110 protein-coding genes and 1 riboswitch (2 of these 111 cut by a window edge) are annotated in these 115,343 nt (G+C 45.7%); of the genes, 48 read left to right on the plus strand and 62 right to left on the minus strand.

Going from position 1 to position 115,343, the window contains the following annotated elements:
- The 5 genes from O3A65_03100 to O3A65_03120 all read right to left on the minus strand — a co-directional run.
- Nucleotides 1–1,045: the 5' portion of a dicarboxylate/amino acid:cation symporter gene (locus O3A65_03100; GenBank protein ID MDA1331453.1), read on the minus strand. 251 nt of this gene lie to the left of the window's left edge; 1,045 of the gene's 1,296 nt are visible here — the first part of the coding sequence; it begins with the start codon at nt 1,043–1,045; its stop codon lies beyond the left edge, outside the window.
- Between the two features lie 161 nt (nt 1,046–1,206).
- Nucleotides 1,207–2,100 (minus strand): 3-methyl-2-oxobutanoate hydroxymethyltransferase, encoded by an 894-nt coding sequence (locus O3A65_03105; GenBank protein MDA1331454.1) that lies wholly within the window; start codon nt 2,098–2,100, stop codon nt 1,207–1,209.
- A 28-nt stretch (nt 2,101–2,128) separates the two neighbouring features.
- Complete coding sequence (locus tag O3A65_03110) at nt 2,129–2,554, minus strand: hypothetical protein (protein ID MDA1331455.1); 426 nt, start codon at nt 2,552–2,554, stop codon at nt 2,129–2,131.
- A gap of 38 nt (nt 2,555–2,592) precedes the next feature.
- Nucleotides 2,593–3,801, minus strand: coding sequence for a DUF1343 domain-containing protein (locus O3A65_03115; protein MDA1331456.1), 1,209 nt, complete (start codon nt 3,799–3,801; stop codon nt 2,593–2,595).
- A 31-nt stretch (nt 3,802–3,832) separates the two neighbouring features.
- The gene (locus O3A65_03120) at nt 3,833–4,393 is read right to left on the minus strand and encodes a hypothetical protein (GenBank protein ID MDA1331457.1); all 561 of its coding nucleotides are present in this window, start codon (nt 4,391–4,393) and stop codon (nt 3,833–3,835) included.
- A gap of 19 nt (nt 4,394–4,412) precedes the next feature.
- Between O3A65_03120 and O3A65_03125 the strand changes: the two genes are divergently transcribed.
- A complete protein-coding gene (locus O3A65_03125) occupies nt 4,413–5,135 on the plus strand; it encodes a gamma-glutamylcyclotransferase (protein MDA1331458.1) in 723 nt (240 codons plus the stop codon).
- Here the strand turns inward: O3A65_03125 and O3A65_03130 are convergent.
- Nucleotides 5,073–6,323 (minus strand): MFS transporter, encoded by a 1,251-nt coding sequence (locus tag O3A65_03130; protein ID MDA1331459.1) that lies wholly within the window; start codon nt 6,321–6,323, stop codon nt 5,073–5,075. The genes O3A65_03125 and O3A65_03130 overlap by 63 nt on opposite strands.
- Before the next feature lie 119 nt (nt 6,324–6,442).
- Here O3A65_03130 and O3A65_03135 point away from each other — a divergent pair, with 119 nt between their 5' ends.
- From O3A65_03135 to rng, 15 genes are all read left to right on the plus strand, one after another.
- Nucleotides 6,443–8,404 carry an AMP-binding protein gene (locus tag O3A65_03135; protein MDA1331460.1) on the plus strand — a complete coding sequence of 654 codons (1,962 nt, stop codon included), beginning with the start codon at nt 6,443–6,445 and terminating at the stop codon, nt 8,402–8,404.
- Nucleotides 8,405–8,419: 15 nt separating this feature from the next.
- Nucleotides 8,420–9,211 (plus strand): ABC transporter ATP-binding protein, encoded by a 792-nt coding sequence (locus tag O3A65_03140; GenBank protein MDA1331461.1) that lies wholly within the window; start codon nt 8,420–8,422, stop codon nt 9,209–9,211.
- A 57-nt stretch (nt 9,212–9,268) separates the two neighbouring features.
- Nucleotides 9,269–10,180, plus strand: coding sequence for a branched-chain amino acid ABC transporter permease (locus O3A65_03145; protein ID MDA1331462.1), 912 nt, complete (start codon nt 9,269–9,271; stop codon nt 10,178–10,180).
- Between the two features lie 41 nt (nt 10,181–10,221).
- Nucleotides 10,222–11,286 (plus strand): branched-chain amino acid ABC transporter permease, encoded by a 1,065-nt coding sequence (locus O3A65_03150; GenBank protein ID MDA1331463.1) that lies wholly within the window; start codon nt 10,222–10,224, stop codon nt 11,284–11,286.
- A 61-nt stretch (nt 11,287–11,347) separates the two neighbouring features.
- Entirely contained in the window at nt 11,348–12,718 is a 1,371-nt protein-coding gene (locus tag O3A65_03155) for an ABC transporter substrate-binding protein (protein MDA1331464.1), read from the plus strand.
- A 30-nt stretch (nt 12,719–12,748) separates the two neighbouring features.
- Entirely contained in the window at nt 12,749–13,570 is an 822-nt protein-coding gene (locus O3A65_03160; GenBank protein ID MDA1331465.1) for an ABC transporter ATP-binding protein, read from the plus strand.
- A gap of 69 nt (nt 13,571–13,639) precedes the next feature.
- Nucleotides 13,640–14,887: an AMP-binding protein gene (locus O3A65_03165; protein ID MDA1331466.1), complete on the plus strand. Its 1,248-nt coding sequence runs from the start codon at nt 13,640–13,642 to the stop codon at nt 14,885–14,887.
- Between the two features lie 26 nt (nt 14,888–14,913).
- Entirely contained in the window at nt 14,914–15,513 is a 600-nt protein-coding gene (locus O3A65_03170) for a peroxidase-related enzyme (GenBank protein MDA1331467.1), read from the plus strand.
- A gap of 139 nt (nt 15,514–15,652) precedes the next feature.
- Nucleotides 15,653–18,313 (plus strand): pyruvate dehydrogenase (acetyl-transferring), homodimeric type, encoded by a 2,661-nt coding sequence (gene aceE, locus O3A65_03175; protein MDA1331468.1) that lies wholly within the window; start codon nt 15,653–15,655, stop codon nt 18,311–18,313.
- Nucleotides 18,314–18,360: 47 nt separating this feature from the next.
- A complete protein-coding gene (aceF, locus tag O3A65_03180) occupies nt 18,361–19,644 on the plus strand; it encodes a dihydrolipoyllysine-residue acetyltransferase (GenBank protein MDA1331469.1) in 1,284 nt (427 codons plus the stop codon).
- Between the two features lie 50 nt (nt 19,645–19,694).
- A complete protein-coding gene (nadD, locus tag O3A65_03185; GenBank protein MDA1331470.1) occupies nt 19,695–20,381 on the plus strand; it encodes a nicotinate-nucleotide adenylyltransferase in 687 nt (228 codons plus the stop codon).
- On the plus strand, nt 20,374–20,718 hold the full coding sequence (rsfS, locus tag O3A65_03190) for a ribosome silencing factor (GenBank protein ID MDA1331471.1): 345 nt from the start codon (nt 20,374–20,376) through the stop codon (nt 20,716–20,718). Before nadD ends, rsfS begins: the two co-directional genes overlap by 8 nt.
- Before the next feature lie 77 nt (nt 20,719–20,795).
- The gene (gene rlmH, locus O3A65_03195) at nt 20,796–21,269 is read left to right on the plus strand and encodes a 23S rRNA (pseudouridine(1915)-N(3))-methyltransferase RlmH (GenBank protein ID MDA1331472.1); all 474 of its coding nucleotides are present in this window, start codon (nt 20,796–20,798) and stop codon (nt 21,267–21,269) included.
- Nucleotides 21,270–21,284: 15 nt separating this feature from the next.
- Nucleotides 21,285–21,896: a Maf family protein gene (locus tag O3A65_03200; GenBank protein ID MDA1331473.1), complete on the plus strand. Its 612-nt coding sequence runs from the start codon at nt 21,285–21,287 to the stop codon at nt 21,894–21,896.
- Complete coding sequence (gene rng, locus O3A65_03205; GenBank protein ID MDA1331474.1) at nt 21,893–23,347, plus strand: ribonuclease G; 1,455 nt, start codon at nt 21,893–21,895, stop codon at nt 23,345–23,347. The genes O3A65_03200 and rng overlap by 4 nt, the downstream gene beginning before the upstream one ends.
- Before the next feature lie 14 nt (nt 23,348–23,361).
- On the opposite strand, the gene O3A65_03210 is transcribed toward rng, so the two are convergent.
- The 6 genes from O3A65_03210 to O3A65_03235 all read right to left on the minus strand — a co-directional run bounded on the left by O3A65_03210 (nt 23,362) and on the right by O3A65_03235 (nt 26,890).
- Nucleotides 23,362–23,943, minus strand: coding sequence for a YggT family protein (locus tag O3A65_03210; protein ID MDA1331475.1), 582 nt, complete (start codon nt 23,941–23,943; stop codon nt 23,362–23,364).
- A complete protein-coding gene (gene proC / locus O3A65_03215) occupies nt 23,943–24,752 on the minus strand; it encodes a pyrroline-5-carboxylate reductase (protein MDA1331476.1) in 810 nt (269 codons plus the stop codon). Before proC ends, O3A65_03210 begins: the two co-directional genes overlap by 1 nt.
- 62 nt (nt 24,753–24,814) lie before the next feature.
- On the minus strand, nt 24,815–25,504 hold the full coding sequence (locus tag O3A65_03220; GenBank protein MDA1331477.1) for a YggS family pyridoxal phosphate-dependent enzyme: 690 nt from the start codon (nt 25,502–25,504) through the stop codon (nt 24,815–24,817).
- 16 nt (nt 25,505–25,520) lie between these two features.
- A complete protein-coding gene (locus O3A65_03225; GenBank protein ID MDA1331478.1) occupies nt 25,521–25,934 on the minus strand; it encodes a CopD family protein in 414 nt (137 codons plus the stop codon).
- Nucleotides 25,935–25,961: 27 nt separating this feature from the next.
- The gene (locus tag O3A65_03230; GenBank protein MDA1331479.1) at nt 25,962–26,585 is read right to left on the minus strand and encodes an alpha/beta hydrolase; all 624 of its coding nucleotides are present in this window, start codon (nt 26,583–26,585) and stop codon (nt 25,962–25,964) included.
- Nucleotides 26,582–26,890 (minus strand): (2Fe-2S) ferredoxin domain-containing protein, encoded by a 309-nt coding sequence (locus O3A65_03235; protein ID MDA1331480.1) that lies wholly within the window; start codon nt 26,888–26,890, stop codon nt 26,582–26,584. The genes O3A65_03230 and O3A65_03235 overlap by 4 nt, the downstream gene beginning before the upstream one ends.
- An 84-nt stretch (nt 26,891–26,974) precedes the next feature.
- Between O3A65_03235 and O3A65_03240 the strand changes: the two genes are divergently transcribed.
- Nucleotides 26,975–27,934, plus strand: coding sequence for a DHH family phosphoesterase (locus O3A65_03240; GenBank protein MDA1331481.1), 960 nt, complete (start codon nt 26,975–26,977; stop codon nt 27,932–27,934).
- A gap of 119 nt (nt 27,935–28,053) precedes the next feature.
- Here the strand turns inward: O3A65_03240 and O3A65_03245 are convergent, their stop codons facing one another.
- The 5 genes from O3A65_03245 to O3A65_03265 form a co-directional block, all read right to left on the minus strand.
- Nucleotides 28,054–29,364 (minus strand): porin, encoded by a 1,311-nt coding sequence (locus tag O3A65_03245; protein ID MDA1331482.1) that lies wholly within the window; start codon nt 29,362–29,364, stop codon nt 28,054–28,056.
- A gap of 172 nt (nt 29,365–29,536) precedes the next feature.
- Nucleotides 29,537–31,054, minus strand: coding sequence for a ubiquinone biosynthesis regulatory protein kinase UbiB (ubiB, locus tag O3A65_03250; protein MDA1331483.1), 1,518 nt, complete (start codon nt 31,052–31,054; stop codon nt 29,537–29,539).
- A complete protein-coding gene (locus O3A65_03255; GenBank protein MDA1331484.1) occupies nt 31,051–31,659 on the minus strand; it encodes a hypothetical protein in 609 nt (202 codons plus the stop codon). Before O3A65_03255 ends, ubiB begins: the two co-directional genes overlap by 4 nt.
- On the minus strand, nt 31,659–32,414 hold the full coding sequence (gene ubiE / locus O3A65_03260; protein MDA1331485.1) for a bifunctional demethylmenaquinone methyltransferase/2-methoxy-6-polyprenyl-1,4-benzoquinol methylase UbiE: 756 nt from the start codon (nt 32,412–32,414) through the stop codon (nt 31,659–31,661). The genes O3A65_03255 and ubiE overlap by 1 nt, the downstream gene beginning before the upstream one ends.
- A gap of 16 nt (nt 32,415–32,430) precedes the next feature.
- Nucleotides 32,431–32,805: a DUF971 domain-containing protein gene (locus tag O3A65_03265; GenBank protein MDA1331486.1), complete on the minus strand. Its 375-nt coding sequence runs from the start codon at nt 32,803–32,805 to the stop codon at nt 32,431–32,433.
- A gap of 82 nt (nt 32,806–32,887) precedes the next feature.
- Here O3A65_03265 and phoB point away from each other — a divergent pair, with 82 nt between their 5' ends.
- Nucleotides 32,888–33,574 carry a phosphate regulon transcriptional regulator PhoB gene (gene phoB / locus O3A65_03270; protein MDA1331487.1) on the plus strand — a complete coding sequence of 229 codons (687 nt, stop codon included), beginning with the start codon at nt 32,888–32,890 and terminating at the stop codon, nt 33,572–33,574.
- Nucleotides 33,575–33,637: 63 nt separating this feature from the next.
- Complete coding sequence (gene phoR / locus O3A65_03275; GenBank protein ID MDA1331488.1) at nt 33,638–34,948, plus strand: phosphate regulon sensor histidine kinase PhoR; 1,311 nt, start codon at nt 33,638–33,640, stop codon at nt 34,946–34,948.
- A gap of 14 nt (nt 34,949–34,962) precedes the next feature.
- Here phoR and O3A65_03280 read toward each other — a convergent pair whose 3' ends face one another.
- On the minus strand, nt 34,963–35,391 hold the full coding sequence (locus O3A65_03280; GenBank protein ID MDA1331489.1) for an HIT family protein: 429 nt from the start codon (nt 35,389–35,391) through the stop codon (nt 34,963–34,965).
- Between the two features lie 129 nt (nt 35,392–35,520).
- A complete protein-coding gene (locus tag O3A65_03285) occupies nt 35,521–35,919 on the minus strand; it encodes a DedA family protein (protein MDA1331490.1) in 399 nt (132 codons plus the stop codon).
- Between the two features lie 201 nt (nt 35,920–36,120).
- Between O3A65_03285 and O3A65_03290 the strand changes: the two genes are divergently transcribed.
- Both O3A65_03290 and O3A65_03295 read left to right on the plus strand, forming a co-directional pair.
- The gene (locus O3A65_03290) at nt 36,121–36,588 is read left to right on the plus strand and encodes a c-type cytochrome (protein MDA1331491.1); all 468 of its coding nucleotides are present in this window, start codon (nt 36,121–36,123) and stop codon (nt 36,586–36,588) included.
- A gap of 68 nt (nt 36,589–36,656) precedes the next feature.
- On the plus strand, nt 36,657–37,460 hold the full coding sequence (locus tag O3A65_03295) for a symmetrical bis(5'-nucleosyl)-tetraphosphatase (GenBank protein MDA1331492.1): 804 nt from the start codon (nt 36,657–36,659) through the stop codon (nt 37,458–37,460).
- A gap of 4 nt (nt 37,461–37,464) precedes the next feature.
- On the opposite strand, the gene O3A65_03300 is transcribed toward O3A65_03295, so the two are convergent.
- The 6 genes from O3A65_03300 to O3A65_03325 all read right to left on the minus strand — a co-directional run bounded on the left by O3A65_03300 (nt 37,465) and on the right by O3A65_03325 (nt 43,993).
- Nucleotides 37,465–38,403 (minus strand): carbohydrate kinase family protein, encoded by a 939-nt coding sequence (locus O3A65_03300; GenBank protein ID MDA1331493.1) that lies wholly within the window; start codon nt 38,401–38,403, stop codon nt 37,465–37,467.
- Between the two features lie 69 nt (nt 38,404–38,472).
- Nucleotides 38,473–39,606, minus strand: a complete 1,134-nt coding sequence (gene rodA, locus O3A65_03305) for a rod shape-determining protein RodA (GenBank protein ID MDA1331494.1) — start codon at nt 39,604–39,606, stop codon at nt 38,473–38,475.
- Nucleotides 39,603–41,453, minus strand: coding sequence for a penicillin-binding protein 2 (gene mrdA / locus O3A65_03310; GenBank protein MDA1331495.1), 1,851 nt, complete (start codon nt 41,451–41,453; stop codon nt 39,603–39,605). The genes rodA and mrdA overlap by 4 nt, the downstream gene beginning before the upstream one ends.
- Nucleotides 41,454–41,494: 41 nt before the next feature.
- Entirely contained in the window at nt 41,495–41,989 is a 495-nt protein-coding gene (mreD, locus tag O3A65_03315; protein ID MDA1331496.1) for a rod shape-determining protein MreD, read from the minus strand.
- A gap of 23 nt (nt 41,990–42,012) precedes the next feature.
- Nucleotides 42,013–42,879: a rod shape-determining protein MreC gene (gene mreC / locus O3A65_03320; protein MDA1331497.1), complete on the minus strand. Its 867-nt coding sequence runs from the start codon at nt 42,877–42,879 to the stop codon at nt 42,013–42,015.
- 67 nt (nt 42,880–42,946) lie between these two features.
- Nucleotides 42,947–43,993 (minus strand): rod shape-determining protein, encoded by a 1,047-nt coding sequence (locus O3A65_03325; GenBank protein ID MDA1331498.1) that lies wholly within the window; start codon nt 43,991–43,993, stop codon nt 42,947–42,949.
- 194 nt (nt 43,994–44,187) lie between these two features.
- Between O3A65_03325 and gatC the strand changes: the two genes are divergently transcribed.
- The 3 genes from gatC to gatB are packed head-to-tail and all read left to right on the plus strand — an operon-like array spanning nt 44,188 to nt 47,388.
- Nucleotides 44,188–44,475, plus strand: a complete 288-nt coding sequence (gene gatC / locus O3A65_03330; protein MDA1331499.1) for an Asp-tRNA(Asn)/Glu-tRNA(Gln) amidotransferase subunit GatC — start codon at nt 44,188–44,190, stop codon at nt 44,473–44,475.
- Between the two features lie 2 nt (nt 44,476–44,477).
- Nucleotides 44,478–45,938 (plus strand): Asp-tRNA(Asn)/Glu-tRNA(Gln) amidotransferase subunit GatA, encoded by a 1,461-nt coding sequence (gatA, locus tag O3A65_03335; GenBank protein MDA1331500.1) that lies wholly within the window; start codon nt 44,478–44,480, stop codon nt 45,936–45,938.
- A gap of 4 nt (nt 45,939–45,942) precedes the next feature.
- Nucleotides 45,943–47,388, plus strand: a complete 1,446-nt coding sequence (gene gatB / locus O3A65_03340) for an Asp-tRNA(Asn)/Glu-tRNA(Gln) amidotransferase subunit GatB (protein MDA1331501.1) — start codon at nt 45,943–45,945, stop codon at nt 47,386–47,388.
- Here the strand turns inward: gatB and pyrE are convergent.
- Nucleotides 47,375–48,040 (minus strand): orotate phosphoribosyltransferase, encoded by a 666-nt coding sequence (pyrE, locus tag O3A65_03345; protein ID MDA1331502.1) that lies wholly within the window; start codon nt 48,038–48,040, stop codon nt 47,375–47,377. The two genes, gatB and pyrE, sit on opposite strands and share 14 nt — an antisense overlap.
- On the opposite strand from pyrE, the gene O3A65_03350 reads away from it, so the two are divergent.
- Together O3A65_03350 and O3A65_03355 are read left to right on the plus strand one after the other, a co-directional pair.
- Complete coding sequence (locus tag O3A65_03350) at nt 48,039–48,815, plus strand: exodeoxyribonuclease III (protein ID MDA1331503.1); 777 nt, start codon at nt 48,039–48,041, stop codon at nt 48,813–48,815. The genes pyrE and O3A65_03350 overlap by 2 nt on opposite strands.
- A 35-nt stretch (nt 48,816–48,850) precedes the next feature.
- Nucleotides 48,851–50,179 carry an MFS transporter gene (locus O3A65_03355; GenBank protein ID MDA1331504.1) on the plus strand — a complete coding sequence of 443 codons (1,329 nt, stop codon included), beginning with the start codon at nt 48,851–48,853 and terminating at the stop codon, nt 50,177–50,179.
- A 22-nt stretch (nt 50,180–50,201) separates the two neighbouring features.
- Here the strand turns inward: O3A65_03355 and metW are convergent, their stop codons facing one another.
- The 4 genes from metW to leuS form a co-directional block, all read right to left on the minus strand.
- On the minus strand, nt 50,202–50,810 hold the full coding sequence (metW, locus tag O3A65_03360; protein ID MDA1331505.1) for a methionine biosynthesis protein MetW: 609 nt from the start codon (nt 50,808–50,810) through the stop codon (nt 50,202–50,204).
- The gene (locus O3A65_03365; protein ID MDA1331506.1) at nt 50,803–51,942 is read right to left on the minus strand and encodes a homoserine O-acetyltransferase; all 1,140 of its coding nucleotides are present in this window, start codon (nt 51,940–51,942) and stop codon (nt 50,803–50,805) included. Before O3A65_03365 ends, metW begins: the two co-directional genes overlap by 8 nt.
- A gap of 71 nt (nt 51,943–52,013) precedes the next feature.
- A complete protein-coding gene (gene lptE, locus O3A65_03370; GenBank protein MDA1331507.1) occupies nt 52,014–52,505 on the minus strand; it encodes an LPS assembly lipoprotein LptE in 492 nt (163 codons plus the stop codon).
- A 20-nt stretch (nt 52,506–52,525) separates the two neighbouring features.
- Entirely contained in the window at nt 52,526–55,132 is a 2,607-nt protein-coding gene (gene leuS / locus O3A65_03375; GenBank protein MDA1331508.1) for a leucine--tRNA ligase, read from the minus strand.
- A gap of 140 nt (nt 55,133–55,272) precedes the next feature.
- On the opposite strand from leuS, the gene O3A65_03380 reads away from it, so the two are divergent.
- Entirely contained in the window at nt 55,273–56,157 is an 885-nt protein-coding gene (locus tag O3A65_03380; GenBank protein MDA1331509.1) for a phosphoribulokinase, read from the plus strand.
- Between the two features lie 26 nt (nt 56,158–56,183).
- A complete protein-coding gene (locus O3A65_03385; protein ID MDA1331510.1) occupies nt 56,184–58,379 on the plus strand; it encodes a UvrD-helicase domain-containing protein in 2,196 nt (731 codons plus the stop codon).
- A gap of 15 nt (nt 58,380–58,394) precedes the next feature.
- Here O3A65_03385 and O3A65_03390 read toward each other — a convergent pair whose 3' ends face one another.
- Entirely contained in the window at nt 58,395–59,339 is a 945-nt protein-coding gene (locus O3A65_03390) for a homoserine kinase (GenBank protein ID MDA1331511.1), read from the minus strand.
- A gap of 125 nt (nt 59,340–59,464) precedes the next feature.
- Between O3A65_03390 and polA the strand changes: the two genes are divergently transcribed.
- The 3 genes from polA to O3A65_03405 all read left to right on the plus strand — a co-directional run bounded on the left by polA (nt 59,465) and on the right by O3A65_03405 (nt 63,908).
- Nucleotides 59,465–62,167 carry a DNA polymerase I gene (polA, locus tag O3A65_03395; GenBank protein MDA1331512.1) on the plus strand — a complete coding sequence of 901 codons (2,703 nt, stop codon included), beginning with the start codon at nt 59,465–59,467 and terminating at the stop codon, nt 62,165–62,167.
- A 72-nt stretch (nt 62,168–62,239) separates the two neighbouring features.
- Nucleotides 62,240–63,133 (plus strand): amidohydrolase family protein, encoded by an 894-nt coding sequence (locus tag O3A65_03400; GenBank protein ID MDA1331513.1) that lies wholly within the window; start codon nt 62,240–62,242, stop codon nt 63,131–63,133.
- Nucleotides 63,123–63,908 carry an MBL fold metallo-hydrolase gene (locus tag O3A65_03405; GenBank protein ID MDA1331514.1) on the plus strand — a complete coding sequence of 262 codons (786 nt, stop codon included), beginning with the start codon at nt 63,123–63,125 and terminating at the stop codon, nt 63,906–63,908. Before O3A65_03400 ends, O3A65_03405 begins: the two co-directional genes overlap by 11 nt.
- Here O3A65_03405 and O3A65_03410 read toward each other — a convergent pair.
- From O3A65_03410 to O3A65_03420, 3 genes are all read right to left on the minus strand, one after another.
- Nucleotides 63,905–64,834, minus strand: coding sequence for a TauD/TfdA family dioxygenase (locus O3A65_03410; protein MDA1331515.1), 930 nt, complete (start codon nt 64,832–64,834; stop codon nt 63,905–63,907). The genes O3A65_03405 and O3A65_03410 overlap by 4 nt on opposite strands.
- Before the next feature lie 108 nt (nt 64,835–64,942).
- Nucleotides 64,943–66,700: a lipid A export permease/ATP-binding protein MsbA gene (gene msbA, locus O3A65_03415; protein MDA1331516.1), complete on the minus strand. Its 1,758-nt coding sequence runs from the start codon at nt 66,698–66,700 to the stop codon at nt 64,943–64,945.
- 85 nt (nt 66,701–66,785) lie between these two features.
- Entirely contained in the window at nt 66,786–68,876 is a 2,091-nt protein-coding gene (locus O3A65_03420) for a TonB-dependent receptor (GenBank protein ID MDA1331517.1), read from the minus strand.
- Between the two features lie 63 nt (nt 68,877–68,939).
- A riboswitch (cobalamin riboswitch) is annotated at nt 68,940–69,186 on the minus strand.
- Nucleotides 69,187–69,258: 72 nt separating this feature from the next.
- On the opposite strand from O3A65_03420, the gene O3A65_03425 reads away from it, so the two are divergent.
- The 4 genes from O3A65_03425 (at nt 69,259) to O3A65_03440 (ending at nt 71,283) form a co-directional block, all read left to right on the plus strand.
- Nucleotides 69,259–69,462 carry a hypothetical protein gene (locus O3A65_03425; GenBank protein ID MDA1331518.1) on the plus strand — a complete coding sequence of 68 codons (204 nt, stop codon included), beginning with the start codon at nt 69,259–69,261 and terminating at the stop codon, nt 69,460–69,462.
- Nucleotides 69,459–69,764 (plus strand): cell division protein ZapA, encoded by a 306-nt coding sequence (locus O3A65_03430; GenBank protein ID MDA1331519.1) that lies wholly within the window; start codon nt 69,459–69,461, stop codon nt 69,762–69,764. Before O3A65_03425 ends, O3A65_03430 begins: the two co-directional genes overlap by 4 nt.
- Before the next feature lie 206 nt (nt 69,765–69,970).
- Nucleotides 69,971–70,444, plus strand: coding sequence for an EVE domain-containing protein (locus O3A65_03435; protein MDA1331520.1), 474 nt, complete (start codon nt 69,971–69,973; stop codon nt 70,442–70,444).
- Nucleotides 70,444–71,283, plus strand: coding sequence for a sulfite exporter TauE/SafE family protein (locus tag O3A65_03440; GenBank protein MDA1331521.1), 840 nt, complete (start codon nt 70,444–70,446; stop codon nt 71,281–71,283). Before O3A65_03435 ends, O3A65_03440 begins: the two co-directional genes overlap by 1 nt.
- Before the next feature lie 39 nt (nt 71,284–71,322).
- Here the strand turns inward: O3A65_03440 and O3A65_03445 are convergent, their stop codons facing one another.
- The 26 genes from O3A65_03445 to rpmH form a co-directional block, all read right to left on the minus strand.
- A complete protein-coding gene (locus O3A65_03445; protein ID MDA1331522.1) occupies nt 71,323–71,880 on the minus strand; it encodes a 2OG-Fe(II) oxygenase in 558 nt (185 codons plus the stop codon).
- A 32-nt stretch (nt 71,881–71,912) separates the two neighbouring features.
- The gene (locus O3A65_03450) at nt 71,913–73,415 is read right to left on the minus strand and encodes an AMP-binding protein (protein ID MDA1331523.1); all 1,503 of its coding nucleotides are present in this window, start codon (nt 73,413–73,415) and stop codon (nt 71,913–71,915) included.
- A 57-nt stretch (nt 73,416–73,472) separates the two neighbouring features.
- Complete coding sequence (locus tag O3A65_03455) at nt 73,473–74,594, minus strand: M20 family metallopeptidase (GenBank protein MDA1331524.1); 1,122 nt, start codon at nt 74,592–74,594, stop codon at nt 73,473–73,475.
- Nucleotides 74,595–74,610: 16 nt separating this feature from the next.
- On the minus strand, nt 74,611–75,324 hold the full coding sequence (locus tag O3A65_03460) for an ABC transporter ATP-binding protein (GenBank protein MDA1331525.1): 714 nt from the start codon (nt 75,322–75,324) through the stop codon (nt 74,611–74,613).
- 4 nt (nt 75,325–75,328) lie between these two features.
- Nucleotides 75,329–76,105: an ABC transporter ATP-binding protein gene (locus tag O3A65_03465; GenBank protein MDA1331526.1), complete on the minus strand. Its 777-nt coding sequence runs from the start codon at nt 76,103–76,105 to the stop codon at nt 75,329–75,331.
- Entirely contained in the window at nt 76,102–77,196 is a 1,095-nt protein-coding gene (locus O3A65_03470) for a branched-chain amino acid ABC transporter permease (protein MDA1331527.1), read from the minus strand. The genes O3A65_03465 and O3A65_03470 overlap by 4 nt, the downstream gene beginning before the upstream one ends.
- A 62-nt stretch (nt 77,197–77,258) precedes the next feature.
- On the minus strand, nt 77,259–78,173 hold the full coding sequence (locus tag O3A65_03475; GenBank protein ID MDA1331528.1) for a branched-chain amino acid ABC transporter permease: 915 nt from the start codon (nt 78,171–78,173) through the stop codon (nt 77,259–77,261).
- A gap of 19 nt (nt 78,174–78,192) precedes the next feature.
- Entirely contained in the window at nt 78,193–79,353 is a 1,161-nt protein-coding gene (locus tag O3A65_03480; protein ID MDA1331529.1) for a branched-chain amino acid ABC transporter substrate-binding protein, read from the minus strand.
- Between the two features lie 102 nt (nt 79,354–79,455).
- Nucleotides 79,456–79,875 carry a F0F1 ATP synthase subunit epsilon gene (locus O3A65_03485; protein MDA1331530.1) on the minus strand — a complete coding sequence of 140 codons (420 nt, stop codon included), beginning with the start codon at nt 79,873–79,875 and terminating at the stop codon, nt 79,456–79,458.
- 56 nt (nt 79,876–79,931) lie between these two features.
- Complete coding sequence (gene atpD / locus O3A65_03490; GenBank protein ID MDA1331531.1) at nt 79,932–81,341, minus strand: F0F1 ATP synthase subunit beta; 1,410 nt, start codon at nt 81,339–81,341, stop codon at nt 79,932–79,934.
- Nucleotides 81,342–81,378: 37 nt separating this feature from the next.
- Nucleotides 81,379–82,242 carry a F0F1 ATP synthase subunit gamma gene (gene atpG, locus O3A65_03495; GenBank protein MDA1331532.1) on the minus strand — a complete coding sequence of 288 codons (864 nt, stop codon included), beginning with the start codon at nt 82,240–82,242 and terminating at the stop codon, nt 81,379–81,381.
- A gap of 53 nt (nt 82,243–82,295) precedes the next feature.
- Complete coding sequence (atpA, locus tag O3A65_03500) at nt 82,296–83,843, minus strand: F0F1 ATP synthase subunit alpha (GenBank protein MDA1331533.1); 1,548 nt, start codon at nt 83,841–83,843, stop codon at nt 82,296–82,298.
- Nucleotides 83,844–83,862: 19 nt separating this feature from the next.
- Nucleotides 83,863–84,399, minus strand: a complete 537-nt coding sequence (locus O3A65_03505; protein MDA1331534.1) for a F0F1 ATP synthase subunit delta — start codon at nt 84,397–84,399, stop codon at nt 83,863–83,865.
- A gap of 6 nt (nt 84,400–84,405) precedes the next feature.
- The gene (locus O3A65_03510) at nt 84,406–84,879 is read right to left on the minus strand and encodes a F0F1 ATP synthase subunit B (protein ID MDA1331535.1); all 474 of its coding nucleotides are present in this window, start codon (nt 84,877–84,879) and stop codon (nt 84,406–84,408) included.
- A gap of 40 nt (nt 84,880–84,919) precedes the next feature.
- Nucleotides 84,920–85,183 (minus strand): F0F1 ATP synthase subunit C, encoded by a 264-nt coding sequence (gene atpE, locus O3A65_03515; GenBank protein ID MDA1331536.1) that lies wholly within the window; start codon nt 85,181–85,183, stop codon nt 84,920–84,922.
- A gap of 50 nt (nt 85,184–85,233) precedes the next feature.
- Nucleotides 85,234–86,022 (minus strand): F0F1 ATP synthase subunit A, encoded by a 789-nt coding sequence (gene atpB / locus O3A65_03520; GenBank protein ID MDA1331537.1) that lies wholly within the window; start codon nt 86,020–86,022, stop codon nt 85,234–85,236.
- Nucleotides 86,023–86,042: 20 nt separating this feature from the next.
- On the minus strand, nt 86,043–86,411 hold the full coding sequence (locus O3A65_03525) for an ATP synthase subunit I (GenBank protein ID MDA1331538.1): 369 nt from the start codon (nt 86,409–86,411) through the stop codon (nt 86,043–86,045).
- Between the two features lie 114 nt (nt 86,412–86,525).
- Nucleotides 86,526–87,389: a ParB/RepB/Spo0J family partition protein gene (locus O3A65_03530; protein ID MDA1331539.1), complete on the minus strand. Its 864-nt coding sequence runs from the start codon at nt 87,387–87,389 to the stop codon at nt 86,526–86,528.
- A gap of 23 nt (nt 87,390–87,412) precedes the next feature.
- Nucleotides 87,413–88,177, minus strand: a complete 765-nt coding sequence (locus O3A65_03535; protein ID MDA1331540.1) for a ParA family protein — start codon at nt 88,175–88,177, stop codon at nt 87,413–87,415.
- Between the two features lie 24 nt (nt 88,178–88,201).
- A complete protein-coding gene (gene rsmG / locus O3A65_03540; GenBank protein ID MDA1331541.1) occupies nt 88,202–88,861 on the minus strand; it encodes a 16S rRNA (guanine(527)-N(7))-methyltransferase RsmG in 660 nt (219 codons plus the stop codon).
- Nucleotides 88,831–90,741, minus strand: a complete 1,911-nt coding sequence (gene mnmG / locus O3A65_03545; GenBank protein ID MDA1331542.1) for a tRNA uridine-5-carboxymethylaminomethyl(34) synthesis enzyme MnmG — start codon at nt 90,739–90,741, stop codon at nt 88,831–88,833. Before mnmG ends, rsmG begins: the two co-directional genes overlap by 31 nt.
- A 92-nt stretch (nt 90,742–90,833) precedes the next feature.
- Nucleotides 90,834–92,165, minus strand: a complete 1,332-nt coding sequence (mnmE, locus tag O3A65_03550) for a tRNA uridine-5-carboxymethylaminomethyl(34) synthesis GTPase MnmE (protein ID MDA1331543.1) — start codon at nt 92,163–92,165, stop codon at nt 90,834–90,836.
- Nucleotides 92,152–93,801 carry a membrane protein insertase YidC gene (yidC, locus tag O3A65_03555; protein MDA1331544.1) on the minus strand — a complete coding sequence of 550 codons (1,650 nt, stop codon included), beginning with the start codon at nt 93,799–93,801 and terminating at the stop codon, nt 92,152–92,154. The genes mnmE and yidC overlap by 14 nt, the downstream gene beginning before the upstream one ends.
- Before the next feature lie 2 nt (nt 93,802–93,803).
- Nucleotides 93,804–94,019, minus strand: coding sequence for a membrane protein insertion efficiency factor YidD (gene yidD / locus O3A65_03560; GenBank protein ID MDA1331545.1), 216 nt, complete (start codon nt 94,017–94,019; stop codon nt 93,804–93,806).
- A 17-nt stretch (nt 94,020–94,036) separates the two neighbouring features.
- Entirely contained in the window at nt 94,037–94,375 is a 339-nt protein-coding gene (gene rnpA / locus O3A65_03565; protein ID MDA1331546.1) for a ribonuclease P protein component, read from the minus strand.
- Entirely contained in the window at nt 94,372–94,506 is a 135-nt protein-coding gene (rpmH, locus tag O3A65_03570; GenBank protein ID MDA1331547.1) for a 50S ribosomal protein L34, read from the minus strand. The genes rnpA and rpmH overlap by 4 nt, the downstream gene beginning before the upstream one ends.
- A gap of 215 nt (nt 94,507–94,721) precedes the next feature.
- Between rpmH and dnaA the strand changes: the two genes are divergently transcribed.
- From dnaA to gyrB, 3 genes are all read left to right on the plus strand, one after another.
- On the plus strand, nt 94,722–96,074 hold the full coding sequence (gene dnaA / locus O3A65_03575; GenBank protein ID MDA1331548.1) for a chromosomal replication initiator protein DnaA: 1,353 nt from the start codon (nt 94,722–94,724) through the stop codon (nt 96,072–96,074).
- A 210-nt stretch (nt 96,075–96,284) separates the two neighbouring features.
- Nucleotides 96,285–97,394 (plus strand): DNA polymerase III subunit beta, encoded by a 1,110-nt coding sequence (dnaN, locus tag O3A65_03580; GenBank protein ID MDA1331549.1) that lies wholly within the window; start codon nt 96,285–96,287, stop codon nt 97,392–97,394.
- Nucleotides 97,395–97,404: 10 nt separating this feature from the next.
- Nucleotides 97,405–99,807 carry a DNA topoisomerase (ATP-hydrolyzing) subunit B gene (gyrB, locus tag O3A65_03585; GenBank protein ID MDA1331550.1) on the plus strand — a complete coding sequence of 801 codons (2,403 nt, stop codon included), beginning with the start codon at nt 97,405–97,407 and terminating at the stop codon, nt 99,805–99,807.
- Here the strand turns inward: gyrB and topA are convergent.
- Nucleotides 99,804–102,383, minus strand: a complete 2,580-nt coding sequence (gene topA / locus O3A65_03590) for a type I DNA topoisomerase (GenBank protein ID MDA1331551.1) — start codon at nt 102,381–102,383, stop codon at nt 99,804–99,806. The two genes, gyrB and topA, sit on opposite strands and share 4 nt — an antisense overlap.
- A 65-nt stretch (nt 102,384–102,448) precedes the next feature.
- Nucleotides 102,449–102,907, minus strand: a complete 459-nt coding sequence (locus O3A65_03595) for a DUF494 domain-containing protein (GenBank protein MDA1331552.1) — start codon at nt 102,905–102,907, stop codon at nt 102,449–102,451.
- 262 nt (nt 102,908–103,169) lie between these two features.
- Between O3A65_03595 and def the strand changes: the two genes are divergently transcribed.
- The 10 genes from def to fba form a co-directional block, all read left to right on the plus strand.
- The gene (gene def / locus O3A65_03600) at nt 103,170–103,688 is read left to right on the plus strand and encodes a peptide deformylase (GenBank protein ID MDA1331553.1); all 519 of its coding nucleotides are present in this window, start codon (nt 103,170–103,172) and stop codon (nt 103,686–103,688) included.
- On the plus strand, nt 103,685–104,614 hold the full coding sequence (fmt, locus tag O3A65_03605) for a methionyl-tRNA formyltransferase (protein ID MDA1331554.1): 930 nt from the start codon (nt 103,685–103,687) through the stop codon (nt 104,612–104,614). Before def ends, fmt begins: the two co-directional genes overlap by 4 nt.
- 9 nt (nt 104,615–104,623) lie before the next feature.
- The gene (gene rsmB, locus O3A65_03610; protein ID MDA1331555.1) at nt 104,624–105,892 is read left to right on the plus strand and encodes a 16S rRNA (cytosine(967)-C(5))-methyltransferase RsmB; all 1,269 of its coding nucleotides are present in this window, start codon (nt 104,624–104,626) and stop codon (nt 105,890–105,892) included.
- Nucleotides 105,855–106,442: a DUF4390 domain-containing protein gene (locus O3A65_03615; GenBank protein MDA1331556.1), complete on the plus strand. Its 588-nt coding sequence runs from the start codon at nt 105,855–105,857 to the stop codon at nt 106,440–106,442. The genes rsmB and O3A65_03615 overlap by 38 nt, the downstream gene beginning before the upstream one ends.
- The gene (locus tag O3A65_03620; protein ID MDA1331557.1) at nt 106,439–108,616 is read left to right on the plus strand and encodes an ATP-binding protein; all 2,178 of its coding nucleotides are present in this window, start codon (nt 106,439–106,441) and stop codon (nt 108,614–108,616) included. The genes O3A65_03615 and O3A65_03620 overlap by 4 nt, the downstream gene beginning before the upstream one ends.
- Nucleotides 108,613–109,863 (plus strand): response regulator, encoded by a 1,251-nt coding sequence (locus tag O3A65_03625; protein MDA1331558.1) that lies wholly within the window; start codon nt 108,613–108,615, stop codon nt 109,861–109,863. The genes O3A65_03620 and O3A65_03625 overlap by 4 nt, the downstream gene beginning before the upstream one ends.
- Before the next feature lie 142 nt (nt 109,864–110,005).
- A complete protein-coding gene (gene tkt, locus O3A65_03630) occupies nt 110,006–112,003 on the plus strand; it encodes a transketolase (GenBank protein MDA1331559.1) in 1,998 nt (665 codons plus the stop codon).
- 67 nt (nt 112,004–112,070) lie between these two features.
- The gene (gene gap / locus O3A65_03635) at nt 112,071–113,084 is read left to right on the plus strand and encodes a type I glyceraldehyde-3-phosphate dehydrogenase (GenBank protein ID MDA1331560.1); all 1,014 of its coding nucleotides are present in this window, start codon (nt 112,071–112,073) and stop codon (nt 113,082–113,084) included.
- A 72-nt stretch (nt 113,085–113,156) separates the two neighbouring features.
- The gene (locus O3A65_03640; protein MDA1331561.1) at nt 113,157–114,344 is read left to right on the plus strand and encodes a phosphoglycerate kinase; all 1,188 of its coding nucleotides are present in this window, start codon (nt 113,157–113,159) and stop codon (nt 114,342–114,344) included.
- Between the two features lie 54 nt (nt 114,345–114,398).
- A protein-coding gene (gene fba, locus O3A65_03645; protein ID MDA1331562.1) for a fructose-bisphosphate aldolase class II crosses the window boundary here: on the plus strand, nt 114,399–115,343 show its 5' portion. Its footprint extends 99 nt past the window's final position; 945 of the gene's 1,044 nt are visible here — the first part of the coding sequence; it begins with the start codon at nt 114,399–114,401; its stop codon lies beyond the right edge, outside the window.

Below are 115,343 nucleotides of genomic sequence, written 5' to 3' on the forward strand. Positions count from 1 at the left end.
CGCCAAGTGTCAGATCCAATCCGTAAGCTTGAGCAATAAACATTGCGGCGGCACACTCATAAAGGGCCGTACCATTCATATTGACTGTCGCTCCCAACGGCAACACAAAACTAGACACATTATTCGAAACGCCAACATTCTTCTCCAAGCTCTTCATTGAAACTGGTAGCGTTGCAGATGAAGAAGCCGTTGAAAATGCCGTAAGAATTGCCGGGGACATTGCCCGAAGAGTCGCCCAAGGATTCACCCGAGCAAGGCTGCGTAACATTAAGGGTAATACGACAAGCGCATGAAGACATAGCCCCCCAAAAACCGTGAGTGAAAAAACTGCTAATGGTCGAGCTGCGTCAAAACCCGTCTTCGCAATAACACCTGCCACAAGTGCAAAAACTCCGATGGGTGCGAATTTCATTATCCACTCAGTCATTCCCATCATAACTCTGAACGTGGCATCCCAGAAACACTCAAAAGGATACCGCAACTCATCAGATAATTTCGTGATGAAAAACCCAAACAAGATCGAGAAAAAGATTACCCCGAGCATCTCCCCCTCTGCAGCGGCTTTAATAATGTTGGGCGGGACCATGCGCAGAAAAATTTCGGCGACGTCACTTGCGCCCTTATTTTCAATTTTCTCTTGGAGAACATATGGATCGGTACTCTGAAAAGCCAATAAATCACCCACTGGTCGCCCTTCATATTGACCAGGTGCGACCAGATTAATCAGCGCTAAACCAACAAGTATCGCGAACAGCGTTGTTACAGCAAAAAGCAATAATGTACGCATCCCGATTTTTGCTAACTTAGTCCCAGAACTGCCGATAGCACACATCCCAACGATAATAGACGATGCGATAAGTGGAACGATGATCATTTTGAGGGCATTCAAGAATAATTGACCAACGTATGCAAAGATCGCATTAAGGCCTATACCCAAGACCGCCACTGACTCGCCACCTTGCGAGTAATGCTTAACAATTGAGCCAGTAATCCCAGCAAGAACAATCGCGATAATAATTTGCCAATGTAATGCTAACCTGCGCACCTATTGCTCCCGTACTTTAGTACATTATGTGTCTGCGATCGACAGCGGTCTTCTGGCTCAATACAAACGAAGATCGAATTCTCCGGCTAGTTGTCTACAAAAGTTAAGAGGCTCGTTACCCCTTAATCTATTTGTTGAGCACCTAGCCGCACATTGATTACTCAATCTATTCGATCGAGAAACTCACCGATCAGTGTATCAGCAGCTTTGATCACATGCTCTCGCCCAGGGAATGTTCCGCCTCGAACATCTTGGATAAAATCTTTAAAGCCACCGACTCTTTCGTTATGAATTGCTTGTTGCAACTCATAAATCTTTCGATACTGCTTCGAGTGTCGAGGATAAGGTGGTGGGCTATTGCCCAAAATATCTTCAGCAAATAAAAATTGAATATCGCCGCCTTTGCCACCGCCGATTGAAGATGTAACCAATGTCGTGCGCTTACTGATCTCGATCAATAACTCCTCCGGAACGACCTCAACCTCCACGGCATATGCGCCAGCATCTTCTAAAGTTTTGATTTCTTGATAAACCCGAAGCGCCTCATCTACAGTTCTACCTACCGCCTTGAGCCCTCCCGTCCATGTGCTCTTGCGTGGCACAAGCCCGGCGTGACCTTGAATCGGAACACCCGCTTCAGCGGCTGCGCTTACAAAACGTGGGGACCATTGACACATAATCGCATCAGCGCCTAACTCCATGGCGGTATAAGCAACGCGCACGGCCTCATCTTCACTCGCCGCTGCAACTAAAGGTACCGAAAATGCCATAAAAGTTTTTGGTGCTGCATCTCGGACTGCCTTTGCCAAGTGGGGCTGTTTTGGATCGAACCGAATCTTCATGGTATCGATCCCAGCTTCTTCAGCCGCAGCAGCCTCCTCAGCAGAAAACGGTAAGGTCTCACAAAGAACTCTTTTCCCTTTTTGATCACGCAAACCCTTAACCGTGTAATTTCTTAACCCGTAAGATCCACCTAAGGTAAAAACACGAGTTAATCCGTCTTTTTCAACATTCCTCGGTGGAATGCCTCCTTCTCCAGTCGCATGACTTGCCATTTTTACTCCCTTCACAAAAATAAATTAATTACTCTTCAAATTTAAAAGGCGCCATCCCTTGCCCGCTCCGAAACTTATTAATAATTTCACGTAAATTAGTGACCCTCAAAACCCAAACAATTACTCGTCTTTTTCCCGCCACATCGACTAGAACAAATCCAATTAACGCCACCAATACCCCCGGACCAGGTAAAAATAACATCAAGAACCCGATACACACTAGTAAACTACCAGTCACATTCTTAACGACAAATATAAAAATTTTCGCCACAGAGCGATTACTTACTCTGGCATCACCCTCTGTCCTTAAAAAATAATCCTCGGGCAATCGCAAAATCACCCAAGGCATTACAAATAAACCCGACAAAAAAGTGATGATTGAAACTAGACCTAACCATAGGAGCTCAATCTGGTACTGCAAGAGCCAATTTATGGTTAATTCAATTATTGCCATTATTGGATAGAGCGTTGTCGCAAACATTATATATATATTCAGTCATAGATTAGGTATTCGCGCCTCTCTTCTAACCATGACGTTTCATCCGCTCGAGCTAAAGCCTCCATATCTTGAGTATTGGCTTTATCGTCTTCCACCCACTCTCGAAGCAAAGGGCTACCGTTAATCAAATCAATGGCGAGTCTGTCTTTCTCATATTCGTAATGAAACTCTCGCCACAACGGATAGCCACCATCGAGCGACTTAAGTGCTTTAAAAACCAGAGACATTAATCGCCAGGGTTTAAACTGAAGATGATCATAGCCACTTGGCTCATCCACGTGAATCTGAAGACCCTCACACAAATGCCCTGCGTGTTTATGAAACGTGGGCTCAAACCAACAAGCCCTTAAAGTGCATCCCATCATCCATTCCGGACCAAGACGACGCATACAATCGATCAAAAGCTGAGCCGCAAGATCTGGCGCACCAAACATTTCTAAAGGACGCGTAGTTCCACGCCCTTCTGACAATAATGACCCTTCGAGCATCACGGTCCCTGGATAACATCGCGCCATAGCTAAGTTGGGCGCGTTGGGACTAGGATTGATCCACGTTCGCTCACTCGAAGGCCAACCAAAGCCAGGGCCATGCGAAGGGTTCCAGCCCTCCATTTCAACGACCGTTAAGTCTGCCGCCAGTTCGTATTTGTCGACAAACCACTGCGCCAACTCTCCGAGGGTCAACCCATGCCTCATTGGGAGCAAACCAGCGCCTACGAAGCTCTCCCAGCCAGGCTTGAGCAAAAGACCTTCAACAGGTCTGCCAATCGGATTAGGCCGATCAAGAACCCAAATTCTTTTTTTATATTTGGCACACGCCTCGAGTAAGTAACGTAAGGTCGTGATAAACGTGTAAATACGGCAACCTAAGTCTTGAAGGTCCACCAACAAAACATCAAAGCTTTCAATCATTGCCTGTGTTGGGCGCCTGACGTCCCCATAAAGAGAATAGACTGGGATTTTATGAACGGGATCTATAAAGTCTGAAGATTCAACCATGTTGTCCTGTTTGTTGCCCCTTAACCCATGCTGCGGACCAAATGCTGCGACCAGTTCTAAATTCGATATCCCTGAGATAACATCAATGGCATGAGTAAGATGTTCGTCAACAGACGCCGGGTGCCCAAGCAACGCCAGCCGACTGCCCACTAACTGTTGTTGTAGCGCCTCCTCTTCTCTAAGCCGGTCAAGGCCAAATTTCATAGCAACAACCCTTCATTTTGCTTAAACATTTTTAAACTCCAAAAAATCCCGCCGGATGGTGAAAATCAAGGGAGCCACTCGGAAATTCTAAGGCGAAATAGCAGTATCGCTGATCTTGCAACTTCATAACACTGGTTAGTGCAATAAAAAGAGTGGCATCTGGGCGACCAAGCAAACCAACATCCGCCAAGTCTAACGAAACTTTAAGCTGAAATAATTGAGGAGTAACAGCAACCGATATTTTTGGCTGAGCATCAAGGTTTACATCTCTCATACCTGTTCGATAGCGATCAAAATGAAAGCATGCCCACTGGCCCGAAGGAGCAAAATTAAACTCAACATACTCACCGTCAACATTACGAATAAAAAGCTCAAAGCATGTTTCTTCCCATAATTTTGTACTCCTTCCAGATGCCGTCCTATCAGGGAAAGCTATTGCTTGTGTATTGCCTAATATTTCATAGGTTAAGAGCCAACGAAATTGCGTTGACCGCTCCATCATTACTGATGCAGAAAAATTATCGACCGGGTTGTCGATATGGGGCTTCAAGGTGTAAGTTGTAGGCATCACTACCAAAAGAGTTACCGTCACACTAGGTTACCTCAAAAAAATGCCGCCTCACGAAAAAACAAAGATAAAACGAAACATGCTTGAAAACGACTCCGTGCGACGAGCAGTGGAGCAATCAGGGCATAGCGCAATCATGCTCTCGGAAGAACAACTACTTGACTCCTTGAACAGAACCCTGAAAGAACAACCTAAAAATCAACCTATTTGGGTTTTTGGCTACGGGTCACTCATCTGGAACCCGATGTTGGAGTATGTCGACAAGCGCCCAGCCCTAATTCATGGTTACCACCGTGGATTCTATTGTTGGTCTCGGATTAACCGAGGATCTCCCGAGAATCCAGGCTTAGTTCTAGCACTTGATTACGGCGGATCATGCCGAGGAATCGCATATCAATTGCAGGCAGAAAAAAAAGGGATAAACCTCCTAATACTTTGGAGACGAGAAATGTTGGGCAATGTCTATATTCCAAAATGGGTACGGGCCGAAACAGCCCAAGGCGTTATACACGCAGTCACCTTCGTCATTGACCGGTCAAGTTCTGCGTATGCCGGAAAATTGGATGAAGATCGAGTCGTCTCAATTGCCATGAAAGCGTCTGGACACTACGGATCGTGTTCTGATTACTTAATCGATACCGCAGAGAGTTTGAAGCAAGAAAACATACGAGATAATAAAATTTTTCGATTGGCGAGCAAGCTCTTAAGCCGCAGGGGGCATCTGTCGAATACGAATGATTATCCAACCAACGATAATCAAAGGTAAGGTGTTCCAAAGCAAGCCGTTCACAAAAGCAGCGTCATACCCTCCAGTGAGATCAAAAAGATACCCAGGCGCCCACCCACCAACAGCCATACCCAACACAGACGCCATCATCACCATACCAACCCGCTCTCCGACCACCCTTTGAGGAAAGTACTCTCGAACCGCCATAGCGTAAGCTGGCACAATGCCACCTTGAAATAAACCAAAGATCGCTGAGATGAGGTAAAGCGAGACAAGCGTATCAAAAAATAAGAATAGCGCTAGTCCAATGCCTTGTAGAAATACCCCTATTATTGCCGTCTTCAAGCCGCCTATGTGATCGGACAACCAACCAAATCCCAGACGGCTGACCACGCCAAAAGCAAGCATTACTGACAGCATTTTTGCTCCGGTGGCCGTGCCAAAACCCAAGTCCCCACAAAATGCAACCAGATGAACCTGAGGCATAGACATCGCGACACAACAACAAAAAACTGAAATCATGAGTAAGGTAATCAACCAAAAAGGGGAAACCGGCCATCTGGTAAGTGATGATGCTTGCCCCGCAACGGCGGCTTGTCCTTGTCTTGTTGGCGTACGTCTCAAGACTAAAGACAAAGGCAACGCTAAAACAAGAAGTGTTATGCCAACAATCCAGTAAGTCTGCCGCCAACCAAAATCTTGTATAGTCGCCTCCAAAATAGTTGGCCAGATAGCACCTGACAAATACTGGCCGCTGGCGATAATGCCGACTGCGGCGCCCTTACGGCGCTCGAACCAATGAGATACGTGAGCGATAAGTGGCCCAAACGTGGTTGACGTGCCAACACCGATCAATAAACCATGCGATACACTCAAAAACCCAACGCCAGTGGCAAACGAGGCCAAACCATAGCCTGCAGCCATCGCAAAGATGCCAACTACTACAGTTTTGTAGATCCCGTGCTTGTCCGAAAAACGACCAAACGCAATACCGCCCAAGCCATACCCAATCATCGTAGAGACGTATGGAAAAGATGCCTGCGCCCTCGTAATTCCCAGGTCTAATTGAATGGCTGGCAAACTAACCACGATGGACCACATCCCAACCCCAACAACGACAGACATCAAAAGCACGAGACATAATCGACACCATGCCGCAGCCGAATCAACTAACAATGATTTTTCTCTACCCATGCGCAAAATTTGTCCGAATAAAAGTAAATGCACCTATTATCGTATTCGCTTGGTACAAACAGCGCATTTGCCCTTTGTATTCATAGCCGATTTGTACTAGAGTAATTGTATAAGTAATAAGGGCACGTTAGTGGCTCATGAGGAGAAAATTGTTGAAAGACAAAAACCCGAGTTCTCGGGACGATACGTTGTGTGCGTTAATTTTGAAAAACGCCAAGACCATAGCATCTAAAACAGCCATTCGAAAAAAAGATCTTGGCATCTGGCAAAGCTGGAACTGGTCTGCGGTTGCTGATGAAGTTAAATGGCTTGCCGGAGGGCTTGCATCAAAGGGCTATGTCAGGGGAAATACCCTAGCCATCATCGGTGACAACGCGCCTCGTCTGTATTGGTCTTTCGCGGCATCACAATCCCTTGGAGGAATTCCCGTTCCACTCTATCAAGACGCGATCGCTGAGGAAATGATCTCCTTCCTTAACGACGCAGAAATCCAGTTTGCGGTTGTCGAAAACCAAGAACAAGTCGATAAACTGCTTGAAATCATGCCTCGATGTAGCAAGTTACGATGCATCATTTACGACGAGCCAAGAGGGATGCGCCACTATGATCATCCCGCTGTCATAGCTTACGAAGACATTCGGAGCCTCGGCCATAAATTCATAGAAGAAAAACCTGACTTTCTCGAGCGCGAACTCGAAAAATGTCATACGGACGATGTGTCAGTCATTCTCTATACCTCTGGAACAACGAGTAAGCCCAAAGGAGTATGTTTAACGCATCGAGCATGTATTCATGTCGCTAGAGCAGATATGAATTTCGACGGGTACAGTGACGATGGTGAAATTCTTTCCTACCTACCAATGGCGTGGGTCGGGGATCATTTATTTAGTTATGTTCAATCCATCGTAACGGGTTATACCGTTAACTGCCCGGAATCGTCGGAAACCGTAATGATCGACATGAGAGAAATTGGGCCCACATACTATTTTGCACCACCAAGCGTCTTTGAAAGCTTGCTGACCCTAGTCACGATACGCATGGAGGATGCGAGCAACCTCAAGAAATGGCTCTACAAAACCTTCATGGCGGTTGCACACAAATCAGGCCTCGATATCATAGATGGGAGAGCGGTCTCTTTAAAAAACCGAATCCTTTATTTTCTCGGCAATATTTTTATATACGCTCCCCTGAGAAATAATCTCGGAATGAGCCGCGTCAAAGTAGCCTACACCGGTGGGGCAGCCATTGGTCCTGACCTTTACCGGTTCTATAGATCAATTGGCATTAATCTAAAACAGCTCTATGGGCAAACGGAAACGCTCGCTCATGTATGTAAGCAACCCAATGGGGAGACCCGTTTGGATTCAGTAGGTAGGCCTATGCCTGGCGTGGACATTAAAGTGGGCGATAAAGGCGAGATTTTAGTTAAAAGTCCGGGGCTATTAAAGGAATACTACAAAAACCCACAGGCGACAGAAGAGTCAATCACTCGAGATGGATTTTTTAGAACAGGAGATGCCGGTTTTGTTGATCAGAATGGTCATCTTAAGATCATAGATCGAGCAAAGGACGTTGGTACATTGAATGACGGTACGATGTTCGCTCCTCAATTTCTAGAAAATAAACTTAAATTTTTTCCATTCATTAAAGAGGCGGTCTGTTTCGGGAATAAGCGTGATGCGGTATGCGCCTTCATAAACATTGAAATGGACGCTGTCGGGAATTGGGCTGAGAGACAAGGCCTTGGTTACTCAGGCTACGTTGATTTGGCTAGCAAACCGGAAGTTTACAAGTTGCTACAAAGCTGCATTGAACAAGTTAACCAAGACCTCGCTCGGGAGGAAACCCTGTCAGGCGCGCAAATTAAAAGGTTCCTTATTCTTCATAAAGAACTGGATGCCGATGATGATGAGCTCACCCGAACTAGAAAAGTTCGTCGCAATTTTGTCGCTGAAAAATATGAGGTACTAGTCTCAGCGCTTTATAATGGTGCTAGAGAATGCTTCATAGAGACCCAGATGAAATTTGAAGACGGTCGCGCTGGGACAATATCTGCAAACATCTCCATCATTGATACAAAAATAACCCAATCCAACCTAGAGGTAACCGCATAAACTGCGGCAGTACCTATGAATGATACCGATCGAAAGTTAGGTCCCATAATATTAAAAGTTCAAGGTATTTCACTCGCATTTGGGGGTGTTAAAGCGCTCACCGACATCAGTTTCGAAGTGAGGGGACATGAAATTTTAGCGATCATTGGCCCTAATGGAGCAGGCAAGAGCTCAATGCTGAATGTGCTCAATGGCGTGTATCACCCTAACGCCGGATCAATTACCTACAAAGGCAATGTCCGGCAACAAATGAGGCCGCATGAGGCCGCATCTCAGGGAATCGCGCGTACATTTCAAAATATTGCTTTATTTAAAGGTATGTCCGTTTTGGATAACATCATGACAGGTCGCACTTTGAAAATGAGTGCCGGTTTCCTGGCCCAATGTTTACACATTGGCCCCGCACGCAACGAAGAGATTGAGCATAGAAAAAAGGTTGAGGGAATCATCGATTTTCTTCAAATTCAATCAATTAGGAAAACTCCAGTTGGGCGATTGCCCTACGGTCTACAGAAACGTGTAGAGCTTGGCAGAGCCCTAGCTGCAGAGCCCGAGTTGCTGCTTCTTGACGAACCGATGGCCGGTATGAACATCGAGGAAAAAGAAGACATGAGTCGTTTCATCCTCGATGTCAATGACGAATTTGGGACAACAATTGTTCTTATAGAACACGATATGGGGGTGGTTATGGATTTGTCTGACCGAATCATCGTGCTTGATTACGGTAAAAAGATTGGTGACGGAACGCCAACTGAAATCAGGGCTAATAAAAAAGTAATTGACGCTTATTTAGGCGTAGCAGATTAATTGGAACAGAGGAACTAGAACTATAAGACTAGTTCTAGCTCGATTGGGATCATAAATATGGGATTTTTCGTTGAAGTTTTAATCAGTGGCTTAATGGCTGGGGTGCTTTATTCATTAGTTGCTCTCGGATTTGTACTTATTTTTAAGGCCTCGGGTGTCTTTAATTTTGCGCAAGGCGCTATGGTTTTGTTTGCCGCGCTCACATTCGTAAGGCTATTGGATATCTTAAAAGATACATTCGCCCCCATCACACTCGCCCTCATCTTAACAATAGTCATGATGTTCATGCTGGCGATGGCGATCGAAAGGTTAGTTCTTCGCCCGTTAGTCAACCAACCGGGTATCTCACTATTCATGGCGACCCTCGGCGTTGCGTATTTTTTAGACGGATTTGGTCAAACACTTTGGGGTAGCGACATCTACACTTTGAATATTGGCATTCCCAAGGGCTCCCTGTCCATCTTGGAATCTGTATTTGAAGGTGGCGTACTGGTCGCCAAAGAAGACCTAGTAGCAACGGTCATTGCAGGTGTCCTCGTGGTAACACTGGCCATATTCTTTCAAAAAACCCGCATTGGCCGAGCGCTACGTGCAGTCGCTGATGATCATCAAGCCGCGCAATCTATCGGTATCCCCCTTAACTATATTTGGGTTATTGTCTGGACCGTTGCAGGGTTAGTCGCACTTGTTGCCGGCGTAATTTGGGGTTCTAAACTTGGCGTGCAGTTTTCTCTATCGCTGATTGCACTAAAGGCACTGCCTGTGCTGATTCTTGGTGGTTTCGAATCCGTTTTAGGTGCCGTGATCGGCGGCCTTATCATTGGAGCTGGAGAAAAATTAGCAGAAATTTATCTTGGTCCTTATGTAGGTGGTGGTATCGAATATTGGTTCGCGTACATGCTTGCACTCGGGTTTTTGATATTGAGGCCGCAAGGTCTCTTCGGTGAAGTTCATATTGATCGTGTTTGATCAAATATCCAATATTCGTCTAATCACTTTATGATCTAACAATGTTTTATAGAGAAGCCGGACAATTTAAGACAAGCTATAAGGCGGACCAGGCCGTTTTCCCGATATTTCAGGACAAAATATTTGTCGCCATTTGGCTGTTCATCGGTTTTGTCGTTGTGCCGATGCTAGCTAGTGAGTACATGTTTCGAGCAATATTTATACCAGTCATCATCATGGCGCTGGCCGCTATTGGTCTGAACCTGCTCGTGGGTTATTGCGGACAAGTCTCGCTGGGATCAGGAGCATTTATGGCTGTTGGCGCTTATGCTGCTTACAATTTCATGATTCGCGTTCCTGAGCTCAATCCATTAATTTGCTTTTTAATTGGCGGTCTTTCTGCAACAGTCGTCGGCGTTATTTTTGGTATTCCCAGCCTGAGGATAAAGGGTTTTTATCTCGCGGTAGCGACGCTTGCTCTCCAATTTTTCACTGATTGGACCTTCAGCCGAATCGATTGGTTTACCAACTACACACCATCCGGCTCGATAGCGGTACAGCCCATCGAAGTCTTGGGAGTGGTATTTGATTCGCCCCTTAGAAAATATTTGTTATGCCTAGTCTTTTTAGTCATTTTTACTATTATCGGAAAGAATATTGTCCGAGGTAGAATAGGCAGAGCTTGGATGGCGACCCGCGATATGGATGTCGCCGCGGAAATCATCGGAATACGACCGGCATACGCTAAACTGACTGCGTTTGCGGTGAGTTCATTTTTCATTGGTGTCGCTGGCGCCCTTTGGGCATTTCTACATCTGGGCTCCTGGGAGCCGCTCGCGTTTGATATCAATCTATCGTTCAGAATCTTTTTCATGGTGATCATTGGAGGGTTAGGTTCAATCGTAGGCGGCATGCTCGGTGCGGCTTTCATCACATTGTTGCCTCTGTTTCTCAACCAACTACCTGTGTGGCTGGGGATCAATATATCCACCGCTATGATTTCGCACTTGGAATTTATGATTTTTGGTGCGTTGATTATTTTCTTTTTAGCAGTCGAACCGCTGGGTCTTGCAAGGATTTGGCAAATTAGCAAAGAAAAGCTCCGTTTGTGGCCGTTCCCTCACTAAAAATATGCGAACGAATCACTGATATACAATAAAACAGCACAACTTACTGAGGAGAAAGTTTATGAACTATGGTCTTTTATTTAAAGCACTTGTGATTTGCGTGCCGCTCGCTATCGGCGGATGTGGTCAACAAGATTCTGGTACCAACACAGGGGCTTCAGGTACGGATGGGGTCATCGTCGATGTATCCGACGCTAAAGCACAATTTGTCCCGGTTCTTTCCTATCGAACAGGTCCCTATGCACCCAACGGTACCCCAGTTGCTAATGGCTTTACCGATTATTTGAAACTCATTAATGCAAGAGACGGCGGTATTAACGGGGTCAAGATCAGTTTTGAGGAATGTGAGACAGGCTACGCTACGGACCGAAGTATTGAGTGTTACGAGCGCCTCAAAGGTCAAGGGCCGACCGGGGCAGCTGTTTTCAATCCCATGTCTACCGGTGCCACATTTGCAATCACAGAAAAAGCGCCCGTCGATAAAATTCCGCTGATCACAATGGGCTATGGCAGGTCTGAGTCCCGGAATGGTGGTGTGTTCCCATGGAATTTCCCAATCTACGGCACGTATTGGACTGCTGCTGATATTTTAATTACCCACTTGGGCAACATAAATGGAGGCCTCAATAAGCTTAAAGGGAAAAAAATTGCGTTGGTCTATCACGACTCACCTTTCGGCAAAGAGCCAATCCCGTTACTGGAAAAACGGGCCAGTATGCTCGGCTTTAAGCTGCTCACCATTCCCGTGACACACCCTGGTGTAGAACAAAAATCCGCTTGGATAAACATACGAAAAGAGCAGCCTGATTATGTATTGCTCTGGGGTTGGGGTGTTATGAACTCAACTGCCATTAAAGAAGCTACTGGAGTGCTATACCCTCGTGATCAGATGTATGGAGTTTGGTGGGCTGGTTCTGAACCCGACGTTAGACCGGCTGCAGCAGATGCAGTCGGCTATCAAGCCGTTAGTATGGTTTCATCTGGCCAGGCACAAGTGCACAAAGATATTTTGAGCTACCTCTATGACAAAGGTTTGGGTTCTGGTGAGAGAGAGGGAGTTGGAGAAGTGCTTTATAACGTGGCCGTAATCAATGCTGCGCTGGTGGTTGAGTCTATTCGAACCGCTCAGTCTAAGTATGGAGAGAAGCCGCTGACGGGAGAAGAAGTCCGTTGGGGTATTGAGAATTTAAATATCACAGCAGAAGCCATAGAGGCATTGGGCCTCACGGGTTACCTGTACCCATTGAACCTGAGCTGCTCAGATCATGAGGGAAAACGCATGGCTCGGCTTCATCGCTGGAATGGTGAATCTTGGGAATATTCTACGGATTGGATAAGTGCCGATGATAGCGTTATTAAACCTATGGTTAAAAGTGCTTCGGATGCCTATGCTAAACAAGTTGGTCTCCCAACTATCGCTTGCAGTAGCTAAAAAAATCAGCACGCTGATCAAGGACTGAGAATGACGGAGATTACACACAACGCAAATTTACTTTCGGTTAAAAATATCGAAGTTATTTACGATCACGTCATTCTCGTACTAAAAGGCGTTTCGTTAGACGTCCCCGAAGGTTCGATCGTTGCATTACTTGGAGGAAATGGCGCAGGCAAATCAACCACGCTTAAATCCATTTCCAATTTGCTGGGTGCGGAACGTGGGGATGTAACAAAAGGATCGATTATTTTTAAAGATGAAAGAATTGATCAACTTAACCCTTCTACTGTTGTGAAAAAAGGAATAGTACAAGTTATGGAGGGTAGGCATTGCTTTGCCCACCTCACCGTTGAAGAAAATTTACTCACTGGCGCATTTAGTCGGAGCGTTTCACGTAAGGAGCTCTCCGATAGCCTAGAACGCGTCTATGCCTATTTTCCGAAACTCAAGCAGCGTCGCTCTAGTTTGGCTGGGTTTACGTCGGGCGGGGAGCAACAAATGACCGCAGTGGGACGTGCCCTGATGGCAAAACCAAAAATGATTCTGCTTGATGAGCCCTCCATGGGGCTCGCGCCACAAATTGTCTCGGAAATCTTTGAGATTGTTGAGGACCTCAACAAAAAAGAAAATGTCAGTTTCTTATTAGCTGAGCAGAACACCACCGTTGCACTGCGTCATGCCGACTATGGATATATTCTTGAAAACGGACGCATTGTGATGGACGGCCCCGCTCATGAATTAGCCAATAACGAGGACGTGAAGGAATTTTATCTTGGCATATCGGGGACAGGAAGAAAAAGCTTTAAAGACGGAAAGCATTACAGACGGCGAAAACGCTGGCTCGCATAAAAATAAGATTAAGCATTCTCAAAAATCCGCCAATATTTTTTTACGAATCGATTAGTGTAAGGAGTACACATGAGCGATCTCAATTCGTTCCTAGATTCCACTGAAACGAGGACTGATGATGAGCGCGAAGCCCAGCTTTTCGCGCGCCTTAAGGAACAAGTCGGCCATGCGCAAAAAAACTCTGAATATTTTAAGGAACGCCTCAAGGGAATTGACTCAAATTCACTCATTGACCGAGAAGCACTCTGTCAAATTCCAGTTACCCGTAAAACTGAACTAAAGGCCATACAAGCGGAAGCTCCACCCTTTGGCGGATTAACAACATCACCTGTTAGTAGCCTTGCTCGTTTATTCTCATCTCCAGGTCCTATCTATGAACCGCAGGCTGTGGATGAAGACTTTTGGCGCTTCAAAAGAGCGTTGTACGCCGTAGGCGTTAGATGTGGCAGTTTGGTCTACAACACCTTCTCATATCATTTCACGCCAGCTGGCTTCATGGCAGACTTTGGGGCTCGAGCGCTCGGTTGCGCTGTCTTTCCAGCGGGTGTTGGACAGACTGAATTACAAGTGCAAACGATTGCTGAGGTTCGTCCTGATGTCTATGCGGGCACACCATCATTTCTTAAGATCTTGCTAGAAAAAGGGAACGAACTTGGCCTTGATTTATCCAGTCTTAAAAGAGGTATCGTGGGTGGCGAGGCCTTGCTTCCCAGCGCGAGACAAGTATTTCAAGAACATAATATAGATATTCGACAAACGTACGCGACAGCTGACTTAGGTCTTATTGCGTACGAGACGATCCCCGACGATGGACTAATCATCGATGAGGAGGCACTCGTTGAAATTGTCAGGCCCGGTAGCAATGATTTAGTTGCTGAAGGCGAAGTCGGTGAGGTTGTTGTCACAATCTTCTCCAAAATATATCCCCTTATTCGATTTGGTACCGGTGATTTATCCATGTTCATTCCGGGGAAAAGCACCTGTGGTCGCACGAATAAAAGGTTAAAAGGTTGGATGGGACGTGCCGACCAGACCACTAAAGTAAAGGGAATGTTCGTCCACCCAGAACAGGTCAACGCCATCGTTAAACGTCATCAAGAAATCGAATATGCCCGGCTGATTGTTGAACATGACTCGTACCACAATGATGTCATGACGCTTCAGTGCGAGTCGCAGGCTGAGAGTGCAGAGCTTACCGCTGCCATTGTTTCCTCAGTTCGCGACCTTACTAAGTTACGCGGCGGCGTTGCCTATGTTTCTACGGGTTCGTTAGCACGTGATGGTAAAATAATTGATGATCGTCGAAAATATGATTAATTCTATTACTACAAAGCTAACAACGGATGCCGAGCACCAAGACAAATAGGCCCGTAAGCGAGTACCCAGTGCCAACATTGGAGTCGCTGCCAAAAGATATACGAGAAATAATCCTTGCCGTGCAAGAAAAGGCTGGGTTCATTCCTAACGTATTCATTACACTCGCTCATCGGCCTGATGAGTTCAGGGCCTTCTTCGCCTACCATGACGCTCTCATGTTACGTGATAGCGGGTTAAGCAAAGCTGAAAGAGAAATGATCGTGGTCGCAACAAGTGGTGTAAATCGCTGTCTTTATTGTGTCGTTGCCCATGGCGCTATATTGCGGATCTACCAAAAAAATCCCCTAATCGCGGACCAAATTGCGATCGACCACAAGAAGGCAGATATCACCGATAAACAAAAAGTAATGCTTGACTTTGCGATCAAGCTTGCCAGAACACCTGAACTCCTGGATCCCACAGACCATCAGCAATTGAGGAATCAAGGCTTCAGCGCAGAGGATATATGGGATATCGGTGCCATTACCGCGTTTTTCGCTCTCTCCAACAGAATGGCTCATTTGATAGAGATGCGTGCTAACGACGAGTTTTACATGATGGGTAGAATGCCTAAATCTAAAGATTGAAGCCAAAACACTCATTTATTCTAAATAAATTAAGTTATTCATTCTAATAAAGAATAAATTGATTGAGTTTTGCTCTAAAAATCACAACTCCTTGTATAATTTCTTAATATGGTAAATCAACTCAAAGAACTATATATAAATGGCGTCAAATGACCCTGATCCTCAAGAAACCCGAGAATGGCTGGATGCATTAGAAGGAGTCTTAGCTAGCGAGGGTCCCGAGAGAGCCCACTTTCTTCTTGAGCAACTGATTGAGAAAGGACGTCGTTCCGGAGCGTTTCTTCCTTATAGCGCAAACACTGCGTACATCAATACTATCTCGCCATCCAAAGAGGATAAGTCTCCTGGCGATCACGAGCTAGAACATAGAATTCGTAGCTACGTTCGCTGGAATGCGGCCGCCATGGTTTTAAGAGCGAACAAGAACACGAATGTAGGCGGGCACATCGCAAGCTTCGCATCTGCGGCGACGCTCTACGATATTGGGTTCAATCATTTTTGGCATGCGCCCTCGAAAAACCACGGCGGCGACTTAATTTTTGCGCAAGGACATTCTGCTCCCGGGATATACGCCAGAGCATTTATGCTGGGCCGATTAACTAAAGAACAAATGGATAAGTATCGCCAAGAAGTGGACGGCAATGGTTTATCGTCTTATCCACACCCTTGGCTCATGCCTGATTTCTGGCAATTCCCAACAGTATCAATGGGCTTAGGTCCAATTATGTCGATCTACCAAGCTCGATTTATGAAATACCTGCAAGATCGGGGTCTTGCGAATACTGAGGGTCGAAAAGTATGGTGTTTTATAGGTGATGGTGAAAGCGATGAGCCCGAATCACTTGGAGCGATTGGCGTTGCGGCTCGCGAGAAGCTCGATAACTTAATCTTTGTTGTGAATTGCAACCTACAAAGGCTAGATGGTCCAGTACGCGGCAACGGAAAAATTATTCAAGAACTAGAGGCTGATTATCGGGGCTCGGGTTGGAATGTAATCAAGCTCATCTGGGGATCTTACTGGGATTCATTAATTGCTAGAGACACCAACGGCTTGTTGCTAAAGCTCATGGATGAGACGGTTGATGGTGAGTATCAAACCTACAAAGCTAAAGACGGCGCTTACGTGCGCGAGCATTTCTTCGGCAAATATCCAGAAACACGCGATATGGTTTCGAACATGTCAGACGACGATATATGGCGACTCAACCGAGGGGGTCATGATCCCTACAAAATATATGCTGCATACTCAGCCGCAGTCAAGCACACCGGACAACCCACAGTCATCCTCGCAAAGACCATTAAAGGTTATGGTATGGGGTCTGCAGGTGAGGCTCAAAACATCACCCATCAACAGAAAAAAATGGGGACGACTTCATTAAAAGATTTCCGGGATCGCTTTAAGCTACCCATCGCAGACAACGATATTGATGATATTCCTTACCTAACCTTCGCAGACGATTCACCAGAAGCTAAATACATGCACGAACGTCGTGAAGCGCTCGGCGGATATCTTCCAACACGGAGAAGGAAAGGGGATACGCTCGAAGCCCCACCCATTTCTGTGTTTGATGCAATGCTAAAAAATTCTGGCGAACGAAAGTTCTCTACAACCATGGCCTTTGTGCGAATCCTTGGCATGCTTGTCAAAGATAAAACCCTCGGCAAGCGTATTGTGCCTATTGTGCCCGATGAGTCACGTACGTTTGGCATGGAAGGGATGTTCAGGCAACTCGGCATATGGTCATCGGTTGGTCAACTGTACAAACCCGAAGATGCAGATCAATTAATGTTCTACAAAGAAGACAAGACCGGACAAATACTTCAAGAGGGCATCAATGAGGCAGGCGCCATGTCGTCTTGGATCGCCGCAGCGACCTCTTATTCCACACATGGAATCTCGATGATTCCATTTTACATATACTACTCAATGTTCGGCTTCCAGCGAGTCGGGGATTTAGCCTGGGCCGCAGGAGATTTAAGAGCAAGAGGATTTTTGGTGGGCGGAACTGCAGGCCGAACCACACTTAATGGAGAAGGCTTACAACATGAAGACGGGCATAGTCACTTACTCTCGAGCACGATTCCAAACTGCATCTCCTATGACCCGACGTTTGCCTACGAATTAGCAGTCGTTGTCCAAGATGGGCTTCGACGCATGCACCAAGATCAGGAAGACATTTTCTACTACATCACAGTTATGAACGAAAACTATGCGCATCCTGAGCTACCAAAAGGTGCGGAAGAAGGCATTGTGCGCGGGATGTATCAATTACCTGCTCCAAAAAGCAAGCTGAAAAAAGCCCCCAGAGTTCAACTTCTCGGAAGTGGCACTATACTGCTTGAAGTGATCGCGGCTCAAACGCTGCTAGAGCAAGACTTTGGTATTGTGGCGGACGTTTGGAGTTGCACTAGCTTCACTGAACTCAGACGAGACGGCATTTCTGTCTCGCGTTGGAATATGCTGCACCCCGATGAAAATCGTAAACTCAGCTACGTTGAAGAGTGTCTTGGAAAAACAGACGGACCTGTCATCGCGGCAACTGACTATATGAGGATCTTTGCTGATCAGATTCGACCCTATATCCCGAATAAAAACTACGTAGTGCTCGGCACAGATGGTTTTGGCCGATCCGATACCCGCGAAAAATTAAGAGACTTTTTTGAGGTGGACCGAAGGTATGTTGTGATCGCAGCTCTATCAGCCCTTGTAGATGAAGGAGTGATACCAAAAAAAGCGGTAGCTGAGGCCATTAAAAAATATGGTGTCAACCCAGAAAAACCAGAACCCACAACGGTCTAAACACGATACGGTTTATTAAAAAATCGAAGTAATGCGAAGGAATTTAGATGACAACTATTAAAGAAGTTTTAGTTCCCGACATTGGTGACTTTAAAGATATTCCAGTCATTGAAGTATTAGTCAAACCTGGAGACCACGTCAAAGCAGAGGACATTCTCATCACACTGGAATCAGACAAGGCAACGATGGAAGTTCCTGCTCCCTTCGACGGGATCATTAAAGACCTGCGCGTGAGCGTTGGAGATGCCGTTTCCGAAGGAACCATCATATTAAGCCTTGAGAAACCTCAAGTCGAAGAAGGATCACAAAAAAATGAAGCGCCCAATACGGCGCCAGCAATTGCACAGGAAGTATCTCCTGCACCACTGGTACCAGTGGTACCGGCTGCGGCAACTAAAACGAGCGCAACAAATGCCTCCTCAGCGCACGCTAGTCCTGGTATCAGGCGCTTCGCTCGTGAATTAGGTGTAGATATTAACCTGGTATCAGGCACAGGGCCTAAAGATCGAATACTCAAGGAAGATATTCAAACCTTTGTTAAAAATAGCATGCAAAGCGGTGATATTCGCGTCGCGACTGGATCTGGTTTAGGCTTCAATTTGCCAACGTGGCCAGTTATCGATTTCGAAAAATTTGGACCTATTGAAAAGAAAATATTATCCCGCATCAAAAAGATTTCAGGCGCAGCGTTACATAGAAATTGGGTCACAATCCCACATGTCACGCAACACGATGAAGTAGATATCACAGAGCTAGAAGCATTCCGTAAATCACTGGTTAAAGACGCTGAACAATCTGGCGTTAAAGTGACTCCATTAGCACTCATCATGAAAGCAGCCGTAGCTGCTCTTAAAAAATTCCCAGAATTCAACTCGTCTCTAACGCCAGAGGGAAATGCCCTTTTTATCAAACAGTACTTCCATATTGGCGTTGCTGTGGATACGCCAGAAGGACTTGTTGTCCCCGTCATCAGGGACGTCGATAAAAAAGGGATTCTTCAAATCGCGGAGGAATTGGGAAAAGTCAGCGGTAAAGCGCGTGACGGCAAACTCGGGCCTGCCGACATGTCTGGTGGGACGTTCTCCATTTCGAGCTTAGGCGGCATTGGTGGCAGTCACTTCACTCCGATCGTCAATGCGCCAGAAGTTGCGATTCTAGGTTTGGCTCGATCTGTGATGAAGCCCATTTGGAACGGAGCGGACTTTACACCTCGACTGATACTCCCACTATCGCTATCCTACGATCACAGAGTGATCGACGGAGCAGAAGGGGCGAGATTCATTACTTATCTCAACCAAATGCTCAGTGATATTCGAAGGGTTTTACTTTAAAAGCTAAAACTACAGTTATGAATTTACTCCGACACTTAGGCCTATAGACCTTGGCAATTAGCTCTTGCATAGGGATCCTAGGTGGCACATTTGATCCAATCCATTTCGCCCATCTTCGATTAGCAGAAGAAGTAGCCGAGGCATTTACACTCGATACAGTTCGCCTTATACCTTCGGCCGACCCACCACACCGAGCCTCTCCGAGGGCATCAGCACAAGATCGTTTACGTATGGTTCAGCTCGCACTTAAAGCGGGCGGCGACCATCTCGTAGCAGATGGCCGTGAGTTAGATCGTGTTGGCAAAAGCTATATGGTGGACACGTTAAGGGTCTTACGAGCTGAAAACCGAAATGCGTCCATCAGTCTAATTCTTGGCACCGACGCATTCGTTGAATTGATGACGTGGCATGAATGGCAGCAATTGCTCACGCTGGCTCACATCATTGTGGCCTCACGACCAAATTTACCGATAAGCCAACTTAATAATAAACTTAGAGGTGAGTTATTCTCGGAGTTCAAAAAACGTAACAGCGGAGATTACAATGCACTCAAATCATCGACGCACGGATTAATTTATACGTACGAATTTACATCACTCGAGGTCTCGGGCACTTCATTAAGAAAAAGAATTCAAAGTGGATTGAGCCTTAAGTACCTTTTACCCGATAATGTAATAAACTACATTAAAAATCATGGTCTTTACAAGGAGAGCTGTTCTGAATCAAACATTGAGTGATATTGCTGTAGATGCACTAGAGCAAATCAAAGCGCAAGACATCGTTGCAATAAACATAACCGCATCCAACACCCTTTTTGATCAAATCATTGTTGCCAGTGCGGAGTCAACACGACAAGCACGAGCGTTTGTGAATAACCTCAAAGAACGTTTAAAAGGAACTGGGTACTCTGTATTGGGCGTTGAAGGAGAAACATCTGGAGAGTGGGTACTCATTGATCTGGGGGACTTAATTGTTCACGTCATGAAACCTGATATCAGAACCTACTACAACTTGGAAGACTTGTGGCAAGAAACTCCGTCTTACGAAAAGGGCGGCCGCCAACAAGCTAGCTAAAAACAGTTTGGCTTATCACGAAAATTACCCTCAAATCGGCTTTAACCAAAGCGCCTCGACTATTCTAATTAGCGAATATGAAAATCAATATTATTGCCGTGGGTCACAAGCCCCCGAAATGGGCTGAGGAGGGCAGCCAAGAATATCTCAAACGATTTCATCGCGAACTATCTATTTCGGTGACTGAAATTAAACCAGCGCTTCGTATAGGTGATACTGATAAAAACCACCTTGCCAGGAAAACGGAAAAGGAGCGAATTCTTGCAAAAGCGAATAAAAATGCTTACCTGATCGCATTGGATGAAAGAGGGAGCCAAACTACTACCAGAAAACTAGCACAGTTAATGAGTATGTGGATGAATGAAGGAGTAGATATTGATTTCGTCATCGGCGGCGCGGACGGCCTTGATCCAGAAATTAAGGAACAGGCGTTCAGAACGCTTTCGCTATCGGCAATGACTTACCCTCACGCGCTTGCCCGCTTAATTCTCATCGAACAACTCTACCGAGCGCAGTGTATTATCAGAAATCATCCTTATCATAGAGATTAAATTACATCACACGGCATGAGCGATTTTTTTTACTTAGCCTCTCAAAGTCCACGAAGAGAAGAAATACTAAACTCATTGCGCGCACCCTATCGACTTCTTAAATTAGTGGAAGGCTCAGGAGATAACGCAGATTTCGACGAGACTCCCATTCCAAGTGAAATGCCAATCCAATATGTCAATAGAGTCTCATTAATTAAAGCATCTGCAGCATGGAAGCATCTTGTGGCGCATCATTTAGAGAAAGCTCCTGTCTTAGCGGTAGATACAACCGTAAGCATAGACGACAAAATCTTAGGTAAGCCGGAAGGTGCGGAAGACGCGCGACTTATGCTGCAGTGCCTTTCGGGTCGAGAACATCAAGTACTCACGGCGGTTACCATGAAACAAGAGGGCGAGGTACATCAAACACTTTCTATGACGACAGTGTGCATGCAATCACTTAGCGAGCGTGACATTGAGAACTACATACAAACTACTGAGCCTTTTGGCAAATCCGGTAGCTACGGCATCCAGGGAATCGCCAGCATTTTTATCACTCATATTTCTGGCAGTCACTCAGGGGTCGTTGGGTTACCCATCTACGAGACATCGGAACTAATCAAAAAATTCGGATTTGCACTATTATGAATCATGAAATACTGCTTAATGTCACACCGCAGGAGACACGTGTCGCGATCATTCAACGAGGAATCGTACAAGAGCTGCATATCGAACGGGAAGCGCAACGAGGGCTCGTAGGAAATATCTACAACGGTGTTGTAAAACGTATCTTGCCAGGTATGCAATCGGCATTCATTGATATCGGCATAGAAAAAGCTGCATTTTTACATGTTGCCGATATTTTCGGCCGCAATCAGGAGGACGCCAACGAGACACCAATCGAAAAGATACTTCATGAGGGACAAAAAATACTCGTTCAAGTCGTTAAAGACCCCATTGGAACCAAAGGAGCTCGCCTATCTACACAAGTCAGCATTGCGGGACGTTTGTTAGTCTACCTACCATTAGAAAATCATATTGGTATCTCGCAAAAAATTGGTGGCGAGGAAGAACGTGAGCAACTTAAAGAGCGTTTAATCCACTTAAAAGGTGATGGTTGCCGGCAAGGGTTTATCGTTCGCACTCTTGCAGAGACCGCAAGTGATGATGAGTTTCAATCAGACATCGATTATTTAAGACGAGTTTGGGAAGACCTTGAAACTCGAGCGGAGACAAGTGAAGCGCCATCCATCGTGTATCAAGAACTAGCTTTAAGTGTTCGAATCTTGAGGGATTTCCTAGCAGAGGAATCTGAACGCATCCTTGTGGACTCAAGAGAAACCTTTCAAAAAATGCAAACTTTTGCTAAGACTTTTATTCCTAAATTTTCAAACCGCGTACAAGTCTACACCAGCGATCGACCTTTATTTGAACGGTATGGGGTTGAGGATGAAATAGAAAAAGCACTGAGCAAGCATGTAAATTTGAAATCAGGTGGTTACCTCATTATCGACCAGACGGAAGCACTCACCACAGTAGATGTGAATACAGGTGGATTTGTTGGCGATAGGAATTTTGAAGAAACGATCTTTAAAAATAATCTCGAAGCATCACAAGCCATCGCTAGGCAACTGAGGCTTAGAAACCTTGGAGGCATTGTCCTCATTGATTTTATTGATATGAAGAATGAAGCTCATAAACAATCCATACTCGAGGAACTTGAAAAATCAATCACGCTGGACCGCACACGAGTAACTATTAATGGTTTTACACAACTTGGTTTAGTCGAGATGACGAGAAAACGAACTAGGGAATCGTTAGCGCATGTGCTATGCGAACCATGCCCGACATGTTCAGGGCGTGGTGAAATTAAAACTATTGCAACAATTGGCTATCAAATACTTCGCGAAGTGGTTCGAGAGTCACGACAATACAATCCGAAGAGTCTGCGCATCATCGCATCACAAAAAGTAGTGAATTTTTTCCAAGAAGAAGAGTCCCAAAGCATTGCGATGGCGGAAGAATTTATTGGCAAAACAATATTGCTACAAACTGAATCTATGTACGGACAACAAGAATACGATATCGTACTCGGATAAATGTAGTGCGCAAACTAAGATGCGCCCAGAAACAACAGCAGGCTGTGATACAGCTTACTAATTGGCCAGATTAAAAAAATCTGGCACGTCACTAACAAAAATAGCGGAGACAAATCCACGCCACCTACTGGGTTGAAGCGTCTCCTAAAGATATCTAAAAATGGAGACGACATGGCCGTCAACAAGGGCACGATAGGACTGTACGGATTAACCCAAGATAAAATCACTTGAGCAAACGTAACCACAATAATAATGTAGACGAACATTTCAGCTAGGCTGACCACAGATAAAGAGAAGATTGCCAAAGCCGACGTGAGCGTCGAAGGTTTGAGATCTATCCCACTTAAAATCAAAATCATGCTCAGCATCAACATCTCTGTGAGTAGCGCCAATAAGAATGTCGATAAGTCATAGCCACGCCAAACAGGAACGAAACGCCGGGCAGGTATTACGGCAAAATCTGTAATAGCGCAGACGAAAATGCTTAAAGGGTTGCGTGGCGTTGCTCGTACAATCTGCAAATAGAACCGGAGCAGAAACGCAAGTGAGAAGATACCCAAAACTGTTTTAAGCAAGAAAATGGCAGCCTCGATCATTATTTCGCCCCTCCAAACTCTTTAGCTAACTCCTCTGAGCGATCTCTAGCACGCCGTACACCACGAGCAATCATATCCTTTAATTTGTCGCCATCAAAAGAAGCCAAAGCCGCTGCCGTCGTTCCTCCTTTTGAGGTCACACGTTCACGCAATGCAGATGCAGATTCTTCCGACCGGGCTGCGAGTCTTGAGGCCCCCAAAAACGTCTCCACAGCTAGTAACTCGGCAGCATCGCGGTCAAGCCCTAACTCTATACCCACAGCTTCTAGAGCTTCAATAAAATAAAATACGTAGGCAGGTCCACTTCCAGAGATTGCCGTGACTACATCTATTAACGATTCTGTCTGACACCATATATATCGCCCAACACAACTCATAACATTTTCCGCCAATTCGCGATCAACTCTGGTCATGTCATCTCCATACATACCTGACACTCCAGCTTGTATCAGCGCAGGAGTATTCGGCATAACACGAATGATCCTACTATAGCCATTTAACCAGTGTCTGACAGATGCGATGGGAATGCCGGCAACAATGCTGACAATAAGACTTGTCTTAAGACTTGTCGCACACGACTGCACCACTTCTTTTAGGTTTTGAGGCTTTACAGCCAAGACAACAACATCAGCATTAAAATCAGACTCAATAAAATTTGGCGCAGTACTGATCTGTATGCTCTCAAATTTTGTCCTTGCCTCTTTAGCTATATCTACAACCAGAAAATCGCTCGGAGACGAACCCTTTTCCAGGAGCCCACTGATAAGTGCGGTCGCCATGTTTCCGCCGCCGATAAAAACGACTTTCATATTATTGTTACCTCAGTTTTGGATCTTAATAGTCATCCCATATTTTAAAATTCTATTATCGCTCAGCGAGCCCCAAAAATGCCTCGACCCACCCGCACGAATGTTGCTCCTTGTTGGATGCCAATTTCTAAATCATCTGACATGCCCATTGATAACACATCTAACTCGAAATCATTTTGATTTAAGGAATCCATCAATTCGGCTAACCGTCGAAATGTCTCTGAGACGGCCCCATCCTCTGCATTCTCTTCTGGAATGGTCATTAGGCCTCGCAGATCTAAATAGGGCAAGCGCTGCACCACTCGCGCAAGCTCGAACACATCTGAAATATGACACCCTTGCTTTGTCTTTTCTCCTGTTATGTTCACTTGCAAACAAACCTTCAGCGGATGACCGACTTCCGATCTTGTCTCTGAGAGTCTTTGGGCTATCTTTATTCGATCAACAGAGTGGACCCAATCAAATTTAGTCGCGATTTGTCTTGTCTTATTACTCTGAATAGGCCCAATAAAATGCCACTCAAGCGGCAAGTCACTCAAAGTATCAATCTTATTAATCGCTTCTTGCACATAATTCTCTCCAAAGCGTAGTTGTCCTGATTGGTAAGCTTCTCGGATTACATCAGCAGAAAATTTTTTGCTTACAGCAATCAACTGCGCAGATTCTGCCTTCCTTCCCGCACGGCTTAGCGCCTTACTTATTTGAGCATTGATAAGTAACAAATTCTCACTAATAGTGCGCTCTTTCGTCATTATTTAAAGCGCCGCTTCACGGTTTTAAAACTACCAAGAAAACAATTGCCACCAGTATGAATACGGGGAATTCATTGAACCAGCGGTACCAAACATGGGAGTGCTGGTTTTGATCGTTCTTAAATTTTTTAACCAACACCCCACACCAAATGTGATAGATCACCAGCACACCCACCAAACAGAGTTTTGCTTGAATCCAAAAACTCTCGAAACCCCATCCACCAATTACCAACCAAAACCCTGTAGCTATGGTCAGTAATGCGCCAGGCATCATGATTCCATAAAACAATTTGCGTTCCATAATTTTGAAACGATCTTGGCTGGTTTTGTCAGCAGCCATCGCGTGATAAACAAATAATCGCGGCAAGTAAAATAAGCCAGCGAACCATGTCACCATAAGAATAATATGCGTTGCTTTCACTATGCCCATCAAAACAGAATCTCCTTGTCTACTTCGCTAGGACGACAGCTTCTGTCGACAGTGGTTGATCACTACATTTTGAAGACGAATTAAGTCGCCATGAAAAAAGTGCCCTGCTCCCGGGAGTACCGTAACGGGTACATGCTGCGGCCTAGCCCAATCTAGCACGTCAGACAACAGAACCACGTCATCTTCTTCCCCATGTAACACTAAGGAGTCCGCAGGGACATTCTCAATCTTAAATTTTCCCACCGCAGGCGCGATCAGCACAACCTGATGGGGCCTTTTATCTTTTGCCGCCCGAGCAACCACGTAGGTACCAAAAGAAAATCCAGAAAAAATTAAGTACTTTGGCTGAAATCTGTTGGAGGCATAGGTCAATACCGCTTCAAAATCCTCAATCTCACCTGTACCCCCATCGTAGACACCATCGCTATTGCCGACGCCTCTAAAGTTAAAACGCACAGCGGTTAGCCCCAACGCACAAAATGCTTTTGCAAGCGTTTGCACGACTTTGTTATTAAAGGTCCCGCCATATAAGGGGTGCGGATGAGCGATTAATGCACAACCGATACTCGTATCACTCGGCTCATTGACCACGATTTCCAAACTTCCGGACGGGCCCTCAATCAATAAAAGCTCTTCATTTCTTCGGTTCAAATTTTCAATCGCTCCACAATGCGTCCGCCTACTAAGTGTTCATCAATAATTTCGTCAAGATCATGCTCATCAATAAAGGTATACCAAACCTCTTCAGGGTAAATCACGATGATCGGACCTTCATCACATCGATCCAAGCACCCCGCTTGATTAATACGTACACGGTCAGCCCCCGACATGCCGAGCGCTTTAATCCTTGCCTTGGCATAATCCCTTAGTTTCTGAGAGCCGTGGTCGTTGCAAGAGGATCGGCCATCTGTCCGTTGGTTACAACAAAAAAATACGTGGTGCTGATAAAAGCTCATAAGCGATAAAATAGTTAATACTGGTTGTTTACGGATTATATCGGAGACAATACTTGATTCTCGTAAAATATATATCGGCAGACCATGGGTGAGGTGGATATTTTTAATGGTGATGCGGACGGACTCTGTGGGATCACGCAGCTTCGGCTAGCGCAACCCAAAAAATCCTCAGTAATTACCGGTGTAAAACGGGATAACGCGCTTTTAGAACAGGTCATGCTCTTTGGCGTGAGCCAAGTCACAGTTGTTGATATTTCTCTACATACCAATCGAGATGCTCTGAGTAAAACGCTTGCCGCCGGCTGTATGGTTGAATGGTTTGACCACCATCATCCTGGCGAGATCCCAAACCACCCTAACCTGATCGCACATATTGAGACTCATCCAAACGTCTGCAGCAGCCTCATCATCAACACCCACCTGAATGGTCGATTTCAAAACTGGGCCATCACTGGCGCTTTTGGAGACAACTTAGATCAAAGCGCGCGAGAACTCGCGGCATCCGGCAGTCTCTCCATAAAATCGATTGAAGTACTTCAGGAGCTGGGAAATTGCATTAACTACAACAGCTATGGTGAGTCCGTCGAAGACCTGCATTATCATCCGGAGGAACTTTACTGTTTAATGCAACAGTTCGATGAACCCATGAGTATGGTCGCCGAAACCGAGGTACTCCAAGCGCTCAAAACTTATTATAATGAGGACCTAAGTCGTGCACGTAAGGTGCTGACGCAAACCGTCAATGAAAATGTGGCTATCGTTGTTCTTCCCAATACAAAATGGAGCCGAAGAATTAATGGCATCTACGCAAACGAACTGGCAAATAACTTCCCCAAACGCGCCCACGCCATACTTGTTGAAAAGGAAAAAGGATATACAGTAAGTATTCGCGCACCCAAAAGTAATCCCACCCATGCGCAACAAGTTGCGCTCAAGTTTGACACCGGGGGCGGGCGCCACGCAGCGGCGGGGATACAGCATCTTCCTACAGATCAACTGATTCGTCTCACGAAAGAATTAACCCGTCAGTACCTCTCATCATAAAAATACCTAGGTAACGAATCGTCAAACCCTAATGCTGACACCATGTGGCACAAAAAAAAGCCAGCCCAAGAGGCTGGCTATTGAAAATGGAGATGGTTCGAAACTATTTACGACTTACTTCACCAATCAATTTGAGATCTCAAGATAACGGCATTTTCGTTACCCTCCGCAGCGACAATCGGTGTGTCGTACTGAGTATTAACGAAATTCAACAAGAATCGAACTTTTTCATGCGGGATAAATTTCACGCCGAACGTCGTTGATCTAACATCCTTAGAACCTGTGTAGTTGCTGGTGGCAACATCTGTGGCATCCCACTGCGACGTACGAAACCCAAGTTCCCATGCGCCCTTACCGCCAGCCTTAGAATAAGGTGCGTTAGGCTTGGTAGCCTTTCGCCCCGTCATGCTGTATGATTTAGCGTAATGCTCACCTGTTAACATGTACGTTAAGGCCATATAGGTTGCTTCAACCGTTTCAGATATCGAGCTGGTGTCAACTGTCACCTCCGTGGCTTCACCCTGTAATTTGAACGGGCCCTTTGCGGCAACAAAACTCAGATTGGAGTGCTGACGATCAAAACTGCTCGGACCATTAGCCAGTGTCCAGGAACCGAAATCATCGCCTGCCGCCTCACCATCAATTGTAAAAAGTATGCCTGTTGATGGGTAATCCCTAGCGCCTTGTGACCGAGAGAAGCCGATATGGGCGATCGAATCTTTACCAGCACCTAACGCAGCCGCCGCATTATACGCAACAGTGAACATTGTGTCCTTTTGATCCCTTAATGCATCACTCTCGTTTGTATTCAAACCTTCACCGTTGTAGATGCCGATTGCATAGAAGAACGTATTTTTAACGGGCTCGCCAAAGACTTGCACACCAACTTGCTTGCCAGGTTGAAGGCCATCAGCAAGTGAACGCTCTGTGAAGTCAATAAATCGTGAACTGGTGCCTTCCTCATAACCCGAAAGGAACTTTTGTTGTCCGAAACGTGCAGTGAATGCTTTGCTGGGTTTGAAATCAATGTAGGCATACTCAAGCTTGTTTGAATCTGGATTCATAGTCGCTTCCAAACCCCAGACCTCATCAATCGTCGCTTTGACTCCAATGTAAACCCGACGGGTGTCGAAAGTATCTTTTTCTAGGTCGTGGTCATAGTCATAGAAATCCTGTTGGATTCGTCCTTGAATCGCAAACTTGTTTTTGCCGTCTAGAGTTTCCCAACTGAATCCACCTTTATATTTCGCTTTAACGGATTCGGGATCGCCTTTAACTGCTTTGATCTCTTGATACTCAGCGTCATTGATTACGCCTTTGTCAAAGAGTTTATCGATCAATGCATTATTTGCAGCAACACTACCAGTCATCGAGAATAACGCGCCCGCAACTGCCGTGGCTATAAGTGCTTTGTTACTTTTTGTGAACATTCACAATCTCCTAATAGATAATAGAAATATCTCGTGCATAACCGAGCGAGCTCGAACTTACAAAAACGGCTCTCACACAACACCGTTTCCGATGTGTCGCATAATGCAAGTCGGATATTACAGTTTGATTACAATTTTGCGGCTGTCGCAAAAAAGCCATATTGGAACCAACTCAACGTTGTAACAATGCGAGGACCATGAGACATAAGGCAAGCCCTGCCGTGGTCAACCCGAGGAGTCGAACCTTACGGCTGAGATCTTTGATCTCCTGTTGATGCTCTTCCCGTCCTGACTCTAAGTCTTCTGACAAATAAGCGTCAATCAATCGCGGCAATCGTGGGAGCATCGAGGCCCATAAGGGAGCCTCTTTTTTAATCTGCTTGATCAACCCCCTGAGCCCTACTTGCTCTTTCATCCAATCTTCAAGATAAGGCTTCGCCGTCTTCCAGAGGTCTAAGTTTGGATCTAACTCACGACCAAGTCCCTCAACGTTCAACAACGTTTTTTGAAGCATGATGAGCTGCGGTTGAATTTCTACGTTAAAACGTCTCGCCGCCCGAAAAAGATTCAAGAGCAACCGACCAAAGGAAATATCCTTAAGTGGTTTATCGAATATCGGTTCACAAATGAAACGTATCGTTGCCTCAAAGTCATCGATACGGGTATCTTTAGGTACCCAACCCGCATCAACATGTGCTTCTGCTACGCCGCGGTAGTCACGCCTAAAAAATGCCAAAAAATTCTGAGCCAGATAATTTTTATCGACCTCAGTGAGCGTTCCCATAATCCCGAAATCAAGAGCGACATAACGCCCGTCCAACTGCACTAAAATATTACCAGGATGCATATCGGCATGGAAGTATCCATCTCGAAACACCTGCGTAAAAAATATCTCGACACCGGACGCTGCCAGTTTTTCTAAATTAATCTGGTTGGCTCTAAGCTCATCAATTTTCCCAACCGGAATGCCCGACATTCGCTCCATGACCATGACGTTAGTACGACAAAAATCCCAATAGATTTCTGGCACGACCAAGCTGTTTGAGTGTTTAAAGTTACGGCGCAGTTGACTGGCATTTGCCGCCTCGCGCATGAGATCAAGCTCATCTTCAAGGTGCCGTCTAAACTCTACAATCACCTCTCTCGGCTTAAGTCGTTTACCGTCAGGAAGGATGCTCGCTAACGCCCACGCAAACAAATCGAGCAGTGCAATGTCACGCTTAATCACAAACCCAATGTCAGGGCGCAATACCTTTACGGCTACTTCTCTACCATCCATCAATACACCAAAGTGAACTTGCGCAACCGAGGCGCTGGCGACTGGCTTAAGGTCGAAGTCCCTAAATATTGTCGACGTATCGCCCTCAAATGACTGCTCTAATATTTTTGAAACAATCTCTGATGAAAACGGCGCAACTCGGTCTTGTAACAAGGCCAACTCATCTGCGATGTCGAGCGGAATCATATCTCGCCTCGTGGAGAGCACTTGACCGAACTTAACGAATATAGGCCCTAACCGCTCTAGGGCAAGACGCAGTCGCTCGCCTCTTGGACGTGACAGATCACGGTTAAAAAATATTATTCGTATGAAGCCTCGAAAGCCCCGCAACGCTCGATTCGAAAACGCAAATTCGTCAAGGCCAAACTGAATCGCGACCCAAAAAATATACAGTGCGCGAAAAAATCTCATACGTTGGTGTTTTTCTCGTTGCTATGTTGCATTCGAATGACCTCGGCCACACGCTTCTCAAAACGGCTCACTGCATCCGATAGCTGATCCACCTCTTGCATAAACAGCTCAGTACGCACCTTCGTGACCAATAACCGCGATTCTTCGGTTAAATAGTCACTCAGTGACGACTTCATTGATTCACGCGCACCACTTAACCAGCGCCCAAACCCTCTTAAGAGCTCACCTAATCGATGGGCGATTACATCACCGAATAATCGAGAAAAATCCTCTTCATAGTCCCAGTCAATCTTACTCACGATGCGGGATAAGTCAGAAGCGAAATGAGCGTCACCTTCAATACGCACGCCTGCCCAACCAAACTCACCCTCTTTTAGCCAATTGAGTGCGACGTCAGGACTTAGTTTGATGATTAAACTCGGTTGCTCGTCTCCCGAATAGCGTTCAACATAACCCTCTTTATCTATACACACCACAATTGGTCCTAAAGGCGTCTCTACGCTAACAAGCTTTCCGCTATGCGCAGCCAGATCCTGTCTCGCTTCAAGCGAGCTAGACAGCACATGTTTCAAAAAACGCAAAATCAAAACTAAGGGCAACATCATCACACCTTGAACCCGCGATGGACTGCAACCACACCCGCCGCAAGGTTAAAGTATTCAACCCGATCGAAACCTGATTCACGAACCATCTCCGCAAGCTCCTCTTGACTAGGGTGCATACGAATAGATTCGGCCAGATAACGATAGCTATCCTCATCTTTAGCAACGAATCTGCCCATAAAGGGAATAAACTTGAAGGAATACAAATCATATAGCTTCTCAAGCGGCTTCCATACCTTTGAAAATTCAAGCACGATCAACCGGCCACCTCGACGCGTCACCCGATACATCTCCTTCAATGCCTGCGCTTTATGCGTCATGTTCCTCAAACCAAAAGCCACTGCGACACAATCAAAGTAGTCATCTGGATAAGGCAGAGACTCAGCATCACATTGGCATAAAGGTGGCATTTTTCCGGCGTCCATTAATCGATCTCGCCCGACGTTGAGCATCTCTAGGTTAATGTCGGTTAACCATAGCTCGCCTTCCGGACCTATTTTTTCAAGGAACAACTTGGATAAATCCCCCGTGCCGCCCGCGATATCAAGTACGCGTGAACCGATTACGACACCCGACAACTGCACCGCAAATCGTTTCCACAAACGATGTAATCCTGCGGACATGAAGTCATTCATGAGGTCGTACTGGCTTGCAACTGAACTAAAGACCGCCCCGACTCGTTTACTTTTCTCTGATTCTGGGACTTGTTGATAACCAAAGTGGGTAGTACCAGATTGTTCGCTTTTTATTGAATCCATGCTGTCGTCTTAAGGGTTAATCACGCGAAGCTACATTTTTCTGGAGTCGCTCAAGATAGTCCGACCAGTTTTTTTCAAAATTATTTCCTAAAGACCATAAATAATCCCAAGAAAAAATACCCGTATCATGACCATCGGTAAAGGTCAATTTTAGAGCGTAATGCCCTACCGGTTCGATATGCTGAATATTGACGTTCTTTTTTCCAACTTGCAGTACCTCTTGTCCTGGGCCATGACCACGCACCTCTGCCGAAGGGGAAAAAACCCTTAAATACTCACAAGTCAGTATGAATTGGTCACCATTACTAAACGTAATCTCAAGTGAACGAGTTTTTTGGTGGTGCACGATATCAGTGGGAATTAACTGAGTAGTTGAAGACTTAGTATACAAACGAACCTCTTAGCTGTAATAATTCTGTAACAAGATAGTCATAATATATTTGCGTTTACAATCAACTATAGCGAACAATTGAATGTCAAGTACCATTCTTGTCGTAGAAGACGAGCCAGCTATTGCGGAGCTGATCGACCTCACACTAAAACGAAACGGTCATCAAACAATCTGTGCCGGCTCGGTGGAGGATGCAATCCGCTTAATTGACCATGCACTCCCAGACCTCGCAATCATCGACTGGATGCTCCCGGGGGCCAGCGGCATAGAGCTCATTAAACGACTAAGGTCCACTAAACGCACCCAATCCATACCCGTAATCATGCTCACTGCTAAAGCAGATGAGGCAGACAAACTAGCTGGTCTTGATACGGGAGCCGACGACTATGTCACAAAACCATTCTCACCGAAAGAACTCTTGGCCCGGATAAAAGCCGTTTTGCGCCGGCGCGCGCCACAACTGACCGACGACATTGTAGAAACTAATGGACTTCGAGTCGACCCCGCCCAGCATCGTGTCTCCCTCTACGGAGAAACTGTTCACATGGGGCCCTCAGAATTTCGGTTACTGCATTTTTTTATGACGCATCCTGAACGGGTTTATACGCGCGCTCAACTTCTTGACCAAGTCTGGGGTGATCACGTTTTTGTAGAGGACCGCACTGTGGATGTTCACATTCGCAGGTTGAGGCAAACGCTAGAACGCTCGGGCCACGACGATTACATCCAAACCGTTAGAGGTGCTGGATATCGTTTTTCAAAACCATAAACCCTACCGTTTCGAATTTGTTACCATGCGGCATAACGCCACACGAATGGGTACACCGCACTCTTGCGACACTGGATCACCGCTCTTTTAACACTTATATTCCCAGCGATTGTCGCTGGGTTTGTTGCGCTGGTCTGGGATACGACTTTCGGCCTAATTACACTGTGTATTTGGCTATTTATTGCCTTGTGGTCGGAACGACAAATCATTTCTTCTTTTGAATCATGGATTAACTCACCTGAACCAGGGTCACCTCCAGCCGTAACATCTCGCTGGGATAGAGTATTCAAAGGTTTGATCAAAATTCAGAAACGCCAACAAGCATCAGAGGCTGCATTGAGTCACGCACTCGATCGATTTGAACAAGCCGCTCGAGCCTTACCCGATGCAGTCATTTTGTTAAATAAAGCAAGTCAAATTGAATGGTGCAACACAAGAGCAGAAGAGTACTTTCAATTAAAACTAAACCGTGACCGCGGCGTTCAAATTGACTACTTACTCAGACAACCTGCTTTTCGAACTTTTATGAGCGGTCCTGACGTAGAGACCACACTGAATCTTCGATTGCCTCGAACAGGTATAGATCGCCTTATCTCCATACAAATGATTCCGTTTGGTCATGAACAAGGGCTCTTATTAGCGCAAGATATTACTGAACAAGAGCAAATAGAAACCACACGACGTGACTTTGTAGCCAACATCTCCCATGAGCTACGCACACCACTCACTGTAATACAAGGTTTTCTTGAAACATTCGAAGATGATCCCGCCGATAACCCAGAGCTTTTAGCGCGCGGAATCGAATTAATGTCCGACCAAAGTCGTCGTATGAATCGTCTGATTACCGACCTGCTGGCCCTGTCTCGACTAGAGACCTCCAACGCCGCACAAGAAGAGGTCGTCGACGTATCAAAACTAGCTCACGAAGTTGCGGCCGAAGGGCGGACACTATCAAATAAAAAACATATCATTGACATTCAGGCGGCTTCTGACTTGAAAATTCTAGGCGCAGAAGATGAAATCCGAAGTGCGCTATCTAATTTGGTCAGTAACGCAGTTCGGTATTCGCCGGCCGGGGGTACAATCAGCATCAGATGGGGTCTAGTCCGTGACGAGCCCGTTTTTTCCTGTCAAGACCAAGGCGTAGGAATTGCCGCGGATCATATAGCCCGCCTCACGGAACGTTTCTACCGCGTTGATAAAGGCCGATCCCGAGAGACCGGAGGCACCGGTCTTGGCTTAGCCATTGTGAAACATGTTCTCAATCGTCATGAGGCACGACTGAAAATCACCAGTCAACCCGGTCAAGGCAGTGAATTTTCAATCCATTTCTCAAGTAAAAAAATTGTGCCCCAACAGGAACCAGCCGTCTGATACGCTAACAGCTGTCAAGCTGCTAGCTGTTCTTTAATTGAATCACGAAATTGCTCCCAAAAACCTTCCGGCGGAAATACTGGTTGGCCTTCAGTTTGCGCGCCCCAAATAGGATTGGGATAATGGGGATCACTCTCGAAACGAGGAATCACATGCCAATGAAGATGTGGAACCAGGTTTCCAAAAGACGCAATATTGACTTTCGTCGGATTCAATAGCGTACGCAGTGTTCTTTCAACAACATAAACAACATGCATAATTTTTATTCGATCAGTTGACGACAAATCAGAAAACTCTACCCAATGCCGATTCGTAATCACACGACAAAAAATCGGGTACCCCTCATCACGGACAGCGATCACTCGCGCAAAATCGTTCCACCATATGACCTGCTCTTGATCGGGCAAGCACAAGACACAATCTGAGGCTATGCTAAGGCCCATACTCAAACCTTCCGAGAATTCAGACGCTGTCGTACGCAGCGTGCCAACGAAACATTTTGTTTTATTATCATCAACATTTTCCCCTTCTCATTCTGAGACTTATCCCAGCAGTACACTGTATGTATGTTCCTAGGTTAGACCAACCATCAGTACCCAATATCTAAAGAATTTTCCTAAGGCAATACAAGAAACCGATAAGACAAAGTGCGTTCTAAGCCACCCTGCTGCAATGCAGACGACATCTCCTACAAACGGTACCCAAGAAATCAAAAGAGATAAGCCGCCCCAACGCTGAACCCATGCGAACACCTTCTCGCTGGGCGGCTTATGCTTCGGGATAAACCGGCCTAAGATGAACGTCGCTATCCCGCCGAGCGTGTTCCCAATCGTCGCGACCCAAAGCACAGTCCAAGCCGGAGCAGCCTCATTAAGGATCATGGTCACAAAGATAATTTCGGAACTACCAGGCAACACACTAGCTGACAGCAAACTACTTACGAATAAACCAACTAAAGATACTGCTTCCATGCCTTGCCTCCGTCGAGCGCGCCGCTTTCGAATATTTTTATATTATCTAAATCAATTTTTGAGCAGTAACAACATACACGCACTTAGAGAGCTCAAAAAGAATTTGGCTTATAATTTGTAAGTCGCCAAATAATGCAAACGACGCGGGCCAGCTGACTCGCGTTAGTTCAGCTTCAACACACTTGATATAGGAGCTCCCTCTTGATTCGCACCCCAAAACAACTCATTACCGTTGTCGTCCTCGCCTTTGCCGTGCCACTAACCATTATTTTACTTATAGTCCAATTTATCACAGCAGGCATCAAAGTCGATCCAAATAGTTCTACGATGAGTGCGCAAGCAATCGCCAAACGAATGGATCCACTCAACGCTAACGGCTCGAACAAAGTACCAGTTGAATCGAATTCAAAAAGCGTTGCAGTAACACTAGATCCTGGAGAGACTCTATACAATACCGTGTGTCAGGCATGCCACTCTGCAGGGATTGCCGGTGCGCCTAAAACAGGAGATAAAACAGCTTGGTCTGAACGCATAAGGCTTGGGAACGATACCCTCTCCAAAAGCGTTATCAATGGTAAGAATATGATGCCTGCTAGAGGCGGGGCGACTAATGCTTCAAACGACGACATTCGAGCCGCCGTAGATTTCATGTTGTCCAAGGTCAAATAACATTCATACCTCTCATAGATCACAATTCAAAAAATTTATGCTACCGGTAGCGGCACGTTAATTGAGGTATGGCGACCTACGCAATTGGTGACATTCAAGGTTGCGCCAAGACGTTCTTAACACTGCTGAAAACGCTTAACTTTAACGCAGATGGGGACCGGCTCTGGCTTGTCGGAGACCTCGTCAATCGAGGCCCAGATTCGTTAACAGTACTCAGATACCTCCATAACATTAAGACGTCCGTTCAAATGGTTCTGGGGAATCACGACCTTCATCTACTGGCTGTAGCCAGTGGCGTCGAGTCGTTAAGGGCTGACGACACAATAGACGACGTTTTAAACGCCCCTGATAAACAAGAATTACTTTTTTGGCTACGCCAACAACCACTTTTTTTTAAGGATGGTCGTTATGCACTTGTTCATGCAGGCCTTGTCCCCTCATGGGATTTCGCTATGGCTCAAGCGCTCTCATCAGAAGTCGAGGCCCTATTAAAGAGTGATGTGCATCCAGAACTCTTAAAAAATATGCGGGGCGGAAAACCACAGCACTGGTCTGAGGATTTGGAAGGGTGGGAGCGCTATCGCGTCATCCTTAACGCATTCACGCGCATGAGAGTGCTTGATGCAACGGGTGGGATGGACTTCTCTTACAAGGGAGATTACCAAAACATACCGCAAAACCATACGCCTTGGTTTGACCTGCCAACCAAAAGACCTCGAGATGTCACGCTAATTTGTGGTCATTGGTCCGCACTCGGGCTGCATATAAATCCTAATTTAGTCTCAATAGACTCAGGATGTATTTGGGGTGGACCGCTAACTGCGTACTGCCTTGAAACCCAAGAAGTCACCCAGGTAATCAATCAGGATTAATAGCTCACCATCCAAGCGAACGGCCAAACGACTCCTTAAACTTAATCTCGATGAGCGTACGATCAAACTGATGGTTTTGTGGCCCACGACTTTCAATTTTAATCGCGCCTAGTAGCGATGCAAGCCGCCCTGTAGTCCCCCAGTCTAAGCCCTCTTGAATGCCATATAAAAGTCCGGCTCTATACGAATCGCCACAACCTGTAGGATCGACAACTTCTTTTGCAGCAACTAGCGGGATATCTAAAACCTCGCCATCTACGTAAATGGTAGATCCACCGCCTCCTCGTGTAACGATCAAGGCCTTTAAATCCCCAGCAATCTCTGGAAGCGTCCGTCCGGTTTTTTCTTCTAGCATTTTCGCTTCATAATCATTCATTGCAGCGTAATCTGCCAAAGTCACAAAGTGTAACAACTCCTCGCGATTAAACATTGGCAACCCCTGCCCCGGATCAAAAACAAAAGGTATCCCTGCCTCATAAAACTCTCTCGCATGCTGAATCATGCCATCGCGACCATCTGGCGCGACAATGCCTAAACTCACTTGATCTACATCAGCTATGTGGTTCTGATGAGAAAGACTCATCGCGCCAGGATGAAAACTTGTAATTTGATTGTCATCTAAATCAGTCGTGATGAATGCCTGCGCGGTAAATACATCTGGGATCACCGTCACGCGATCCGTTGACAACCCAATTTGCATCATACGGTCAGTGTAAGGCTTATGGTCTTCACCGACCGTTGCCATCACGACTGGTTTGCCTCCTAACAGATGTAAAGTATAAGCAATGTTTCCCGCACATCCACCAAACTCTCGCCGCATATACGGCACAAGAAAGGCAACATTCAGATTATGAATCTGATCGGAAATAATATGGTTTTTAAACCGATCTTCAAAAAGCATAATAGAGTCATACGCAATAGAACCACAGATCAAAGTATTCATTTACAAGCCTTTTCCAAATTACATAAAAAGCGGGAGTGCTCAATGTGCCCAGGAGACATAATGCTGACCTCACGTTTGCACGAGACGACGGTTTGCACGGAAGTTCATCAATACGCCCATACCAAGCAAAACCGTAGCTGCGGAAGATCCGCCGAAAGACATTAAGGGTAATGGCACCCCGACAATTGGCAGCAACCCAATCACCATACCAACGTTTACAAAAGCATAAATAAAAAAGGTCATCGTGATGGAAATTGCCGCCAAGCGGGCAAAAAGGCTAGGCGCTTGGGTCGCTATTCTTAACCCCTGCCAAATCAGCAGCGCATACACTACAAAAATAAGTAATACGCCCACAAACCCAAACTCCTCACCAAGCACCGCGAAAATAAAATCCGTAGTGCCTTCTGGCAGGAAATTTAATTGTGATTGCGTGCCATCCGTCCATCCTTTACCCCAAAAACCACCCGATCCAATCGCAATTGTTGATTGAATGGTATGGTATCCTGCACCAAGTGGATCCGCCGATGGATTAAATAACATAAGAATTCTTTTTTGCTGGTAAGCATGCAGCAATCCCCAAGCAAGAGGCATCACTAAAACAGCAAGTGTCGCAATAAACGCAAAAATTCGAATAGACATCCCAGCAAAAAATAAGACGAAAAAACCAGAAGAAAAAACCAGTATAGCGGTCCCTAAATCAGGTTGTCTCAAAATCAGCGCGACGGGTACAAGTAACAACAAAGCTGCTACGAGATAATTAGTCGGCCTGAGTATGCATTCATATCGATCAAAATACCAAGCGAGCATTAAAGGTAGTGCGATTTTCATTAGCTCTGAAGGCTGAATGCGTATAGCTTTGAGATCGAGCCACCGCTGGGCGCCTTTGGATTCGTCGCCAATGAGAGCAGTCAAAATCAATAAGATTAATGCCAAAAGATAAAGTGGCAAAGCCATTCGACTAAGATATTCAAGCGGCATCTTCGCCACCACCCACATCAGCACTAAAGCGATGGCAAAGTGCTTCGCCTGCGTAATGACTCTAACGACATCCCCTTGAGATGAGCTGTAGAGCACGCCTAAACTCATAACGCATAACGCCAGTATGAGTACCAAAAACGGGCCAGCAAGCGTCTTAGTAATTCCAGTCTTTATCCGCGGGAGAATATCCATAACCCTCTCGTCTGCACCATCAAACAAAGTCATGGCTGAGATTTAAAGTACGCATCAAAAACTTTTCTTGCAATCGGCGCGGCCACACTACCGCCGTGCCCCCCATTTTCCACTACGACGGCCAACGCGATTTTCGGAATTTCTGCAGGGGCATATCCGATAAATAGGGCGTGGTCTCGCAACTTTTTTTTAATATTACTTTCATCATAATCTGCACCCTTGAGGCCAAAAACCTGTGCAGTTCCCGTTTTGCCCGCCATCGTGTAGGTGGCCCCAGCCGCAGCGTTACCTGCCGTCCCGCCTGGCCTCATCACGTCCTCCATAGCCTTTCTCAGCACCTTGACGTGTTGCGACGACATATTTAAAGGTCTCGCGCGCGCAAGGCTTATCATGCGCGCATCTTGCCTGTGATTTGTATTCAATTCGGTTTTGAATAGCATCGGTTGAATCAAGGAGTGGCCGTTGGCAATCCCCGCCGTTGCAACAGCCAATTGTAATGGTGTAACCAAATTGTATCCTTGACCAATGCCCACTGATATCGTGTCTCCGGGATACCAGGGCGTTCCAAAGCGTCGTTGTTTCCAATCTCGCGAAGGGGCTATGCCATTCGATTCACTAGGTAAATCAATACCCGTTTTAGCCCCGAAACCAAACCTCGTTAAGTACTGGTGAATCATGTCAATCCCTAAATCGTCAGCTAACTTATAAAAATACGTATCAACGGACTCAACAATCGCCTTATGGAGGTTTACCTGCCCATGTCCCCCTGCTTGCCAATCTCTAAACTTATAGTTGCTACCACGAAGAGAATAATATCCTGGGTCCCACATCGACCAAGTAGGTGTCCGTATGTTCTCCTCCAAGCCAGCCAAAGCTAAAAAAGGTTTAAGCGTAGATGCAGGCGGATAAACGCCGCTACTCACTCGATTGACTAGAGGTCGATCAATCGAATCTAGAATCTGCTGCCACGTCGTGGTATCAAATCCTCTTACAAAATAGCTCGGGTCATATCCGGGTTTGGATACAAAGGCTAAGACACTCCCATCATTCGGGTCTAGCGCAATTAAAGCGCCATTTTGGTCAGCGAATGCCTCATATGCCACTCGCTGTAGCGCAATATCAATGCTTAAAACTATGCTCTTTCCACTGATTGGATTCTGGCGTTCGAGAAGACGTAGCTCAGTACCCCTCGAATCCACTTCAACATAGTTGAGCCCTAACTGCCCTCTTAAGGTGTTTTCATAAAAAGCCTCGATGCCGAGCTTCCCAATCCAGTCGGAATTAGTATAGGCCGTCTTCAGTCCCTTTTGCTCCAACATTTGCAGGTCTGCTTCACTCACACGCGTGACGTGACCCAACAAATGTGAAGTCATTTCACCATAGGGATACTCTCTATACAGCTGAGCGCTCAATTGAATCTCTGGAAATAGATACGCATAAGACGTAAATAGTGCGACTTCTCCCTCGCTAAGATCGTCTCGGATGACAATATTGGAGAATCGACTGGTGGCGCTCAAGGCATCCTCGATACGCCTAAAATCTTCACGAGTAATTACGATCAGGTCAGCTAGGCGATTTATAACCTTGTAAGGGTCATCATTATCACGCAGCAACAATTCAAGTGCATACGACGAATAGTTTTTTGCGAGTACCTTACCTTTGCTATCGTAGATCAGTCCGCGGTTGGGCAAAATCGGCGTTGCATTGATGCGATTGTTTTCAGCCCTAACCTGATAGTACTCAGTATTCACAATCTGGAGATAAAATAATCTACCCAATAACAATGCTGACATGATCAACATTGCGATAATGCTCCCCCGAATCCGGAATTTAAACTCATCTAATACAGATGATGAATTTCTATATCGATGAGCTCGCACAGTTAGACTCTTTTTTGTGAATCACGACACACGACATCAGCCTACTTCACGCCGATGCGCGAATAATTCTTTTCAAGGACTACTACTACAATAGGCCATGTCAACCCCCACATAGCAGCCACGATAATACTTTTGATATCCATTGGTACTCTTATGAATATCAACACCACCCCACCTACTATGATCTCCAGCACCAAGAACATCGCAACGATGAGCGCTATTTTTTTTTGTCCGGTACTCATCTGAAAACGATTGCCTAACTGCATGGCTACCGCAAGTATCAATAGATACTTTAACGAATGTATTCCGATTACTCCGCCCGCTGCAACATCAACAATCAAACCCAATAGAAAGACAGTACTCATTTTAGGCGTGATACCAACCCCGATCGTCGCCCAATAGAGAATGATCAACGCCAAAACATCTGGAGCAATCGACTGAGATAAACCTGGCAGCCCAACGCTGGACAAAAACAATCCTAGAACGATTGACCACCCTATTTTTTTATTTGACACCGTATGTAGTAAAACTGGCATTTATTTCGATTATTATTAAGACTTCACTCTTGTTTATCAGGAACAAACAAATCATCTACAGCAGATCCAGTCAGAACAAGAAAATCCTCATTTGCATTCAGATTGGCTGAAGGCTCCAATAAGATCCTAGCAAAATTGGACATTTCTCCCGTCTCAATAGAACCCACCGTGCCAACTGGAATGCCAAAGGGGTGCCGCCCTCCCAGCCCAGAGGTCACCAAGACGTCACCAACCTTTATATCGGCCTCTTCCGGAACAAATTTTAGCTCTAACCCCCCATGTACACCTCTGCCAAAGACAACCCCCCTAAACCCCGTCCTAAGAATTTGCACATGCACGCTCGCCCGTTGATCAGAAATCAAACGAATCACAGCGATAACTCCCTCGACACTAAGCACCTGCCCAACGAGCCCCTCAGCGTCAATGATGTAATCCCCAGCGTCAACAGGAGCAGCAGCAGCAAATCGGACCTTGAGCGTATGTTCGTAAGGAGAATCGGTAGCGGTAATCACAGTTACTGCATGCAACGAGGAGGCGCTACGCTGATGCAAACCAAGCAGTGCCTGCAGTTCCTCAACCCGGCGCTCAACTGAAGCTAGACGCTGCAATTGCGCATCTTTGAGCAATTGATCTTGCTTATACGCTTCATTTTCCTGCGTCAGCGTGCGCTTGGAGAGTAAATAGGCACCAACCTGCTCAACCCACTCGTTCGACGGTGATAGCGTCTCAACGACCACATATGCACCGTGAGAAATTCTTTCCTTAATTGGCGAGAAAGCTTGTTTTTTTAAGTCAAAAAACATCAAACAAACTGCGAGCACGAGATATACCAGTACTTTGGCATAAAACTGCACCTTGCTGCGCACCACGGTATCGGTTGCTAAAGGCATGCCCTAAAGCGGAACTCCAGCTAATTAACCAAACCTCGGCGTGGCGTAGTCCAATATCCAGAACGCCTTATTCACTAGCGAAAATACCCGTAAATCGATCATCAAGCTTTTCGAGCGCTATACCGGACCCTCGCACAACACAGGTCAAAGGATTTTCACTAATCACAACAGGCAACCCCGTCTCCACCATCAACAAACGATCAAGATCTCGCAACAGAGCACCCCCTCCAGTCAAGACCATACCTCGGTCGGCAATATCACCGCCCAACTCAGGGGGCGTTTGCTCAAGTGCATTTTTGACTGCCGACACAATGCTGTTTAATGGGTCTGCCAAGGCTTCAACGACCTCTGTACTCGTAATCTTGAAACTTCGAGGAATGCCTTCAGCCAAGTTTCTACCTCGTATTTCTTTTTCGCGAATTTCTCCACCTGGAAATGCTAAACCAATATCTTTCTTCAGATCTTCCGCCGTTGCCTCACCAATTAGCATCCCATAGTTACGACGAACGTAATTAATAATCGCTTCATCAAACTTATCCCCCCCGGTCCTAACAGACCCTGAGTACACCATGCCCCCGAGGGAAACCACTCCAACCTCCGTCGTGCCTCCCCCAACGTCGACGACCATAGAGCCTGTAGCTTCGTCAACTTGAAGCCCAGCACCGATAGCGGCAGCCATAGGCTCCTCGATCAATTCCACCCTACGCGCACCGGCACCAAAAGCTGACTCTCTTATGGCCCGACGCTCTACTTGAGTGGAGCCACAAGGCACGCAGATGACGATTCTTGGGCTCGGAGCAAAAAACCTCGTGTCATGTACTTTTTTTATGAAGTGCCTCAACATCTGTTCTGTGACGATAAAGTCGGCAATGACTCCATCCTTCATGGGGCGAATCGCGGTAATGTTACCTGGCGTTCTTCCAAGCATTAATTTTGCCTCATTGCCAACCGCCCGAATGGTCTTCATTCCGCCACCCCTTGCTTCATGCCGAATCGCAACCACGGAAGGCTCGTCTAATACGATTCCTTTCCCGCGAACGTAAATGAGGGTATTCGCCGTACCTAAATCAATGGCGATATCATTTGAGAAAAAATTACTAAACAGCCCAAACATGGTGTGCTCCTGCGCGTCTATTTGGATAGAGTAAAAGGTTGTAGAACTATGATAACCTAATGCTTTATCCAAGGCGAAAAAACTTTTAACTAACCATCTAGAGTCGTTCAAAAAGTGTGTGGCCTCTCCTTTAAAGTGAGACACAGCACATATGACTTTGAACTTTGGTGGCTAAACGCAACTGCGAACCAAACATGTCCCTCAGCAAACAAGACGTCAAAAAGGCTGCCGCGCTCGCTCGAATTGAAGTTACGGACCAAGAGGCAGAGAATGCGCTAGATCCACTCAAAAAGGTCTTTACCCTCATTGAAGAGATGGAAAAAGTTGACACCGAGGGTGTCGAACCTATGGCTCACGCGCAAGATATCTCTACCCGACTCAGAGACGATGTCGTCACCGAAAAAGACCAACGCGAAGCGCTTCAAGCCAATGCGCCAGCGGTTGAAAGAGGACTATTCCTCGTTCCTAAAGTCATTGATTAATGATGTTTGATAAAACTGTTAAAGAACTGGGTGACGCGCTGCGTCGCAGGGAATTCTCCAGCATCGAATTAACGCAAGCGTTCTTAGATCGTAGCAAATCACTGAATGGTGCAATCAATGCGTATATTACCTTTGACGAAGAACAAACCCTTGCTCAAGCAAAGGCGGCTGATGAGACACTTTTAAAGGGCAAGCCCACTCCGCTCACCGGAATACCCATCTCCCACAAAGACATCTGGTGTGCGAAAGATTGGATCACGACCTGCGGGTCGAAAATGCTTGAAAATTTTCGATCTCCTTATGACGCACATGTCATCAAACGCTTCAATGATTACGGCGCAGTCATTCAAGGCAAAACAAACATGGACGAATTTGCAATGGGATCGTCCAACGAAACGTCTTGGTTTGGAGTAGTCAAAAATCCATGGGATCTCAGTAGAGTACCCGGGGGCAGTTCTGGTGGATCGGCCGCGGCCATTGCCGCGGGCATGACCCCGGCAGCCACCGGCACAGATACTGGTGGGTCTATTAGACAACCCGCTGCGCTTTGCGGCATATCTGGTCTCAAGCCGACCTATGGACTTGTTTCCCGTTATGGCATGATTGCTTTCGCCTCCAGCCTGGACCAAGGTGGCCCCATGGCCAAGTCCGCTGAAGACCTCGCGATCTTGCTAGAAGCGATGGTAGATTTTGACGCCAAAGACAGTACAAGCCTACAAAACAAACCTGTTGATTACGCGAGCTCCATCAACGACTCCATCGCACGCTTAAGGATTGGCATTCCTAAAGAATATTTTAGTGACCACATAGCCCCTGACATCCAAAAAAGCATTGAACAGGCGCTGCAAGAATATCAAAAACTTGGCGCAACACTCGTTGACGTTGATCTGCCTACGAGCCCCCTATCCGTTGCGGCCTACTATGTCATAGCCCCAGCAGAAGCTTCTAGCAACTTATCTCGCTTTGACGGCGTGCGTTACGGATACCGAGCCCCCGAATACAGTGACTTAAACGATATGTACGCCAAAACTCGAGCTCAAGGTTTTGGCGCTGAAGTTAAAAGACGAATTCTCATTGGGACATACGTACTTTCGCATGGTTACTATGACGCGTACTACATCAAAGCGCAGAAAATCCGAAGGTTAATATCTCAAGATTTCATGCGCGCATTTCGAACGTGTGACCTCATCATGTCTCCAACGACTCCGAGCACAGCATTTAAAATTGGAGAAAAAGTATCAGATCCCGTGCAAATGTACCTATCGGATACGTTTACAATTGCCGCTAATTTGGCGGGCTTACCTGCGATGTCGATTCCATGTGGCTTCGATCAAACCAATTTGCCAATTGGCCTACAGCTTATTGGTAATTACTTCAACGAAGCAAAAATGCTCGCAGCTGCGCACCAGTACCAACGCGTCACCGACTGGCACCTTAAAAAACCACCTTCAACTACTACGTAAACTTATGGAATGGGAAACTGTCATCGGGATTGAAACTCACGTTCAATTGTCCACTAAGTCAAAGATCTTCTCGGGAGCATCCACAGATTTCGGTGCGGCGCCAAACGCCCATGCTTGTGAGGTTGATCTCGCTCTTCCCGGGGTTTTGCCCGTACTCAATAAAGAGGCTGTTGAAAAAGCTCTGCGCTTCGGTATCGCCACTCAAGCGACCATCAACCAACGGTCCATATTTGCCAGGAAAAATTATTTTTACCCGGATCTGCCTAAGGGCTACCAAATCAGTCAATTTGAAATACCCATTGTCGAAGGGGGCTCGTTAAAATTTCGGGTGGGCGATGTTGAAAAGATAGTTAACTTAACTCGTGCACATCTTGAAGAGGACGCGGGAAAATCACTTCATGAAGATTTTGTAGATAGGAGCGGAATCGATCTGAACCGGGCCGGCACCCCGCTTTTGGAAATCGTGTCCGAACCCGAGATGCGCTCGTCAAGCGAAGCGGTAGAATACGCCAAAACACTCCATGCACTTGTGCGATGGATAGGTATTTGTGATGGCAATATGCAAGAAGGGAACTTCCGATGTGACGCCAACGTATCTGTTCGAAGGAAGGGGGATACCGCCCTTGGTACCCGCAGAGAAATTAAAAATCTAAACTCTTTCCGATTTCTTCAACAGGCTATTGAGTACGAAGCGCGTTGGCAGATTGAGCAAATTGAAGATGGCCTACCGATCGTTCAGGCAACCATACTTTTTGATCCTGACAGTGGTGAGACACGATTAATGCGCACTAAAGAAGATGCGCACGATTACCGCTACTTCCCTGACCCAGACTTACTGCCATTGATCGTTGATGATGACTGGTTAGTGGCCGTGCGATCCTCGCTGCCCGAACTTCCTAAATCAAAGGCCGAGCGCTATCAAAACGAATTAGAACTCAATGGGCCTGATGTTGCCTCCCTGGTATCTACCCTAGAGGCGGCTTCTTATTTTGAGTCCGCGCTCGCCGAATTTGATGAGAAGACTTGCAAAACCGCCGCTAAACTGATTGCCAACTGGATGAATGGCGAAATAGCTGCCTCGCTTAATCGCGCGCAGAAAGACTTCTCAGAGTGTCCTGTTTCTCCATCGAGACTGTCGACCTTGATCAAACGCATCCTTGATAACACCCTGTCTACGAAACTGGCTCGACTGGTGTTCGAGGAGCTGTGGACCGGGGCATTATCGGTCGACAACATTATTAAGAGAAGAGGCTTCACGCAAATGTCGGACTCAGGAAAAATTGAATCTTATATCGACCAAGTCATCGTACAAAACCCGCAACAGGTCGATGACTTTAGAGCCGGAAAAGAAAAAGCGCTCAATTCACTCGTAGGCCAAGTGATGAAATTAACAAAAGGAAAAGCAAACCCAACGCAGGTTAACGAAATTTTGAGAGCTAAGTTAGCTTAATCTGAGCCGCTCCATATTCTTCTCGATACCTGCAAACTCGACTTAGATCATCAGCCATCTCGGGTTTTTGTGATAAGTAGTGAACGAGATCATCTAAACAAAACAAGCTGATTACTGGCAAATCAAAATCTCGTTGAATTTGTTGAATAGCCGATTCGGCTCCCGTCCCACGCTCTTGGCGATCTAAAGAAACCACGATTCCGCATGGCGATGCTCCCATGGACTCAATCACCTCAATTGACTCGCGCACTGAGGTTCCTGCTGAGATAACATCATCAACAATAAGGACCTTACCGGAAACTGGCGCACCAATGGTTAAGCCCCCCTCACCATGATCTTTAACTTCCTTACGATTGAACGCGAACGGTATGTTTCTATTAAACGCAGACATAGCTATCGCGGTCGAAGCCGATAGGGTAATGCCTTTATAGGCTGGCCCATAAAGCATATCAAACTCAATATTCGCATTAAGAATCGCTTGGGCATAAAATCGACCTAATTTCGCAATTGTATCCCCATCAGTAAATAATCCAGTATTAAAAAAATAAGGCGACTGTCGTCCTGCCTTGGTTGTAAAGTCACCAAAACGCAAAGCATTAGCTTTAAGTGTAAATTCGATAAACGCTACTTTGGAGAAAATTTGCGCTGTCATGTTAAGAATTGTTTCATTAAATTTAAATGGTATCCGCTCTGCTGTTAAAAAAGGTCTCCCCAAATGGATGGCACAATCTAATGCAGACATATTCTGTCTTCAAGAGCTTAAGATTCAAGAAAAAGATCTCGATAACGACATAAGGCATATTACCGATTATCATAGCTTTTTTCATTGCGCAGAGCGGCCAGGCTACAGCGGTGTCGGTATCTATTCTAAACGAGAGCCTGACGATATGATAAAAGGACTTGGCTTCGAGGATATTGATGCTGAGGGCAGGTATATCGAAGCGCGGTTTAACAATCTTTCTGTAGTTTCCGTTTATGTGCCATCGGGATCAAGTTCAGAAGAACGGCTGCGCATCAAATTTAGCTTTCAGGAACGATTTATAGAGCCTTTACATGTGTTGATTCAGAGCGGAAGAGACGTCGTTATCTGTGGGGATTGGAACGTGGCACACAAGGAAATCGATCTAAAGAACTGGAAGCCGAATCAAAAAAAATCAGGCTTTCTGCCTGAGGAGAGGGAGTGGTTTGACGGCGTGCTCAATAAGCTAGGATATGTTGACGTCTTTAGGCAATTGAATGCCGATCCACATCAATACACGTGGTGGTCAAACCGAGGCCAAGCTTGGTCAAACAACGTGGGTTGGCGTATTGACTACCAATTATGTTCTCCTGGTATTGCAAACACAGCCAAAAGGGGAGAAATTTACAAAGCAGCACGGTTCAGTGATCACGCTCCCTTAACGATTGACTACGACTTTATTATTTAACCGCGAGAAATTTACACTAGGCCCCCAAGAACCTAATGAAAATGCGTCTTAACACCTTCTTCGCAATTTATATGCAGACTAACGTGTTACGCATGCTGTTTCTGGGCTTCTCGGCTGGGCTACCACTACTTCTAATCTTTGGAACGCTTTCTTTTTGGCTCAGAGAGGCTGGGCATGAGCTCTCAACCATTGGTTTTTTTTCGTGGATAGGTTTGGTATATGCCTTTAAATGGGCCTGGTCTCCTCTAGTAGACCAAATGCCAATCCCGGTGCTCACCACAAAGCTGGGCAGGAGAAGGGCGTGGCTTTTGCTATCACAAATTATGGTGGGCATTAGCCTCATCGGGATTGCTACGACAGATCCCGCACAAGGGCTATCTGTTCTAATCGGATTTGCCATCCTAACTGCATTCGCGTCAGCATCTCAGGATATCGCGCTGGATGCGTTCCGTATTGAGTCAGGGCTCATTGAGGAACAAGGAGCCATGGCAGCGACATATCAAATAGGATACCGAATCGCCATGATTACATCTTCGGCAGGCACCCTACTTTTAGCATCATGGTTTGACCATACGGAAAACTTATACGAACCAGAGCCTTGGATGTACGCATACATATTCATGTCAGCACTCATGTTGGTTGGCATTACAACTACGATGCTGTCTCCAGAACCAGTGGTGCAGGATTATGGTCAAACTCAGGGTCTCAACACGCAATCGAGAATTCAGCGGTTGATGAACTGGCTAAAAAATGCAGCGATCATGCCTTTTTTAGATTTTATTCGACACTATCGGCTTCAGGCTATTTTATTGCTTGCCATGATTAGTCTTTACAGAATCTCGGATATTGTCATGGGCGTAATGTCTAATCCCTTCTATCTTGACATGGGCTTTTCTAAGCAAGAGATTGCGATGATTTCAAAAATATTTGGCGTCATCATGACTATTTTAGGAGCTCTCGTTGGCGGGTCACTCATCAAGCACCTCGGCATCTTCAAAATCCTTCTTATCGGCGCGGCTCTAAGTAGCCTAACGAACCTACTGTTTGCATGGATTTCGGTCAACGAGCCCTCCATCGGCGCTCTAACACTGACCGTGAGCGCTGATAATTTCAGCGCTGGAATTGCGAGTGCAGCATTCATTGCTTATCTCTCTAGCCTCACAAATATTCAATATTCTGCGACTCAGTACGCACTATTTAGCTCGTTAATGTTTTTATTTCCGAAATCAATCGCGGGCTGGTCTGGCGTATTTGTTGAGCAGTGGGGGTATACCTACTTCTTTATCACAACAGCCCTTATCGGCGTGCCAAGCCTGATACTGGTTTGGTTCATTAGGAAAATCTCTTTAGCCCGGCGATCCTAGGTTCCATCAATAATCGGTCGCTTCATTTTTTGTCCTTATCGAATCGATAAATCGCGAGAGCTCCCAATAAATTAGGGAAGACATCTATTGGTTGGCTACTTTCATTGATTACGACTCGATCGAGAATACGAACGTTATGACTTGAGCAAAAGTTTTCAAAATCATTAATCGTTAAGACATGAATATTCGGCGTGTCGTACCACTGATAAGGTAGCTCCTTTGACACAGGCGCTTGCCCAAAGAAAATTTGTAGGCGGACACGCCAAAATCCAAAATTAGGAAAGGTCACAATAACCTGCCTACCAACACGTAGCATCTCATCAATAATAGCCTCAGTTTGATGGACAGCTTGCAATGTCAAGGATAGGACAACGTAATCAAAAGCCGCGTCGCCAAAGCCCGCTAACCCTTGCTCCAAGTCAGATTGAACGACGTTGATACCATTGCTTAAACTTGCGAGTACGTTGCGGTCATCTTTCTCCACACCATACCCAGCTACATTTCTTGTTTTTTTAAGATGTACCAATAATGATCCATCGCCGCAACCCAGATCGAGCACGGTCGACCTATCTCGAATCATCTCAGTAATGATTTGGTGATCCTGGCGCCCGGCTTTTTTATAACTACTCATCCTTACCCTCTTTCCAAACCCGGTCAAAATAAACGCCAATCAAGCTGTGGTATACCGGCTCATCCATTAAAAATGCATCATGTCCATGTGGTAAATCAATTTCCGCATAGGACACGTTCAACTTATTCGCGACCAGTGCGTCAACAATCTCCCTAGAGCGTTTTGGAGAGAATCGCCAATCAGAAGTAAACGAAATGACTAAGTAATTGGCTTGAGCGTGACTCAGAGTTGCGGAGAGTTTGCCAGAATATTTAGCAGCCGGATCAAAATAATCAAGCGCTTTGGTAATACGCAGATAGGTATTGGCATCGAAGATCTCCGCGAATTTATCCCCTTGATGTCTCAAATAAGACTCAATTTGAAACTCGGTATCAAAGTTAAACTTCAAGACATCTTCTCGTAAGCTCCGCCCAAATTTAACGTCCATGGCATCGTCTGACAGATACGTAATGTGCCCAATCATACGAGCAATCTTCAAACCACTGCGCGGCAAGACGTGTCGCTGATAAAAATCACCGCCATAAAACTCCGGGTCCAAAGTGATGGCTTGTCGCGCAACTTCATTAAATGCAATATTTTGCGCTGACAGCTTCGGCGCAGCAGCCACGATAACGGCATTTTTTAGTCGCGTAGGTTGATCAATTGTCCACTGCAGAGCTTGCATACCTCCCAAACTGCCACCAATGACTGCTGCTAAAGTCTTTATGCCAAGTTTTGTCGCAAGCCTTGCCTGTGTCTCAACCCAATCCTCTACCGTCACCATAGGAAATGTGCTGCCCCAAGGTTCCGTCGTTAAAGGATTAATGGACGACGGGCCAGTTGACCCATGGCAACCCCCTAGATTATTGACTCCAATCACAAAAAAACGATTGGTATCCAGCGGTTTTCCGGGACCAATCAAATTGTCCCACCACCCTATAGTATTTCTGTCTCCATTATAGGTCCCGGCCACATGGTGCGAGGCATTAAGAGCGTGACACACAAGAACGGCATTTGTTTTTTGCTCATTAAGCGTGCCGTAGGTTTCAAAAGTGAGCTGGTACTTCGGTAACGTCTCACCACATTTGAGCAAAATAGGCTCATCAAACATTATGTGTTGAGGGTGCACATCACCAATCGATGCTCTCGTCATTAACGCTACCTTATGGCAATGAGGACATTAAACTTGGGTGCAGCCCAAAACACATCTAGGACACCCAAAACCTAAATACTACCTTTGGACAGTTGAACCATAATTCTCGTCGCTGCTTCAGCTGCCATATCGTCGATTAAAGAACCCTCTTCACTCGATTTCGCAGCAATATCTTGATCGCTATAAGTTATTTTCCGATGTAATACGACCTGGCTATCTAACACATTAGATGCATCTTGCGGTGCGTAGATTCTAAACTGAACCAAGTAACTTAACTCATACTCATCGACTCTACCTGAGTTCGATAATACCGAAATCGTCCGAGTCGAATTTTCTGCAAGAACGCTGATTACAACCTCTGCTGCTGACGCGGCGCCAACAAGCATGTCCTTATGTTTTCTTTCTATCTTTTTCTTGAGCGCTCTAGCCACTCGAGAATCCACATCTGCCTGTACATGGACCGTCTGGTAGGGAATCTCGTAGCTACCTTTAAGCTTAAACCCGCAACTCGTTATCGCAAAAGCAAAGAGTAATAACAGCAGTTTTATTCTAATTGTAGTCATTAACTTTGGATACAATCGGATTAAATAACAATATTTACTAATCGGCCTGGGACGAGTACGATTTTTTTTATCGCTTGACTCTGAACATAATTCTGCACCAACTCATCCCCTAACGCTATGTCTTCAACCTCCTCTTTCGAGGCAGATGCTGAAACAGTTATCTTGCTACGCAGTTTCCCATTAACCTGGACTACAAGCTCTATCTCGTCTCGAACTAACGCCGCTTCATCGACTTGTGGCCACGAAGCATATTGTAAGTCCCCCTCAAAATTCAGTTCATTCCATAGATACTCTGTAATATGAGGCACTATAGGAAATAAGATTTTCATTAAGATGCAAAATCCCTCAGCACGCAAAATCGCATTTTCAGCTTGATTCAAATGCGCGTCTTCGATCCGTTCAAGAGTGTTAAGCATTTTCATACCTGCCGAAGCCACCGTATTAAATTGCTTTCGTTGGTAATCAAAGTTAGCCTGCTTTAATAGAACATGCAAATCTCGACGTAAGGCTCTCGCCTCTCCAGTTTCAACTACAGATCCACCCAAAGTTAATCCCTCTGCGATAGATCCCTGAAACTGATAACCAAACCGCCAAAGCCTCTTCAAAAAACGATAAGCACCTTCTACCCCATCATCGTTCCAAGCCAGCGTATCCTCCGGTGGAGATGTGAACATCATGAAAAATCGAGCCGTATCGGCGCCATATCGATCAATGAGTAACTGCGGATCAACACCGTTATTTTTTGACTTCGACATCGTTCGAATACCGCCAGCCTCCACCATTTGGCCATCTCCGATTAACTGCTGACCTATTCGCTTGCCACTGTCATCAAATATTAGTTCCACATCTTGGGGATTGAAGTAAGAGACTCGACCTGAATCTTCTGTCCTAAAGAATATTTCGTTTAGGACCATGCCCTGCGTCAACAAGTTTGAGAACGGCTCACTGATCTCGGTGACATCAAGGTCGCGCATCACTTTAGTCCAGAATCGTGAATACAATAAATGCAGAATTGCGTGCTCAATGCCACCGATGTACTGGTCAACCGGTAACCAATAATTGACCCGCTCATCCACCATCCCGCTACTTGCATCCGCGCTAGCAAACCGCAAAAAATACCATGACGAATCCACAAACGTATCCATAGTATCGGTTTCCCTTTGTGCGTCTTGCCCACAGGTCGGACATTTGCAGTATAAAAAGTCCAAGCGTTTATTCAAGGGGTTTCCTGACCCATCCGGAACGCAGTCTTCTGGCAAGACGACGGGAAGATCCGCCTCGGGAACCGGCACATCACCGCAAGACTCACAATGAATTATTGGAATTGGGGTTCCCCAATACCTTTGCCTTGATATCCCCCAATCGCGAAGGCGCCATTGCGTATGTCTTTCGCCTAAATTCTGCGCCAATAGCTCTTTAGAAATAACTTCTACCGATTCATCAAAATTCAAACCATCATACGGACCCGAGTTAACACACAAACCTTTATCCACATACCATTCGCGCCACGCATCGGTAGAGTACTGTTTTCCAGGAACCTCGATGACCTGTTGGATGCCGATGCCGTATTTCTTCGCAAATAAGAAATCTCGCTCATCGTGGGCAGGGACACCCATAACCGCGCCCTCTCCATAGGCCATCAAAACATAATTGCCGACCCAAACTTCTACCTGACGCCCATCTAGGGGATGTGTGACGAAAATACCCGTTGGGATCCCTTTTTTTTCCAAAGCGGCGATATCTGCTTCCATCGTGCTGCCTTGTTTACACTGCTCAATAAATGCCGCGATCTTAGGATTAGACTTAGCTGCATACTCAGCAATGCTATGTTCGGCCGCAACCGCGCAGAATGTCACGCCCATAATCGTATCCGCACGGGTCGTAAAAACTCTCAGAATCTCCTTTTTACACCCTAACGAATAGGAGAAAGACACGTTCACACCCTCGCTAAGGCCGATCCAATTAGCCTGCATTGTTTTCACTCGGTCCGGCCAACCAGGCAAGTTTTCCAGCGCCTCCAGCAACTCGCGCGCGTACTCAGTGATACGCATGTAATACATCGGGATTTCGCGTTTTTCTACTAAAGCTCCCGTCCTCCAACCTCGACCATCAATTACTTGTTCATTGGCCAACACCGTTTGATCGACCGGGTCCCAATTAACAGTTCCTGTCTTCCGGTAAACGAGGCCTTTTTCAAGCATTTTAGTGAAAAGCCACTGATTCCAACGATAGTAGGTAGGATCACAAGTGGCCAGTTCTCGACTCCAATCAATAGCAAACCCCAGCGATTGGAGCTGTTTTTTCATGTACACAATATTGTCGCGAGTCCACTTAGATGGAGGCACACCATTAGCCATTGCCGCATTTTCCGCTGGCAACCCAAACGCGTCCCAACCCATTGGCTGCAGGACGTTGTAACCGTTCATTCGATGATATCGAGTCAACACGTCGCCAATAGTGTAGTTGCGCACGTGCCCCATGTGTAGCTTACCCGAAGGATAAGGAAACATAGACAAGCAATAATATTTAGGCTTACGGTGATCTTCTAACGACTTAAACGATTCGTTCTCGACCCAACGCGTTTGAGTCTCAGCTTCTATCAGCGAGGGATGGTATTGACTTTCCATGAGCTACCAATGTTGTAAACTAATGTCTAATTATAACTTTAGGTCTACGGTAATGAGGCTCAAATTTGCATTTGGGCAGATATGCACTATGAAAAAGTCACAGTCTGTCATAAACCTATTACTAATATAGTGCAAAACCAATGTCCCGAGCACACCCAATTATTGCGGTCACAGGTGCGTCTGGTGCTGGCACCACCAGCGTTCAGCATACCTTCAAATCGATCTGTGCCCAGGCGAAATTTAGAGCCGTTTTTGTGGAAGGGGACAGCTTCCATCGATACGCGCGCGAAGAGATGCGCAAGCTAATCGATGCCTGGGAACGTACAGCAGGACGAACAATCAGTCATTTCGGTCCAGAAGCTAACCTGCTTGAGAAACTAGAAGCGCTGTTTAGCGATTACGGCCGCGTGGGGTTAGGTCGTGCACGAATATACTTACATGATGAAAACACTGCTAGAGCTTATGGGCGAAAAGCAGGCGCCTTCACAGAATGGTCAGACATTGAAGCGGGATCTGACCTGCTTATCTATGAAGGATTACATGGAGGCGCCATCACAGACGTCGTAAATATTGCGCAACATGTCGACTTATTAATCGGCGTCACGCCAACGATCAACCTTGAATGGATTCAGAAGCTGCACCGCGATCAAAAAGATAGGGGGCATTCCGTAGAAGATGTCACGCAAACCATACTGAGACGAATGCCCGACTACATTGAACATATCGTTCCACAATATTCTCGAACACATATCAACTTCCAGAGAGTTCCGACTGTTGACACATCTAACCCATTTGCAAATACTGGGATTCCCAGCCCCAACGAGAGTTTAATCGTCATCAGATTTACTTCTCCTAGTCAGCAAGAGATTGACGATATAATCAACTCCGTTCACGGTTCATTCCAAAGTAAGGAAGACAGCGTTGTCGTTCCTGGTCAAGCTTTTGAGCAAACGTTAGAGCTCGTTCTTAAGCCCAGAGTCACTAAACTCGTCGCAAATAGCCGTCAAGAGCGAGCCAAAAAATGATATCAAAAATTGCAATACCTCATTGAATGTCTGAAATTCTGCATGGGCTCAACGAGCCACAAATAGAAGCCACTACCCACTCGAGCTCCTCAATTCTAGTTTTAGCTGGCGCAGGCTCCGGCAAGACGAGGGTATTAACTACCCGGATCGTGTGGCTGATACAAACTGGCCAAATCAACCCCTTCGAGTTGTTGGCCGTAACATTCACCAATAAGGCAGCAAAGGAGATGTTGCTACGCATCACCGCGATGTTGCCCATCAACACACGCGGCATGTGGATAGGGACCTTTCATGGCCTGTGTAACCGCCTTCTTAGAAGCCATCACCGAGAAGCAAATTTACCGCAAACGTTTCAAATACTGGATTCTGCAGATCAGCTATCACTCATTAAACGCGTGATGAAAAGTTTATCAATTGACGAAAATAGATATCCATTCAGACAAGCACAATATTTTATCAACACCAATAAAGAAGAAGGATCGCGTCCAGATAAAGCAGAGAGCGTCGACGAATTTAGTCGCACGCTCATTGATATCTACCGGGAATATGATCGAGCCTGCGCCCATGAAGGCGTTGTAGATTTTTCCGAGCTCTTACTTCGATCCTATGAACTATTAACCAAAAACGAGCGGCTACTGCAACATTATCAAAATCGCTTCAAACATATCCTTGTCGACGAATTTCAAGACACCAATAAACTCCAATATGTATGGCTAAAACTTTTAGCGAACGGTGGGGCATGCGTCATGGCCGTAGGAGATGACGACCAATCCATCTATGCGTTTCGGGGGGCACACTCCAGAAACATGCTCAGTTTTGAAACAGATTTCTCAATTCAAAAGGTAGTCAAACTTGAGCAAAACTATCGCTCCCACGGCAACATTCTGGACGGTGCTAATGCGTTAATAAAAAATAATAGTCAGCGTCTTGGGAAAAATCTTTGGACAGATCAAGGCGAAGGCGAACCTATTCGGGTCTTCCGCGCCATGACAGACGGAGAGGAGGCCTCCTTCATCATTGAAGAAGTACAGGCGCTTCGGAACTCTGGGCTCAACCTCAAAAATATTGCGTTGCTGTATCGATCCAACGCCCAATCTCGAGTTTTAGAGCACGGCTTATTCAGCACAGGACTTCCATATAAAGTTTACGGGGGATTACGATTTTTCGAACGAAAAGAAGTAAAACATGCCCTTGCTTATCTCAGATTAATAGCTAACCAAAATGATGATGGTGCATTTCTTAGGATTATCAACTTTCCGACGCGTGGCATTGGAAACCGCACCATCGAACAAATACGCGATATTGCCGAACGTAATGGAACGTCGCTATGGCAAGCATCCTGTTTGGCTCCCCCATCGGGTAGAGCCTTTTCTGCAGTCTCAACTTTCATCACATTAATTGAAAAAATTAAAACTAAGACTGTCGGATTTCTACTCCCGGAGTTGATTGAACATATCAACGAAACCAGTGGGCTCATTAAGCACTACCAAAAAGAACGTGACGGGCAAGATCGAAATGAGAACCTCAATGAGCTTGTCAACGCTGCTACTGCATTTATCGCGGACCGGACTGATACACACTACACAGAACCTCGCATTGATGGCTTTGATGATGGCGATTTAAGCCCTGCTGAAATTGACCCCCTTGTAGACTTTCTTGCGCACGCCTCGCTCGAAGCAGGCGACAACCAAGCAAGCGTAGGTGAAGACGCACTTCAATTAATGACTGTACACGCAGCCAAAGGACTTGAATTTCATACTGTTTTTATCAGTGGCTTGGAAGAAGGGTTGTTTCCCCACGAAAACAGCATTAATGAGCACGGCGGGCTAGAAGAAGAACGAAGGCTCATGTACGTTGCTATGACGCGTGCGATGCGTCGCCTCTACCTATCTCACTCCCAAATGCGGATGCTTCATGGACAAACACGTTATAACATTGAGTCACGATTTATAGACGAGATCCCTGAAGAATTACTGAAAAAAATTAACCATACCAAGACTCACCAACAGACTCCACCCTCCAACAGTTTTACACCCAACATACGCAAGCAGGAAATTACGGAAACTCTTCGCATTGGCCAACAAGTACGTCACGCCAAGTTTGGCGTAGGCATCATTGTTCAAACAGAGGGTCAAGGCGGTGACGCGAGACTGCAAGTAAACTTCCGTGCGAGCGGATTGAAGTGGCTCGCTCTCGAATACGCAAAACTAGCTACCGTTTAGCCTACCAAGGCCCATTCACGAATTGAAGGTTTGCGGGTGCGCTCGATGACTTTGCAAGATTCGTTTAAAGGGATCAGGGGCGTGCGCATGCGTTAGCTCACCTAGTCGCGGTAAATGTAAATCATAAAGTCGCGAAATCCAAAACCTTAGCGCACCTGCTCGTAACATTGTTGGCCACACCTCTGCCTCAGTCAGGGTAAACTGTCGAACGCTGGTATACCCATTAACCAGCGCGCGCAACTTCACATTATCCATAGATCCATCGGCCTTAATGCACCAATCATTCGCCGTTATTGCCACGTCATAAACCCAAGCGTCGACGCACGCAAAATAAAAATCAATGAATCCGCCTATGTGAGATTTATGAAATAACACGTTATCTCGAAATAGATCACCATGTATAGGCCCTCTAGGAATTAACTGGGTTCCGAATTCTGCTTGATAGGCCAACTCGCTTCGAAGCAACTCTGAATCACCTTCGCCCAGAAAACTGTAGATCTCTTCGGACGCGCTAGCCCACCAAGCCTTTCCCCTCAAATTCTCTAGGTGTCCTTTAAAAGATTGTCCTGCAAGATGCACATGTGCAAGTTGCTCTCCTACTAAATACACGTGGTTACCGGTCGGCTTGTTCGTAGGCGAGCCAGGAATACAGCTGACAATAGCTGCTGGCTTACCATTGAGTTCCCCTAAAAAACGATCGTTCAAATTCTTAATAGGCGTAGGTACTGGAACACCATGACTGCTCAGATGCGCCATCAGATCCAAATAGAAAGGAAGCTCAGATGCGGTTAACTTTTCAAATAAAGTAAGCACAAATACGCCCTGATCGCTATCTAGGAAAAAATTGGTATTTTCGATACCGGAGAGGATCCCGCGCAGATTGCTGACCCTACCAATCGAATAGTGTTGTTTTACCCACTGAGCTGCTTCTTCTAAGCTGACTTTCGTAAAAACTGACATGATTTATGTTGCAAAGGTATGGAAAAAAACTCTATTTAAAGACACCTATGTTACCTAAATTATCGATTGAACAAGTCTGACATAATGTAAGCGGTTGTAATCTCGAGCTTTACCGAAACATTATAATGAAAAAATTACTATTAATAGACGGCTCTTCCTACCTGTATCGAGCCTTTCACGCCCTTCCCGATCTTCGCAATAAGGCGAATGAGCCAACGGGCGCGATATACGGCGTCATTAACATGCTCAAACGTGCTCGAAATGAAGTCAAACCGGACTACATAGCATGTATTTTTGATGCTAAAGGAAAAACATTTCGTAATGATATGTACTCCGAATACAAAGCCAATAGACCCAGTATGCCGTCTGATTTGGCACTGCAAATCGAGTCACTACACGCATGTATAGAAGCTATGGGGATTCCCCTCTTAGTTATTTCTGGAGTCGAAGCAGACGATGTAATTGCCACGCTAACTAGAAAAGCACTAGAACAAAAACTCGAAACGCTCATTTCAACAGGCGATAAGGATATTGCTCAGTTGGTTAAACCGGGTGTCACCGTCGTCAACACAATGACTGGTGAGACGCTGAATAGAGATAGCGTCAAAACTAAATTTGGAGTCTACCCAGAAAGAATGGTTGACTTTCAAAGCCTGGTTGGAGATTCGATAGACAACGTTCCCGGAGTTGAAAAGGTTGGGCCAAAAACGGCAGTCAAGTGGCTTGATGAGTACGGTGATCTTGACTCTATCATTGCGCACGCAAATAAAATTAGTGGGAAAGTCGGAGAAAATTTGAGACAGGCACTTGAGTGGTTGCCGACCACTAGAAAACTTGTGACTTTGAGAGATGACATTGAGCTGGATATTAACGTTGAGGATCTAGCATACAAACCTGAAAAAAAAGACGTACTTGCCCATCTTTTTGAAAAACTTAACTTCAAATCATGGCTCGCTGAATTAGGTAGCGGACAAGAAGAGGCCTCAGAATCAACAATGATCACCAACCTCAAAACAGACGTTCCGCACGAATACGAGCTCATCACATCGGCTAGTGCGCTAGACGCTTGGATCAAACAAATATACAACTCAGACCTCACCGCGATTGATACCGAAACAACCGGGCTAGACACGATGCAAGCTAGGTTAGTCGGAATTTCACTCTCCACACAGCCTGGTCGTGCTGCTTACATACCAGTCGGTCACGATTATGTTGGATGCCCGGAACAGCTCGACCTCACGTTTGTCTTGAAAAAACTTAAACCTTGGCTCGAAGATCCAAAACAAAAAAAGCTTGGTCAAAATCTAAAATTTGATTTGCACATATTCATGAATCACGGGGTCAGGGTGCGCGGCATCGAACACGACACCCTCCTCCAGTCCTACGTCTTGGAAAGTCATCGTCAACACGATATGGACAGTCTCGCATCGAGACACCTTGGACTTAAAACTATCACTTACGATGAAGTAACCGGGAAAGGTGTAGCGCGAATACCTTTCTCAAACGTCGACTTAAGCGTCGCTAAGGAGTATGCGGCAGAGGATGCTGACATCACATTACAACTGCATCAGCATTTTTGGCCTTTATTAGAAAAAGAGCCTGAACTAATCGGCATCTACCGCCATATCGAGCTTCCAGCGATGGAAGTGCTTTTTGAAATAGAACGTTTTGGCGTATTGATCGATACGCAAGCGCTTAATGAACAAACGAAGGATCTAGGCGAGAGAATCAAGGTCCTTGAAAAAGAAGCCTTTGAAGAAGCGGGCTCTAATTTCAATCTGAGTTCACCTAAACAATTACAAGAAGTTTTATTTAATCAAAAACAACTGCCAATACTCAAAAAAACTCCCGGCGGACAACCTTCGACTGATGAAGAGGTGCTGCAACAGCTCGCGCTCGACCATCCATTACCCGCATTGATACTCAAACATCGAACGTTGACCAAGCTAAAGACCACGTATACGGAAAAACTTCCGAAGATGCTCGATAAGCAAACAGGACGCATTCATACTAACTACGCACAAGCGGTTGCGAATACGGGTCGACTTGCAAGCAACGATCCTAACCTCCAAAACATTCCCATCCGCACTGAAGAAGGGCGACGTGTTCGCGAAGCCTTTATCGCCCCGCCGGGAAAAATCATTGTTTCGGCTGACTACTCTCAGATTGAGTTGCGCATCATGGCTCATCTATCAAAAGACCAAAGCTTGATTCAAGCGTTTATAAACGGTGAGGACATCCATCGACAAACTGCAAGCGAGATCTTTAATGTAACCTCTACAGAGGTATCGTCCGAGCAACGACGTTATGCAAAAGTCATTAACTTTGGTTTAATTTACGGCATGTCCGCATTTGGCCTTGCTAAGCAGCTTGGCGTTGAACGCTCTGCGGCTCAACAATATATCGATCGCTACTTTGCCCGATATCCTGGTGTTGCGAATTATATGGATCGCTCAAAAAAGCATGCCAAGGAGCGCGGATATGTTGAAACCGTATTGGGTCGGCGTTTAACCTTACCGGAGATACATGCCTCTAATCATCAACTGCGGCAAGGGGCGGAGCGCGCAGCCATTAATGCACCCATGCAAGGCACTGCGGCGGACCTCATAAAAATCGCAATGATTTCTGTTAATCGTTGGCTACGTGAAGAAGGATTGAAAACTAACATCATCATGCAAGTCCATGACGAACTAGTCTTAGAAACACCCGAAGAAGAATTAAATCTAATCCTTACAGAAGTGCCTAAACGTATGACATCTGTCGCGACCCTTAGTGTTCCACTTATAGCCGACATCGGGTCCGGTAGCAACTGGGAACAAGCACACTAATCAGAGCAAACAACTAAGGCAGCATGATAATTGACAATCACAGGCCACAAAGAACAGGGCGTCGTGACTAACATGGATCTTTGTCTTCCGCCGCACTCGCAAATCAGCTCCTTAGCGTTTTCAGTGCCTCCCTATGCGTGTGACTCTCATGCCCACATCATTGGGCCTGCGGAGAAATTCCCACAAATCTCGGATCGATCATATACCCCACACGAGGCCTCCCTAGAATCGTATCAAGCATTGCATCGAGGCCTTGGTATACAACGCGCAGTCATCGTACAGCCCTCTATTTATGGTCATGATAATCGAGTGACAGTTGATGCGATCCGTCGCTACGGCAACACAAACGCTCGCGGCATTGCTGTGGTGACTAATCAGATTTCGGAAGCCGAACTAGAAACACTTCACCTAGCCGGCATTCGTGGGGTTAGATTTAACCTATTATTTAAAGGGGGTACGTGTTTAGAGGACTTGGAACATATCGCACAAAAGATTGTCGGTTTTAAATGGCATATACAACTACTGATTGACGTCTCCCAACTCAAAGCGATCGCTCCTCGATTGCGCAAATTACCTATACAGGTGGTTTTCGATTACATGGGGCATATGCCAACGACCCTAGGCTTACATCATGTTGGTTTTCAAACATTAATCAATTTGATGAAAGAAGGCTATGCATGGGCGAAAGTGTCTGGTAACTACCGCATCTCACGTGCTGGTCGCCCATACCACGATGCCATACCCTTCGCGCAAGCTTTAATTGCAGCCTCATCGGAGCGCGTAGTTTGGGGTACTGATTGGCCTCATCTAGGCTTGTACAACGAGATGCCTAACGACAGTGATTTGCTGAATGTACTCGACGATTACGCACCATCAAGTGCGCTCAAACATATAATATTGGTTGATAATCCAGAAAAACTTTATGGTTTTGATCTTAGACCGAAAGAAAATAAATATGAAAAATGAGAATAAACGCGCGTTTTCTATGGGCGCCTACCAACTCGATATTATTGTTCACGGTTTTCCGGGGAAAAGCGTGTGTCATGGTCCTCTTGGGTTCAGCACCATCGCGCTCGTCCGCCAAGACAACTACACCGCACTTATTGATGTCGGCGGATTCGGTCAGCGCTTGATATTAAACCAACGGCTAAAGGAACTTGGAATTAGCCCGGAAGAAGTTACCGATGTTTTATTGACGCACTCACATTTCGATCATGCAATAAACTGGGTGAATTTTCCAAACGCGAAAATTTATCTATCTCAAACAGAAATGACGTGGGCCCTACAACAACCCGTCGGAAAAACATACGTACCCGAGCTGTATGTGTCAGCGCTTCAAAATCACACAAACCTCGTACTGATAGAGCATGATCAACAGATTTTGCCAGGGATTAAATCTTTAATTTGTCCGGGACATACGCCAGGTAGCACAGTCTATGTACTCGATACGGGAGATTGTGATGTCGTCTTTACGGGTGACGCGTGTAAAAATCGAGCGGAACTGGTTTCAAGAGCAGCCGATATGACCTATGACAAAACTGTAACCGAAGAATCCATTAATAAAATTTGGAATGCCTGGTCTCGCCGTGGTGGCGGTTTACTAATTCCTGGCCATGATCTTCCCATGATGCTTGATAAGGATTCAATCCAATACATTGGCAAACATCAAGCATCCATCAAAGCTTGGCTTGATGATCAACTCAACAAAACCACGATCATCTCATTAACCCCACACCATTAAGCGGGAACTTCACCCTTCACCGTTGTTCGATACAATTCTCTTCGATGGCCGTCATAGTCATTAAACGCATGATGACAACAAACACGATTATCCCAAAGCACAAATGTTCCTGGCGTCCATCTTAGCCGGCACGTGAAAGCGGGTTGCGTGACATGTTCTTTAAGAAAACTTAGGAGTCCTGCCGACTCGTCAGCGGTTAAACCCTCGATGCCGTTTGAATACGTTTGATCAACATATAACGCTCGCTCACCCGACTTAGGATGCGTACGCACCAACGGATGAAAGCTTCCCTCAACCATGCTTTGCGTTTTCATATCGAGCTCCATCGAACCAAACCCCTTAGTGCGGCCGCCATCAACATCTTTTTTATACTTATCTTCAGCCTCTTTCTTAAGCTGATTGACAACACTATTCGCCGAAAAATGAATCTTCAATGGGGTGACAAGCTTCTTCATTGTGTCGCTTAAACAATTGTAAGCTAACACTGTATTTGCCCACATCGTGTCACCACCGTAAGGCGGAACATCTACCCCGTAAAGCATACTCACAGAAGGTGGCTGCTTCATAAATGGAGAATCCACATGCCACCCATTACCAAACACCATCTCAACACGAGCCTCTGCTTCCATGATCACTGGATGAACATTACGATGTCCATCAACGCCTGTTGTGTAAGCATCATCTGCAAATTCACCAAAACGCAAGGTGAACGACTCTTGATCCGCATGCGAGAAGTTCTGGTCTCTTAAATAAATCATTTTGTGTCGATAGAGCGCGTCCTCGACCTCAAGAAATTGAGCGTCGGTAATCGTACCGATATCGACACCTTTGACTTCGGCGCCCATCGCTGCCGCCAATGGAATCGCTGTAATATATTGATAACTTTTTGATGTGTTATCAAATTTCCTGGTGGGATGGACTTTCATCTTTCCGACTCCTTTGCCTTTATAACGTTAGACTATCGCTCTGCAGCCATACACATTACAAGCGAAAACTTTCCTCTCGACTAAAATGATTAAGCTCACAAGATCGCCCTAATTGATCATTAGATCTCCGTTACTTGCATATACCGCATAGAGCTTCTCATATCGACCCTTTTTTTTCATCAACTCCGCGTGAGTACCGATTTCAACTATCCGACCTGAGTCCATGACAACAATTCTATCGGCCTTTTCTATCGTTGAAAACCGATGCGCAATAATAATGGTTGTCCGCCCTTGTCTTAGTCGCTCAGACGCATTTTTGACAAGCTTTTCTGAAGCAGCGTCAAGCGCTGATGTGGCCTCATCCATAATGACAATGGGCGCATCTTTAAATAGCGTGCGAGCAATTGCTAATCGCTGACGTTGACCGCCTGATAACCTCATTCCTTTCTCACCAACACTCGACTCAAAACCATCTGCGAGTTTATTAATAAACTCTGTTGCAAATGCGCCATCAGCTGCCTCTACAATCCTTTGCGGCTCAGCCTCCGTAGCAGACCCATAAATAATATTAGCTACTACCGAATCGTTGAATAACGCAACTTCTTGACTCACTAATGCGATATTGGAGCGTAGACTCTTCAAAGTAATAGCTGCTATTTCCTGACCATCGATGAGCACTCGACCTTTTGTTGGTGAAAAAAATCTCGGCAACATATTTGCCAGCGTAGTTTTTCCACTTCCAGAACTGCCAACAATGGCTACACTCTCTCCTGGCTTAATTGTTAAATTAATCTCCTCCAACGCGTAAACATCAGCACCTGGATATTTGAATGACACGCGATCAAAAACGATCTCGCCGCGGATCGAATCTAGTTCAACTGTTCCTGCGTCCTCCTCCGGCTCTTCGTCAATGAGACCGAAGACGCTCTCACAAGCTGCCAAACCTCTTTGCAGGTGCTCCATGATGCCGGTCAGTCGTTTCAATGGGGAAGTCAGCATTAGCATTGCAGCGAGATAAGAAACAAAACCCCCTACGGTAGTTTGATCCATACGCACCTGACCCATCACGTGGTAAATCACAACAGCCGTAGCAATGGCCGCTATGAGCTGAACGATCGGCACATTTGCCGCAACCGCCATGGTCTGCTTCATCAGCAGTCTGCGCAGCTTATTACTGGTATCGAAAAATCGTTTACGCTCTGCTTGCTGTCCACTAAAAATTTTTACGACTTTATTGCATTCGATTGATTCCTGCACGACCTCGGTAACCGCACCAACTGAATCTTGAGTTTCGCGACTTGCCCAGCGTAATCGGCCATTAAAATATCGCACAACAAGTGCGATCGGCGGAAGCATAATCAACGATATAAGCGTTAACTTCGCATCAAGATAAATTAGGTAGCCGAGAAGTCCAATAACGGTTAAAGAGTCTTTGACGAATACAGTAATGACTTGAGTCGCTGCATATTGAACCAACGATACATCGAAAGTAAATTTAGATAGCTGGCTTCCGGCGCTGTGTTCATGAAAATACTTCAACGGCAAGACGAGTATCTTCTCAAACATCTCCTCACGCAGATCCATAACTATCTTGTTTCCGACCCATGCACTCGCATACTGGGCAATGAACGCGCTAACCCCTCGCACTAAAAAAATCAGAACGAGCGCAATCGGCGTCCACGTCATCAACGAGGGGTCTTTATCGATAAAAGTGCCATCTAACAACGGCTTAATCACAACCGGGAGCGCGACTTCGGTAGCCGCACTGAGTATCATTCCGATAATCGATACAGAGAATACCAGTGAGTAAGGCTTGAGGTATCCCAACAAACGAAAGTAAAGCTGTGAGCTCTTTTCTGTTTCCATTGATCGCAATTTAACAGACCCCAACAAAAACGACCAGCATTGTTAGGGTACGCTTGAGAGTTAACCTTACATTAAGATCTCGGGATCATTGGCCAAACGCATAGCCTGCAGTGAGGAACACGGATCGTTCTGGCAGCGGATAAAAATTAAATGCATTACTACCAACCGTAGTACTATTCACCGCGAACGTAAAATACTCTTTATTTAACGCATTATTGACTTTTAACGCTAACGTCCACGGACCTACATCTTTTCTAACGTTGAGGTCGAGGATGAGGTAACTAGGTATTTTTCTCCCAAAAGCATTAATCTCATCATTGGTCATGAATTGATCGCTCGTATAATTTAGCTTTGCGCCAATATTATATTTATGGGGTAAATGTAGATCGGCTGAAACCCCTATTTTATTTCTCGGGACTAAAGGTATATCTTTATCCGTTAAGGAGACTCTGTTTCGTTCACCGTTTGAAAACTTGGGCTGGATATAGGAAAAGTTTCCCCTCACAACCCAAAACTCATCTTGCCAAGTTGTTTGAAACTCAACCCCCCGTCTTTGAGTCACGGAGTAATTTGTATTCACGAACGCAACCGGATCTAATCGGATTTCATTTCGAGTATCCGTTTGAAATAAGTTCGCACTCACAAAAGTTTTTTTGCCGGCCAAGCTTACGCTAAGTTCGTGCGTATAGCTCACCTGTGGCTCTAAAAAAACAAACTGCCTATCTGTATTGTACGTTTCGTTGTTGTAGACCGCTCTAAAAACCTCATCAGAATTCGCGACGCGAAACGCTCGGCTGGTATGGAGATCAATATCAACGCCATTTTCCATGGAGTAAGTAGCTCCAAGATCATAGGCATTATTTTTTAATTTTTGTGATTTTTCTGTCGCGACAATATTAGTAGTCCCGAAAGGAAAAGGCGCCGCTGAATTGACGAAATCACTAGCCTCTCCGTCCTGTTGTTCATGTCGAAAACCCATAACAGCCGTTAATTTATCAGTAATATTTATGAGGCTTCGTCCGTATAGCCCTAAATTAGTTTGGTCGAGGTCAGCAACCGCAAAAGGCTGAGTCACGATCGTCACTGAATTCGTCGCACGCGTATTTGTTCGATCCCACTTGAAATAATCCAGTCCAAAAATAAACTCGCTTCCCATTAACAAGTCCACAGCGTCATATTTCGCACGTGGCGATAGTTGCCATACCGTAGTTTCGATGTTGGAGAACTCGTCAGAGGCCTGTGCGAATAACGAAGAATCGCTACCCCGATACGAAATTTCCTCAATTATTGTCCACCGCCCGCTGTCTTGCTTTAATGAGAGCGTCCCGTTATTTCCATCGAGCGTGGAAAAGTCATTCTTAGAGTCTGACGACTGCCGATCAATAGAACTAATAGATGTTCCACCATTCGGTTTAAGCAGGTCTCCTGGTGTTCGCAGATCTTGTCGATCGGCGCCAGCGGAAAAGGTGAGCGTGTTTAAATCTCCAAACCACTGATAATCTAATTTTACGACTGAACGCTTCTCCTCATTATTCTCTCGATAATTATCGGAATTATAACGTTGGCCAAAGATCCAGAGCCCGGAATTTTCGCCTGAGGTCGTACCTGAAACATCCATCGAGCGGGTTCCGAATGAACCCAAATCAGTGCGCGCCTGCGCGGTTCGTTCGTTGGGCTTTTGGCGCTTCGTAATGACATTTATGTAGCCTGCTGTTGCGCCAGCACCATAAAGAACGCCGCCAGACCCTTTTCCAATCTCAATACGGTCAATACTGTCCAGCGGGATTGACGACCAGTTAACAGAACTTAAGTCGTTGTTTTTAATCCTCACTCCGTTAAGTAGCACAAGGGTATTCTCATCGCCCACAGCGCCATAGCCCCGAAAGTCGATGGCTGCTGACTGGGTACCATTACCAAAATAATTATTTACTAGAGATAGTCCGCTGTGGGACGACAGAAACTCCGGCAGACTTTGGTGACCGGCCGCCTCAATCTGGTTAGCGGTAATAATTTGCATCCCCAAGGGTGCCTGCGAAGACTTTTCCTCAAAACGATCGAGCGTAACCAAAACGGGGGCAATGAGTATTTGTTGTTGCGCGCGCGCTGGACTTAAAACTAAAAAGCAAGCCAACAAGGCAATAAGCCATGGCAGCCGCAACTGGGAAGAATGTTGCATTTAAAGACCTCATAAGTAATTTTGCACCCGCCGTGCAAAGTTAATTACATGCCGACAAGTCGGCACAACCACGTACTGAGTGGCCGGTCTCCGGGCTCACAAGTAATACCTTCACGCCATTTACAAAAAAAGAGAGTGAGTACCCGCTTTCAATGTGGCTCAGTAGATTTGGGGCTACTGGTGTAAAGTTCACGCTTGTTTACCGTTGCGGGGGCAGCACAGGGATCGCCTACCTTTAGGTTTACCTGTTTCCCGATTATCCCGTTAGCTCCAGAAAGAGCGCACAGGCACCACTCGTACTGAGCTTACACGAAAAACAAAAGCAAGTCATAAATAAACAGTGGTCGATTGACTTTTTAACAGCGTCCCCTATAGTTTATTGATGCACGCTCAATTGGCATCCTTGAAACAAAAATTAGACGAATTAATCCGGCTCACGCACCATCTCAGAGGCGAGAATGTTGTCCTGCGACAAAACCTCGTGTTAGCCGAGAATGACAAGCGGGAGTTACAAAAAAGAATAGATCTTGCAGCCACAAAAGTAGAGGCTTTGATAGTCCGCAAAAAAGAAACGAGTCTCGCATGACCGCTCCAGCGACATTGGAAGTGGAAATTCTTGGGAAACCCGTGCGATTAACCAGCCACGAGAATGAAAAAGAAGGGTTGCTCAACGCGGTCGCGTTCCTCAATGATCAGATTAAAGAAATTCGAAAAGGTGGAAAAATAGTCGGCTCCGATAGAATTATAATAATGGCGGCTCTCAACATTTCTCACCAATTGCTCACCCTACAAACTCGTGGTATCAATCTAAATGACTTACGGGGCAAAATCACTACGATGAGTAAACAAATCGATACCGTTTTGAATGATAAAGAAAATCAATTTTAAAATTATGTTTGCCGCGGAAGAGCTGCTCGATTAATTTTTTGAACCAATAAATTTGCTTAGGTTACCAACTCAAGTAATGCTATTGTGCGCGTCCCCAGAGGACGTACCTACGGCATTCGGAAGGTACCCGCCTTGAACCTTTTGGCTCAGGATAAAACGAGCAGCTCTTCCACAGCAAATATTAACAGGCACAATGGCTCAAAAAAATGACCAAATATAGCCACACTCAATATTGGCTGATGAAATCAGAGCCAGACGTTTTCAGCATCGATGATCTACAGAAATGCCCTGGGAAAACGGAGCCATGGAATGGCGTGCGCAATTATCAAGCGCGGAATTTCATGAGGGATGAAATGGCGGTAGGAGACGGCGTCCTATTTTATCACTCTAACTGCTCACCCCCGGGGATCGCGGGCTATGCCGAAGTCGCACGTACAGCATATCCCGATGAATCTCAATTCGACATAGTGAGTGATTACTTCGATTCAAAGGCAACACGGGAAAAGCCTCGTTGGTTCAACGTAGCCGTTAAATTCGTTCGTAAGACTGCGCTTCTATCACTACAGGAATTAAGAGAGCACGAAAAACTCAAAGGTATGAAAGTGCTTCAAAAAGGCTCCCGACTGTCCATAACGCCCGTGACACCTCATGAGTGGCGCTACATCCAAAAACTGATCTGATGATAGATTCAATAGCGTATTGGTCAGCGGCTTATCTTGCGATAGGAATCTTTGTTGGTTTTTTTGCGGGACTACTTGGAATTGGTGGCGGAACGCTTCTTGTTCCCCTCTTGGTATTTTTCTTTACAGCCCAGGATTTTGCAACCGATCGAATCCTGCATCTTGCCATTGGTACGTCCCTCGCTTCTATCGTATTCACCTCTTTCTCAAGCATTCGCGCTCACCATGCACAAAGGGCTATTTTGTGGCCAACCGTGAAACAAGCATCCACTTTTCTGATCCTTGGCACCTTTGGTGGAAGCTTTTTAGCAGAATTCCTCGACGCGAAAGTGCTGGCTGGTTTATTTGTTCTTTTTGCTGCCTACGCCTCGGCACAGCTCATTCTGGATCTTAAGCCCAAGCCGACACGAAGTCTGCCGAAAAGCATCGGCATGGGCATCGGCTCCGGGCTAATTGGAATACTGTCTAGCCTCGTTGGCATTGGGGGTGGTGTAATTACCATTCCACTGATGGTGATGCACAATGTGCCCATGCGAAACGCAGTAGGCACGTCAGCAGCGCTTGGGCTCCCCATCGCTTTAGCGGGAGGCTTTGGGTATATCTGGAATGGCCTAGGGAAAGCGGACTTGCCTGAATTAAGCTTCGGCTACGTTTATTTCCCTGCGCTTATCGGCATTGTCGTGGGCACATTTATCACGGTTCCATTCGGAGCAAAGCTCACGCACTCCATGCCCGTTTCGCGCTTAAAGAACATCTTCGCCGTGATTCTGATGATACTAGCGATAGAAATGTTCGTAGAGATATTTATGTTCAATCAATCCAATTTAGTTTCAAACTAAATACGCCCTAAAAACCACCCCGTTAGACTTAATCGCTCCCTATTGCTTGGAAAAACCTCGTGAGCAAATAATTCGCTCAAAAAAAACGAGCGTACCGAACTGTGGTTCAACATCAACGAAAATCTCACAATTAGGCGTCAAATATAACCGTAAGCATCCTCCATCTTTTATTGACCAATCCTTATTCAAGTAAAGCGTTACCGTCAATTTACGACGCGCACTACCTTTGGGGCGATCATAATGTCGCTCGTATCCAGCTCCTGGTTTATACCGAGCTAGATGAGATTCAAAATCAAAAAGCCCAAGATAGAGTTTTTGATTAAGATGGTCCTTAAGTTGATCAAATTGCAGAAAAATATCGGCTGTCGTCGCGCCATCATTTTGGCTAAACCACCATATTTGATCAGCCCTTATTTTTTCTTGAACTTGATACCGCGATCCCGTTCCGATACCAGCCTCTTTAAAGTACCCTTCAGCCAGGCCAACATCACACCGTAACCGTAGCTCCTCAAGAGCGCCCTCATTAAAGAAGCCTTGGGTAATCGAGTACCCATCACTATCAATATCACTAACAATTTGGTTAAGTATGGAATTCATTCTGCGTAGAACACTAAGATAAAGACCTGGCTTCAGTCGCCTTTGTAGGGGCCTCTAAGTAACGATTTTTGAACTTTACCCATTGCGTTTCGCGGTAACTGAGCCACAACTCGAATAACCTTAGGCACTTTATAGCTGGCGAGTTTTACTTTAAGCGCCTCGATTAAACTCTCCGGATCTAATTTGGCATCCGGACTAGCCACAACTACAGCATTGACTGCCTCACCAAAATCAGGATGCTTCACGCCGAATACGGCAGACTCGAAGACTCCCGGCTCATCATCTAATATAAGTTCTATTTCTTTAGGATAAACGTTATACCCACCAGTAATAATGAGATCCTTTGATCGCCCCACAATGGTCAAATAATTATCTCCATCTAATACCCCAAGATCTCCAGTACGAAACCACCCGTCGCCCGTAAACTCCTCTTGAGTTCTTTCTGGCATATTTCGATAGCCAAGAAACACATTAGCGCCTTTAATCTGTATATGCCCTGTAGCACAGTTGGAGACACTCAAATCAGCATCGTCCACTATGCGGACAGAAACACTCGGCAGTGGTAAGCCCACAGTCCCAACCTTACGTACTCCGTCGTAGGGATTACTGGTAATCATTCCAGCTTCTGACATACCATAGCGCTCTAAAATTCGATGCCCTGTCCTTTGCTCAAATAACTCATGTGTCTCTGACAACATTGGCGCCGATCCAGAAATAAATAACCGCATGTTACGACACAAATAAGTAGTTAATTTCGCATCGCTGAGTAGCCTAGTATAAAACGTAGGTACGCCCATCATCACTGTTGATTCTGCAATCGCACCAATAATTTCTTCGACATCAAATCGATTGAGCCACAGCATGGACGCGCCCACGCTAAGCACACAATGATTCGCGACAAATAACCCATGCACATGAAAAATTGGTAGGGCATGAAGCAGGGTGTCGTGTTCAGAAAAATGCCAAAGGCTAGTCAGCACACTTACGTTCGACACCAAGTTATCATGCGTTATCATCGCTCCCTTACTACGGCCTGTAGTACCAGACGTATAAATAATAACGGCAACGTCATCAGGTTTCACTGCTCGAACCAAGCCGCTTGACGCTTGCTCAACCGCTAAACTAAAAAGATCGCGATGCGGATCTTCCGCCAAAATAACTACCGAGCAGCCTTGAACCGTGGCCACTAAAGCTGATACTTCGTCATATCGATCACAAGAAGTTACAAACAACCTGGGCTCTGCGTCCGCTATAAAGTACATCAACTCTGTTGCCTTGTAAGCCGTGTTTAAAGGAACGAAAATATACCCTGCTTTCAAACACGCCAAATAAAGAAACAAACTCGGCAAACTCTTATCGACTTGCCCAATAATGCGGTCTCCTGGGGAAACACCCAGCACATCCAAAGCATGTGCGTATTGGGAAACTTGCTGATCAAGCTCTCGATACGAGATGATCTGTTTAGCGCTGCTTTTTATAGCAACATTCGTTGGCTTTGATTGAACAATTTTTTCAATGAGCGAATAAAAATTCACAAACTAATTCCGAAGAGCCTTAGTACACACTCTTTAAAGAAGACAAAAACTGTCGATCTAAAGGTCACACCAGTTAGAAATAATATCTTTGTACATATCTACGGACGCTTCAACGCGATCAAGCACACAGTATTCATCTGTTTTATGTGCCATATTCGATTCTCCTGGCCCCAAAATCACGGTTGGAGGGAATCCATAAGCAGGCGTAAGGACTGCGGCATCAGTAAAGAACCCTGCAACTTTAGCTTCTGGTCGATACCCCAAATAGGGCTGAACAAGATCAAAAATGGTTTGTATCCACGGCGTATCGGGCTCGGAGTAAACACTATCTAAATCAATAAAGGTTTCGAGTACAACCTCGTGCCCCATACATTGTTGCAATTGATCTCTGACATCCGCATGTTTTGAAGTAGGGACACTGCGGATATCAATAGAAATGGCAGCCTCATCCGGCACGGAGTTTATGTTTAACCCTCCATGTACCATGCCTACGTTAAGGGTCGCTTGCCCCATTATGTCATGCGGGGGATTTGAGAATTTAAAATTTTCCAGCGCAGTGATTGTCTTTGCAGCCTTATAAACCGCATTTTGTCCCAACTCTGGCATAGAACCATGAGCGGTAATCCCTTTAGTTTTTGCTGTTACCCAGTAGGCCCCTTTATGTCCGATATAAGGAGAGTTACACGTGGGCTCAGCCACCAAAACCGCGCCTGCTCGACCTAGCGCTCCCTGTTGTTGAACTAAATCAAATGCACCTTGGCACCCGAGCTCTTCGCCGGCAGTAATCACCAACTCGAGACCTGGGGTTCCAGCAAGCTTATCTGATAGCGTAAGCGCCGCCGTTACGAATGCAGCAACGCCGCATTTCATATCACTCGTTCCTCGACCAAACAACCGACCCGCATCAGTCTCACCACAAAACGGATCTTTGGTCCATGCAGCCGCACCCAGGGGAACTGTGTCGATATGTCCCGTTATACACAGCGGCTTCTTCGCGCTGTTACCACCAATACGCGCTACCAAACTCGCCCGTTTTTTCCCTAGTGGAAAATAAGACACCGTAAATCCAGAACCCTCCAAAAGGTTACCTAAAAATTTTGCGCATGCCTCTTCATCACCCGGGGGATTGATCGTGTTCATACGAACTAGATATTTGGTTAATTCTATTACCGATATCACTTTGCTCTCCTTAACGTTAAGCTTTTCCAAAATAAGCTGCACGTAACTCTGTATTATCTCTTAGGGAGTCCACCGACCCACTTGCTACAATTTTCCCCTGAGATAAGACGTAGCCATAGTGCGCAATGTCTAATGTTTGCCGAACATTTTGCTCAACTAACAATACGGTCATTCCTTTTTCATTAATCTCTTTAATAATACGAAAATTCTCTCTAACAAATAGAGGCGATAGGCCAAGCGAGGGCTCATCAAAAATCATGAGTGATGGATTGCTCATTAGACTCCTACCAATAGTCAGCATCGCTTGCTCACCGCCTGACATTGTTCCTGCTAGTTGACTGCATCGTTCTTCAAGTTTTGGAAAAAGAGCATACACTTGCGACAAGCGCGCCGCGACTGCAGCAGCATCTCGCTCTAAAAATGCCCCGGCTTGAAGGTTCTCTCGAACTGTCATCCGCGCAAAGACCCGCCTCCCCTCAGGCGCACACGTAATGCCTCGGCTTGCTATTTCATGCGTGGCAAGGGAAGAAATATCTACACTGTCAAATAAAACATGGCCTGAGCGAATCTTATTCAAACCTAATATAGATCTGATCAAGGTTGTTTTCCCGGCACCGTTTGCTCCGAGTAAACAGGTTATTTTCCCCGCGATAACCTCAAAGGACACATCACTCACCACATCCGCTGCGTCATACCCGGCGGTTAAATTATGTATTGTCAGCCTTGACATCTCCTTAGTCCTCGCCTAAGTAGGCCGCTCGCACGCCTGGCTCATTAGAAACCTCTGAGTAATGCCCCTCTGCAATCTTTTCTCCATAATTAAGGACCACACACCGATCCGATACCTTATTAATCAACTCCATTTCATGCTCAATCAAAATAATAGATAACGCCGGGTATTGTCTTCTCCAATCTTGCAACTCATCCATTAATGCTCGAGTCTCATCAGGCGTCATCCCAGCAGAAGGCTCGTCCAACAGCAAAATCTTAGGTTCGCTGATCAAGGCTCTGCAGATCTCAACACGTCGACGATCTATCATCGACAGTGAGGACACTGGTTTAAATAAATGCACTGCTAGGTCGCGACTGAAACGACTCAACAATTTCTCCCCTATCTGGATTTGTTCTTGTAGTTGGCCCTTAAAATACTTCCGATTAAAAATATTGCGCCAAAGTCCTAAATGTAAATTTCTCTGATTGCCAATAATAAGGTTGTCGAGGACGGACAAAGACGTAGCAAGTCTCAAGCGTTGAAATGTACGCGTTATGCCGTACGCATAAATCTTATTCGGTGGCGCTCCTGTAATATCCTTATCGTGTAAAAAAACCGATCCAGCAGTGGGCCTATAAATTCCCGTTAACGCATTAAAAAAAGTCGTTTTGCCCGAGCCATTAGGGCCGATGAGGCCCAAAAATTCACCTTCACATAACTCGAAATCCAATCCATTTAGTGCCTTAAGGCCGCCAAAACTTACAGTTAACTCCTTCGTTTTCAATACCGTCTGCCTCATCCGAATCTCCCCGCAAAATATTTACGGAGACCTCTGGGCATCAACCCGCTCGGCCTAAAACGAAGTATTAAGATCACAACGATTCCGAATAACAACAGTCTATATTCTTCTATCACTTGGAATTTTTCTGGTAAGACTACAATCAAAAATGCGGCTGGAATAACCGCTACCGGATTGCCGATGCCTCCAAGAAGCACTATCGACACGAGCAATAAAGAATCGGAAAAATTAAAGCTTGCTGGTGCAATAAACCCATACATGGCGGCATATATGGCGCCCGCAAATCCCGCAAAACAATTGCCGAGCATAAAGGCTGCGATTTTCCAGCGAGGGCCATTGATACCAAAAGAGGCAGAAGCAACTTCATCTAAACGAACCGAATCCATGTTTAACCCTAGCCAGGATGCCTCAATTAACCGCGTTAGTAGGTAAACTATCGCAACCAATACAAGCGCCACAATCGCATACGCCACGTAGAACGATCCTCCACCCATCTCGGTTGGAAAACTATTACCAAAATCCCAACCGAAAATTTCCAAGCCTCCTACCCTAAGCCCCTGAGGGCCTCCGAGCACATCATTCACCTCGAGAAATGTCCGAAAAAGAATCCCAAAAGCTATAGTGATCAAGGCTGCGTAGTGGCCACGAGTCCTGAGTATCGGCAAGATCAGCAATGCTCCGAGTAAGGCCGATATGACGCCGCCGAAGAAAATAATCAGCAAATCCGGAAGAAATAAAAAGTGTTCATTCAAGATGGCCATGGAATAAGCCCCAATACCAAAAAACGCTATCGCCGCAAAATTAACTACTCCTGCAAATCCAAACTGGATGGTTAACCCTAAACTGACAGTAGCGTAGAGCAAAACAGTCGTGAGCATTAATAACGCAAAATCGTCATGTCGTAATAACATGATTAACACCACGACACCGAGAACAAAACTAATCCAAGCAAGCCTCGGCATTTCACGAGTCGCTTGTTGATAATAAATCAACACATTAGCCCGCTTCAAAAAAAACACGCCTAAAGGCGCTGTTACGAGGAGCAGGCCAATTTCCCATTCGTGCTCAAGATAGAGAAATCCATAAAGCACTATAACGCTTAAACTCACTCCTAATAAAAGCGCTAGTTTTGTTTTGAGGTGGGACATCCTAACTACACGCGTTCCGCGGAGCGGTCTGCCAACAACCCAGTTGGTCGCCAAGCCATCAAAATAATGATGGCTGCAAATGCAAATACATCTTTATAGGCTGGCACACTAAACCATATCGCGCCTACTGTTTGCAGAAACGCGAACAGCAACCCACCGACAATTGCTCCATAAATACTTCCCAACCCACCAACCACGGCAGCGCTAAAACCTATAACCCCCAACATGAGGCCCATATTAAAGTTAATCTCCTGATAGTAAAGTCCAGTACTGATTCCGGATAGCGCCGCCAGACCTGAACCAAGAGCAAAGGTAACCAGTGCGATCTTTTTAAAATCAATACCCATAAGTCGCGCTGTTTCTTCGTCCTGTGCTACGGCTCTTATAGCCAAGCCTATCCGCGTTTTTTGAATAATCAGATGCGTAATAACAATGGCAAGCGCGCCAGTAAAAATCAATATTACGCTGTCCAAACGCAAATTAAGATTCCCCAAATTAACAGATGCCTCCGGTAATAAGGCTGGAAAGGGCTTAGGGTTCGACCCATTAGGAAAAAATAACCGGACAGACTCTCGAATAACCGATCCAAACATCAGCGTTATCAGCAATGTGTTTAAAGGCGGAGATCCCTTAAGCGGCAAAACCAAAAGCTTACACAACAGAGCCCCAAGCAACCCCATCAAAAGCGTCCCGATACACAACATGATGATTAACGACAGCCACGCTGGCGATGCCAGCTGATCCAGGCCTAAAAACAATGCCAGCGCAGTAAATGCGCCAAGCATTAAAACATCTCCATGAGAAAACTTGATAACGTCCAAAACACCAAAAAACAAAGTAAACCCAACCGCTACCAACGCGTAGGTTATTCCCTGCACAAGTCCATTAACGAAATATTGTGCAAAAAATCCTAGGTCCATTTTGCTAATTTACCAAATGCTACTTTAGAAAACGCTTGCCCGACGCATACTCACTGTCTTCCCATACCACCCAAGCGCCATCTTGAATCACATATTTGGTAATCACTGCAATCATGTTCTGGCCATAACTATCAAACGTAACAGGGCCAACGATCGATTCATGTGCTTGGGTTACATTCAACCTATCCCGTATTAACTTTCGATCCGGGCCAACCTGCTCGATTACATCAATAATGAGGTTGGTCGCGGCGAATGCAAATGCGCCGTAAGCTTCAGCAGGCTCATTGAAGCTCCTTGCTTCATATGCTTCCATGAACATTTTCCCACCAGGTAATTTTTCCGTAGGCGCCCCCTCTCTAAATGCGAGTACCCCCTCAGCCAAATTTCCAACGCCATCAATAAAGGCATCCGATATGATTCCAGACGTACCTTGAAAAACCTGCGTCATACCCAACTTATCCATCTGCGCTCGAATACGAACACCCGTAGGCCCAAGCCCTCCGAAATAAATTACCTCGGGATTTAATGCTTTAATTTTGGTCAATTCCGCCGTGAAGTCCTGTTGATCGGGGTTCACCCCAAAAGTAGCTAAAATCGTTCCACCATTTTTGCTTAAAGCGCTTTCGAAGTATTTAAAGTGCCCTTTTCCATAATCAGTAGTGTCATGAATAACTGCCCATGTGGAAAAATCTTGTGCTCTCATAAATTCCACCGCAACGGAATTTTGATCAATCATCGTGCCATTCACACGGTGTATTTCTGGATAATCATTGCCGTACGTGATGTCTGGCAGCACAGCGCCCCAGACGACGACCGGCAAACCAAACTTGTGATATATATCAACCGTACCCATTGCGACCGCAGAGCAATAATGAGTTACGCCAGCGACAATATCTTTATTTGCGGCCGCTTTTGTCGCCACCTGAATGCCTATGTTTGGCTTACATTCGTCATCTAAAGAGACAAGCTCGTATCTATATTTTGTATCGGGCGATTGATTGCGTAGGCTAATTGCCAAATCCGCAGAATTTCTGCCTCCTAATCCACTGGCGGAAACACCTCCGGTCAATGGGCCGATAAACGTAATTTTTACAATCTCAGAATCCTCGCCACAACCAGAGAGGAATAAACACAAAATAGACAAAATCCAAAAACGCAATAAACGTTGTGTGTTGATCATGATTTAGTTCAGTTTTTTAAGAGTTAATTAATCGACTCATCTTACCAGACATAAAAAAAGGCAGCATAAGCTGCCTTTAATAATTATTTACACTTATTGAGCTTAATGCTTTCTTAACTTTCGAATTTCAGCTAGCTGTGCGCCCAACATAGCTAACTCTGCTTCGACTGTCGCGATCTCTTGCTTGTCCGTTGCGGATCTAAGGGCCTCTTCCGCCCGCTTTTGCGCTTCCTGCGCTCGAGCCTCATCCAGGTCATTGCTGCGAATAGCGGTATCCGCCAGTACCGTTACAGATCCTGGCTGTACCTCCAAAATTCCACCGGCAACAAAAATAGCTATTTCTTGATTGGATCCAGCAGATTGAATACGAACCGATCCAGCCTTAATTCGCGTAATAAGCGGAGTATGTTTCGGATAAATGCCTAAGTCCCCAAGCTCTCCCGGAACCACAACAAAAGTTGCCTCACCTGAGAAAACTGACTCTTCAGCGCTAACAACTTCAACTTGAATGGTACTTACCATAATGATCCTAATAAACTCTGTTTACTAAAAGAAACTTATTTTAATAGCTGCCCCCACTAATGTAGTGTCTTCGCTTTTTCAAAAGCCTCTTCGATACCACCCACCATATAGAAAGCCTGTTCTGGCAACTCGTCACATTCACCGCTGACAATCATCTTAAACCCTCGAATCGTATCTTTAAGAGAAACGAATTTCCCGGGGGAACCAGTGAATACCTCAGCAACGTGGAACGGTTGTGACAAGAAACGTTGAATTTTACGCGCTCGAGACACGGCGAGCTTATCCTCAGGCGCTAATTCGTCCATACCGAGAATTGCAATAATGTCTCTCAACTCTTTATAGCGTTGCAAGGTGACTTGGACCGCTCGTGTTGTTGCGTAATGCTCCTCACCAATCACGTTCGGGTCAACCTGTCTAGAAGTGGAATCAAGCGGATCAACCGCAGGATAAATGCCAAGTGACGCAATATCTCGACTCAACACAACGGTTGCATCCAAGTGTCCGAATGTCGTAGCGGGGGAGGGGTCGGTCAAATCATCAGCAGGCACATACACAGCCTGAATGGAAGTAATCGAACCTACCTTAGTAGAAACGATTCGTTCTTGTAATTTACCCATCTCATCAGCAAGTGTCGGTTGATAGCCTACAGCAGAAGGCATGCGGCCTAAGAGTGCTGATACTTCTGTTCCGGCTAAGGTATAACGGTAAATGTTATCAACGAAGAACAAAATATCTCTGCCTTCATCTCGGAATTTTTCAGCCATGGTCAGCCCTGTTAACGCAACACGTAGTCGGTTTCCTGGGGGCTCATTCATCTGTCCAAACACCATCCCAACTTTGTCAAGAACGTTAGATTCTTTCATTTCATGGTAGAAGTCATTTCCCTCACGAGTTCTCTCCCCAACGCCGGCAAAAACAGATAATCCCGCGTGCTGCTTCGCGATATTATTAATTAACTCCATCATATTCACGGTCTTACCCACGCCAGCACCGCCAAACAGACCAATTTTCCCACCCTTAGCAAACGGGCAGATCAAATCGATAACCTTAATACCTGTCTCGAGGAGGTCCACCGATGGTGATAAATCTGCAAACTTAGGGGCTGCTGCATGAATGGGGCGGAGCTCGTCTGACTCGATGGGGCCTGCCTCGTCGATCGGCCGCCCCAAAACGTCCATGATACGACCAAGCGTGCCCACTCCGACAGGGACTGAGATCGGAGCGCCCGTTGCATCAACTTTCATTCCTCGACGTAATCCGTCCGTTGCGCCTAAAGCAATACAGCGAACAATCCCATCGCCGAGCTGCTGTTCCACCTCTAATGTGAGGCCATCTTCCACTAGGCCACCTGAAGCCTCTCCTGATAATTTAAGTGCGTCGTAGACTTTTGGCATCGCCTCTCGAGGGAATTCAATATCGACGACCGCTCCGATACATTGCACAATTCTTCCGGTTGCTTGTGACATGGTTTTCTCTATCCGTTAAAAAAAATTCTGTTGAACATTAAACTGCTGCCGCACCGCTAACAATCTCAGATAGCTCTTGCGTAATTGCGGCTTGGCGCGATTTGTTATAAACAAGAGTTAATTCATCTATGAGTGTGGCAGCATTGTCGGACGCAGACTTCATAGCTACCATTCTCGCTGATTGCTCCGACGACATACTTTCAGCGACAGATTGATAAACAACCGCCTCAATGTAACGATTCAACACTTGATCAAGAACCTCTTTAGCATCCGGCTCGTAAATATAGTCCCACGCACCATCAGGAACACCGAGACTTTCACCCTTAACAGGTAGAAGCTGCTCAACTGTCGGCTCTTGTTTCATAGTGTTTATGAATTTGTTATAAAAAAGGACAACCCTATCAAATCGATCTTCGTTGTAACCATCCAGCACTACTTTAACTGCACCTAATATCGTTTCCATCCTAGGTGTATCGCCTAATCCGCTCACCTCTGCGACAATATTTGCTCCGAGGCGCTGCATAAAACCGACTCCTTTGCTACCGATACAACAAACGTCGATTTCCTCTCCCTCTTCTTGCCACTCTTTATATTGCGCCAGGGCCATTCTTAAAACGTTTGTATTAAGCGCGCCACACAGCCCCTTGTCAGTTGTTACGACAATCATCGCTGCCCTTTTAACCGTGTCTCTTTCCGTTAGAAATGGATGCCGATACTCGGGATTCGCGTTCGATATGTTGGCCGCGACGGAACGTATTTTTAAAGCAAATGGTCTCGCGGCACGTATTCTTTCCTGAGCTCTCCTCATCTTTGATGCGGCCACCATTTCCATGGCTTTAGTAATCTTCCGAGTGTTCTGAACACTCTTGATTTTTGTTCGTATTTCCTTAGTGCCTGCCATCCTAAAGTCTCTCTGTCTTCATCAATTTGACGTCGCTGTTTTTTCCCCGAAAATTAGTACGTGCCAGACGCCTTCCAGTCTTGGATTGCCGATTTAAGCGCTTCCTCATCTTCTTTCGTGAGATTCTTAGATTCGTCAATACGAGCGATAAGCGCCGCATTTTTACTCTTAAGAAAATCTCTCATTGATTTTTCAGCCGCTAGAGCTTTACCAACGTCAATGTCATCAAAAACGTCATTGTTCGCCGCGAACAAAGTAACGGCCATTTCCCAAACTTGCATTGGTTGATACTGAGGCTGTTTCATAAGTTCAGTAACCATTTGTCCTCGTTCCAACTGCCTCCGGGTTGCTTCATCCAGATCAGAAGCAAACTGAGCAAAAGCCGCAAGCTCTCGATACTGTGCAAGCGCTAGACGCACACCACCCCCAGTATCCTTTCGCTTCATAATTTTGGTTTGAGCCGCACCACCCACTCGTGAGACAGAAACACCAGCATTAATCGCGGGCCTAATTCCAGCATTAAACAAATCTGTTTCTAAAAAAATCTGACCATCCGTAATCGAGATTACGTTTGTCGGCACAAATGCGGACACATCCCCTGCTTGAGTCTCAATGATCGGCAATGCTGTGAGCGATCCAGTTTTACCCTTAACTTCTCCGTTCGTATGCCGTTCTACCCACTTGGTTGACACCCGGGCTGCTCGCTCAAGCAGGCGAGAGTGAAGGTAGAATACGTCCCCAGGATAAGCCTCACGTCCGGGAGGGCGTCTGAGCAGCAAAGATATCTGTCGATATGCCCAAGCTTGTTTCGTTAAATCGTCATAAACAATCAAGGCGTCCTGACCGCGATCTCGGAAGTACTCTCCCATCGTGCAGCCAGAATAAGGCGCGATATATTGCATGGCGGCAGATTCAGACGCCGTTGCGGCAACAACAATGGTGTATTCCATTGCGCCATGTTCCTCAAGCTTTCGAACCACGTTAGCTACGGTTGACGCCTTCTGCCCAATTGCGACGTAAACGCAGAATAGGCTCTTACCCTTCTGGTTGATAATTGTATCAATTGCCACTGCTGTTTTACCCGTTTGTCGATCGCCAATGATCAACTCCCGCTGGCCTCGGCCCACAGGGACCATAGCATCAATCGCCTTCAAGCCGGTTTGAACCGGCACATCAACCGATTGTCGCCAAATAACCCCAGGAGCAACTTTTTCAATAACATCTGTTGCCTTAGCATTGATTGGACCTTTACCGTCAATTGGCTGACCCAACGCATCCACAACGCGACCCAGCAGTTCAGGGCCAACAGGCACCTCAAGAATCTTACCGGTACATTTAACGGTATCACCCTCCGTAATATGCGTGTACTCGCCCAACACTACAGCTCCAACCGAATCGCGTTCAAGGTTCAACGCTAAACCAAACGTATTTCCAGGAAACTCCAGCATTTCGCCCTGCATTGCATCCGAAAGGCCATGCACTCGACATATTCCATCAGTTACCGAAACGACCGTGCCCTGTGTTGTCGCTTCGGTTCCTGATGCAAGATTTCGAATCTTGTCCTTAATCAGCTCGCTAATCTCTGATGGATTCAACTGCATGTCTCAATACTCCTAAAAATTAATTCGTTAAAGTGGCCGCCATGTGCTGAAGGCGGCCTCTAACGGACGCATCCCACACCTTGTCACCAACATAGACCTTGACCCCCCCAATTAAGTTGGGGTCAATGGTGACCGATGGACTAATTCTTTTGTCGAGTTTTTTCGAAAAAATATCCACTATTTTTTGTACTTGTACTTCATCCAACTCGAATGCGGACTGAATAATTGCGCTCACAACGCCTTCGTCTTCTGCTTTCAGTGCCCTATATTGCCTCACTACATCGCCGAGCACCGACAGCCGGCCATTTCTGACGAGCAGTTGTATAAAATTGCACGCTTCTGCAGACACTTGGTCAGCGCAAACAGTCAGAAAAAGATTTTCAATATCGTCTAGTTTGATATCCGGAGCTCCAATTAGCGCCCGGAAATCATCATCGTTAGCAACACTTTTAAGAAAATCTAAATCGTTCGACCAATCATTTAGGGTAGTTGTCTCTTTAGCTAGCGAAAACAGCGCCTGAGCATAAGGTCGAGCCAATGTGATTACTTCAGCCATAACGCTCTAACCGAGCTCCGACTCTAAACGCTTTAGCATGTCGCCATGTGCGGTCGCGTTGATTTCTTTTTGCAAAATTTGCTCTGCGCCAGCTATGGCTAACGAAGCCACTTGCGCGCGCAGCTGTTCTTTCGCTCGATTAACCTCTTGCTCAATTTCAGACTTAGCCGCGCTTACAATACGTTCACCCTCAACTTTCGCTTGATTCTTTGCTTCCTCTACAAGCTCGCCTGATCGCCTTTCAGCTTGGGAGATAATCTCCATCGCCCGCTCTTTAGTCTTCTGTAGCTCTTGACTAACCTTTTCAGCTGCCGCTGCTAACTCTTGCCTGCCCTTTTCACCAGCCGCTAAACCATCCGCAATCTGCTTTTGACGATCCTGCATCGCTTTTTGAAGAGGTGGCCAAACATACTTCATGGTTAGCCATATAAACAAAGCAAACCATAGAGCTTGGCCTAAAAGTGTTGCATTAATATTCACGATTGCCTCCCGCGGCTTAAATCTCGATTTATGTACACCATTAACCAGCAACAATCGCGATGAATGGATTTGCGAACAATAAATAAAGAGCAATACCGACACCAATCATAGTCACCGCGTCGAGCAAGCCGGCAACGATAAACATTTTCACCTGGAGTGTGGGTATCATTTCAGGCTGTCGTGCCGCACCTTCAAGAAAACGGCCACCAAGAATACCAAAACCAATGGCGGTCCCTAGGGCCCCCATACCAATTAGCAAAGCTACCGCTATTGCTGTCATGCCGAGCACGGATGCGAGTTCCATATTTATCTCCTAGTACAAAATTAAGTTGTTAAAAATAAATTAAATTACAGTTAATGCCTCTCAGCCGCCATGCTCATATAAACCACTGTCAACATCATGAATACAAAGGCTTGCAAAGTAATAATTAAAATATGGAAGAGCGCCCAACCGAGGCTAAGTAACACCCCAGCTGGAACCCACCAATAGGACGCGCCCATCCAAACGGCGAGCAAAATAAAGACCATCTCTCCCGCATACATATTTCCAAACAATCGAAGGGCGAGGGATATTGGCTTTGCAAGGTCCTCAATAATTCGAAAAAGCAAATTTACCGGAAACAAATACTTTCCAAAAGGAACAGTTAGCGCTTCTTTGACTAGCCCTCTTACCCCTTTAAATTTTAAATTCATAGCGATCATTATGAAAAAAACCGCTATAGACATTCCGAAGGTCAGATTTGGATCCGTAGTTGGAACGACTTTGAGGTATTCTACTCCGGCAGAAGAAGCCACTAAGGGCAAGAAATCCACCGGTATTAAGTCCATAGCGTTCATTAAAAACACCCAAATAAATATCGTGATCGCTAACGGTGTAACTAAGTCACTTTTCGCATGAAAAGTATCTTTAACTTGATCATTTACGAGAGAAACTACCATCTCAACACAATTTTGCGCTCCAGTTGGTATGCCGCTACTAGCTTTTCTCGCCAAGAGCATCATCCCACCAAAAGCGAGCAGCCCTAACAACCCAGAGACAATGAGTGTATCCAGGTGTAAGCTCCAAAATCCATGCCCCACATGCAGATTATGCAAATGATGGGAAATATATTCGCCCGATGTTTGTGCTCCCGATGTGGCCATTTGTCGCTCTTAAAATAACTTTAACTTTTTAACAAAAGCGCCACCCAGTAACTCGACAAAGTCGCAACATAAGTGGCAAACAGTGGCAATGCTGCTATTGGGCCTAGCTGTGTAAACGCCACGCCAAACAAAACTACTGTTATAACCAGCTTCCCCGACTCAGCCCGATAGTGCGCCTTAACTAAACTCCTAGGGGTTTTTGACTTAGCTCTAGAAGCCCTCCACACATAAAAACATGAAGGTATTAACGCAATAATGCCACCAACCAGCGCAGACTTGCTATCAACCGAAAAGCCGTAGACCCCCAAGAAGCCAGCGGTAACGACCGTTAATACCACAGCCTGCAAAATCAGAACACTCAATGACCCAGTTAATACGGCATTACTCATGACGCCAAGAATGCACTTAGGAACCCATTAGCAGTTCCAACCCACGAAAAGATCGCCATTCTAAGGACTGGACGAAATTGTGTCAATGACAGTTGCCCTATAGGTGGTGAGTTTTTACGATTGCAATTTCGCCAAAAGGGTATCTAACTGATCCAGGCTTGCATAGGACAAAGTAATTTTTCCTGCCCCTTTCTTTGAGTGATGAATACGTACAGGGATACCTAGTTTTTCAGCCAACCGCTCTTGTAGATTAATGGTGTCCTTATCCGCGCTTAATTCCCCTGATTTACGCGTTGTCGGGCGTGCAGATCGAGCGCTGACCGAACCGACTAAACTTTCCGCCTCTCGTACCGTGAGGTCTAGAGCGATAATGCGCTTCGCCAGATCAAGCTGCCGGGCCGAATCGGCCCCTAATAATGATCGCGCGTGGCCCATCTCTAACTTTTGTTCTCGTAACATTTGTTGTACCTGAGGAGTTAACAACAATAAACGTTGTAGGTTGGTAACTGCGCTTCTCGACTTACCCAGAATCTTTGCGACCGCTTCATGGGTCATGTTGAACTCCTCTGTAAGTCGCTTGATCCCAAGAGCCTCATCGATGGCGTTTAAATCTTCTCTCTGAATATTTTCTATCAGCGATATGGCTATGGCGGCCTTATCATCAATCTCTTTCACAACCACTGGAACTCGATCTAACCCGGCCTTTTGCGCCGCTCTCCAGCGTCGCTCCCCAGCAATTATCTCATGCTCTCCGCTTACAAGAAGTCTAACAATCAACGGCTGTATGACCCCCTGCGAACGAATAGACTCACTAAGCTCGGTAATAGCCTCTTCATCCATGCGGGTGCGTGGTTGAAACTTCCCGGGTCTTAATGCTTTGATCGGCAGTGTTAATATCGTTTCTGGGGCATTCGCCACCGGCTGGGCGCTCGTAAAAAGGGCATCGAGCCCTTTGCCCAACCCTCTAGCTTTGAGCATAATTTTTGACCTCTAACATTTATTTAGGCAAACCTCTTAAGAAATTCTTCTGTCAATGCTTGATAAGCAACCGCCCCCTTGGACATCTTGTCATATACCAGCACAGGTAAACCATAACTAGGAGCCTCCGCCACACGAACGTTCCTCGGGATCACTGTTTCAAAAAGCTTTTCTCCAAAATGTTTATCAAGCTGATCCGAAACCTGCTGTGCGAGTGAGTTACGCCCATCAAACATAGTTCGAATGAGGCCTCCAATTTCAAGATTAGGATTTAAATGCGCCTTAATACGTTTAATCGTATCAACCAAATCGCTGAGGCCTTCAAGCGCGTAATACTCACACTGCATTGGAATAATCACCAAATGTGCCGCCGTAAGTCCATTAATCGTGAGCAAACTTAGGGCCGGGGGACAATCTATCAAGACAAAATCATATTCTGTGGCTACCGTGTCTAAGGCGTTCTTTAGCCTATTTTCTCGACCCTCGAAGCCTACTAATTCTACTTCTGCTCCGGCTAAATGCTGATTGGCAGTCAACACGTCATAGCCAGCACTCGGGCTCGACATTTTGACATCAATAATCGCTGCGGACTCAGTCAAAACATCATAAGCTCCGGCCTGCGCCCCCGTCTTGTCCAAGCCGCTTCCGGTGGTCGCATTGCCTTGGGGATCTAGATCAACCAAAAGGACTCGTTTGCCGCTTGCACAAATTCCTGTTGCAAGATTAATCGCGGTGGTAGTTTTTGCTACACCACCTTTTTGGTTTGCGACGGCAACAATACGACTCACGGCATTCACCCTATATTCTAAGCGTTAAACATCTGGCGATAACTCAACCGCGTGACGTTCCGCGCCAAGCAAAGGCACCTGAAGCCTGGTAATTTTTCGCACCAGCGCTGTGGGAATTTCCTCTAGCTCGGCATCAGGGTATTGTCCCTTCATCGCAACCAATACTCCATCCGGCTTACAAAATTTTGATGCGATGTTAACGAATAATCTTAGCTCACTAAATGCCCGAGAAACAATAACACTGAATCGTGCGGCCGGCTGATAGCTCTCAATTCGAGCGGTCTCAACGGTTACGTTTTTTATGCCAAGCTCAATAATAGCTTGTCGTAAAAAAGCAGTTTTCTTGTGGCTACGATCTAACAGAACCACCTCTCGGTGCGGCTGTACGATCGCTATGGGCAAACCCGGGAACCCGCCGCCAGTGCCAATATCAAGCAAGGTTCCTTCGGGAAGTAATCTTATAATAGAACAAGAATCATATAAGTGTGTACTTACCCACTTAGACTTAGGCGTTACCGAAGTAATGTTATAAACCGCATTCCATTTGTCTAGTAGCGTCAGATACCCACCAAGCGCTTCAATTTGTTTGCTGCTAACCTCGACGCCCATTTCTTGTAATGCAGAGACAGATACGCCGGTACCGCCCGATGCCATCAGCCCACCACTCGAGAGTGGCCACCCCAATCTAATGACTTATTGGCCCTCTTAATATGAACCAACAAAATTCCAATGGCAGCCGGCGTAATACCGGAAATTCGACTTGCTTGACCTAACGTACTCGGCCGTCCAAAACTTAATTTTTGCTTGGCCTCGGTAGACAAACCAGGAACATTTGTATAATTCATTTCCTCCGGTATCTGAATGCCCTCCAATCCAGCCATTTTCGTTACTTCTTCTTTTTGTCGGTCAATATAGCCTTGGTATTTCGCTTGTATCTCCACTTGCTCAGCCACAACTTCATTCTCCACCCCGGGCCCGATACCAGCCAAGCCCATCAATCCCCCATAGCTCACTTCGGGGCGTTTCAATAGTTGAATCACAGAGTATTCATGATCAAGCCCCTTACCAACTATATTTTTTATTGCCTCCTGATCTCCGCCATCCGGGCCCACAAATAATTTCTTTAAACGACTGGTCTCTTCTTCGATCAAACCGCGCTTCTGCTCGAAAGCATCCCATCGGCGATCATCGACGAGCCCCAATTCTCGACCAATCGGCGTCAATCTCAGGTCAGCATTGTCCTCTCTGAGGCTTAATCGATACTCAGCCCGGCTGGTGAACATGCGATAAGGCTCAGTAACGCCCCTCGTAATCAAATCATCAACCAAGACCCCGAGGTACGCTTCGTCACGTCGCGGGCACCAACCACTCTTTCCTCGTGCTTTTCTAGCCGCATTCAGCCCGGCTAACAACCCCTGTGCCGCAGCCTCCTCATAACCAGTCGTGCCATTAATTTGGCCAGCAAAGAACAAACCATTTAGAGCCTTAGTCTCTAATGTTGGCTTAAGCGACCGCGGGTCAAAATAATCATATTCAATAGCATACCCCGGCCTGAGAATGTAAGCGTCCTCCAAGCCCTTAATAGACTTTACGATTTGAACTTGTACATCAAACGGTAAACTGGTTGAGATCCCATTTGGGTAATACTCATTAGTATTTAGGCCCTCTGGCTCAAGAAAAATTTGATGTTGATCTCGTTCAGCAAATCTAACCACCTTATCCTCTATAGAAGGACAATAACGCGGCCCTACCCCCTCTATTCGCCCGGTATACATTGGCGAACGATCCAATCCGGAGCGAATAAATGCATGTGTTTGTTCATTTGTGTGCGTAATCCAGCACGGAATTTGTCTCGGATGTTGATCTCGAGCACCTAGAAAAGAAAACACTGGCCTGACGGGATCACCGTCCTGCCTCTCTAGTAATGAAAAATCAATAGTTCGCCCATCAATCCTAGGGGGCGTTCCTGTCTTTAGGCGGCCCGCGGGTAACTGCAGCTCCCTCAATCGGGCCGCCAATGCGTTTGAAGGTGGATCCCCAGCTCTTCCCGCTTCGTGATTTTCTAGACCAACGTGAATTTTACCCGCGAGAAATGTGCCCGCAGTTAAGACAACGGCTTTTGCATTAATCGTTAGCCCAATGTTGGTAAGCACTCCCGTAACGGAGTCCCCCGAAACCGGCAAATCGACCGCAGAACCCTGAAAAATATCAAGCCCCGGCTGGGCCTCAAGGCGGGCTCTTATGGCCTGCCGATATAGCGATCGATCTGCCTGCGCTCGTGTTGCACGAACCGCCGGGCCCTTACTCGAATTAAGTCGTCGGAAATGAATTCCCGCCTCATCGGCGGCAGCCGCCATTGCCCCGCCAAGCGCATCGATTTCTTTTACCAAATGACCCTTCCCGATGCCGCCTATCGATGGGTTACAGGACATCTGCCCGAGCGTTTCTATGCTGTGCGTAAGCAGCAAGGTTAAGGCGCCAGAGCGCGCCGAAGCCAAGGCCGCCTCTGTGCCGGCATGCCCCCCGCCAATTACCACGACATCGTAATTTTTTGAAAACAACATAGCTTTACTTAGTTGATTATTCGCAATAATAACCGCATTTTAACCCCCCCGTGACTTCTAATCATGTTTCACGTGAAACATTGTTAAGCACATTATTTCCCGACGCAAAAGCTCGAAAAAATTTTGCCTAATAAATCATCGGCCACAAATTCTCCTGTAATTTCGGATACCGCATTTTGAGCTATTCGTAACTCATCCGCGCAAAGTTCGATCGCAGCAATATTCAATAATGCCAAACTCACGTGTTCAGCGGCCCGGTCAAGCGCGTTTAAATGTCGCTCTCTAGCCATAAATGGCGCCTCATCACTGCGTCTGACACCAATCTTTTCCAGTAAGGCTGACTTTAGTATCTCTACTCCATCACCTGTTTTGGCCGACAAATAAACCATGGGGATGCCGTCTTTGGCGAGAAGTCGGCTCGGCTCTCCTGTCAAGTCAACTTTATTCGTTACAATAATTTTTTTTGCCTCGTCGACGTCCAATGATAGGGTTGGCGACAGGGAATCTATCCCGGCCGCCCGCATCTCTAGAACAATGTCTGCGTCCTCTGCATTAATAAGTGCGCGAGCAATGCCAACTGCCTCAACTGGGTCGTCTGACTGCCTCAGGCCCGCAGTATCAATAATAAGCATCGGCACTCCTCCTATTACGACTTGTCGCTGTATTGAGTCTCTGGTTGTTCCCGCATATTCGGTCACAATTGAGGCTTCTTCTTCAGCTAAGAGATTCATTAGCGTTGATTTGCCAACATTGGGCTCCCCAGCGAGCACAACCTTTACGCCGTCTCGGAGTAAATTGCCTTGCGAGGCCAGGCCCCTTAATGTTTCTAATTTCTGGGAAATGCTTTTTATCCGGTCTTTCACTAAGCGATCTTCTAAAAAATCGATCTCCTCGTCGGAAAAATCAATTGCTGCCTCTACAAAAACTCGGATTTCAATTAATTCATCTTTAATCGCTTCTGTACGGCTAGAAAACTCACCGCTTAGAGATCGGTGCGCACTCAATACCGCGGCCGCTGAACACGCGCCGATCAAATCGGCAACGCTTTCAGCTTGCGCCAAATCCAATTTGTCATTGAGATATGCCCGTTGGGTGAACTCTCCCGGCTCAGCGAGCCTTGCCCCCGAATCTATGCAACTCCGCAGCAAAAGTCGCAGTACAGCGGGCCCGCCGTGCCCTTGCAGCTCTAAAACATCTTCTCCCGTATAGGAGTTTGGAGACTCAAAAAAAATAGCTAAGCCTGCATCTATAGGCGCCCCCTCTGCATTCTTAAACGTCCGAGGCGTCGCCATTCGTATTTGCGGCAAAACTCCTAAAATTTGCTTACCGATCTTCCGAACCTTGTCCCCGGAAATTCTGACTACACCAATTCCTCCAGAACCCGGTCCGGTTGCTATGGCCGCTATTGTGTCACTGTTTAGCATTATTGGGCTTTTTGCCCTCTATTGCCCGCGTGATGGTCCATTGTTGCGCAATTGACAAAACGTTGTTCACAAGCCAATACAGCACCAAGCCAGACGCAAAAAAGAAGAAGAATACGCTAAAAACTAAAGGCATAATTTTCATCACCTTAGCTTGAATGGGATCTGGTGGCGCTGGACTAAGCCACGATTGAACAACCATACTTGCCGCCATTAAAACCGGCAGCACATAATACGGATCCTTCGCTGACAAATCTGTAATCCAAAAAATAAATGGCGCGTCCTTCAACTCAACACTTGCGAGCAAAACCCAATAGAGTGCAATGAAAAAGGGGATTTGAATCAAAATTGGCAAACATCCGCCTAAAGGATTAATTTTCTCTTTACGGTACAAATCCATCATTGCTTGCTGAAATTTTTGCTTATCGTCCCCGTACGTCTCCTTTAGTGATTTTAGCCGAGGCGCCATGACTCGCATTTTCGCCATGGATTTATACCCAGCCGCCGATAGGGGGAAAAACACCAATTTTATGATTATGGTGAGAAAAACGATCGACCAACCCCAGTTACCAACTAACTCATGTAGCACGGATAACAACCAAAATAGGGGCGTTGCAATGATTGTTAGCCAGCCATAATCGACGACCAAATTCAGACCTGGAGCCAAACGTTTAAGAACTTCTTGCTCTTGCGGACCTGCATACAGTCGCGCACTCACTGCGCCCACGCCACTTTTCTCAATTTTGGTCAAACTCTGTACATATCCGATCGCATACAGATTATTGCCAAATGATTTCGTAAAATTTTCACGACTTTTTCCGCTCTCCGGCAACCATGCGGCAACGAAATACTGCTGCACAAAACCAACCCAACCATCTTTCGCTATTTTGGGATATTTGACCTTCGCTCGATCCATATCCTTGAAGTCAACTTTTGTAAACTTGGTTTCATCGGAATATACCGCGGCGCCGGTGTACGTGGGTTGAAGTTTAGTATCCCCATCAGCTCCACCACCATCACGCAACAATTGAAAATAGGCATTGGGGCTTATAGGTAAATTCGTTTTATTTTCAATTTTATATTCGATATCAATTGCGTAAGAACTTCGATGGAATGTATATATTTTCTCTACGCGAGCCGATTCAGAATCCGATACCAAAACGACATTTACCCGCTCATCGCCCGTTAATAGCGAGTACTCACTTGCCTCTGAGACGAATGTGCTATTATGATTAGGCAGCCTTTCTCCGATTAGGCCTGATTCGGCAATATAGGTTCTACCATCTGCTATTTCAAATAATTTTAACGTCTCAGTTTTAATGTCTCTACTTTGATGTTCCGTTAACACCAATTCCTTAATGCCGCCCCCAGCTCTATCAATCTTCGCCGAAAAAACGTCTGTTGTGACCACAATATAATCGGTGGCGGCCGCACCTCTGCCACTTAAAGAGGATTGGTTCTCTGATCGATTGTCCACATCATTAATCGTCGCCTGAGGAATCGTTGAAATGGCTTCCTCTGGCGTTGCAATTGAAGCCATTTCAGCCTCTGTTGATTGGTTTTTTTTTAGCCAGGCATCCCCCAGCAAGATAAGTGAGCCTACAAAAACAACCGTAGCGATGATACGCGCGCTATCCATTTTTAAGATTCCCTTTTAGCGTGTAATATTTGTGGTACGGGATCAAATCCACCCGCTTGGAATGGTTGGCATCTGCAGAGCCGTTTTATGGCGAGGCCGATACCAAGGCTGCAACCATATCGACCAATGCTCTCTTTGGCATATTCAGAACAGGTGGGAGAAAACCGGCAACTAGGAACCAATAAAGGTGACACCAAATATTGATAGCACCGAATCATAAATAAGAGTACACGTTTCATTTTAGCACCCGCACCCAGAGCTGCTTGAGCTCCTCTTGGGCGCCTTTCAAATCTGTTTTTAGTATTTTTTGCGTAGCCCTTACTACGACGTCCGTAGACCTTATATGGCCTCTACTTTTTCTAAACAGCTCTTTAACCTGCCTACGTACGGCAGACCGGGTAACCGACAAAGGGACGTATTTTTTTGAGAATGACACACCGATACGGCTAATATGCGTACGGTTTTCTCTTAAAAGTAAAATAAAGTGCTGGCTTCGTAACTTTAATTCAAAACGCCCCTTATAGTTGGCGCTCCCACAAAGCCGAACCTCTCGAGGTAGCTTATTCGAAATCACACGCCCAAGCGTGCCCTCCCTTTAGCCCGTCTCGCATTGATAACGGACCGACCACCACGCGTTTGCATCCGCACTAAAAAACCATGCGTCCTATTCCGTCGAGTTTTGGACGGCTGATATGTTCGTTTCATCCCAGTTCTCCAAGTAACCTAAACATAAAAAGTCTGCCATTACAACGGTTTTTTGTACCGTTGTCAAATTTAGCTTTCACCTTTGCTCCTGTGGATAAGTCAACATGGATAAGATACAATTAGTCATTTGGTGATTGTCTAGCGCTTGTATCAACCACCATGCTGCCCTATCTCTCGTCAGATGGCGCTTTTGTTCTCTTGCCCCGTAAAATTCAATGAATGCTTTTTGGGATAGCTGTCTTGATTACTTTAAAACTGCGCTCTCCCCGCAACAGTTTAAGACTTGGATACAACCACTAGAGGGTTCCGTTTTTAAGGATGAAATTATAATCATCGCCCCTAACCGGTTTTTGCTTGTTTGGGCTCGGGATAACTATTCAAAGGATTTTCGTAGGTTGAGTAAAGAGGTTCATGGCTCTACGCTACCTATTAAATTCTCTTTAAAGCCCTCTGCGCCTATCAAAGAGGGTCCTGTAAATGCACCAACCAATGTTAAGCCCACCATCTTCTCGGCAACAACAGGAAATAGGCCTACCAAAGCCGTCCGCCCCCCACTACTTGACACAACGTTTACATTTGATACCTTCGTTACTGGTCGAGGAAATCAATTGGCGAGAGCCGCCGCCATTCAAGTCTGTGATAATCCGGGCACCGCCTATAACCCACTATTTATATATGGCGGAGTCGGACTTGGTAAAACACACTTAATACAAGCTATTGGCAACGCAATCGCGAACAAAACACCAGGCGCAAAAATTTTATACATTCACGCGGAAAAATACGTCACTGATGTTGTAAATGCATATCAACACAAAGCGTTTGAACAATTTAAGCAGTTTTACCACTCGGTCGACTTATTACTAATTGATGACATTCAGTTTTTCGCCAAAAAGGCACGAACGCAAGAAGAGTTCTTTTATTTATTCAATGCTTTAACTCAATCCAAAAAACAAGTCATCATGACCTGTGACACTTTTCCAAAAGAAATTTCTGACATGGAAGACCGACTAGTTTCTCGGTTCGGCTCAGGTTTAACTGTGGCGATTGAACCCCCGGAACTCGAATTGCGCGTTGCCATCCTCCTCAAAAAGGCTGAATTGAACGCCATGTTCTTACCTGAAGAAGTAGCCTTCTTTGTAGCAACCCACATTCAAGCCAACGTTCGTGAATTAGAAGGCGCCCTCAAAAGAATAACCGCTTATGTGAATTTCACTGAAGAACAAATATCTGTACCGCTAGCTAAGGAGGCCTTAAAAGACCTATTAGCCAGTAACTCAAAACTTATAACTATAGAATCCGTACAAAAATGCGTCGCGGACTACTACAAATTAAAAGTCTCTGATATGTTCTCAAAAAAGAGAACTCGAGCAATCTCCAGACCACGACAAATGGCTATGGCGCTATCCAAAGAACTTACAAATCACAGTCTTCCAGATATTGGGAGCGCCTACGGCGGTCGAGACCATACAACGGTGCTGCATGCGTGCCGTAAAATCGCGGAGCTCAAAACGACAGACACTAACACTACTAGAGATTTTAATACGCTTATTCAAATATTGCGGCGATGATCCATTTTTATATAACTCTGTGGATAACTCGTTTACTTGTTTTTGATGCATTAGTAATCATACATAAAGAAAATATTTACCCACAAAAACTCCTTATACTGAACACCATTAATTACTAGACTTGGAATGTTATAAAAACGTATAGGTTCATAGCCTTGTATAAGTTACAAACAACTGCGGCCGCCTTTACTATTATTACTAAGGTTTAATATGAAATTATTAAATATTGATAGAGATACATTGTTAAAACCTCTGCAAATGGTTTCTGGCATCGTTGAGCGGCGACATACCATACCAATTTTATCAAACGTTTTTTTAAAAGCCGATGGTAATACATTAGAAGTTATAGCGACTGATTTAGAAATACAAATAGCAACGAATACCAAGTTAAAACAAAAGTATTCAGGGGAAACGCTTACTATATCGGCGAGAAAAACACTTGATATTCTAAGAGCACTACCAGACAAAACAAAAATCACCTTAGAAGCTTCAGAAAATAGGGTAATACTGAAAAGTGGCAAAAGTAAGTTTAATTTACAAACCTTACCAGCTAAAGATTTTCCATTAATTTCGGCGAGAGAAAACGCAACTGTTGATGTTGTAACCTTAGAACAAAATGTACTAAAAAACATGTTACAAAAAGTACAGTTTGCCATGGCGCAACAAGATATTCGATATTACCTGAATGGCCTATTATTAGTTTTAGATGGCAAAATTATGCGACTTGTGGCAACTGACGGCCATCGACTATCACATGTAGCTACGCAATTGAAAAAAGATACGGGCGCTAGGGAGGTCATACTTCCTCGAAAAACCGTCCTTGAATTAGTCAAACTATTAGGAGATGAGGGCTCTACGGTAGAGCTAGGAATAACCGACACTCAAATAACTATAAAGTTTGGAGATGTAACACTAGTGTCCAAGCTGGTAGATGGAAAATTCCCAGACTATAAACGAGTTATACCAACAGGGCTGACCAATAATCTAACTCTAAGTAGAGAGATCTTACAAGGGGCGCTGCAGCGAGCATCTATTTTATCCAACGAGAAATTTAGAGGTGTGCGGTTGGTATTAACAAAAAATTTATTAAAAATAATTTGTTCAAACAACGAACACGAGGAAGCAGAAGAAGAATTAGAAGTTAGTTATAAGGGCGACCCGTTAGATATTGGTTTTAATGTGAATTATCTGCTGGATTGCTTAAGTAACGTAGCCGTTCAAGATGTTAATTGTGTTTTAGGGGATTCTAAAAGCAGCATGCTCATGACCATAGAAGAAGATAGCTCATTTCAATATGTCGTCATGCCAATGAGGATTTAGGAAAAAAAGAATGGCAGAACAAGAAGAATATTCCGCGGGAAGTATTAAGGTTCTTAAGGGGCTGGACGCAGTTAGAAAACGACCAGGAATGTACATTGGGGACACGAGTGATGGCACGGGACTGCATCACATGGTGTTTGAGGTAGTAGACAATTCTATAGATGAGGCGTTAGAGGGGCATTGTGATGAAATCAACATCACAATTCATGCCGACGGCGGCGTTTCGGTAATCGACAATGGCCGTGGGATACCTACGGACGTTCATCCAGACGATGAAGGGGGCCGCTCTACACCCGAAATTGTAATGACCGTGCTTCATGCTGGTGGAAAGTTTGATAGTAATTCTTATAAGATTTCAGGCGGCCTCCATGGTGTGGGTGTCTCAGTAGTAAACGCATTATCTTCTAAGTTAAAGCTGACGATATGTAGAGATGGGTTGGAACATGAAATGTCTTTCTCGGATGGGGCCCCAGATAGTCCTTTGAAACAAATTGGCATTAGCCACAAAACAGGAACAAAAATTTATTTTCTAGCGAGCCCAGAAGTATTTGGGCGCATTGAATTTCATTATGAAATTTTGGCCAAACGATTGCGAGAACTCTCGTTTTTAAATAATGGCGTAAAAATAAAATTAACTGATGAAAAAACGGGAAGAAACGAACTGTTCAGTTATGAGGGTGGCGTAAGTGGTTTTGTCGAATACATTAATAAAAATAAAACCGTTTTACATAAAAATATTTTCTATACTAGTTTTGAGGCTGATGGTATCACTGCTGAAGCGTCAATTCAGTGGAATGACTCTTACCAAGAACAAGTGTTGTGTTTCACCAACAACATTCCACAAAAGGATGGAGGCACACATTTGGCCGCTTTGCGGACCTCGATGACGAGGACGCTAAATCAATATATCGAAGCTAATGAATTTGCTAAAAAAGCCAAAGTAGAGACAACAGGAGAAGATATGAGGGAGGGCATAACCTGCGTACTCTCCGTTAAAGTACCTGACCCAAAATTTTCATCGCAGACAAAAGATAAGTTGGTGTCACCAGAATGTAGGCCTGTCGTAGAGAAAGCAATTTCACAAGGCCTAACAGATTGGTTATTAGAAAACCCAGTAGATGCTAAAACAGTAGTGGGAAAAATTATTGATTCGGCTCGAGCTCGTGAGGCGGCTCGCAAAGCACGAGAAATGACTCGAAGAAAAGGGGTTTTAGACGGGTTAGGCTTGCCCGGTAAGTTGGCAGATTGTCAGGAAAAAGACCCAGCGCTTTCAGAAATTTATTTGGTCGAGGGGGATTCTGCCGGTGGATCAGCGAAGCAAGGCAGAGATCGTAAATTCCAGGCCATATTGCCGCTAAAAGGAAAAATATTAAATGTAGAAAAAGCAAGATTCGAAAAACTAATATCTTCCACAGAGATAACTTCGCTAATTACAGCGCTGGGTACGGGCATCGGAAAAGACGATTATGATCCGAGCAAACTTCGATATCACCGGATCATTATTATGACTGATGCTGATGTTGACGGATCACATATCAGAACGCTATTACTGACTTTTTTCTATCGTCAGATGCCTGAATTAGTTGAGGGTGGTCACATCTACATTGCGCAGCCCCCGCTATATAAAGTAAAAACAGGGAGAGATGAGCGGTACTTAAAAGATGACCAAGAACTTAAAGATTATACTTTATCTGTCGCGCTCAAAGATGCTGAAGTCAGCGGCAAAGATGGTAAAACTATTTCTATAGAGGCGATAGAGGAAATTGCGCGATCTTATATCGCAGCAGAGGCGATCGTTGATCGATTGAGTCACAGATACGATAGAACAATATTAAATGCAGTACTTAATGGCTTGGAAATTCATCTGGGGAGCGTCAATGACGCGACGGAAACCATAAACAAAATATCGGATTCACTTCAAGGCCAACGCGCAGAGTTACTAGATGGTGAGCTCGATACAGATGGAAATGCAACTTATGCTATTAAAATTATTCGCCTCACTCATGGCAATGAATACGAAACATGTCTAGACGAATCATTTGTTTCAAGTGGAGAATATCGGCAATTACTTACCACCGCGAAACTAACCTCAGACCTGTTTACAGAAGGCACAGTTGTTCGAAGAAAAGAGCGTGAGCATACAGTAAATAGTTTTAAAGAAGTTCTAGATTGGTTGCTTGATGATGCCAAACGAAGTATTGGCGTACAGCGCTATAAGGGTTTGGGGGAAATGAATCCAGATCAGCTATGGGAAACCACAATGGATCCGAAAGCTCGAATTTTATTAAAAACGAGAGTTGGGGATGCTATTGCAGCAGATGCTATTTTCACCACGTTAATGGGAGATATGGTTGAGCCCAGAAGGGCATTTATTGAAACAAATGCCCTTCGTGCCAGAAATCTAGACGTTTAGGTAGATTTTTTAGCAGCCGGTTTCTTAGCGGTAGCTTTTTTCGTTGCTTTTTGTGGGGGTTTTTCCAGTTTTTGGTTGATTAATACAACCGCCTCGTCAAGGGTGATGATATCTGGGTCAAGGTCCTTTGGAATAGTCGCATTCACAGAACCATATTTGACGTATGGCCCATAACGGCCATTTTTAACCGAGATCGGTTTTTTGTCAGCAGGATGATTACCTAACGCGCGACCACTGGATGGTTCTTTTTGAGCGAGTAATTCGACTGCACGATCTAATTCAATATCGTAAACACTATCTGTTTTAGGTATTGATTTAAAGCCGCCATCATGTTTCAGATAGGGCCCGAAGCGACCGATATTTGCTTCCACAGCTTTTTGCGTTTCGGGGTGAAGACCAATATTTCGTGGCAAACTTAGTGCTTTGATTGCTGTAGCAAAGGCTTCCTCGCTCGCCTCAAAGGGAAAGGGGGCATCTTTAGGCCAAGCGCTGCGTTTCGGTTTTTTTTCTTTTGAGCCTTGCGGCGGGGTTTCGCCAATTTGTACATATGGTCCGTACGGGCCGCTTAGCAAGAAAATGGACTTTGAAGACTCTGGGTCTTGTCCTAGCAAAAGCGGCTCTTTTTGAATCGGCCCCGCTCCGAAGGGTTCAGTGAAGTCGCACTTTGGATAACCGCTACAACCCACAAATAGTCCTCGCGAACTGTTCTGAAGAAGTACTGAGCTAAAACATTTGGGGCAGCTCTCCGGGTTTTTTTGTTCCATCCATTCGGCTGTTGTAATTTGTCTAGAAAACTCTTTCCAGGCACGAATCGGATTTTCAGCACTAGGTAATGGGATGCCTCGATTTGCTCCCGATTTCTCCTCTATTTGGGCAGCAAAAGATTTCCAAAATTTGCCTATAACTTTGACCCAATCCAGTTTTCCGTTAGATATTTCGTCTAGTTCGGCTTCGAGGTCAGCAGTAAAGCCATAATCTAAATAAGTATCAAAATGAGTCGTTAAAAAATTATTAACAATACGCCCAACATCTGTTGGATTAAATCTTTTTTTATCTAAAAGGGCATAACCTCTGTCCACTAGGGTCGAGATAATATTCGCATAGGTAGATGGCCGGCCAATGCCATATTCTTCCAAAGTTTTAACTAGGCTGGCTTCAGAATAACGAGGCGGCGGCTGGGTGAAGTGTTGTTCGCCAAAAATATCTTCTATTGATAGCTGATCTTTTTCGGAAAGTTCTGGAAGCTTAGTTTCGTTTTCAACTGCAGTGTCGTCGGCGCTCTCAAGATAAACCGACATAAATCCTGGAAAAACTAATATTTGGCCATTTGCCCGGAATAGCGTTCCCTTTGGTTTTGTTTCTAGGTCAATGCTTGTAGTGTCAAATTTAGCCGCAGCCATTTGCGAGGCGACAGTTCTTTTCCAAATCATTTCATAAAGGGCAGCTTGATCGGCCCGAAGAAATGGTTTTAAGGAATCGGGTGTTCGACTGATTGATGTCGGGCGTATTGCTTCATGTGCTTCTTGAGCATTTTTTGATTTAGTCTTATAGACAATAGGCTTCGCTGGAAGGTAATCAGCTGAAAAATTGGTAGAGACGTATTTTCTGATGTCACTGATTGCGTCGTTCGATAGTGCCATTGAGTCTGTACGCATATAGGTTATCAGGCCCTCAATGGAGCCGCCTATATTGATACCTTCGTATAGCTGTTGTGCGGCACTCATGGTAGATTTGGCCGTGAGGCCAAGCTTCCGTACGGCTTCCTGTTGTAGTGTTGATGTCGTAAAAGGCGAAGCAGGTGATCGAGATCGAGGCTTACGAGTAATTTTAGAAATCGTTAATATGCCATTTGAAGCATTTCTTATTTCTTCAATTGTTGCTAGTTGCTCTTTTTCTGTTCGGAACGAAAACTGTTCAACCTTCTCATCTTTGAAGCTTGCCAGCTTTGCTTCAAAGGGTTGTTTGCCTTTTGCAGTTTTGAGGTGGATGGACCAATACTCTTCATTATCGAATTGTTCTATCTCTTGTTCTCGCTCAACAATTAGCCGAAGAGCTGGGCTTTGTACCCTGCCAGCCGATAAATTCCTAGCGATTTTTCGCCATAAAATTGGCGATAAATTAAATCCCACAAGGTGGTCTAGCGCTCGTCGGGCTTGTTGCGCATTGACTAGCGGCATTAAAATATCTCGCGGCTTGTTTATAGCGTCCTGGACTGCAGACTCCGTTATCTCATAGAACACCACGCGCTTAAGGGCTTTGCCTTTTAATAGTTTCTTGCTGTGGAGAATTTCCGCAAGATGCCAAGCTATGGCTTCACCCTCTCTATCCGGGTCGGTTGCTAGATAAATAATGTTGGCCTGCTTTACGGCCTTACTGATCGCTTCGACGTGTTTTTTGTTTTGGGGCACCAACTCGTACACAAGCGTGAAGCCGTTTTCCGTATCAACAGCCCCCTCTTTGGCTCGAAGGTCCCTTACGTGTCCATAAGATGCGAGTATGTCGAATGTTGCACCCAGATATTTCTTGAGCGTGTTTGCTTTCGACGGAGATTCGACTATTAGAAGATTTTGAGCCATGATTTACCGATAAGGTTTTGGCGGGATCATACAAGAGTTAACGGTTTACGCCAACTCGATAAGATTTATTGTAAGCTGGACTCGTCTCCAGCGGCCAATAGGTCTAGCATCATTCCGTCGATGGATTCTTGCTGGTGCCACAAGGCCAATAATACGATCAGTTTGATTTCATCAACCCCTACTTGAGACCCCGATAGAGCAATGACCCGCTCAATAATTATTTCTCGCTGACCGGCTGTGATTAGGTGGGAATCGACCAAAAATGTTAAGAATCCCCGGGCATTTGTCGACAGCCCGTTAATTTCCTCGGAAGAAAAAACCCGAAACCCATCGGTTGTTGGAAGGTCTCCTCGATAGACATTGGCGTCCACGCAAGAGCTAAAGCCGCGCAGCCACCCTATAACCTCGGATATGTCTTCATCTTGGAACCCTGCATCAGAAAGTTTTCGTGAGATCGTTTCGTTATCTGAAAGCGTGCCATGCGGGAAAAAGCTCTCGACGAGATAAAATAATATGTCGAACATATAAGTCCTTGGTTGTTGGATCGTTTAGAAAGTTCCCGCTGATCGGATCTAAACGATATTTTCAGCTATCTCTAAGAGGATGTCTTATCGTAAACTTAGAGTCAATATGTAGACGAAAAATAAATTCAGCTTTAACTATGATGGATTAAAATTTTTGGTTTTAAGTTTAATTAGAATTTAATCAAAGCAACGATCTTGTTAAAATACCACTTGGGATTCGTTCCTTTTATTGTTTAAACGTTTCACGAAATACACGGAATAAATGAGTATTCTGAACATATTGCAATATCCGGACGAAAGGCTACACAGCTCAGCAAAACCAGTAGTCGAGGTTGAAGATAAGATCCGTCAACTCGTCGAGGATATGACTGAAACCATGTATGCTGCGTCGGGCATCGGACTCGCTGCGACTCAAGTTAATGTGCCAGAGAGAGTAATTGTGATTGATACCTCTGAAGCAAAGGACGATCTCTTGGTTTTGATAAATCCAGAAATCCGATCAAAAGAGGGCACCATTATTTTTGAAGAAGGTTGTTTGAGCGTTCCTGGTGTTTTTGACTGGGTGGAACGGTCTGAACGGATTAAGGTTCGAGCATTAGACAAAACGGGGAAAGAATTTGATTTAAAGGCGGAAGGGATGCTGGCAGTGTGTATTCAACATGAAATCGATCACCTAGATGGAAAGGTTTTTGTGGAATATTTGTCTCGGCTTAAGCAAGGGCGCATTATTAAAAAGTTGAGAAAGCAGCAAAAAGCAATCGATTACCAAGAGGTGTCATGAACATCATTTTTGCAGGAACCACGGTATTTTCTGCGGTCAGCCTCAAAGCCCTTATAGAAACTGGTCATAAAATACCATTAGTCATAACGCAGCCTGATCGGCGAGCGGGACGAGGTATGTTAATGATGCCTAGCGAGGTAAAAAAAACCGCTATAGCCCTTGGTATCGACACGTATCAACCCGCGAGTTTAAAATCCCCCGAAGTGCTAGATAGGATTCGACGGGAGAATGCAGATGTAATGATTATTGTCGCATTTGGACAGATTGTGCCAAAGCCAGTACTTACCGCTTTTCCATTTGGATGTATCAACGTACACGCGTCATTGCTGCCGCGATGGAGAGGCGCTTCGCCGATTCAGCGAGCAATAATGGCTGGTGATGAAGAAACAGGCGTCTGTATTATGCAAATGGAGGAGGGTCTAGATACCGGCTCCGTTTTTTGTGAGCGTCGTATCCCGATTGAGGCAAATGATACGGCTGGGACATTACATGATACATTGGCGGCTCTTGGTGCCGAGGCTCTTATTCATACATTGGCTAATTTGGATGGCCGCACACCCGTGATTCAACAGGCGGGCGCTCTCGCAACGTATGCGTACAAAATAAATAACAATGATGCTTTGATTGATTGGGCTGCTTCCAGCGGAGAAATAAATCGATTGGTGCGCGCTATGGACCCGATCCCAGGAGCGCATACTTTTTCGGGAGGAAGTCGAATCAAAATTTGGGAAACCATGGTTTTGGATCAATCGGGCTTACAAGGTGGCCCGGGTACAGTAATTGCGCTAGCGCGAGATGGGTTTGTTGTTGCTTGTGGGCGGGGAACGCTAAAAGTCCGGGTTATTCAGAGGCCAGGTAAAAAAAAATCATCATCAGTTGAATATGGTAGAGCTTTCGGGTTAAAGGTTGGCCATGAATTTAAATAGTGTCGAATTATGATTGACATTCAACTTGTTGCCCAAGCGTGCGTGACAAGGGTCAAGTTGGGCCAGAGTCTTAAGACGGTTTTTCCTCAAGAATTGGGAAAAATAGCTTCGCGGTCTGGCCAAGCCACGGTGAAAAATACGGTTTACGGTGCCCTGCGTTACTTAGGATATTTGGAGTTTGCACTCGATCAGCTGGTTACGAAGAGACCAAATGGTCTTGTGAATTTGCTTCTTGTTGGGATGTATTTAATAGAGTTTACGCGCTCGTCTGACCATGCAGTAGTGAATGCTTCCGTTTCTGCGGCGAAGCAATTAGGATTTACAAAACTGTCGGGCTTGGTTAACGGGGTTCTCCGTAATTATCTCAGGCAGCATGAGGATATCAGCGTTGCCGCAGCAAAAAACGATGAAGCAAGCTTGCAGCATCAAGCTTGGTGGATAGACAAACTGCGTCGTGAGTACCCTGATCAGGCTGCCGCGATATTTGCCACCAGTCTTCAACATCCGAATCTGGCGCTTCGAGTGAATACGCGCGCTATTTCGCTAGAACAATATTTAAAAACGTTAGAGCAGCAGCAAGTGGGTTGGTGGCGGCCTGAAAACATTACTGCAAATGCGGCAGTAATTCTAAAGGAGCCTGTTTCAGTACATCAGATACCTGGATTTTTTGATGGATTAGTATCGGTCCAGGATGCGGGGGCTCAGACAACGGCGCCTCGATTAGATTTGCAAGCGGGACATAAAGTGCTTGATGCCTGCTCGGCGCCTGGAGGAAAAGCGTGCCATATACTTGAGTTAGAGGATGTGCATCTAACGGCGCTCGATAAAGATACAATAAGATTGTTGAGGGTAGAGGAAAACTTATCTAGACTTGGCCTAACAGCTAAAACACAAGTAGCCGATGCGACCAACATAGAAAGCTGGTGGGATGCGGAGCCTTATGATCGAATTTTGCTGGACGCCCCCTGCAGTGCCTCAGGGGTAGTGCGTCGACACCCTGACGTCAAGTGGCTCAGAAAAGAAAAAGACACAGATAGTTTTGTTCGGCAACAACGTGCCTTACTAAACGCAGCCTGGAAGGTTTTGGCTAAGGGTGGTAAATTGTTGTACACAACATGCTCGATTTTTTCCGAGGAAAATGAAAAACAAGTTGGATGGTTTTTGAACGAGCAGTCAGACGCAAAGATCGACGACGAATATGCGGCGCATAATGGCCATTTGATTTTGCCAAACGATAGTCATGATGGATTTTTTCACGCGCTTTTTGAAAAGAAATAATCGGACCGCAGTAGTTCTGCGATCAGTTATTATTTATTCGTGTGCGATGAACGCCGTCGCCAATGGCATCGTTGTCCAATCCGTCAAGTTAGAGCAACAGGACGCCACCTTTTCTTTGAATGCGACCTTTAATATTGATCTAAGTCCTATTATTCAGAACGCGCTTCATAAAGGAGTCACGTTACCGTTTGTCCTTGACTTTAATGTTATACGACAAAGGTGGAATGTTTGGGACCAAACAGTGGTGGAGGCGTCCCTACCGTATCGGCTTTCATATAATGTCCTTACTCGTCAATATCTCATACGGGATAAGTTGAGAGAGCGGGACGCAAGTTTTAACACATTAGAACAAGCGCTGGATGCGGCTGGAAGCATTGTCGATTTGGTGGTGTTTAATGTGGAACAGCTAGTGCCCAAGATAGATTATGAGGCTCAGGTTCGCTTGCGATTAGAGGCTGGCGCCTTGCCCAGTGCGCTGCAGCTAGAGGCTTTGGAATCTGACAAGTGGGAAGTGTCGTCGCCTTGGTATCGTTGGATTATGGATAAATGAAATTAGGCGATATCAAAAAGCTGAAAAAAATGACGCTGAGTATGATTGTTACGGCGTCGCTCTTCTTTGGTTTTTATCTGCTGTATTTGCTATCGACACCAATCACGACAACCAGTGATGTGTTCAATGAATTGCCGGTTCTTCTCGGAGTTGGTGTTTGTCTTATCGTTGTCTTGATGATTTTGGTAGGCGCACAAGTTTTAGTGACTATCAGGCGCTATCGAGCGGGTGTGTTTGGTTCTAAGCTGACGGTAAGGTTGATACTTGTATTTGTAATGGTTGCAGTTGTCCCGGGTGCGGTTATGTATGGCATTTCGGTTAAGTTTTTAGCAGCCTCCATTGAGTCTTGGTTTGATATTCGGGTAGACAGCGCGCTTGAGGGGGGCTTAAATCTTGGACGGGCAAATCTAGAGAATGGGTTAAGAGAGCTGCAAATAAAGGCAGACTCGATGGCGGTCAGTCTTTCATATCAAAATACTGCGTCTCAAGTAGCTTCAATAGACAGGCTCAGAGATCAGGCGGCCATTAGCGAGGCGACCCTGTTAACGACCACGGGAGCCATAGTGGCTTCTTCCAATTCCTGGACGGATAGCTTTATTCCCCTAGCGCCCACTCAGACAATGCTACGCCAAGCGCAACTCCAACAAAGTTATGCCGGTATTGAAGAAGATGGGGAAGCTAGTTTGCGTTTAAGGGTGGTAGTCCCCATCAATCATCTAGAAGAGGAAATGCAAATTTTGCAAGTCACTCAATTGGTTCCCGAGAGGCTTGCACGCGATGCCGCGATGGTTGAAGAGGCTTATCGGGACTACCAGGAATTATCGTTGTCACGCTATGGATTGCAGCGCCTATATACGTTAGCACTAACCTTATCTTTAGGGCTCGCACTCCTTAGTGTTGTGCTATTGGCGGTTATGTACAGTAATCGCCTTTCTGCACCCTTGGGCTTTTTGGCCGCGGGAACACGAGCTGTTGCAAAGGGAGATTTTAGTCAGAGAGCCCCCATAAACCGCGGGGACGAGCTAGGAATTTTGACAGAGTCATTCAGCGTGATGACCGGCCAACTTTCCGAGGCGAAAGACGTAGCGGAAAAGCATGAGACAGCACTTACACAGGCCAACGCCTACTTGACCAGCATTTTGGAGACGCTATCTGCTGGCGTATTAACGTTCGATAATCGTTTGAACCTGCGTGCATATAATCCCAGTGCCGAGCAAATTCTTGGTCAGACATTGGAAAGTGTCGCGCTTTCCGGCGTGTTGAATCTTGCGGGCTTAGAGGCAATGAGGGCGCTTATTCCAGCGGGTTTATCGGTTTCGGATGAATCGCAAATAGAGCGCCAGGTAGAAATTGTAGTTGGCGAGACTAAAAAAGTACTTCTGGTTCGAATCTCTACACTGGATGGTGGCGAATTTTCAGGGTTTGTTGTGGTTTTTGATGATGTGACCCATTTACTTCAGGCACAACGATTGGCTCTCTGGGGAGAGGTTGCTGAAAGGCTCGCTCATGAGATAAAAAATCCACTTACTCCGATACAGTTGTCAGCGGAGCGTTTATTGCACCGATTAGGGCCCAAGCTTGACGAAAACGATGCCGCGATGTTGGAGCGATCAATTAAAACGATAGTTGATCAGGTTGCCGCGCTAAAAGGAATGGTAAACGCGTTTAATGAATATTCTAGAAATCCAGATCGCAAATCGGAGTTGATTGATGTAAATGGTTTGGTCATAGATGTTATTGAATTGTATCGAGCGACTGCGACGCCTATTGAAACGAAGCTTGCTTCAGAGGAGATATTTCTCTGGGGAGATACAGGAAAGCTAAGGCAGGTGCTTCACAATTTAATTCAAAATGCAGAGCAAGCTGTCTCACAGCACATGGCGCCTAAGATTTTGGTTGAGACAGCCGTCACATCAGGCTTAACTCATATAAGGGTGCGGGATAATGGGCCAGGATTTTCTGATGAGGTGCTTGGTCGAGCCTTCGATCCTTATTACACAACGAAGGCAAAGGGCAGTGGCCTTGGTTTGGCTATAGTGAGAAAAATTATTGAAGAACATGGTGGGACCGTAGCGATTTGCAACGGGGTGGTTGGGGCTCAGATTGAAATAACCTTGCCGTTATCACACACTACATTAAAATCTAAACTTTTGACAAAAACGGTCGAACAATGAGTAAAATTCTTGTAGTTGACGATGAAATTGGAATCCGTGAGTTGCTTTCAGAGATTCTTAGAGAAGAGGGTCACCAAGTAGATGTCGCTGAAAACGCGGCAGAGGCTAAAAATATTTTTATAAAAGCTAGACCCGAGCTTGTTTTATTAGATATTTGGATGCCGGACGTGGATGGTGTGAGCTTATTGAAGGAGTGGGCGTCATCAGGTCTTATGACAATGCCAATTGTAATGATGTCCGGACATGGAACAATTGATACCGCTGTAGAGGCGACCCGGATAGGCGCTTACTCATTTTTAGAAAAGCCTATTGCATTACAAAAGCTTCTGTCGACGGTTTCGGCGGCTCTCAGGGATCAATCTAGAGACCGTGCGCGCGACCCCATTTACGTTACGCTTGGGAAAACTGAGACGGCCTTGAATCTTAAGCGAAAGTGTGAGGCACTTACTAAAATGGCTGGTCCAGTGTTGTTTTCAGAGGCGCCTGGCTCGGGCGCGGACCAATGTGCGCGGTTGTTGCAAAAAACGAATAGACCTTGGGTTGTTATTTCGGGTTCTCAAGAGTATGCGGCAAAGGGTGAGCAATTAGTCGAGACGAGCCGAGAGGGTGTCATTTTTTTTCGGGAGATCGGATCGTTGGAAAAACCCCAACAAGCGGATTTGATTTCCAAGTGGAGAAGCCTCCAGGAGGCTGGGACAAGGGTAATCTCCTCCTCGACGGCTAGATTAAGTTCGCTGGTGGCGCAAGAGCAGTTTGATATCAGACTCTATGAGTTGATTTGTGAAACGATAGTGGATGTGCCGCCGCTAAAAGATCGTATTGATGATGTTATTGAAATTTCTAAATCGGTTCTTTTTCAGAAATACCCTGCTAAATCTTTTTCTGTTGCTGCGCTAAATAAGCTTCGCTTGGTTGACTGGCCGGCTAACTTAAGCCAACTGTGCGCTGTTGTGCTGGCAAGCGCACAGTTTTCCGTTGGAGAAGAAATCGGTGTCAATGACGTAAACGGGGTATTAGAAAATTCTTCTCGAGAGACCAGAATAGAGGCCCCTTCTTTTGACTTTGATAGAGACTATCGGTCAGCGCGTGAGAAATTTGATAAGCAATATTTGGAGTACCACCTCGCGAAGGAGGGGGGAAACATGTCTCGGGTAGCCAGCCAGGCGGGGATCGAAAGAACCCATCTTTATCGCAAGCTAAAGCAATTAGGAATCAAAACACCTCGTAAAAATGATGTCTTGAATTAGAGGCAACCTTTTTAATTCATACCCGTTACAAGACGTTGCGTGGCCATTGAGATAAAATGACGCCTCCGTTCTTGACGGCACAGAGCGATCTTTTGGTGCCGATTGGAGTTCCCTTAATTGATACGTAAAAGTTGTTAAAACGATGGCAAAAAACATAGAGTACGCAGACGCGATTCGCGCCCTTGCCATGGATGCGGTACAAAAAGCCAATTCAGGGCATCCCGGAATGCCAATGGGGATGGCAGATATTGCCGCAGTTCTCTGGCAAAAACATTTAAAACACAACCCGACTAATCCAAAATGGGCGAATCGAGATCGTTTTGTCGTGTCGAATGGGCATGGCTCTATGTTGTTGTATTCACTGCTTCACTTATCGGGTTATGACCTAGGCATTGAAGACCTCAAAAGCTTTAGACAATTGCATTCAAGAACTCCGGGGCATCCTGAATATGGCGTGACCCCAGGGGTGGAAACTACGACGGGGCCGCTTGGACAAGGCGTTGCCAATGCAGTAGGTATGGCGATAGCAGAAAAAGTATTAGCGGCGGATTTCAATCGTCCGGGGCATGAGATCATTGATCATTTCACCTATGTTTTTTTAGGGGACGGTTGTTTAATGGAGGGCATCTCTCATGAGGTTTGTTCTTTGGCGGGCACCCTTGGTTTAAATAAGCTGATTGTTTTTTATGATGACAACGGTATTTCAATTGATTCAGAAAAAGGTGAGATAAGTAGTTGGTTTTCAGACGATACGCCTAAGCGGTTTGAAGCTTATGGCTGGAACGTGGTCAAAGACGTTGATGGCCATAACCTAGATCAGATTGATGCTGCAATCATAAAAGCAAAGTCCAGTAGTGATAAACCAACCTTGCTTTGTTGTAAGACGATTATTGGAAAAGGCTCGCCAAAAAAACAAAATACAGGCGCTTCTCATGGGGCCCCCTTGGGAGAAGATGAGGTGGTGGCAACAAGGCAGGCTTTAGGTTGGCCTCATCCGCCGTTTAAAATGCCGCAAGAGGTCTATGCTGCTTGGGATGCCCGATTCAGGGGCCAGGCATACGAGGATGCGTGGCGCCAGGAGCAGGCCGAATATCAAACCAAATTTCCAGAGCTTGGCAAAGAGCTCGAGAGACGTCTTTTCGGACAGATGTCCGGGGGATGGGTTAAAAAATTAAACGAAGAGCTCGAGGCTTGGAATGCCAAGGCAGAAAAATTGGCGACACGTAAGGCATCACAAAATGCTTTGGAATTTATGGGGCCGCTTTTGCCTGAACTAATCGGCGGATCCGCCGATCTAGCGGCCTCTAATTTGACGATGTGGTCAGGATCAAGGCCTCTGAGCCGAGAGCGCCCAGGCAATTATTTGTTTTATGGGGTTAGAGAATTTGGAATGGCCGCAATCATGAATGGACTTGCGCTTCATGGCGGCTTTATTCCCTATGGCGCAACATTCTTAGTGTTTTCTGATTATTGTCGTAATGCATTGCGTGTGGCGGCACTAATGAAGCTCAGATCGTTATTTGTATTCACGCATGACTCGATCGGCCTAGGCGAAGATGGGCCAACCCACCAGCCTGTCGAGCACGCAAGTAGTTTGCGCACAATACCTAATTTAGATGTATGGAGACCGTGTGATGCTGTTGAGACTTTAGCGGCATGGGGCTGTATGTTGGGCCGTGTTGACGGCCCAAGTTGTTTACTTGCGACGCGACAAGCAGTGCCGCATCAACATAAAACAAGTGAACAAATTGAAGATATTTCTAAGGGCGCTTACGTATTGAGTGATGCGAAGCATCCCGAAGCAATAATTTTGGCTACGGGGTCTGAGGTGTCTCTAGCGATAGACGCTCAAAAAATATTACAGGATGAAGGAATTGCAACCCGGGTTGTGTCACTACCATCTACTAATGTTTTTGATAGGCAGGATATTGGATATCGCAATAATGTCTTGCCTAAAGCCGTGCCTAAAGTAGCGGTTGAGGCGGGGGTTACAGATTTTTGGCGCAAGTACGTAGGAACCGAGGGAGAAGTTATAGGCATAGATACATTTGGCGAATCAGCTCCAGCAGAGGCTTTATATGAGCATTTTGGTGTCACCGTTCAGGCAATTGTGAGTGCCGTGAAATCGATTAAACATTAGTAGCCAAGCTTAATGCTGAGTTTGGCGCACCGGTTTATACATGATTATTGATGGAGGGAGTTAATAGATGACGATACGTGTTGCGATTAATGGCTATGGTCGCATTGGAAGAAATATTCTTAGAGCGCATTATGAGGGAGGCAAGAAGCATGATATTGAGATTGTCGCGATTAATGATCTTGGCGACGCAGCAACTAACGCGCATTTGACTCAATATGACACGGCTCACGGTCGATTCCCTGGCGAAGTCTCTATTGATGGAGATAATCTTGTAGTTAATGGAGATAAAATTAAAGTTGTTGCCGAACGTAACCCCGGCGCTTTGCCCTGGGGCGAGCTAAAAGTCGATGTTGTTTTAGAGTGCACGGGTTTTTTTACTTCAAAAGAAAAGTCGAGTGCGCATATTCAGGCGGGAGCTAAAAAAGTGGTTATCTCTGCGCCTGGTGGTAAAGATGTTGACGCAACAATTGTTTATGGCGTCAATCATGAAGTGCTCACGTCTAAAGCAGAGGTGATATCGAATGCGTCTTGTACTACTAATTGTCTTGCTCCGGTTGTGAAGGTGCTTAACGATGCAATAGGAGTTGTTAACGGGCTGATGACGACTATTCACTCCTACACGAATGATCAGGTGTTAACGGATGTGTATCACGAGGATCTGCGTCGGGCGCGCTCAGCAACCATGTCAATGATCCCAACAAAAACGGGGGCTGCAGCGGCAGTTGGTTTAGTACTTCCTGAGCTTAATGGCAAGTTAGATGGCTTCGCGATACGCGTACCAACGATTAATGTTTCCGTAGTTGATTTGTCGTTCATCGCTAAACGAGTAACATCGGTAGAAGAGGTCAATCAAGCAATTAAAGATGCCTCAAAAGGGACATTTAAAGGAATTTTGGAATATAGCGATGGACCTTTAGTGTCTATAGATTTTAACCATAACCCCGCGTCATCTGTGTTTGATGCGACCTTAACGAAGGTTTCCGAGGGCGCGTTAGTTAAAGTGTGCTCTTGGTACGATAATGAGTGGGGCTTTTCTAATCGAATGCTTGATACAACCGTAGCATTGATGTCTGCCGCGTAAAAATATTTAACTTTGTTGATGGGGCGCGGTTTGAGCATGCCCCTTTGTTTTTTAGTAACCGAAAACGAAACTATGAAGTTCCGAACCTTGGATGAAGTTGATCTTTTGGGTAAGCGTGTTCTTATTCGTTCTGATTTAAATGTTCCTTTTAACGAAAATCATCAGATATCGGATGACACAAGAATTGTAGCTTCTCTGCCCGCCATTCAACGAGCGATGGCCGCTGGTGCCGCGGTTATGGTGGTATCTCATCTTGGCCGTCCTAAACCAGGGACATTTCAGGAAGAGTTTTCTCTCTTACCAGTTGCAAAACGTTTATCGGACCTGTTAGGCACAAACGTACCTCTCATCAAAGATTGGACATCGGGCGTAGATGTTGAGTTGGGACAGGTCGTCTTATTAGAAAACTGTCGAATGAATTTGGGAGAAATCGAGAATGATGAGAAGCTTTCTCGAAAAATGGCGCAATTGACGGATGTTTTTGTGAACGATGCTTTTGGCGCAGCGCACAGAGCACACGCGTCCACACATGGTATCGCACGATATGTTCAAACAGCTTGCGCGGGGCCGTTAATAGTTAAGGAGGTTAAAGCGCTCAGTCAAGCGCTTTTGTCACCGGCGAGGCCGCTAGTCGCGATTGTTGGAGGCTCCAAAGTATCGACGAAACTCACCGTACTCCTGGAGTTAGCGAAGAAAGTCGACCATCTAATTCCAGGCGGCGGAATTGCGAACACCTTTTTGTTAGCAAAAGGCAAAAATATAGGCGCTTCACTAGCAGAAAAAGATCTGGTTGAACAAGCAAGAGCCGTAATAGAGCAGATTGAGTCAAGGGGCGGGAAAATACCGTTACCCAGAGACGTAGTTTGTGCGACTACATTTCATCAGGATGCTGTTGCGACCAGAAAGCATGTGGATGATCTGAATGATAATGATTTGATCCTTGATTTTGGATCCGAGACGATGGCTGAAATTGAAAATATAATTAAGGAAGCTGGGACGATTGTTTGGAACGGGCCAGTCGGGGTTTTTGAATTCGATCAGTTTTCAGAGGGCACTAAGGCGTTGTCGAGCGCCGTCAGTCAGTCAGCAGCCTTTTCTATCGCGGGTGGGGGGGATACGATAGCAGCGATCACAAAATTTGGGGTGACTGGTAAAATCGACTATATATCGACCGCTGGAGGTGCCTTTTTAGAGTTCCTGGAGGGGAAAGCGTTGCCGGCGCTAGACATTCTTGAACAAAGAGCGATCGCGATAAAATAAAAATGTCAGGGTGCATAAGCCCAATGCTAATTTTTTAAATAGAGGACTTTATATATGGCTTTAGTTTCTATGAGACAACTGCTTGATCATGCGGCCGAGAATAACTATGGAGTACCGGCGTTTAATGTAAACAATCTTGAACAAGTTCAAGCGATCATGGAGGCGGCGTATGAGACCTCAAGCCCGGTTATTATGCAAGCCTCTGCTGGCGCAAGGCAATATGCTGGGGAACCATTTCTTCGACATCTCATTTTAGCGGCTGTTGAGCAGTATCCAGATATTCCTATTGTCATGCACCAAGATCATGGCGCGTCTCCGGCGGCCTGCCAACGCTCTATTCGATCAGGATTTTCAAGTGTGATGATGGATGGTTCACTAGAGGAGGATGCTAAAACACCGTCTTCTTACGAATATAATGTGGCGGTTACTAAACATGTTGTTGATATGGCGCATGCCGTGGGCGTCTCGGTCGAAGGAGAGCTGGGTTGCTTAGGATCCCTTGAAACAATGCAGTCAGACAAAGAGGATGGGTCTGGTGCCGAAGGAACGTTAACGAGAGAAATGTTGTTAACTGATCCAGAGCAGGCTGCAGATTTTGTTGCGAAAACAGGAGTAGATGCGCTGGCTATCGCAATTGGCACATCACACGGGGCTTATAAATTTACACGCAAGCCAACGGGAGATATTTTGGCTATAGACCGTATTCGAGCGATACATGCGAAGATTCCTAATACGCACCTCGTGATGCACGGTTCGTCGAGTGTTCCGCAGGAGTGGCTACAGATAATTCGAGATCACGGGGGCGAGATGAAAGAAACTTATGGTGTGCCCGTAGAGGAGATTCAAGAGGGCATAAAACATGGTGTTCGTAAGATTAATATTGATACAGATATTCGTTTAGCGATGACTGGAGCAATTAGGCGAGCGTTTAATATGAATAAGGGTGAGTTTGATCCAAGGAAGTATCTCAAGCCGGCGAAAGAAGCGGCAAAGTCTATC

The sequence above is a fragment of the Pseudomonadota bacterium genome (assembly GCA_027624715.1).
Lineage (GTDB): Bacteria > Pseudomonadota > Gammaproteobacteria > Burkholderiales > Eutrophovitaceae > Eutrophovita.

Bases quoted from the DNA above. Each gene is read 5' to 3' on its own strand.
- mreC (MDA1331497.1), bottom strand. From the start codon at position 42,879: ATGCCTTTAGCAACCGATACCGTGGTGCGCAGCAAGGTGCAGTTTTAT.
- O3A65_03110 (MDA1331455.1), bottom strand. From the start codon at position 2,554: ATGGCAATAATTGAATTAACCATAAATTGGCTCTTGCAGTACCAGATT.
- yidD (MDA1331545.1), bottom strand. From the start codon at position 94,019: ATGATTCGGTGCTATCAATATTTGGTGTCACCTTTATTGGTTCCTAGT.
- rpmH (MDA1331547.1), bottom strand. From the start codon at position 94,506: ATGAAACGAACATATCAGCCGTCCAAAACTCGACGGAATAGGACGCAT.
- rng (MDA1331474.1), top strand. From the start codon at position 21,893: ATGAATCATGAAATACTGCTTAATGTCACACCGCAGGAGACACGTGTC.
- aceE (MDA1331468.1), top strand. From the start codon at position 15,653: ATGGCGTCAAATGACCCTGATCCTCAAGAAACCCGAGAATGGCTGGAT.
- gap (MDA1331560.1), top strand. From the start codon at position 112,071: ATGACGATACGTGTTGCGATTAATGGCTATGGTCGCATTGGAAGAAAT.
- pyrE (MDA1331502.1), bottom strand. From the start codon at position 48,040: ATGACAGCGCAAATTTTCTCCAAAGTAGCGTTTATCGAATTTACACTT.
- rlmH (MDA1331472.1), top strand. From the start codon at position 20,796: ATGAAAATCAATATTATTGCCGTGGGTCACAAGCCCCCGAAATGGGCT.
- O3A65_03405 (MDA1331514.1), top strand. From the start codon at position 63,123: ATGAAAAATGAGAATAAACGCGCGTTTTCTATGGGCGCCTACCAACTC.
- atpD (MDA1331531.1), bottom strand. From the start codon at position 81,341: ATGTCACAAGCAACCGGAAGAATTGTGCAATGTATCGGAGCGGTCGTC.
- O3A65_03615 (MDA1331556.1), top strand. From the start codon at position 105,855: ATGATGGATTTTTTCACGCGCTTTTTGAAAAGAAATAATCGGACCGCA.
- metW (MDA1331505.1), bottom strand. From the start codon at position 50,810: ATGAGTAGTTATAAAAAAGCCGGGCGCCAGGATCACCAAATCATTACT.
- O3A65_03420 (MDA1331517.1), bottom strand. From the start codon at position 68,876: ATGCAACATTCTTCCCAGTTGCGGCTGCCATGGCTTATTGCCTTGTTG.
- O3A65_03380 (MDA1331509.1), top strand. From the start codon at position 55,273: ATGTCCCGAGCACACCCAATTATTGCGGTCACAGGTGCGTCTGGTGCT.
- O3A65_03505 (MDA1331534.1), bottom strand. From the start codon at position 84,399: ATGGCTGAAGTAATCACATTGGCTCGACCTTATGCTCAGGCGCTGTTT.
- O3A65_03485 (MDA1331530.1), bottom strand. From the start codon at position 79,875: ATGGTAAGTACCATTCAAGTTGAAGTTGTTAGCGCTGAAGAGTCAGTT.
- O3A65_03200 (MDA1331473.1), top strand. From the start codon at position 21,285: ATGAGCGATTTTTTTTACTTAGCCTCTCAAAGTCCACGAAGAGAAGAA.
- O3A65_03390 (MDA1331511.1), bottom strand. From the start codon at position 59,339: ATGTCAGTTTTTACGAAAGTCAGCTTAGAAGAAGCAGCTCAGTGGGTA.
- O3A65_03385 (MDA1331510.1), top strand. From the start codon at position 56,184: ATGTCTGAAATTCTGCATGGGCTCAACGAGCCACAAATAGAAGCCACT.
- O3A65_03145 (MDA1331462.1), top strand. From the start codon at position 9,269: ATGGGATTTTTCGTTGAAGTTTTAATCAGTGGCTTAATGGCTGGGGTG.
- fmt (MDA1331554.1), top strand. From the start codon at position 103,685: ATGAACATCATTTTTGCAGGAACCACGGTATTTTCTGCGGTCAGCCTC.
- mnmG (MDA1331542.1), bottom strand. From the start codon at position 90,741: ATGTTGTTTTCAAAAAATTACGATGTCGTGGTAATTGGCGGGGGGCAT.
- O3A65_03240 (MDA1331481.1), top strand. From the start codon at position 26,975: ATGGGTGAGGTGGATATTTTTAATGGTGATGCGGACGGACTCTGTGGG.
- O3A65_03300 (MDA1331493.1), bottom strand. From the start codon at position 38,403: ATGAATACTTTGATCTGTGGTTCTATTGCGTATGACTCTATTATGCTT.
- O3A65_03400 (MDA1331513.1), top strand. From the start codon at position 62,240: ATGGATCTTTGTCTTCCGCCGCACTCGCAAATCAGCTCCTTAGCGTTT.
- O3A65_03625 (MDA1331558.1), top strand. From the start codon at position 108,613: ATGAGTAAAATTCTTGTAGTTGACGATGAAATTGGAATCCGTGAGTTG.
- O3A65_03150 (MDA1331463.1), top strand. From the start codon at position 10,222: ATGTTTTATAGAGAAGCCGGACAATTTAAGACAAGCTATAAGGCGGAC.
- O3A65_03155 (MDA1331464.1), top strand. From the start codon at position 11,348: ATGAACTATGGTCTTTTATTTAAAGCACTTGTGATTTGCGTGCCGCTC.
- topA (MDA1331551.1), bottom strand. From the start codon at position 102,383: ATGGCTCAAAATCTTCTAATAGTCGAATCTCCGTCGAAAGCAAACACG.
- O3A65_03210 (MDA1331475.1), bottom strand. From the start codon at position 23,943: ATGATCGAGGCTGCCATTTTCTTGCTTAAAACAGTTTTGGGTATCTTC.
- mnmE (MDA1331543.1), bottom strand. From the start codon at position 92,165: ATGCTAAACAGTGACACAATAGCGGCCATAGCAACCGGACCGGGTTCT.
- O3A65_03480 (MDA1331529.1), bottom strand. From the start codon at position 79,353: ATGATCAACACACAACGTTTATTGCGTTTTTGGATTTTGTCTATTTTG.
- O3A65_03640 (MDA1331561.1), top strand. From the start codon at position 113,157: ATGAAGTTCCGAACCTTGGATGAAGTTGATCTTTTGGGTAAGCGTGTT.
- gatA (MDA1331500.1), top strand. From the start codon at position 44,478: ATGTTTGATAAAACTGTTAAAGAACTGGGTGACGCGCTGCGTCGCAGG.
- O3A65_03365 (MDA1331506.1), bottom strand. From the start codon at position 51,942: ATGACGAGAGCATCGATTGGTGATGTGCACCCTCAACACATAATGTTT.
- dnaA (MDA1331548.1), top strand. From the start codon at position 94,722: ATGAATGCTTTTTGGGATAGCTGTCTTGATTACTTTAAAACTGCGCTC.
- dnaN (MDA1331549.1), top strand. From the start codon at position 96,285: ATGAAATTATTAAATATTGATAGAGATACATTGTTAAAACCTCTGCAA.
- aceF (MDA1331469.1), top strand. From the start codon at position 18,361: ATGACAACTATTAAAGAAGTTTTAGTTCCCGACATTGGTGACTTTAAA.
- O3A65_03325 (MDA1331498.1), bottom strand. From the start codon at position 43,993: ATGTTTGGGCTGTTTAGTAATTTTTTCTCAAATGATATCGCCATTGAT.
- gyrB (MDA1331550.1), top strand. From the start codon at position 97,405: ATGGCAGAACAAGAAGAATATTCCGCGGGAAGTATTAAGGTTCTTAAG.
- rodA (MDA1331494.1), bottom strand. From the start codon at position 39,606: ATGACTTTGTTTGATGGTGCAGACGAGAGGGTTATGGATATTCTCCCG.
- O3A65_03280 (MDA1331489.1), bottom strand. From the start codon at position 35,391: ATGGGCCTTAGCATAGCCTCAGATTGTGTCTTGTGCTTGCCCGATCAA.
- O3A65_03530 (MDA1331539.1), bottom strand. From the start codon at position 87,389: ATGCTCAAAGCTAGAGGGTTGGGCAAAGGGCTCGATGCCCTTTTTACG.
- O3A65_03445 (MDA1331522.1), bottom strand. From the start codon at position 71,880: ATGAATTCCATACTTAACCAAATTGTTAGTGATATTGATAGTGATGGG.
- O3A65_03245 (MDA1331482.1), bottom strand. From the start codon at position 29,364: ATGTTCACAAAAAGTAACAAAGCACTTATAGCCACGGCAGTTGCGGGC.
- O3A65_03620 (MDA1331557.1), top strand. From the start codon at position 106,439: ATGAAATTAGGCGATATCAAAAAGCTGAAAAAAATGACGCTGAGTATG.
- O3A65_03235 (MDA1331480.1), bottom strand. From the start codon at position 26,890: ATGAGCTTTTATCAGCACCACGTATTTTTTTGTTGTAACCAACGGACA.
- O3A65_03295 (MDA1331492.1), top strand. From the start codon at position 36,657: ATGGCGACCTACGCAATTGGTGACATTCAAGGTTGCGCCAAGACGTTC.
- rsmB (MDA1331555.1), top strand. From the start codon at position 104,624: ATGATTGACATTCAACTTGTTGCCCAAGCGTGCGTGACAAGGGTCAAG.
- O3A65_03355 (MDA1331504.1), top strand. From the start codon at position 48,851: ATGAAAATGCGTCTTAACACCTTCTTCGCAATTTATATGCAGACTAAC.
- O3A65_03160 (MDA1331465.1), top strand. From the start codon at position 12,749: ATGACGGAGATTACACACAACGCAAATTTACTTTCGGTTAAAAATATC.
- O3A65_03220 (MDA1331477.1), bottom strand. From the start codon at position 25,504: ATGACGAAAGAGCGCACTATTAGTGAGAATTTGTTACTTATCAATGCT.
- O3A65_03115 (MDA1331456.1), bottom strand. From the start codon at position 3,801: ATGAAATTTGGCCTTGACCGGCTTAGAGAAGAGGAGGCGCTACAACAA.
- gatC (MDA1331499.1), top strand. From the start codon at position 44,188: ATGTCCCTCAGCAAACAAGACGTCAAAAAGGCTGCCGCGCTCGCTCGA.
- O3A65_03430 (MDA1331519.1), top strand. From the start codon at position 69,459: ATGACCGCTCCAGCGACATTGGAAGTGGAAATTCTTGGGAAACCCGTG.
- O3A65_03410 (MDA1331515.1), bottom strand. From the start codon at position 64,834: ATGAAAGTCCATCCCACCAGGAAATTTGATAACACATCAAAAAGTTAT.
- atpA (MDA1331533.1), bottom strand. From the start codon at position 83,843: ATGCAGTTGAATCCATCAGAGATTAGCGAGCTGATTAAGGACAAGATT.
- tkt (MDA1331559.1), top strand. From the start codon at position 110,006: ATGGCAAAAAACATAGAGTACGCAGACGCGATTCGCGCCCTTGCCATG.
- O3A65_03255 (MDA1331484.1), bottom strand. From the start codon at position 31,659: ATGATGTTGCCCTTAGTTTTGATTTTGCGTTTTTTGAAACATGTGCTG.
- O3A65_03350 (MDA1331503.1), top strand. From the start codon at position 48,039: ATGTTAAGAATTGTTTCATTAAATTTAAATGGTATCCGCTCTGCTGTT.
- lptE (MDA1331507.1), bottom strand. From the start codon at position 52,505: ATGACTACAATTAGAATAAAACTGCTGTTATTACTCTTTGCTTTTGCG.
- yidC (MDA1331544.1), bottom strand. From the start codon at position 93,801: ATGGATAGCGCGCGTATCATCGCTACGGTTGTTTTTGTAGGCTCACTT.
- ubiB (MDA1331483.1), bottom strand. From the start codon at position 31,054: ATGAGATTTTTTCGCGCACTGTATATTTTTTGGGTCGCGATTCAGTTT.
- O3A65_03425 (MDA1331518.1), top strand. From the start codon at position 69,259: ATGCACGCTCAATTGGCATCCTTGAAACAAAAATTAGACGAATTAATC.
- mreD (MDA1331496.1), bottom strand. From the start codon at position 41,989: ATGCCAGTTTTACTACATACGGTGTCAAATAAAAAAATAGGGTGGTCA.
- atpG (MDA1331532.1), bottom strand. From the start codon at position 82,242: ATGGCAGGCACTAAGGAAATACGAACAAAAATCAAGAGTGTTCAGAAC.
- O3A65_03105 (MDA1331454.1), bottom strand. From the start codon at position 2,100: ATGGCAAGTCATGCGACTGGAGAAGGAGGCATTCCACCGAGGAATGTT.
- O3A65_03125 (MDA1331458.1), top strand. From the start codon at position 4,413: ATGCCGCCTCACGAAAAAACAAAGATAAAACGAAACATGCTTGAAAAC.
- leuS (MDA1331508.1), bottom strand. From the start codon at position 55,132: ATGGAAAGTCAATACCATCCCTCGCTGATAGAAGCTGAGACTCAAACG.
- O3A65_03435 (MDA1331520.1), top strand. From the start codon at position 69,971: ATGACCAAATATAGCCACACTCAATATTGGCTGATGAAATCAGAGCCA.
- polA (MDA1331512.1), top strand. From the start codon at position 59,465: ATGAAAAAATTACTATTAATAGACGGCTCTTCCTACCTGTATCGAGCC.
- O3A65_03165 (MDA1331466.1), top strand. From the start codon at position 13,640: ATGAGCGATCTCAATTCGTTCCTAGATTCCACTGAAACGAGGACTGAT.
- proC (MDA1331476.1), bottom strand. From the start codon at position 24,752: ATGAAAGTCGTTTTTATCGGCGGCGGAAACATGGCGACCGCACTTATC.
- O3A65_03465 (MDA1331526.1), bottom strand. From the start codon at position 76,105: ATGAGGCAGACGGTATTGAAAACGAAGGAGTTAACTGTAAGTTTTGGC.
- O3A65_03225 (MDA1331478.1), bottom strand. From the start codon at position 25,934: ATGGGCATAGTGAAAGCAACGCATATTATTCTTATGGTGACATGGTTC.
- O3A65_03595 (MDA1331552.1), bottom strand. From the start codon at position 102,907: ATGTTCGACATATTATTTTATCTCGTCGAGAGCTTTTTCCCGCATGGC.
- msbA (MDA1331516.1), bottom strand. From the start codon at position 66,700: ATGGAAACAGAAAAGAGCTCACAGCTTTACTTTCGTTTGTTGGGATAC.
- atpB (MDA1331537.1), bottom strand. From the start codon at position 86,022: ATGGCCACATCGGGAGCACAAACATCGGGCGAATATATTTCCCATCAT.
- O3A65_03525 (MDA1331538.1), bottom strand. From the start codon at position 86,411: ATGAGTAATGCCGTATTAACTGGGTCATTGAGTGTTCTGATTTTGCAG.
- phoB (MDA1331487.1), top strand. From the start codon at position 32,888: ATGTCAAGTACCATTCTTGTCGTAGAAGACGAGCCAGCTATTGCGGAG.
- O3A65_03460 (MDA1331525.1), bottom strand. From the start codon at position 75,324: ATGTCAAGGCTGACAATACATAATTTAACCGCCGGGTATGACGCAGCG.
- def (MDA1331553.1), top strand. From the start codon at position 103,170: ATGAGTATTCTGAACATATTGCAATATCCGGACGAAAGGCTACACAGC.
- O3A65_03440 (MDA1331521.1), top strand. From the start codon at position 70,444: ATGATAGATTCAATAGCGTATTGGTCAGCGGCTTATCTTGCGATAGGA.
- O3A65_03140 (MDA1331461.1), top strand. From the start codon at position 8,420: ATGAATGATACCGATCGAAAGTTAGGTCCCATAATATTAAAAGTTCAA.
- ubiE (MDA1331485.1), bottom strand. From the start codon at position 32,414: ATGGATTCAATAAAAAGCGAACAATCTGGTACTACCCACTTTGGTTAT.
- O3A65_03285 (MDA1331490.1), bottom strand. From the start codon at position 35,919: ATGGAAGCAGTATCTTTAGTTGGTTTATTCGTAAGTAGTTTGCTGTCA.
- O3A65_03170 (MDA1331467.1), top strand. From the start codon at position 14,914: ATGCCGAGCACCAAGACAAATAGGCCCGTAAGCGAGTACCCAGTGCCA.
- gatB (MDA1331501.1), top strand. From the start codon at position 45,943: ATGGAATGGGAAACTGTCATCGGGATTGAAACTCACGTTCAATTGTCC.
- atpE (MDA1331536.1), bottom strand. From the start codon at position 85,183: ATGGAACTCGCATCCGTGCTCGGCATGACAGCAATAGCGGTAGCTTTG.
- O3A65_03475 (MDA1331528.1), bottom strand. From the start codon at position 78,173: ATGGACCTAGGATTTTTTGCACAATATTTCGTTAATGGACTTGTGCAG.